The 115,343-nt window shown below is 48.0% G+C and carries 112 protein-coding genes, 1 tRNA gene and 1 pseudogene (1 of these 114 running past the window's edge); 59 read left to right on the forward strand and 55 right to left on the reverse strand.

Translation table 11 applies throughout. From position 1 onward, the window contains the following. The 6 genes from HC229_RS00765 to HC229_RS00790 all read right to left on the reverse strand — a co-directional run. Positions 1–1,623: the 5' portion of a hypothetical protein gene (locus tag HC229_RS00765; RefSeq protein ID WP_191018528.1), read on the reverse strand. 357 nt of this gene lie to the left of the window's left edge; only the first 1,623 of its 1,980 coding nucleotides appear in the window; the start codon lies at positions 1,621–1,623; the stop codon falls past the left edge of the window. A 3-nt stretch (positions 1,624–1,626) separates the two neighbouring features. Further along, positions 1,627–2,415: an endo alpha-1,4 polygalactosaminidase gene (locus tag HC229_RS00770; RefSeq protein ID WP_191018529.1), complete on the reverse strand. Its 789-nt coding sequence runs from the start codon at positions 2,413–2,415 to the stop codon at positions 1,627–1,629. Position 2,416: 1 nt separating this feature from the next. Beyond that, on the reverse strand, positions 2,417–4,030 hold the full coding sequence (locus HC229_RS00775; protein ID WP_191018530.1) for a hypothetical protein: 1,614 nt from the start codon (positions 4,028–4,030) through the stop codon (positions 2,417–2,419). 42 nt (positions 4,031–4,072) lie between these two features. Continuing rightward, positions 4,073–5,677 carry a GT4 family glycosyltransferase PelF gene (gene pelF / locus HC229_RS00780; RefSeq protein WP_223845480.1) on the reverse strand — a complete coding sequence of 535 codons (1,605 nt, stop codon included), beginning with the start codon at positions 5,675–5,677 and terminating at the stop codon, positions 4,073–4,075. A 270-nt stretch (positions 5,678–5,947) separates the two neighbouring features. Then, positions 5,948–7,477 (reverse strand): DEAD/DEAH box helicase, encoded by a 1,530-nt coding sequence (locus tag HC229_RS00785; RefSeq protein ID WP_191018531.1) that lies wholly within the window; start codon positions 7,475–7,477, stop codon positions 5,948–5,950. A gap of 136 nt (positions 7,478–7,613) precedes the next feature. Further along, positions 7,614–8,060, reverse strand: a complete 447-nt coding sequence (locus HC229_RS00790; protein ID WP_191018532.1) for a hypothetical protein — start codon at positions 8,058–8,060, stop codon at positions 7,614–7,616. A gap of 300 nt (positions 8,061–8,360) precedes the next feature. Here HC229_RS00790 and nfi point away from each other — a divergent pair, with 300 nt between their 5' ends. Further along, a complete protein-coding gene (gene nfi, locus HC229_RS00795; RefSeq protein WP_191018533.1) occupies positions 8,361–9,050 on the forward strand; it encodes a deoxyribonuclease V in 690 nt (229 codons plus the stop codon). A gap of 7 nt (positions 9,051–9,057) precedes the next feature. Here nfi and HC229_RS00800 read toward each other — a convergent pair whose 3' ends face one another. Together HC229_RS00800 and HC229_RS00805 are read right to left on the reverse strand one after the other, a co-directional pair. Next, on the reverse strand, positions 9,058–9,462 hold the full coding sequence (locus HC229_RS00800) for a hypothetical protein (protein ID WP_191018534.1): 405 nt from the start codon (positions 9,460–9,462) through the stop codon (positions 9,058–9,060). Between the two features lie 93 nt (positions 9,463–9,555). Beyond that, the gene (locus HC229_RS00805; RefSeq protein ID WP_191018535.1) at positions 9,556–10,083 is read right to left on the reverse strand and encodes a DUF6155 family protein; all 528 of its coding nucleotides are present in this window, start codon (positions 10,081–10,083) and stop codon (positions 9,556–9,558) included. An 82-nt stretch (positions 10,084–10,165) separates the two neighbouring features. Between HC229_RS00805 and HC229_RS00810 the strand changes: the two genes are divergently transcribed. From HC229_RS00810 to HC229_RS00820, 3 genes are all read left to right on the forward strand, one after another. After that, positions 10,166–10,453: a DUF3817 domain-containing protein gene (locus tag HC229_RS00810; RefSeq protein WP_191018536.1), complete on the forward strand. Its 288-nt coding sequence runs from the start codon at positions 10,166–10,168 to the stop codon at positions 10,451–10,453. A 201-nt stretch (positions 10,454–10,654) separates the two neighbouring features. Then, on the forward strand, positions 10,655–12,004 hold the full coding sequence (locus HC229_RS00815; protein WP_191018537.1) for an OmpA family protein: 1,350 nt from the start codon (positions 10,655–10,657) through the stop codon (positions 12,002–12,004). Between the two features lie 71 nt (positions 12,005–12,075). Then, complete coding sequence (locus tag HC229_RS00820; RefSeq protein WP_191018538.1) at positions 12,076–12,474, forward strand: glyoxalase; 399 nt, start codon at positions 12,076–12,078, stop codon at positions 12,472–12,474. On the opposite strand, the gene HC229_RS00825 is transcribed toward HC229_RS00820, so the two are convergent. Both HC229_RS00825 and HC229_RS00830 read right to left on the reverse strand, forming a co-directional pair. Continuing rightward, positions 12,475–14,409, reverse strand: coding sequence for an LTA synthase family protein (locus HC229_RS00825; protein WP_191018539.1), 1,935 nt, complete (start codon positions 14,407–14,409; stop codon positions 12,475–12,477). A gap of 115 nt (positions 14,410–14,524) precedes the next feature. After that, positions 14,525–14,944 (reverse strand): thioredoxin family protein, encoded by a 420-nt coding sequence (locus HC229_RS00830; protein WP_191018540.1) that lies wholly within the window; start codon positions 14,942–14,944, stop codon positions 14,525–14,527. A gap of 178 nt (positions 14,945–15,122) precedes the next feature. On the opposite strand from HC229_RS00830, the gene HC229_RS00835 reads away from it, so the two are divergent. Continuing rightward, complete coding sequence (locus HC229_RS00835) at positions 15,123–15,620, forward strand: DinB family protein (RefSeq protein ID WP_191018541.1); 498 nt, start codon at positions 15,123–15,125, stop codon at positions 15,618–15,620. Here the strand turns inward: HC229_RS00835 and HC229_RS00840 are convergent. Beyond that, on the reverse strand, positions 15,617–17,644 hold the full coding sequence (locus HC229_RS00840; RefSeq protein ID WP_191019071.1) for a hypothetical protein: 2,028 nt from the start codon (positions 17,642–17,644) through the stop codon (positions 15,617–15,619). The two genes, HC229_RS00835 and HC229_RS00840, sit on opposite strands and share 4 nt — an antisense overlap. A 180-nt stretch (positions 17,645–17,824) precedes the next feature. Further along, positions 17,825–18,571: a 3-oxoacyl-[acyl-carrier-protein] reductase gene (gene fabG, locus HC229_RS00845; protein ID WP_191018542.1), complete on the reverse strand. Its 747-nt coding sequence runs from the start codon at positions 18,569–18,571 to the stop codon at positions 17,825–17,827. Between the two features lie 153 nt (positions 18,572–18,724). Here fabG and HC229_RS00850 point away from each other — a divergent pair, with 153 nt between their 5' ends. After that, positions 18,725–19,447, forward strand: coding sequence for a hypothetical protein (locus HC229_RS00850; protein ID WP_191018543.1), 723 nt, complete (start codon positions 18,725–18,727; stop codon positions 19,445–19,447). 110 nt (positions 19,448–19,557) lie between these two features. Here HC229_RS00850 and sucD read toward each other — a convergent pair whose 3' ends face one another. From sucD to HC229_RS00890, 8 genes are all read right to left on the reverse strand, one after another. Next, a complete protein-coding gene (sucD, locus tag HC229_RS00855) occupies positions 19,558–20,430 on the reverse strand; it encodes a succinate--CoA ligase subunit alpha (RefSeq protein ID WP_191018544.1) in 873 nt (290 codons plus the stop codon). Positions 20,431–20,512: 82 nt separating this feature from the next. Beyond that, positions 20,513–20,875 (reverse strand): nuclear transport factor 2 family protein, encoded by a 363-nt coding sequence (locus HC229_RS00860; protein WP_191018545.1) that lies wholly within the window; start codon positions 20,873–20,875, stop codon positions 20,513–20,515. After that, a complete protein-coding gene (locus HC229_RS00865; protein WP_191018546.1) occupies positions 20,876–21,805 on the reverse strand; it encodes a UDP-3-O-(3-hydroxymyristoyl)glucosamine N-acyltransferase in 930 nt (309 codons plus the stop codon). 126 nt (positions 21,806–21,931) lie between these two features. Further along, positions 21,932–22,498: an elongation factor P gene (gene efp / locus HC229_RS00870; RefSeq protein WP_191018547.1), complete on the reverse strand. Its 567-nt coding sequence runs from the start codon at positions 22,496–22,498 to the stop codon at positions 21,932–21,934. Positions 22,499–22,713: 215 nt separating this feature from the next. Further along, complete coding sequence (lpxA, locus tag HC229_RS00875; protein ID WP_191018548.1) at positions 22,714–23,499, reverse strand: acyl-ACP--UDP-N-acetylglucosamine O-acyltransferase; 786 nt, start codon at positions 23,497–23,499, stop codon at positions 22,714–22,716. A gap of 10 nt (positions 23,500–23,509) precedes the next feature. After that, the gene (locus HC229_RS00880; protein WP_191018549.1) at positions 23,510–24,898 is read right to left on the reverse strand and encodes a bifunctional UDP-3-O-[3-hydroxymyristoyl] N-acetylglucosamine deacetylase/3-hydroxyacyl-ACP dehydratase; all 1,389 of its coding nucleotides are present in this window, start codon (positions 24,896–24,898) and stop codon (positions 23,510–23,512) included. Next, positions 24,898–25,929, reverse strand: coding sequence for a UDP-3-O-(3-hydroxymyristoyl)glucosamine N-acyltransferase (gene lpxD / locus HC229_RS00885; protein ID WP_191018550.1), 1,032 nt, complete (start codon positions 25,927–25,929; stop codon positions 24,898–24,900). Before lpxD ends, HC229_RS00880 begins: the two co-directional genes overlap by 1 nt. A gap of 118 nt (positions 25,930–26,047) precedes the next feature. Next, positions 26,048–27,283 (reverse strand): HD domain-containing protein, encoded by a 1,236-nt coding sequence (locus tag HC229_RS00890; protein WP_191018551.1) that lies wholly within the window; start codon positions 27,281–27,283, stop codon positions 26,048–26,050. A gap of 139 nt (positions 27,284–27,422) precedes the next feature. Here HC229_RS00890 and HC229_RS00895 point away from each other — a divergent pair, with 139 nt between their 5' ends. The 9 genes from HC229_RS00895 to HC229_RS00935 all read left to right on the forward strand — a co-directional run bounded on the left by HC229_RS00895 (position 27,423) and on the right by HC229_RS00935 (position 35,407). Next, entirely contained in the window at positions 27,423–27,743 is a 321-nt protein-coding gene (locus tag HC229_RS00895) for a hypothetical protein (RefSeq protein ID WP_191018552.1), read from the forward strand. 208 nt (positions 27,744–27,951) lie between these two features. Beyond that, positions 27,952–28,392 (forward strand): hypothetical protein, encoded by a 441-nt coding sequence (locus HC229_RS00900; protein ID WP_191018553.1) that lies wholly within the window; start codon positions 27,952–27,954, stop codon positions 28,390–28,392. Between the two features lie 236 nt (positions 28,393–28,628). Further along, positions 28,629–28,865: a response regulator transcription factor gene (locus HC229_RS00905; RefSeq protein ID WP_408610238.1), complete on the forward strand. Its 237-nt coding sequence runs from the start codon at positions 28,629–28,631 to the stop codon at positions 28,863–28,865. A gap of 88 nt (positions 28,866–28,953) precedes the next feature. Then, positions 28,954–29,481: a DUF4199 domain-containing protein gene (locus HC229_RS00910; protein WP_191018555.1), complete on the forward strand. Its 528-nt coding sequence runs from the start codon at positions 28,954–28,956 to the stop codon at positions 29,479–29,481. Between the two features lie 293 nt (positions 29,482–29,774). Next, positions 29,775–31,328 carry a T9SS response regulator signal transducer PorX gene (gene porX, locus HC229_RS00915; RefSeq protein WP_191018556.1) on the forward strand — a complete coding sequence of 518 codons (1,554 nt, stop codon included), beginning with the start codon at positions 29,775–29,777 and terminating at the stop codon, positions 31,326–31,328. Between the two features lie 3 nt (positions 31,329–31,331). Beyond that, positions 31,332–31,745: a tRNA (adenosine(37)-N6)-threonylcarbamoyltransferase complex ATPase subunit type 1 TsaE gene (gene tsaE / locus HC229_RS00920; RefSeq protein WP_191018557.1), complete on the forward strand. Its 414-nt coding sequence runs from the start codon at positions 31,332–31,334 to the stop codon at positions 31,743–31,745. Between the two features lie 119 nt (positions 31,746–31,864). Beyond that, entirely contained in the window at positions 31,865–33,058 is a 1,194-nt protein-coding gene (locus HC229_RS00925) for an alanine dehydrogenase (protein WP_191018558.1), read from the forward strand. A 115-nt stretch (positions 33,059–33,173) separates the two neighbouring features. Continuing rightward, entirely contained in the window at positions 33,174–33,548 is a 375-nt protein-coding gene (locus HC229_RS00930; RefSeq protein ID WP_191018559.1) for a DUF4258 domain-containing protein, read from the forward strand. A 77-nt stretch (positions 33,549–33,625) separates the two neighbouring features. Beyond that, positions 33,626–35,407, forward strand: a complete 1,782-nt coding sequence (locus HC229_RS00935) for an ABC transporter ATP-binding protein (protein WP_191018560.1) — start codon at positions 33,626–33,628, stop codon at positions 35,405–35,407. Positions 35,408–35,465: 58 nt separating this feature from the next. Here HC229_RS00935 and HC229_RS00940 read toward each other — a convergent pair whose 3' ends face one another. From HC229_RS00940 to HC229_RS00965, 6 genes are all read right to left on the reverse strand, one after another. Beyond that, entirely contained in the window at positions 35,466–36,107 is a 642-nt protein-coding gene (locus HC229_RS00940) for a hypothetical protein (protein ID WP_191018561.1), read from the reverse strand. After that, positions 36,107–37,495 carry a phosphoglucosamine mutase gene (gene glmM / locus HC229_RS00945; RefSeq protein WP_191018562.1) on the reverse strand — a complete coding sequence of 463 codons (1,389 nt, stop codon included), beginning with the start codon at positions 37,493–37,495 and terminating at the stop codon, positions 36,107–36,109. Before glmM ends, HC229_RS00940 begins: the two co-directional genes overlap by 1 nt. A 114-nt stretch (positions 37,496–37,609) precedes the next feature. Beyond that, entirely contained in the window at positions 37,610–38,128 is a 519-nt protein-coding gene (locus HC229_RS00950) for a DinB family protein (RefSeq protein ID WP_191018563.1), read from the reverse strand. Between the two features lies 1 nt (position 38,129). Further along, the gene (locus tag HC229_RS00955) at positions 38,130–40,703 is read right to left on the reverse strand and encodes a phosphoenolpyruvate carboxylase (RefSeq protein ID WP_191018564.1); all 2,574 of its coding nucleotides are present in this window, start codon (positions 40,701–40,703) and stop codon (positions 38,130–38,132) included. Between the two features lie 76 nt (positions 40,704–40,779). Further along, positions 40,780–41,259 (reverse strand): Lrp/AsnC family transcriptional regulator, encoded by a 480-nt coding sequence (locus tag HC229_RS00960; RefSeq protein ID WP_091140893.1) that lies wholly within the window; start codon positions 41,257–41,259, stop codon positions 40,780–40,782. Positions 41,260–41,343: 84 nt separating this feature from the next. After that, positions 41,344–42,498, reverse strand: coding sequence for a M14 family metallopeptidase (locus HC229_RS00965; RefSeq protein ID WP_191018565.1), 1,155 nt, complete (start codon positions 42,496–42,498; stop codon positions 41,344–41,346). 337 nt (positions 42,499–42,835) lie between these two features. Between HC229_RS00965 and HC229_RS00970 the strand changes: the two genes are divergently transcribed. The 5 genes and pseudogenes from HC229_RS00970 (at position 42,836) to HC229_RS00990 (ending at position 47,687) form a co-directional block, all read left to right on the forward strand. Continuing rightward, complete coding sequence (locus HC229_RS00970; protein ID WP_332871620.1) at positions 42,836–43,438, forward strand: spermidine synthase; 603 nt, start codon at positions 42,836–42,838, stop codon at positions 43,436–43,438. Between the two features lie 42 nt (positions 43,439–43,480). After that, positions 43,481–43,960 (forward strand): nuclear transport factor 2 family protein, encoded by a 480-nt coding sequence (locus HC229_RS00975; RefSeq protein ID WP_191018567.1) that lies wholly within the window; start codon positions 43,481–43,483, stop codon positions 43,958–43,960. Then, complete coding sequence (locus HC229_RS00980; RefSeq protein WP_191018568.1) at positions 43,957–46,212, forward strand: acyl-CoA dehydrogenase family protein; 2,256 nt, start codon at positions 43,957–43,959, stop codon at positions 46,210–46,212. The genes HC229_RS00975 and HC229_RS00980 overlap by 4 nt, the downstream gene beginning before the upstream one ends. A 3-nt stretch (positions 46,213–46,215) precedes the next feature. Then, positions 46,216–46,635 (forward strand): hypothetical protein, encoded by a 420-nt coding sequence (locus tag HC229_RS00985; protein ID WP_191018569.1) that lies wholly within the window; start codon positions 46,216–46,218, stop codon positions 46,633–46,635. Positions 46,636–46,700: 65 nt separating this feature from the next. Then, positions 46,701–47,687: pseudogene (locus HC229_RS00990) on the forward strand (bestrophin family protein). A 343-nt stretch (positions 47,688–48,030) separates the two neighbouring features. On the opposite strand, the gene menC reads toward HC229_RS00990, so the two are convergent. The 7 genes from menC to HC229_RS01025 all read right to left on the reverse strand — a co-directional run bounded on the left by menC (position 48,031) and on the right by HC229_RS01025 (position 55,334). Continuing rightward, positions 48,031–49,065 (reverse strand): o-succinylbenzoate synthase, encoded by a 1,035-nt coding sequence (menC, locus tag HC229_RS00995; RefSeq protein ID WP_191018570.1) that lies wholly within the window; start codon positions 49,063–49,065, stop codon positions 48,031–48,033. A gap of 1 nt (position 49,066) precedes the next feature. Next, on the reverse strand, positions 49,067–50,266 hold the full coding sequence (locus tag HC229_RS01000; protein WP_191018571.1) for a tetratricopeptide repeat protein: 1,200 nt from the start codon (positions 50,264–50,266) through the stop codon (positions 49,067–49,069). A 279-nt stretch (positions 50,267–50,545) separates the two neighbouring features. After that, positions 50,546–51,223, reverse strand: coding sequence for a metal-dependent hydrolase (locus HC229_RS01005; protein WP_191018572.1), 678 nt, complete (start codon positions 51,221–51,223; stop codon positions 50,546–50,548). 63 nt (positions 51,224–51,286) lie between these two features. Then, positions 51,287–52,231, reverse strand: a complete 945-nt coding sequence (gene menA, locus HC229_RS01010; protein ID WP_191018573.1) for a 1,4-dihydroxy-2-naphthoate octaprenyltransferase — start codon at positions 52,229–52,231, stop codon at positions 51,287–51,289. A 123-nt stretch (positions 52,232–52,354) separates the two neighbouring features. Beyond that, the gene (locus HC229_RS01015) at positions 52,355–53,851 is read right to left on the reverse strand and encodes a PH domain-containing protein (protein WP_191018574.1); all 1,497 of its coding nucleotides are present in this window, start codon (positions 53,849–53,851) and stop codon (positions 52,355–52,357) included. A 4-nt stretch (positions 53,852–53,855) separates the two neighbouring features. Continuing rightward, entirely contained in the window at positions 53,856–54,368 is a 513-nt protein-coding gene (locus HC229_RS01020) for a PH domain-containing protein (protein ID WP_191018575.1), read from the reverse strand. Between the two features lie 126 nt (positions 54,369–54,494). After that, positions 54,495–55,334 carry a 1,4-dihydroxy-2-naphthoyl-CoA synthase gene (locus HC229_RS01025; RefSeq protein ID WP_191018576.1) on the reverse strand — a complete coding sequence of 280 codons (840 nt, stop codon included), beginning with the start codon at positions 55,332–55,334 and terminating at the stop codon, positions 54,495–54,497. 58 nt (positions 55,335–55,392) lie between these two features. On the opposite strand from HC229_RS01025, the gene HC229_RS01030 reads away from it, so the two are divergent. Continuing rightward, a complete protein-coding gene (locus HC229_RS01030) occupies positions 55,393–56,502 on the forward strand; it encodes a C1 family peptidase (RefSeq protein WP_191018577.1) in 1,110 nt (369 codons plus the stop codon). 345 nt (positions 56,503–56,847) lie between these two features. Here the strand turns inward: HC229_RS01030 and HC229_RS01035 are convergent, their stop codons facing one another. The 3 genes from HC229_RS01035 to menD form a co-directional block, all read right to left on the reverse strand. After that, entirely contained in the window at positions 56,848–57,681 is an 834-nt protein-coding gene (locus HC229_RS01035) for a CvfB family protein (protein ID WP_191018578.1), read from the reverse strand. A gap of 264 nt (positions 57,682–57,945) precedes the next feature. Then, positions 57,946–58,746 carry a sulfurtransferase gene (locus tag HC229_RS01040; protein ID WP_191018579.1) on the reverse strand — a complete coding sequence of 267 codons (801 nt, stop codon included), beginning with the start codon at positions 58,744–58,746 and terminating at the stop codon, positions 57,946–57,948. Beyond that, positions 58,743–60,401 (reverse strand): 2-succinyl-5-enolpyruvyl-6-hydroxy-3-cyclohexene-1-carboxylic-acid synthase, encoded by a 1,659-nt coding sequence (menD, locus tag HC229_RS01045; protein ID WP_191018580.1) that lies wholly within the window; start codon positions 60,399–60,401, stop codon positions 58,743–58,745. Before menD ends, HC229_RS01040 begins: the two co-directional genes overlap by 4 nt. Before the next feature lie 96 nt (positions 60,402–60,497). On the opposite strand from menD, the gene HC229_RS01050 reads away from it, so the two are divergent. Both HC229_RS01050 and HC229_RS01055 read left to right on the forward strand, forming a co-directional pair. Further along, complete coding sequence (locus HC229_RS01050; RefSeq protein WP_191018581.1) at positions 60,498–61,679, forward strand: thioredoxin family protein; 1,182 nt, start codon at positions 60,498–60,500, stop codon at positions 61,677–61,679. Continuing rightward, complete coding sequence (locus tag HC229_RS01055; RefSeq protein WP_191018582.1) at positions 61,676–62,176, forward strand: GNAT family N-acetyltransferase; 501 nt, start codon at positions 61,676–61,678, stop codon at positions 62,174–62,176. Before HC229_RS01050 ends, HC229_RS01055 begins: the two co-directional genes overlap by 4 nt. On the opposite strand, the gene HC229_RS01060 is transcribed toward HC229_RS01055, so the two are convergent. Both HC229_RS01060 and HC229_RS01065 read right to left on the reverse strand, forming a co-directional pair. Continuing rightward, positions 62,154–62,645 carry a GyrI-like domain-containing protein gene (locus HC229_RS01060; RefSeq protein WP_191018583.1) on the reverse strand — a complete coding sequence of 164 codons (492 nt, stop codon included), beginning with the start codon at positions 62,643–62,645 and terminating at the stop codon, positions 62,154–62,156. The two genes, HC229_RS01055 and HC229_RS01060, sit on opposite strands and share 23 nt — an antisense overlap. Positions 62,646–62,647: 2 nt before the next feature. Further along, on the reverse strand, positions 62,648–63,163 hold the full coding sequence (locus HC229_RS01065) for a glutathione peroxidase (RefSeq protein WP_223845482.1): 516 nt from the start codon (positions 63,161–63,163) through the stop codon (positions 62,648–62,650). Positions 63,164–63,596: 433 nt separating this feature from the next. On the opposite strand from HC229_RS01065, the gene HC229_RS01070 reads away from it, so the two are divergent. Together HC229_RS01070 and HC229_RS01075 are read left to right on the forward strand one after the other, a co-directional pair. Then, the gene (locus HC229_RS01070) at positions 63,597–64,127 is read left to right on the forward strand and encodes an RNA polymerase sigma factor (RefSeq protein ID WP_191018585.1); all 531 of its coding nucleotides are present in this window, start codon (positions 63,597–63,599) and stop codon (positions 64,125–64,127) included. Positions 64,128–64,170: 43 nt separating this feature from the next. After that, positions 64,171–64,956: an anti-sigma factor gene (locus HC229_RS01075; protein ID WP_191018586.1), complete on the forward strand. Its 786-nt coding sequence runs from the start codon at positions 64,171–64,173 to the stop codon at positions 64,954–64,956. A gap of 259 nt (positions 64,957–65,215) precedes the next feature. On the opposite strand, the gene ccsA is transcribed toward HC229_RS01075, so the two are convergent. Further along, on the reverse strand, positions 65,216–68,374 hold the full coding sequence (gene ccsA, locus HC229_RS01080) for a cytochrome c biogenesis protein CcsA (protein WP_223845483.1): 3,159 nt from the start codon (positions 68,372–68,374) through the stop codon (positions 65,216–65,218). A 270-nt stretch (positions 68,375–68,644) separates the two neighbouring features. Between ccsA and HC229_RS01085 the strand changes: the two genes are divergently transcribed. From HC229_RS01085 to HC229_RS01210, 26 genes are all read left to right on the forward strand, one after another. Continuing rightward, on the forward strand, positions 68,645–69,574 hold the full coding sequence (locus HC229_RS01085) for a T9SS type A sorting domain-containing protein (RefSeq protein WP_191018588.1): 930 nt from the start codon (positions 68,645–68,647) through the stop codon (positions 69,572–69,574). Between the two features lie 100 nt (positions 69,575–69,674). Then, entirely contained in the window at positions 69,675–71,099 is a 1,425-nt protein-coding gene (locus HC229_RS01090; RefSeq protein WP_191018589.1) for a sensor histidine kinase, read from the forward strand. Beyond that, positions 71,096–71,722 carry a response regulator transcription factor gene (locus HC229_RS01095; protein ID WP_191018590.1) on the forward strand — a complete coding sequence of 209 codons (627 nt, stop codon included), beginning with the start codon at positions 71,096–71,098 and terminating at the stop codon, positions 71,720–71,722. The genes HC229_RS01090 and HC229_RS01095 overlap by 4 nt, the downstream gene beginning before the upstream one ends. 248 nt (positions 71,723–71,970) lie before the next feature. Beyond that, positions 71,971–72,900: a T9SS type A sorting domain-containing protein gene (locus HC229_RS01100; RefSeq protein ID WP_191018591.1), complete on the forward strand. Its 930-nt coding sequence runs from the start codon at positions 71,971–71,973 to the stop codon at positions 72,898–72,900. Positions 72,901–73,008: 108 nt separating this feature from the next. Beyond that, positions 73,009–74,058: a hypothetical protein gene (locus HC229_RS01105; protein ID WP_191018592.1), complete on the forward strand. Its 1,050-nt coding sequence runs from the start codon at positions 73,009–73,011 to the stop codon at positions 74,056–74,058. A gap of 3 nt (positions 74,059–74,061) precedes the next feature. Next, positions 74,062–75,495 (forward strand): MBOAT family O-acyltransferase, encoded by a 1,434-nt coding sequence (locus tag HC229_RS01110; RefSeq protein ID WP_191018593.1) that lies wholly within the window; start codon positions 74,062–74,064, stop codon positions 75,493–75,495. Between the two features lie 201 nt (positions 75,496–75,696). Further along, positions 75,697–76,734 carry a carboxypeptidase-like regulatory domain-containing protein gene (locus HC229_RS01115; RefSeq protein WP_191018594.1) on the forward strand — a complete coding sequence of 346 codons (1,038 nt, stop codon included), beginning with the start codon at positions 75,697–75,699 and terminating at the stop codon, positions 76,732–76,734. A gap of 31 nt (positions 76,735–76,765) precedes the next feature. After that, positions 76,766–77,524: a Rossmann-like and DUF2520 domain-containing protein gene (locus HC229_RS01120; protein WP_191018595.1), complete on the forward strand. Its 759-nt coding sequence runs from the start codon at positions 76,766–76,768 to the stop codon at positions 77,522–77,524. Next, a complete protein-coding gene (locus HC229_RS01125; RefSeq protein WP_223845484.1) occupies positions 77,505–78,032 on the forward strand; it encodes a KdsC family phosphatase in 528 nt (175 codons plus the stop codon). Before HC229_RS01120 ends, HC229_RS01125 begins: the two co-directional genes overlap by 20 nt. Before the next feature lie 38 nt (positions 78,033–78,070). Further along, on the forward strand, positions 78,071–78,991 hold the full coding sequence (locus tag HC229_RS01130; protein WP_191018596.1) for a geranylgeranylglycerol-phosphate geranylgeranyltransferase: 921 nt from the start codon (positions 78,071–78,073) through the stop codon (positions 78,989–78,991). Then, positions 78,984–79,565 carry a Maf family nucleotide pyrophosphatase gene (locus HC229_RS01135; protein WP_191018597.1) on the forward strand — a complete coding sequence of 194 codons (582 nt, stop codon included), beginning with the start codon at positions 78,984–78,986 and terminating at the stop codon, positions 79,563–79,565. The genes HC229_RS01130 and HC229_RS01135 overlap by 8 nt, the downstream gene beginning before the upstream one ends. A 1-nt stretch (position 79,566) precedes the next feature. After that, the gene (locus HC229_RS01140) at positions 79,567–80,106 is read left to right on the forward strand and encodes a mechanosensitive ion channel domain-containing protein (protein ID WP_191018598.1); all 540 of its coding nucleotides are present in this window, start codon (positions 79,567–79,569) and stop codon (positions 80,104–80,106) included. Between the two features lie 194 nt (positions 80,107–80,300). After that, positions 80,301–81,485, forward strand: a complete 1,185-nt coding sequence (locus HC229_RS01145; protein ID WP_191018599.1) for an AI-2E family transporter — start codon at positions 80,301–80,303, stop codon at positions 81,483–81,485. Positions 81,486–81,547: 62 nt separating this feature from the next. Beyond that, the gene (locus HC229_RS01150) at positions 81,548–82,312 is read left to right on the forward strand and encodes an MlaE family ABC transporter permease (RefSeq protein ID WP_191019073.1); all 765 of its coding nucleotides are present in this window, start codon (positions 81,548–81,550) and stop codon (positions 82,310–82,312) included. Further along, entirely contained in the window at positions 82,309–83,094 is a 786-nt protein-coding gene (locus HC229_RS01155; protein WP_191018600.1) for an ABC transporter ATP-binding protein, read from the forward strand. The genes HC229_RS01150 and HC229_RS01155 overlap by 4 nt, the downstream gene beginning before the upstream one ends. Then, entirely contained in the window at positions 83,091–83,894 is an 804-nt protein-coding gene (locus tag HC229_RS01160; protein ID WP_191018601.1) for an MlaD family protein, read from the forward strand. Before HC229_RS01155 ends, HC229_RS01160 begins: the two co-directional genes overlap by 4 nt. Positions 83,895–84,035: 141 nt before the next feature. Further along, positions 84,036–84,299 (forward strand): YtxH domain-containing protein, encoded by a 264-nt coding sequence (locus tag HC229_RS01165; protein ID WP_191018602.1) that lies wholly within the window; start codon positions 84,036–84,038, stop codon positions 84,297–84,299. Positions 84,300–84,324: 25 nt separating this feature from the next. Then, complete coding sequence (locus HC229_RS01170) at positions 84,325–84,687, forward strand: hypothetical protein (RefSeq protein ID WP_191018603.1); 363 nt, start codon at positions 84,325–84,327, stop codon at positions 84,685–84,687. Then, positions 84,674–85,063 carry a hypothetical protein gene (locus HC229_RS01175; RefSeq protein WP_191018604.1) on the forward strand — a complete coding sequence of 130 codons (390 nt, stop codon included), beginning with the start codon at positions 84,674–84,676 and terminating at the stop codon, positions 85,061–85,063. The genes HC229_RS01170 and HC229_RS01175 overlap by 14 nt, the downstream gene beginning before the upstream one ends. A gap of 119 nt (positions 85,064–85,182) precedes the next feature. Beyond that, positions 85,183–87,054: a BamA/TamA family outer membrane protein gene (locus tag HC229_RS01180; protein WP_191018605.1), complete on the forward strand. Its 1,872-nt coding sequence runs from the start codon at positions 85,183–85,185 to the stop codon at positions 87,052–87,054. A gap of 46 nt (positions 87,055–87,100) precedes the next feature. Then, positions 87,101–87,295: a hypothetical protein gene (locus HC229_RS01185; RefSeq protein WP_191018606.1), complete on the forward strand. Its 195-nt coding sequence runs from the start codon at positions 87,101–87,103 to the stop codon at positions 87,293–87,295. Between the two features lie 257 nt (positions 87,296–87,552). Beyond that, complete coding sequence (locus HC229_RS01190) at positions 87,553–87,978, forward strand: hypothetical protein (protein WP_191018607.1); 426 nt, start codon at positions 87,553–87,555, stop codon at positions 87,976–87,978. 206 nt (positions 87,979–88,184) lie between these two features. Then, positions 88,185–88,532, forward strand: a complete 348-nt coding sequence (locus HC229_RS01195) for a hypothetical protein (protein WP_191018608.1) — start codon at positions 88,185–88,187, stop codon at positions 88,530–88,532. 208 nt (positions 88,533–88,740) lie between these two features. Continuing rightward, entirely contained in the window at positions 88,741–89,211 is a 471-nt protein-coding gene (locus HC229_RS01200) for a hypothetical protein (RefSeq protein WP_191018609.1), read from the forward strand. 88 nt (positions 89,212–89,299) lie between these two features. Beyond that, positions 89,300–91,807, forward strand: a complete 2,508-nt coding sequence (locus HC229_RS01205; protein ID WP_191018610.1) for a PIG-L family deacetylase — start codon at positions 89,300–89,302, stop codon at positions 91,805–91,807. 104 nt (positions 91,808–91,911) lie between these two features. Continuing rightward, entirely contained in the window at positions 91,912–93,612 is a 1,701-nt protein-coding gene (locus HC229_RS01210; protein WP_191018611.1) for a sodium:solute symporter, read from the forward strand. 362 nt (positions 93,613–93,974) lie between these two features. Here the strand turns inward: HC229_RS01210 and HC229_RS01215 are convergent, their stop codons facing one another. Continuing rightward, complete coding sequence (locus HC229_RS01215) at positions 93,975–94,826, reverse strand: DUF2911 domain-containing protein (protein WP_191018612.1); 852 nt, start codon at positions 94,824–94,826, stop codon at positions 93,975–93,977. 132 nt (positions 94,827–94,958) lie between these two features. On the opposite strand from HC229_RS01215, the gene HC229_RS01220 reads away from it, so the two are divergent. After that, positions 94,959–95,420 (forward strand): SRPBCC family protein, encoded by a 462-nt coding sequence (locus HC229_RS01220; RefSeq protein WP_191018613.1) that lies wholly within the window; start codon positions 94,959–94,961, stop codon positions 95,418–95,420. Between the two features lie 5 nt (positions 95,421–95,425). Then, on the forward strand, positions 95,426–96,715 hold the full coding sequence (locus HC229_RS01225; protein ID WP_191018614.1) for a cryptochrome/photolyase family protein: 1,290 nt from the start codon (positions 95,426–95,428) through the stop codon (positions 96,713–96,715). 83 nt (positions 96,716–96,798) lie between these two features. Here HC229_RS01225 and HC229_RS01230 read toward each other — a convergent pair whose 3' ends face one another. The 4 genes from HC229_RS01230 to HC229_RS01245 form a co-directional block, all read right to left on the reverse strand. Beyond that, a complete protein-coding gene (locus HC229_RS01230) occupies positions 96,799–97,470 on the reverse strand; it encodes an HAD family hydrolase (protein WP_191018615.1) in 672 nt (223 codons plus the stop codon). A 74-nt stretch (positions 97,471–97,544) separates the two neighbouring features. Beyond that, positions 97,545–98,264, reverse strand: a complete 720-nt coding sequence (locus HC229_RS01235; RefSeq protein WP_191018616.1) for a tRNA threonylcarbamoyladenosine dehydratase — start codon at positions 98,262–98,264, stop codon at positions 97,545–97,547. A 106-nt stretch (positions 98,265–98,370) separates the two neighbouring features. Further along, complete coding sequence (locus tag HC229_RS01240) at positions 98,371–99,042, reverse strand: TatD family hydrolase (protein WP_191018617.1); 672 nt, start codon at positions 99,040–99,042, stop codon at positions 98,371–98,373. Further along, entirely contained in the window at positions 99,042–99,641 is a 600-nt protein-coding gene (locus HC229_RS01245) for a DUF1684 domain-containing protein (protein WP_191018618.1), read from the reverse strand. Before HC229_RS01245 ends, HC229_RS01240 begins: the two co-directional genes overlap by 1 nt. A 143-nt stretch (positions 99,642–99,784) precedes the next feature. Here HC229_RS01245 and HC229_RS01250 point away from each other — a divergent pair, with 143 nt between their 5' ends. The 3 genes from HC229_RS01250 to HC229_RS01260 all read left to right on the forward strand — a co-directional run bounded on the left by HC229_RS01250 (position 99,785) and on the right by HC229_RS01260 (position 103,346). Beyond that, positions 99,785–100,996: an MDR family MFS transporter gene (locus tag HC229_RS01250; protein WP_191018619.1), complete on the forward strand. Its 1,212-nt coding sequence runs from the start codon at positions 99,785–99,787 to the stop codon at positions 100,994–100,996. A 143-nt stretch (positions 100,997–101,139) separates the two neighbouring features. Beyond that, positions 101,140–101,502 carry a BlaI/MecI/CopY family transcriptional regulator gene (locus tag HC229_RS01255; protein ID WP_191018620.1) on the forward strand — a complete coding sequence of 121 codons (363 nt, stop codon included), beginning with the start codon at positions 101,140–101,142 and terminating at the stop codon, positions 101,500–101,502. Beyond that, positions 101,502–103,346, forward strand: a complete 1,845-nt coding sequence (locus tag HC229_RS01260; RefSeq protein ID WP_191018621.1) for a M56 family metallopeptidase — start codon at positions 101,502–101,504, stop codon at positions 103,344–103,346. The genes HC229_RS01255 and HC229_RS01260 overlap by 1 nt, the downstream gene beginning before the upstream one ends. Positions 103,347–104,655: 1,309 nt before the next feature. Here HC229_RS01260 and HC229_RS01265 read toward each other — a convergent pair. Both HC229_RS01265 and HC229_RS01270 read right to left on the reverse strand, forming a co-directional pair. Then, positions 104,656–104,729, reverse strand: a tRNA-Arg gene (locus HC229_RS01265). 96 nt (positions 104,730–104,825) lie between these two features. Continuing rightward, positions 104,826–104,966 (reverse strand): SsrA-binding protein, encoded by a 141-nt coding sequence (locus HC229_RS01270; protein WP_191018622.1) that lies wholly within the window; start codon positions 104,964–104,966, stop codon positions 104,826–104,828. Between the two features lie 66 nt (positions 104,967–105,032). Between HC229_RS01270 and HC229_RS01275 the strand changes: the two genes are divergently transcribed. Next, on the forward strand, positions 105,033–105,599 hold the full coding sequence (locus HC229_RS01275; protein WP_191018623.1) for a pentapeptide repeat-containing protein: 567 nt from the start codon (positions 105,033–105,035) through the stop codon (positions 105,597–105,599). A 4-nt stretch (positions 105,600–105,603) separates the two neighbouring features. Here HC229_RS01275 and HC229_RS01280 read toward each other — a convergent pair whose 3' ends face one another. Further along, positions 105,604–106,029, reverse strand: coding sequence for a hypothetical protein (locus HC229_RS01280; RefSeq protein ID WP_191018624.1), 426 nt, complete (start codon positions 106,027–106,029; stop codon positions 105,604–105,606). A gap of 181 nt (positions 106,030–106,210) precedes the next feature. Between HC229_RS01280 and HC229_RS01285 the strand changes: the two genes are divergently transcribed. Next, positions 106,211–106,516 carry a hypothetical protein gene (locus tag HC229_RS01285; protein ID WP_191018625.1) on the forward strand — a complete coding sequence of 102 codons (306 nt, stop codon included), beginning with the start codon at positions 106,211–106,213 and terminating at the stop codon, positions 106,514–106,516. A 16-nt stretch (positions 106,517–106,532) separates the two neighbouring features. Here HC229_RS01285 and HC229_RS01290 read toward each other — a convergent pair whose 3' ends face one another. From HC229_RS01290 to glyA, 3 genes are all read right to left on the reverse strand, one after another. Next, positions 106,533–107,024: a GNAT family N-acetyltransferase gene (locus tag HC229_RS01290; protein WP_223845485.1), complete on the reverse strand. Its 492-nt coding sequence runs from the start codon at positions 107,022–107,024 to the stop codon at positions 106,533–106,535. Positions 107,025–107,034: 10 nt separating this feature from the next. Next, a complete protein-coding gene (gene miaE / locus HC229_RS01295) occupies positions 107,035–107,628 on the reverse strand; it encodes a tRNA-(ms[2]io[6]A)-hydroxylase (protein ID WP_191018626.1) in 594 nt (197 codons plus the stop codon). Between the two features lie 116 nt (positions 107,629–107,744). Next, the gene (gene glyA / locus HC229_RS01300) at positions 107,745–109,019 is read right to left on the reverse strand and encodes a serine hydroxymethyltransferase (RefSeq protein WP_191018627.1); all 1,275 of its coding nucleotides are present in this window, start codon (positions 109,017–109,019) and stop codon (positions 107,745–107,747) included. A 123-nt stretch (positions 109,020–109,142) separates the two neighbouring features. Between glyA and fahA the strand changes: the two genes are divergently transcribed. Then, the gene (gene fahA / locus HC229_RS01305) at positions 109,143–110,426 is read left to right on the forward strand and encodes a fumarylacetoacetase (RefSeq protein WP_191018628.1); all 1,284 of its coding nucleotides are present in this window, start codon (positions 109,143–109,145) and stop codon (positions 110,424–110,426) included. A gap of 59 nt (positions 110,427–110,485) precedes the next feature. Here the strand turns inward: fahA and HC229_RS01310 are convergent, their stop codons facing one another. The 5 genes from HC229_RS01310 to HC229_RS01330 all read right to left on the reverse strand — a co-directional run bounded on the left by HC229_RS01310 (position 110,486) and on the right by HC229_RS01330 (position 115,188). Further along, complete coding sequence (locus HC229_RS01310) at positions 110,486–111,373, reverse strand: alpha/beta hydrolase (protein WP_223845486.1); 888 nt, start codon at positions 111,371–111,373, stop codon at positions 110,486–110,488. A 62-nt stretch (positions 111,374–111,435) separates the two neighbouring features. After that, positions 111,436–112,125, reverse strand: coding sequence for a LytR/AlgR family response regulator transcription factor (locus tag HC229_RS01315; RefSeq protein ID WP_191018630.1), 690 nt, complete (start codon positions 112,123–112,125; stop codon positions 111,436–111,438). Beyond that, complete coding sequence (locus HC229_RS01320) at positions 112,122–113,558, reverse strand: sensor histidine kinase (RefSeq protein WP_191018631.1); 1,437 nt, start codon at positions 113,556–113,558, stop codon at positions 112,122–112,124. The genes HC229_RS01315 and HC229_RS01320 overlap by 4 nt, the downstream gene beginning before the upstream one ends. An 86-nt stretch (positions 113,559–113,644) precedes the next feature. Next, positions 113,645–114,538: an EamA family transporter gene (locus HC229_RS01325; RefSeq protein WP_191018632.1), complete on the reverse strand. Its 894-nt coding sequence runs from the start codon at positions 114,536–114,538 to the stop codon at positions 113,645–113,647. Between the two features lie 29 nt (positions 114,539–114,567). Further along, positions 114,568–115,188, reverse strand: coding sequence for an L-threonylcarbamoyladenylate synthase (locus HC229_RS01330; protein WP_191018633.1), 621 nt, complete (start codon positions 115,186–115,188; stop codon positions 114,568–114,570). Positions 115,189–115,343 lie beyond the last annotated feature (155 nt).

Genomic DNA, 115,343 nt, shown 5'->3' on the forward strand with positions numbered 1-115,343 from the left:
TTGGTTGTTGTTGACCACGGCGTACGAATACGGAAAATAGTCGCGTGTGATCGTGTCGTAAGCCTCGAGGACTTCACGTTGTGTCGGATCCGATTCGGTAAGCTGCTCGAAATTGTCCATTTGGGTATTGATGGCAAGGCCGATGCAACCTGCGAAAACCGCTGCCAGCACGACAGGGTTCCATCGGTAAAAATTCCTGAAAACCGGTATGAACATCCTGACGATCACGGCAATCGCTATTCCGGCTACGATCGGCATAAAGACAGACAAGGCCTGGGTGAGCAAATCGTCATCGACCCAAACGCTGTTCATGCTACGGATGACGAGCAACAAATTGAAATAGATCAAGAAGGCAAACGACGCCCTCCAGTCTTCCTTGGCCCAAAAGGTGTAAACCAATAGCAAAATCCCGGCAATGGCCGACGCAATCCTGTAATAACCAAGCAAGACGTCGAGATCAAGGACCAGTTGCGGAATGTACGTATAGGAGCTGACCGCCAGAAAATTCGAGTGAAGGAACATCTTGAGATTGGTCTGGTAGTACGACCCGATGATCGCGTAGAGCCCGATGATCAGGACGACCGATACCAAATAAGCGAGCAGGCCGACCCATTTGAAGTTCCCTGATTTCTTCTTGGCAAAGCACAAGCCGGTCATCATGAACGGCGGGAAAAGGATGCAGAGCGTAAAGACGTCGATCAATCCGATAGCGAAAAATACGATCACGAAAGCCGCAAAGAATTGCCACTTCGACATTTTGAGCATGCCGGGCTTTAAGTAATAGACCATGAGCGGCAATCCGAACGTAAGGGCGAGGAAGATCGGTCGGTTTTGCAGCACAAAATAAATGTTCAGCGGAGAGAGCGTGTAGACCATGCCGAATACCAAGGCGGCGATCGTCGGGGCAATGTGTTTCGAGCCCGTGATTTTGCTGACTACCCAAAAAAGGAGGACGGCAAGCAGAACCGATTCGAGTATGCCGATCGACTGCAACGCGATTTCCGGCGTGACGTTGGCGATCTTTCCGTAGAAATTCACGTACGCCAAATCCCCAACCACTTTAGATTCCCCTCCGAACCATTGTTGGGCGTCGAATCCTACAAGGGTTTCGAGGTCGCTGATCCACAAAGGCGAGAGCGAATACGAATCGTATTTGAAGAAATAGACGCGGCTCGCAAAGGTAATGACCGAGATGGCGATGACCAATCCGAGAATGTAAATGCCTTTCGACCTGCCGGGTTTGCGCTGCCTGCGGGTAAACTTGAACCAGTTTTTTGCAGGGTATTCGTTCTCCATGCGCTTGAGCAGCAAATGGATGTTCTTGCGCACCGTTTCATCGTAGTAGCGCCGCGGATGCCTGAGGTTTTTGAACCCGATGTAGTCGATGGCGATGATCATCAGCAAAATGATCACGGAGTTCACGAGGTTGTAAATGCCGAGTTGCACCGAGACGAACATAAGCGTTCCCATGATGCTGCCGTAACGGAACCACTGCCATACCAAAAATTCCAGGAAATTGTTGTTCGGCGAGGAATTCACGAGTTTGCGGTTCAGGTAATAGATGAACAACAGCATGAAACACAGCCGGATGAAACCCCATAATATGGAACTGGTGATTGGCATTTTTTATTGGAATGTCGGAATGGTTTGTAATTCGATGCTGCCGATGAAATAGTCGAACCCTAACGGCTTGATGCGATGAAGGACCTGTTTGTATAATTTTTCGGTGTCGGCATACTCGATCAGGATGACGGGCAGGTTGTGTTTTTTGCTGATATCGGTGAGCTTGGACGCATAGGTTTTGTAATCGGATTCCGGGCGTAACTTATAGGTCTTGTCGTCAAACGTGTAGTTGGTCGCCACCGATTCCACGACGAGGGCGTCCACATAGGCAGCGGTTTGATCGATCAGTTCGACTCCGGCATTCTGTATCCAGAACTTGTCGGGATATTTTTCGGAAAGCATCTTAAGGAATTGCACGAGGTCGTCTTTTTGTTTAGGTTGCGCGCCCCAAGTGGTGTAATTGTCAACATTGTCGAGAAAGAAACCGTCGTATCCTTTCTGGAAAGTCTGGTCAATGATGCGCAACAGCGTGCTTACGGTTTTCTCCGATTTGAGGTCGAGATAATAACTGTTCCAGATTTCGTTCTTGCCGGCGGTGTGATCCTTGAGTTCCTTAAAATGAGGTGCATGTTCGTTGACTTCCCCTATGCTGATATACGCCAGGACCTTTTCGTTCTGTGATTTGATCTTCCGAATCTCGTAGATATTGTAAAACTGGGCCTCGAGGATGACGTAGTCGTAACCCTTGATGTCTTCCGGGTTCAGCCTGCCGTAACAGACCAGAACCGTGCTTTTGCCAACGGCCGCCGAAGCATTGGCCGTCAGTAAGGATGGTAATACGAAAAGAAACATCTTAATAAGCCGCATAGTAGTAATAATCTAGGTTTTTATAGAATTTGGACACGGCTCTCAACGTAAGTCCCATGAACACGATGCCTCCAGTGAGCAATCCGACGACGCTGTATTCGTATGATAAAAAGCGGCTGGCCAGAAATCCTATCGAAAAGTTGAGTACGCAACAAAGCAATATCGCTTTCAAAGGACTATCCGGCTGGCCCAGGGTAAATAAATATAGGGAGTTGAGCATTCCCCATCCCAGGAACAGATAGCCGAGACCGCCTATGAAGCAAACTCTCACACTGACGCTGCTCAAACGCTCGTGGAATTGGCCGCTATAGCCCCAGGACGCGAACATCATGAAGTAAACCAGCAAAAACACCAGTATTCCCGTGGCGACCAGCATCAGGACATGCTGCCAATACATCCGATAAAGGTCTTTCCCGAACCTGGGCACATCCGAAGCCGAAACGGTCTTTTGTCCAATGTCCATGAATTTCGAAAACGACGCAATGGCAAACTCCAGCACTCCTGCCAGCAGCAGGAAAACTAAAATCGCGAAATCCATCCCAAGCTCGTAATCCTTCTCAAAATAAATGACAAAAGGAAGCGGTCCGTTGTGATTCGTCGACCAGGCCAACAGGCGGTCGATGAAGATAAAGATGTAAATCGCAAGTCCGTAAAGGAAATATTTATAATTGTGATACAGGAAAAGCGCCGGCTTTACCTCCAGGTTGGAATGCGACTTTTTGGTTGCCAATAGCGATTTGAAAAACACGTTGAGGAATATCCAGGCGGTGAGTACGGCCGTGGCGATACCGATCCAGTGGGTGAAAAAAACCAACATAGGCGTCAAGGTCTTGAGCAGGATCGCCACGACAGTTCCCAATGTGATCGCAACGGTAATGACCCAGCGTTGGTCCAACGTATGCAGGGGCGCGAGCAACAACACCAGCAACCCGATTAGGATCGCATAGGTAAAGACGACAAACAGGAACGAATACGGATAGATGTGGAAAAACAAATTGCAGGCGAAAATGACGCCCAGGACGACGAATATGGAAATCGCGCCGATTTTGAGCAGGTAATCCACCGTTTTTTTGGTCATCAGATAATCCGCGTGGTTCCAGTAAAACGAGGCTTGTCGCCCGATTACCTGGACGAATCCGCCGGTGGAGACCAATCCGACGACGACGCCCAAAACAACGGCGGTAGACTGCACATTGTTGAATCCGACGAACGTCCAGAGCGAATATCCGAAGTAAATGATGGCCAGGATTTGCAGCAAGACCGGAAACAGATGGAAAATACCTTGTGAGTAGTAACGCGCGAAAATCTTCGCTTTGACCGCCGTGTAGTCAGATGTCGTGATCGTCTCGGGATTGTTGGCGATCGCCTCGCGTTGCTTGATATTCCTGGCGCCTTTGTGCTCTTCGGAAGTCGTGAGCTCGTAGTAAACCAGGTCGGCCAACTCATATATGGACGGCATGCCGTAATCCGAACGCGTGTCGATGTCGCGAATTCCGAGCGACTCGATTGCGGCCACGACGACGCGCGAGCTGACAGGCTTGCCAACCTTTTCCCTGATGTCGAAAATCAGGGCTTTTATATTTTCATTTTGAGCTTCCATGCGATTTGGGGAAAAATGGAATCAGAATGACCGCTAATATCATTAAGACGCTTCCTGTCTTTCCAGTTCGATAAAAATAGGTTCGACGACTTGTTTGGTTCGTTTGTTGAGCATTCTGTCATAGACTTGCTCGTATTCGTAAATGAATTTTCCGATGGTGAAATTCTCCGCTACCTTGCGGCGTGCGTTGATGCCCATCCTTTCACGCAGGTCTTTATCCTGCAGCAAAGTTATGACACTGTTTCCGATTTCTACGTGATCTTTTGGTTTGCAGATGAAACCACACGTAGGATCGAGCGCTTCGGTAACGCCGCCTACGTCCGTGGCGACCACCGGAATCCCGCAACTCATCGACTCCAATACCGTGTAGGGAAACCCTTCCGAAATTGAGGTGAGGATCGAAATGTCGCCTTCGGCAAACAATTCATGAGGTTTTTCGTGATAACCGGCAAGGATGAAATTGTCTTCCAATCCGAGTTCGGATATCAGGTTGCGGCACTGTTCCGTATATTCGGGAACGGCATTGTTGTCGCCGTACACCAGGTATTTTACATTTGGGATCACTTGTTTTACGACGCCACACGACTTGATCATCGTGATGATGTCCTTCAATTCGAAAATACGCGCCGCTGCAACAACCGTAGGCGTTCCCACCAAGTGTTGCGGCTTTTGCTTGGGCGCGAACAACTGATGGTCGATGCCGTTGTAGATCACGTCGATCTTCTTCGGGTCTGCCCCGTAAAGCTTCTCCCAGGTCATGTTGAATTTGTTTACCGAAAGGATGCGGTCGGCTTTGTGATAGACAAGGCTTGTGATAGCTTCGGAGAACTTGATCAACATTTTTTTGAGGAAGAACGAATATTCCGACGTATTGATAGCAATCAAACGTTCACGGATGAACACACCATGTTCGGTGACGATCATCGGCGTGCCGTATTTGTATTTCAGCACCAAGGCCGGGATGACCGGAAAGCCGGAAAGCGTCAGGTGGGACAAATCCGCTTTCGGCACGTCTATGCTGAGCGGGATCAGGAAACGATAGATCCAGCGCATGGCAACCGTGAGGTCGTAAAGCGTAGCCTCTTCGTCTTTGTCTGACGCGATCACGTCCTGCACGAGGTATCGGAACGCATCCCAAACCTGCTTGCTGCGCATCGTTTTCTTGTAATCGTTTTTCTGGAAGTAGCGCCACATGTCGAACATCACATCGTCCATGGCTTCAATATCCTGGATATCCGAATACATGATGCCGATAAGTCGCTCGAAAATCGGTAGGAATTGTGTCTCGATCGCATTGTCAAGCGTGTTTTCCTTGCGCTCGACGAATTTGTAGAACTTCTTTCCGTAATTGATCATCTCCTGAGGTTCAAGAGGCGACCAAAGCGGTACCTGCACGACATCTTTCACGTTGTCGCTGAGTTCGTATTTAGACTTGGTCTCAAAATCAGCATTGATGCTGTAAAGTGCAAAATTTGCATTGCCTACCTCGCTGCACAACATATGCGCCCATGTCGAAACGCCGCCACCGTTGTACGGGTAAGTTCCTTCGAGAATTAATAAGACATTGTATTTTTCACTCATAACAAAATAGGCATTAGTTTCCACTGTCACCAAGACGATTTCTTCGCCCCGGCAAATTCCAGGCATGCTAATCTTTAGGTTGGTGGCATTTCAAAAGCGCTGACCGGACTACGATGGCACGACGCTTTTTAGTTGTTTAGGTTAAGCAAATGTAGTTCAAGGGTTTTCGGCAAAAAAAAACTTCTGATGAAATCTCCATAAAGTCGATGAAATGCACAATTGGCGAAATATGCGGCCATTTCTCGGCAAATTTTACCGATAATCGGACAAAGCGCGCTGATTGCTAATGTATAACATGCGAAATCGATGTAAATTAACGCTTCATTAAGAAGCTGGCTAATCGAGGATCGACTCCCGGAATTTTTTCCCGATGAGAAGCGTGAGTTTCATTTTGTAGTCGTCCACAAGCCATTCCCGGTAGTTCTTGCTCGTGTGGGCAAGGCAGGAGGCATATCGCTTCATGCGCGAGCGGATGTCCTCGTCGAGCTCTTTGGCAAGTGCTTTGGCTTCCGATAAGGTTTCGCTGTTCTCGACGCACATCGTGGCGTGTTGTTCGAGCGATTTTTCCAATACGACTTTCGAGCGTAGATTTGCGGCCATGGCCAAACGGTGTTCCTCGTCCACATCGAAATCGACGTTGGCCGACTTGGCGAACTTCGCCCGTAACTCAGGTGACATCTGATACCGGAAATACAGCTCGATTTCGGCGTCGTCACGCAAATTTTCGAGATACCATTCGGGCGATCTAAAAATGAGCTGCCAGTCGACGGGCTCGTCCCAAAGACCGAATCTCGCTGCGTTATTGCCCAGGTCGATCACGGTAAATTCCTCTTTGCCGGGCAAACGCCTGGAGCCGCGTCCGATCATCTGGAAATACAGCGTTAGGGATTTGGTGGCCCTGTTGAGGATGATGCTTTCTACCGTCGGTTCGTCAAAACCCGTGGTCAGGATCCCCACGGAGGTAAGGATGGCGTCCGGCGTCTTGCGAAACCAGTTCAGGATGTCGCGCCTTTCTTCGGCTCCCGTGGTATTGTCGAGGTGGCGTATCGGATAACCCGCTTCCTTGAAAGTGTCGTAAACGTAAAGCGAAGTATTGATGCCGTTGTTGAAGATCAGCGTCTTTTTCCCAAGCGATTTCTCGGTATAGGCGTGCAACAATTTTTCCTGCATAAGCATCGTGGAATACAACTCTTCGGACGATTTTACGGTATAATCACCGTTGATGCCGACTTTGAGCGAGGTCAGTCCGACATCGTACGTATAGGTCGTGGCCCGCGCCAGGTAACCGTTGTCGATGAGCGACCGGATCGTGTCCCCGGTGATGAGCTCGTTGTAATTCTGGTACATCGGCAGGCGAACGTTGGAACTCAAAGGTGTCGCGGTAACACCCAAAATGAAAGAGTTCGGAAAAAAGGCGAGCAGCTTCCGAAATGAATTGTAATGCGCTTCATCGATGATGACCAAACCGACATTATCGAGGTGGAGTTTGCTGTCGTTGATGCGGTTCTTGAGTGTTTCGACCATGGCTACGAAACAGGAGTACTCGTTTTGGTCGGGTAAATCTTTGACGTTGCTGTTGATGATCTTGTTTTTGACACCGAAATTGCTCAACATGCGATGGGTTTGGCGGCAAAGCTCGATGCGGTGCGTCAGGACGACTACTTTTTTCTCGTGTGTTTCGATATAACGCCGCACCATCTCTGAGAAAATGACCGTCTTTCCGCCTCCGGTCGGCAATTGGTAAAGCAAGTGATAATTTTGGGCAGAATTGTCAAGGCGCTCAAAAATAGCGTCTATATCGCCTTTCTGATAGCCGTAAAGTTCTTTCCTAGGGCCTATTTCGGCCTCAATTTCCCCTGAATTCATGTCTGCTTGGTCCAATTTTGCAAAAGTACAGGTAAAAACAGGTTTTCCTAACAGTCGACATCAAATTTAACGTATGCGGCTATCTGTAGTTTACAATTTCTGTAAGGATCGTTGAAATCTGAGGCGCTCTCCAGTCCTATGGGTTGCGGTCTTTTTCGAATAATATCGTGCCGATGCGGTTAAGTTTCGGCCAGTCCCAAAGCAGCAAATAAAGGACGGCCATCAGCATCAGTCCCACTATGACGGGCGTTCCCGAGAAATGCATCGAACAAACGATGACCAAAATGTTTACGATTATCGGAAGATACAACAAGGCCCCGAAAGTCGCGGTCCGCGGAACCAGCAGCAAAACGCCCGCAGTCAATTGCATCAATCCCAGGAAATTCCAGTAATAACCGCTCCTGAACAAGGCTTCGAAGAAAAAACCGATGGGACTTTCGATCCCCAGAGAAGTAAATCGCAAGCCTGCCAGTTTTTTGTAACCCGAGGGGAGAAACGCCAGGAACAGCAGCAAACGTGTGCCCCAGGTAAAGATTTTGAAGAATAGCAACGGGCGACAACGGTCGTGGATAATAGCAAGCATAAAAAAATTTACAGCGTTGACGAAGCAATCCCATTTTCGTAACATTTATTGCATACTTCAATTTTTGCGAATATTTAAGGAACGTTCCAATGGTAATGCCTATTTTTGAGATATTCCATTTTGCCAGAAAAGCAAGCCCATGAACGATCACATCAGTTCCCTTTTTCCGATGCGGAATTGCCGCACTTTTAGATGCGTTCAAATACATGAGACGGCAAATGGCGCAATAAAATCCCATTTCTCGAGACGCCCCAAGCCTCCGATGGAATAAATAGACAACCCTACATTATCCCTATCCCAATGCCCTTAACCTACGAAAGCCTTAGCATAAGTGACGCTACCGCCATCCAGAAAGAACTGAAGTCAAAAATCAACCTCGAACCACTCGAAAGTCCGGTTACGCTTGTGGCTGGAGCCGACGTATCGTTCAATAAGTTCAGCACCACGGTTTATGCCGGGATTGTCGTAATGGACTTTCCGGAAATGAAACTGAGACAAGTCGCACTGGCGAAATACGAAACGACGTTCCCTTACGTGTCCGGATATCTTGCATTCCGCGAAATGCCGGCTCTCGAAAAGGCCTGGACGATGCTTTCGCTGCGTCCTGATGTGCTGATCCTCGACGGACAGGGAATCACCCATCCGCGCAGTGTCGGTATCGCGACGCATTTCGGGATCCTAGAAGACCAGCCTACGATCGGCTGCGCCAAGAGCATGCTCTCTGGGAAATTTGACGAACTCGGTCTCGAAAAATTCAGCACCTCGCCCATCGTCATCAAAGAAAAATTATCGGGTTACGCGCTGCGGACCAAAAATGCGGTAAAGCCAATCTATATTTCGCCCGGCCATCGGGTTTCGGTCGCGCAAAGTCTTGAAATAGTAACCCAATGTGTCGGAAAGTACCGCATTCCCGAACCGACACGCATCGCGCACGAACAAGTGAATTTGTTTCGGACGGGACAACTCGGGGAAGGCGTTTATGACTTTTAAAATCGAATCAGGTAGTGCAGCTGTCGTCGGCGGAAAGCGCTATTGCTGTGATATTGCGTTCGTGGCTCAACGTGTCGCTCGCAATGGAAATCTGGCCGTTCAGCCGCTGTAGTTCGATTATCGCCAGCATGATCGTCTGCTCAGGCTCCTTGCATATAATTTTTTTATTCGGAAAACTGATGCGTACAATGGCGGAATCCCGGTCTTTTAAGAGGATATCCTTCGGCAGTGAGTGCAGGTTGTCGTAGCCCAGATATAACACATCGGGATCGCCGAGTTTGAGAATTTCGACTAAGATCGAAACCAATGCATCTTTGTTCTTGAGCACATCTTTAAAGATCAAAAGGTTGTGGACGTGCGGAATCCTGAAAATGACAGTGGAAATTTTTTCGCGTTGGGCGGTTAACGGCATATATTCGTTTGGTTAAAACAGTTTGGATTCTGGGATCGCACCAAAGTTCGCATAATGCGATTATTGCCGTTTACACAATTCCCACTTTTTCTTTTAGGATTTCGAATTATCGGAAAAAGTCCGCCAAGCCGAATCGAAATCGGTCCAATTCTCCCAATGCAATTTTTTTGCATCGTTCCTGATGATTTCCAACCGGTCTCTGAAGTCGTGGAAAAGTCCTTGCGATAAAACAAAATTGCCGGCTTGTTCATACGAATTCAGCATGCTTTTGTAAAACGACGCATACCGGATCTCACGCTTTTCGGTATAACGTTGCGCTACTTCCAGATTGAAAAGCATCAAATCCGAAAGCGCAATCGGGTCGACGCCCAGCGAAAGGAAATGCTTGATGAATTTCTGTGCGGTGCTCCGTCTCAACTTGGCCCGCTTTGACCGTTGCGGGAAGTATTCGTTCCTGATTTTGGCCTTTGCCTCGCCTATGAGTTTTTCTTCCCTCGGGTTGAACACAAAGTCGTAGTAGGTCTTGACGTCCGGAAATTTTTCGTAGAGTTCAAGGATCTGTTCCGCCATTTGTTCCGAATCCAGTCCCGCAAGGTATTTCTTGAGATCGCGCTTGCCCATTTTAAAAATTTTTACTGGCATATTCCAATGACAGGGGCTACCTTTGTCGCCGTTGAAAAATCCGCATTAAATCTTTCGCAATATGATTAAATTATTCAAGATTGTCGCCCTGTTGGAAGGGATTTCGCTACTGGCATTGTTTCTTTTTGCAATGCCTATGAAGTATGTCTTTGGTGACAAGAGCTACATTTTCCCGATAGGCATGGCCCACGGCCTTTTGTTCATCGGCTACATCATCATGGCCATCATGCTAAAGTTTGAAGAAAACTGGAGTTGGAAGAAATTCGGCATCATTTGCATTGCCTCACTTTTGCCGGCCGGCACTTTTTACGTGGACTGGAAATATTTGAGGACGCAGACGGCCAACTGAGTTTTACAATTTCCGACGGGAAAAGCCAGGGCAAAACCCTATTTTACCAAACAGGTCAATTTGGGTTAAATTTTGATTAAAATCGCATAACAAGCCCTGTATTAATAGCGAAATGCTTGGGTTTTATTAAATGTAAAACTCTATATTTGCATAAGGCTTGTGCAGAAACCAAGCCTTGTCCAGCAATAACGCCAAAATAATATGAGAAAAAATTTACTGCTTCTTTCCTTCGGGCTTTTGACCTTCGCCCAAGTATCCGCCCAGAACGAGAACGCTGAGGACAAAGAGGTTTCCGTCGACGATATGTACAACAAGTGGACGATCGAGGCCGGCGTTGGCCAGGCGCGTGGAATGCGTCCTTACAGCGAAGGATATTCTTCGAGCGATCCCAATTCGGTACTAGGTTCCCTTGACCTGAACACGTACAATCTCGGCGTCCGGTATATGATCAGCCCGAAATTCGGTTTTAAGTTTGACGGTAGTTACGACAAATTTGAAAATAGCGACGACGCCTCCAGCAAGCCTTTCGAAGTGCAGCAATTGCGTTTCCAGTTGCAAGGTGTGATCAATGCGTCGCGCCTGCTTAACCTTGAGGAAGTCATCAACCGGTTCGGCCTTTTGGCACACGGTGGTGTTTCTTACGGAAGGATAACGCCAAAACTCGACACGGGGATCGACCCTGTAGCCGGGCCGTCGAACGAAGGTCGCACAGAGAATAACATTGGTTTGGTTTTCGGTATAACGCCACAATTTCGAGTGCTTAAAAAACTTGCGATCTACCTCGATGTAAGTTCGGTCTACAATTTCCGTCAGCACTTTGCATGGGACGGTCATTACTCCGAACAGAAAGACAACCTCCAGGGCCAAATGCTTACCGGGACACTCGGACTCTCCTACTCTTTCGGACGCAACGAACTTCACGGTGACTGGGGCGTGATCGAAGACAAGCAGGAAGAAGAATTGGCAGCACTCGACAAACGCATAGGCGAACTTGAAACGATGATGAACGATGCCGACAAGGACGGTGTTCCGGATTATCTCGATGTGGAGAACAACTCCATTCCAGGCGTCGCAGTCGATACCAAAGGCCGCATGGTTGACTTGAACCAGAACGGAGTGCCGGATGAGCTCGAAAAATATATCAATACATCGGTTAAGGAAGGCGCCTCCAAAGCGGTGGCCGACGCTACCCAAAACGGCGAGGTCGTCAAACAGCTCATCAACGACGGATACATTGCCGTGTTCTTCGACTTCGGAAGCGTAAAACCTACTCCGGCCTCGACACAGAACGTCGCGTTCATCCTGAACTATATGCGCAACAACCCGTCCGCAACTGCTGACATTACGGGCTATGCCGATGAGATCGGAAGTACCGAATTCAACAAGTCGCTTTCCGGTAAACGCGCCGAATACATTCGCGACGTGCTCGTAAAATCAGGAATCGACGGTTCGCGCTTGCAAATCGTTCCTGCAGGAGAAGATACTTCTGTTGATAAAGATTCCGATATGGCGCGCAGACTCGTAAGAAAAGCCGTTTTCCATATCAAGTAATCGGTTGACAACTTCATAAAGAACCACTGCCCACGCAGTGGTTTTTTTTTTAACTTTTAGAAAAAGAATACATGGAAACACGGGACGAGATCATACGCAAATTAAGAGGAGAATCCATCGGCAATGTCACGAGTCAATCGAGCGCTGACGAACAATTCCAGAACGAGGTGTTACGCCCTATACTCAAATTTCAAAACGACCTGTTCCTCGACGTTTTCAGGAATTATGTGGCCAAATACAAAAACGACTTTTATTCCTATCCTGCCGAAAAAAAGCTACAATATATCGAAAACGCTATCCAAAAGGACATCAAGTTCCGAAACTCCCTTAAAGGAATGGTGATCGCGTTGTTTACCGTTGACGAATACGACCTTTATATCAAGAATTCATCCCAGCTCAACAAGCGCATGATGAATATGGTCATTGAACGGCTTAAAAGCCAGGTACAGCTTTTCGAGTTTCAAACCTGATCATCTCCAGATTTTGCGAAGTCGGAATTTTTCGTGTTTGTATAGGTAATACGATGACATGACATGTCCGAGCGCATCTTTGCTTAGTTCGATATCTACGGCTTCGGGAATAAAGACAGTGTCGTTTTCAAGCCTGAATTGCAGCGGTTTTTTGAAAGGTTGCATGACCACTACCCTATTGCCGACGCGAAATGCGTTGATGTCGTGGAACTGCATCATCGCCCGGCCTGGAGTTTTCGGGTCGAGTCGCAGCAGGTTCCTGCCCGGCATCGGCGTTTCGAGTTGCAGTCCGAGTTTTGCAAGCGTTGTAGGCTGGATATCGATCTGGCTGCAAAGCGCGTCGTATCGCCTGCCTTTTTCCACGTTGGGGCCGATGAGCAAGGCCGGAATGTGAAATTTGTGTATGGGAACCAGGTGCTTTCCGAAAGTACGCGTGTTGTGGTCGGCAATCACCAGAAAAATGGTGTTCTTGTAATAGTCCTCTTTCTTGGCCAGGTCAAAAAATTTACCGACGGAATAATCGGCATATTTCATCGCGTTGTTGACCGTATTCTTCTTTTTGTCGTGTAATGCGATGCGACCGTCCGGGAACTCGAAAGGCTCGTGGTTGGAAGACGAAAAAATCAACGATACAAATGGTTTCCTGAGGGTTTTGTAATAATCGTTCGCTTTCTTCATGACATCTTCGTCACTGTATCCCCATGTTCCGTGAAACGCCGTTTTCGCCGGGTCGAAATCGTCTTCGTCTATGATTCGATTGAAGCCATTTCCATTAAAAAATGAGGCCATGTTGTCAAAATTCGCCATGCCTCCGTAAATAAAACTGGTGTCGTATCCCTTTTGTTCGAGCAGCGCGGCCACCGTATAAAATCCAGATTGGGAGTCTCCCAGTTTGACGACGCTTTCTGACGGGGAGGGCAAAAATCCGGTGACGACCGCCTCAATTCCCCTCACGCTCCTGGTTCCGGTTGCGTAAAGGTTCGTGAAAAGCGTTCCTTCTCTGGCCAGCTTGTCGATCTCGGGAGTCAACGGTTTCCCGCCGAGACAACCAACGTACTCCGCGCCGAGGCTTTCTTCGAGAATGATGACCAGATTGTAAGGCGTCTGCCGAATCGAGTCCGGTTGTGTGACATGCAGTAACGGGATGCTGTCCGAAGTAAAACCGCCATCGGGAACATCCATGTATTTCCTGACTCTCGAGATGGCTTCTTCCTCGCTCATCTTACCGTACATTTTTTCCACATTGTCCTCGTTTTTAAGTGCGTAGGCCGAAAATGCGAGCGTGTAAAGCGAGTTCAATCCGAGGCAGTTCGTGAGTTGGTCAACCGAAAATACAGCGTTGCTCACGTTTATCGGACGCTTTGAAGTGAGGCTTCCACGAGCGCCGAAAACCAACAGGAACACTACGATTGGGAACAGTAGCAGTTTTGTGGAATACGCTGTTTTGCGGGGCGCGAACAATCGGTTGGCGTTGCGCATGGCAATCCAAACGAAACATGCGATGAGTACCGTGGCGGCCAACAACATCATCCAATAACTCTTGAGCAAAGTTCCCAAGACTTCTTTGGGATAAATCAGGTAATCCAAAAATATTTTATTGGGGCGGGTGTCGTACTGACGGATGAAATCCGGCGTGGACAATTCCATGAGCAGAAAAAGTGTCAGGAACAAAATGAAGTAAACCTTGAAAAAACCTTTTATTTTTTGCAAAACGGCATCCGGCAAGACCGTCAACAGCAACACCGGAAGAAACGAGAGATAACTGATGATGATCAGGTCGGACCGCAATCCAAGCGGAAAAATCAACCAAAAATCAGGCGTTTCTGATACGCGGTCGTTAAACAATACGAACAGTGCCAGGCGGCTTAACGTGGTTATAGCCAAAGCAATCCCCACAAACACAAGGGCAGGTTTTAAAAATGCAAGCTTTTTCATCGGTTAGGTAAAGGCGAGGTAAATGTAAGGATATTGTTAAGTAATTTCCAATCGGAGCGAAATCGATTGCTCTACCCTATAATCCCAATGATCCGTTTTACCCTACCAAAAAAAATTAGCGGTTCGCCGATTTTAACTGAGCGAGGTATTGACGCGCCGTCTGCTCTTGGTAAAGTGGCATTTTTGCGATCACTTTCTGATGTTTGTTGATCAATACGACCCAAGGAAAAAAGCCATCCTTGTTGTATTTTTCGACAATGAGCAATTGATCGGACTTGTCACCCGTTGCCTGGTTTTTGAAGTCGAGTTTTACCAGCACCAGGTTGTCCTGTGCGTACTCGAGAAATTCCTCGGATTGGAACACGTCGTTGTCGAGGCGACGGCAAATGTCGCAGGCATCGGAAACCGAGAAAAAAAGCAATATGTTGCGGTTGGAAACGGCCGCCTCGCGAAAGGCTTCATCAAGGTCTGTTTTCCATTGCTGTGCCATCAACGGCCCTGACATCACAAGCATGACGATCAATAATCGCTTCATCGCGCAATTTTCGGGTAAAAGTATCAAATATTACGATTGCGGAATTCATCGTCTACAGCATAATTTCAACAAGTTATCAGGCCGTTATTTTCCCGATGCGATGAAGTCTATCTGTTGAAAGTGGATAAATAAACACGAAAACTTGTGGCAAAATCTTAACTTTAAGTAAAAATATCCCATGCCAACATCATTTTCCACCTCAATTCTCGAAGAACTTCGGATGGAAATTCCGTCCACGCGAAAATGCCTCGAGCGCATAGACGAATCTGTGTTCCGGTTCAAGCCGCACGAGCGATCCATGGAGATGGGCTACCTTGCAATATTGGTCGCCCAGATCCCGCTATGGATCGCTTATATGATTGACGATTCGGAAATCGACTTTAAGACGTTTCCCCAGCCAACAATCACGAACAACGAAGAATTGATGGCGTTTTTCGAAGAAAATCTCAAACGGGCCGAGCAGAGCTTGACGAACGCGACCGAAGAAAAATTGTCTGGAAATTTTACATTGAAAAACGACGGGCACGAACTTTATTCGGCGCCCAAAAAACAAGACATCGTGACGACTTTAAATCATTGGGTGCATCATCGCGGCCAGCTCACCGTCTACATGCGAATGAACGACATCCCGGTTCCTTCGATCTACGGGCCATCGGCAGACGACCGCAATTTTTAAAGCATGCCGTTGTATTTGCGGATAAACCACTCCGAGGCGAGCGTACAGGCGATCAGGATCAGCATAAGCAAGCTGTCGATCAATGGAATTTTCCTGACGATTTCCTTTTCGACCGATTTATAGTCGGCGTTTTCCAGCAACGTCTTAATTAGTTGATCGACCTGGTCCGGCATAAAACTCTTTCCGGAAGTACGGGCTGCCAATTGGTAGAGTTTCGCCAAATCAGGATTCACGAACTGCTTTTCGATATCGAAATCAAGGATTTCAAAGTAGCTATTGTACACCGTATTGCTATTGAGCTCACGCACCGAAAACGTATACTGGCCGGCCGCGAGCCCGTTGAGGTTTACTTTATAGGAATTCGTGGTTTTGAGCAGGTCGTATTTTTTGGTCTGCTTTGTCTTTTTATTCGTCACGGTGATGCTGAGCCGCGCCCTGTCGTCGAATTCGTAATTTTTGTTGAAAAATTGGGCCGTAATCGCGATCGCTTCCCCTGAATTGTAGAAACTTTCGTGATTCACCACAAGCGATTTGCGAAGATTGTCGGACGAGAGATATTGCATGATCTTGTCGGCGAACACATCGAATTTCTCGAACGATTTGTTCTCGACGTGCGCCTGCAGTCTCCATTTCCAGATTCCTTCCCCTAACAGGTAGCCCGAGCGCTTGCCCTGATTTTCAAAAAAAGCCAGCAGCGGCGTTCCGGATTCGATGTTTCGGATGCTCGAACCCAACAGGACGTTCGCATTCCCTTTTACCGTCACCGTACCGAACGCATTTTCGAGAGGCGGAAACGAGGAAAATCCGATATCGTCGACGGCAAAAAGATTGAAATCCGGATCGAAGCCGGCGATATAATCCTCTTTTTGCGAACTCATCCGGAATTCAAGCTGGGACTGAAATTGGTTCAACAAGTTGAAATCGGTGTTGTCGCCGGTGATCACGAATGTGTTGGATCCTACTTTTTTAATGTTTTCGAGCAGCGGACGGAATTCGGGCGTCGGTTGATAGAGCACGACAACGTTGAACCTGCCCAGGTCGCCCACGGCATTTGGCTTTACGATCGTGACCTTGCGTTGGGAATTCGATTCGATCGATCGTTTCAGGGCGCCGAGGTCGGGATGGCTGATCGTCGAGACGATTCCGATTTCGCTACGTTGATCGATCACTTCCACCGCGAAGTTTTTGCTGTTGTTATAAGTGTTTTTTTCGGTTTCAGCCGATGTCAGGCTTGCCTTGAAAACTTGTAACCCGACATTGTCCGCCGGAAGCAAAACATTGACTACTTCGGAGCGTTTCGAGTTTGAAAACGAAACCTGTTGGCGGTGCAATACGCTTCCGCCTTTTAAAATCGTAAAACTCGCATTGACGTTTTTCGTGCCTGAATATTGTAGGAAAACCTCTACTGGAAATTTGTTCTTGTGAAAAGCGTATTTGTTGACGTTGACCTGCATCACGCGCAAATCCAGAAACGTCGTGGTGTCGCCAAGAATGACGGGATAGACCTTATGTTCGGCCGGAAATCCGTAGATGTAATCATTCCCTTCCGTCTGGTTGCCATCGGAAAGCAAAATGGTCGGATAGTCGCGGTTTCGATTGATGCTTTTCAGATTCCGGGAAACCTGGTCGATATTGGTTTGTTTGCCCTTAAAGTCAAATGTCTCCGATGGCCCGAAGTCCGATGCGAAACCGTACGATTGTATGTCGAATTTGTCCTTGAGACGCGAATCCGACGTTAATTTTTGATAGAGGTTTTTCGCCTCCGCATCCGCTTTCAAATCGACAATCGACGCGGAATTGTCAACTACGACAGCCAAAGGTGTCTTTTGCGTTTCATAGGAATTGCGGCTGACTTTTGGATTCAGCAGCAACAACAGTACGCCGAGAATTGTGACGAAACGCAAACCGGCAAGCAGCAAATTGGTGCGGTTGCGATGGCCGTTTTTAAAAAGATACTGGTAAAATGCCAATCCGGCCGCCACAGCTATTGATAGTAAGAGCATTAGGATCGTGGATGCCGTCATCATTCGGGAGGTGTATAAAAAAACTAAATAACGATTAAAATGCGGAATTCACAAGCCTTGGCAAGCGCACCGACAAAAAAAGGAGCCAGGTATCGATGGCGTTGCAGCGCACTCGAATCCGGCTCCCGACGATATGGTGTTTTTGGATTATTCAAATCCAGGATCCAACATCTAAACTTCTTATGTCAACATCCCGCCGTCTACGTTGAGCACCTGGCCTGAGATGTAAGCGCTTAGGTCCGAAGCCAAAAACAAACACGCATTAGCGACGTCTTCGGGAGTTCCGCCTCTCTTCAACGGGATGCTGTCTCTCCAGCCCTGTACCACATCCTCATTGAGTTTGGCGGTCATTTCCGTTTCTATGAAACCAGGTGCGATAGCGTTGCAGCGAATATTACGCGAGCCGAGTTCCAAAGCGACCGATTTGGTAAAACCGATTGCTCCGGCCTTTGACGCTGCGTAGTTGGCCTGACCGGCATTTCCTTTTACGCCTACCACCGAACTCATGTTGATGATGGAGCCCGCGCGGTTCTTGAGCATGGTTTTCTGTACGGCTTTGGTCATGTTGAATACCGATTTTAAGTTGACGTCGATCACTTTGTCGAAATCTTCTTCCGGCATGCGCATCAAAAGATTGTCTTTGGTGATCCCGGCATTGTTAATCAGGATATCGACGGTTCCGAATTCGGCCAAAACCGCATCCACGAACGCGTGAGCCTGGTTGAAGTCGGCGGCATCAGATTGATACCCTTTGGCCTTCACGCCGAGCGCGTTCAATTCGTCCTCGAGCGCTTTCGCCGATTCTACCGAAGAGCTGAACGTAAAGGCGACATTGGCCCCGTGTCGTGCGAACGTTTCGGCAATTCCTTTCCCGATTCCGCGGCTCGCGCCAGTGATGATGGCCGTTTTTCCTTCTAGTAACTTCATGTTGTAATTGGTAAAGTTGATTTGCAACTTCAAATATAGGAATTATTGCAGGGTTAAAATGGCAGCGGGATTAAACTTTCAAGCGGTTTTTTAACAATGGTCGAAAGGTTGGCTAACGAATTCTGGCTTAACTTTAAGCTATAGAATAAGTGTATGAAGTGGCTTAACAAAACGATCGACCTTCACGCGGAGTTACTGAGCGCAAGGGAGCGGCAAACGACCGAAGCGCAACTTTTGGACGCCATATCGGCACTTTTCGAGGCTGATTCCCGACAACGACTCGGGATACGGAGTTACATTGCCTCATCCAACAATTCCTGCAACAATCAATTTAAATTTGATTTGTTGGCGACCGACCGGATTTTCCATATCGGGCAGATCCGCGCGATTTGTATCGATTACCGCCTCCGTTTCCTGCCGTCCGGATATTTTAAGGACGGCATTCCCGAAGAAGCCATTACCAAAATCAAGCATCTCCAGGCCGAACACGGCACGAACCTCGACGGTTTCGCGATCGTTGCCCCGACAAAAGCCTTCCGGCTGAGGAATTTCAACGACCCTTTGCTGTTCGCTCCCATCGGCAATGGCTATTTTTATTTGATACACAAATGGGGAAATGACCTAAACTCCTGGCGCAAACTTTGGGTGTGGCCCTATCGCAATCTGTCGACTTTTACGACGGTGACGGTTTTGCTGAGCCTGATCGCGACATGGCTTACGCCGGAATCGAACCTGAGCCGCAAAATTCCCATGGCCGACGTGATCGTGTTTCTTTTTGCGTTCAAATCGATTTTCGCCGTTGGGTTGTATTGCTTCTTTATGCTTGGAAAAAAGTTCAACAGCGACATTTGGGACAGCGTCTATTTCAACGACTGAAGAATCCGCCAGAAACGACAATTGCTTAGCGTTTGCGCGCAATCATTGGAATGGAAGTTAAAAAAAAGGCCCGGAAGATATCCGAGCCCAAAAATATACTTTGACGGGAATTATCCCAATACTTCTTTCACTTTCAATCCGATTTCAGCCGGTGAATCCACGACGTGTATGCCGTTTTCGCGCATGATGCGTTTTTTGGCCTGGGCCGTGTCGTCATCTCCTCCAACGATCGCTCCGGCGTGACCCATCGTACGTCCTTTTGGCGCAGATTCTCCCGCGATGAACCCGATTACCGGCTTGCGGTTTCCGTCGGCCTTGATCCACTTTGCAGCGTCTGCTTCAAGCTGTCCGCCGATTTCACCAATCATGATGATGGCTTCGGTTTCCGGATCGTTCATCAACAATTCCACCGCTTCTTTCGTCGTAGTCCCGATGATTGGATCTCCTCCGATCCCGATGGCCGTGGTAATGCCCAGTCCTTGTTTAACGACCTGGTCGGCCGCTTCATACGTCAACGTTCCCGATTTGGAAACGATCCCGACTTTTCCTTTTTTAAAGACGAACCCTGGCATGATGCCCACTTTGGCTTCTTCCGGCGTGATGACGCCCGGGCAGTTCGGCCCGATCAATCGGCACTCTTTTCCTTTGATATAGTCGTAGGCGCGAACCATGTCCGCAACCGGGATTCCTTCCGTAATGGTGATGATGACCTTGATTCCGGCGTCGGCAGCTTCCATGATGGCATCTGCAGCGAACGCAGGCGGAACAAAGATAATGGTCGTGTCGGCACCCGCTTTGTCAACCGCGTCTTTAACGGTGTTGAAAACAGGACGGTCCAAATGGGTCGTTCCTCCTTTGCCGGGAGTCACGCCGCCTACGACGTTCGTTCCGTATTCGATCATTTGGGAAGCGTGGAAAGTTCCCTCGCTACCTGTAAATCCCTGTACGATTATTTTGGAATTTTTATTGACTAAAACGCTCATTGGAGTATGTTATTAGGTTTGATTTTCGGTTGCAAAAGTACGGTTTTAAGCCCGAACTTGAGGTGATTTGTGGTTTAAATTTTCAGAACACCTGGCTGATTTGGTAGCCGCGGTAGAGTTTATCGTCTTTGAGCTCCCAGATGACCATGAAGTGCGCCAACAGCATTTCTTCTCTCGGATTTTCCATCGTCTTGATATAGTGGGAATAGCGAACCGTAACGAAATTCCCATCCTGCAACAAGTGCGAGATACGCGCTTTGGACCGGATATAGGCTCGACCCAGCTCGGTCGTCAACGCCAGTAGTTTTTCGCGATCGAGTACGATCAGGCCTTTGCTGCTTTGCCATTCGATTTCGATATCCGGGTGAATGTAAGCAGACATCACCTCCGCGTCGATCAAAGCATCGGATTTGTAGAATTGCTGGACGAATTTCTTTGGTCCCATTTATTTTAATTTTTTGATAATTTCCGGAAGGAACCGGATACCTGCGAGATTTTTCATCGCCTCTCGCGCCTCCTGTGCCGGTGTTCCGAAATATTGTTTTCCTTTTTCAAGCGACTTGCTCACGCCGCTCTGTGCCATGACGACGGCCTTGCTGGCGATTTTAACGTCGCTGCGGATGCCGACTTGTCCCCACAGGGTTACTTCGTCTTCGATGACAACGCAACCGGCAATCCCGGTTTGGGCGGCAATCAGGCATTTTTTGCCGATTACCGTATCGTGGCCCACATGAACCTGGTTATCGATCTTGGTTCCTTTGCCGATAGTGGTGTCGCCGGTGACGCCTTTGTCGATGGTGCACGATGCGCCGAGGCAAACGTCGTCTTCGATCACGACACGTCCGCCGGAGAGCAGTTTGTCGAAACCTTCCGGTCGGTTTTTGTAGTAAAACGCATCGGCTCCCAGAACCGTCCCCGAATGTATCGTGACGTTGTCGCCAATCACGGCGTTGTCGTAAATGGCAACGTTGGCGTGAATGACGCAATTTTTACCGATCGTGACATGGTGCCCGATAAAAACATTGGGTTGAATCACAGTACCTTCCCCTATCTTCGCAGTGTCCGAAACAGCCGAAGATGCCGATGTAAACGGTCGAAAGTGTTGGGTAAGCCTGTTGAAATCGCGAAACGGATCATCTGAAATCAGCAATGCCTTTCCTTCAGGACAATCGACTTTTTTGTTGATCAGCACGACCGTCGCAGCAGATTCAAGCGCTTTGTCGTAGTATTTCGGATGATCGACAAATACGATGTCGCCCGGCTCTACAACGTGAATCTCGTTCATGCCGTGAACCGGAAAATCATCAGGCCCGACATATTCGGATCCGATGATATCGGCTACTGATTTAAGCGTATGTAGTTTCGGGAATTTCATAAATAAATAGTTAATTAGCGAATTTGGCAATTAGCGAATTGGCGAATAAAAAAACGTCATCGACGAAGATTTGTTTTTTTGTGCACCATCGCCATTCGCTAATTCGCTAATTTTTTCACTCGCTAATTATTCTTTAACACGCTCCATATACTGCCCGCTCGCCGTATCGATCTTGATTTTGTCGCCCTCGTTGATGAAAAGCGGCACGTTTACCGAAGCGCCCGTTTCCACTTTCGCGGGTTTCGTGGCGTTAGTTGCCGTGTTTCCTTTTACGCCAGGCTCGGCATAGGTTACCTCAAGAACAACCGAAGCCGGCATGTCCACAGAAAGTGGCGCCTCCGTCTCGGCGTTGATGATCACTTTTACGGTTGAGCCTTCCTTTAGCAGTTGGGGCGCGTCGAGGATATCCTTGTTCAGTGTGATTTGCTCGTAAGACTCGGTATGCATGAAGTTGTATCCGTCTCCCTCGGCATACAAAAACTGGAATTCGTGGGTTTCCACGCGAACTTCCTCGATTTTGTGACCCGCCGAAAACGTGTTGTCAAGCACTTTCCCATTGGTGAGGCTCTTGAGTTTCGTACGTACGAAAGCTGGCCCTTTGCCCGGTTTCACATGAAGGAATTCGATGATTTTGTAGATGTCGTTGTTGTATTTGATACACAATCCGTTGCGGATGTCAGCTGTACTTGCCATTTTTATTGTTTATTTGTTGATTCGTTGATTTGAATCGATGAATCGTTTATTTGTTTATTTGAAAGGACGCTTGTTCATTTAGCTTCACTCAATCGTTCATTTGATCCGATTCCGACAATTATCTCATTATCTCATTATCTAACTTATCTCATTCGCTAATTCGCTAATTGTCTAATTCGCTAATTGTCTAATTCGCTAATTGTCTGATTCGCTAATTAATAACTCCCGGAGTATCCTTTCATAATGCCGCGGGACGAATTCCTGATGAACATGATGATCTCATCGCGTTCCGGAGTTGCCTCGAATTCAGCTTCGATGATGCCTAAAGCCTGGGAAGTATTGTAGTTCTTTTGATATAAAATGCGGTAAATGTCCTGCAATTCGCGAATCTTATCCGAAGAAAAACCTCTTCGTCTCAAGCCGACGGAATTGATCCCCACATAAGAAAGCGGCTCTTTAGCGGCCTTCGTGTAGGGCGGAACATCTTTGCGTACGAGCGATCCGCCTGAAATCATCGCATGGTCGCCTATGCTGATGAATTGGTGGATGGCAGCAAGCCCTCCCACAATCGCGAAATTCCCGACGGTGACGTGTCCGGCCAATGCGACGCCGTTGACGATAATGGCGTTGTCGCCGATATGGCAATCGTGGGCTATGTGAGCCGTGGCCATGATCAGGCAGTTGTTGCCAAGCCGCGTCTGGCCCGAGGCAATCGTGCCGCGGTTTATCGTGACGCATTCCCGGATCGTACAATTGTCGCCGATTATCGCAAGTGAATCTTCACCTCCGAATTTCAAATCCTGGGGAACCGCGGAAATGACGGCTCCAGGGAAAATATTGCAGTTCTTCCCGATCCTTGCGCCTTCCATGATGGTGACGTTGGAGCCGATCCAGGTTCCGTCGCCTATGATGACGTTGTTGTGTATCGTCGTAAACGGTTCGATCACGACGTTCTTTGCAATTTTAGCGCCCGGATGGACGAATGCCAATGGCTGGTTCATAAGGTGTCGTTTAACTGTTTTTGGCAATCTGCGCCATAAGCTCGGCCTCGGCTACCAATTTGTTGTTTGCGTACGCTTTGGCCTGCATGTGGCAGATGCCGCGGCGGATCGGTGAAATGAGGTCGCAATAGAAAACCAGCGTGTCGCCCGGAAGCACTTTTTGCTTGAATTTCACATTGTCGATCTTCATGAAATAGGTAAGGTAATTCTCAGGATCGGGAACCGAACTTAAAATAAGGATTCCGCCGGTCTGAGCCATGGCCTCGACGATCAATACGCCGGGCATCACGGGCGCACCGGGAAAGTGTCCGACGAAAAAACTCTCGTTCATCGTCACGTTCTTGAGCCCGACGACGTGATTGTCGGACATCTCCAAAATCTTGTCGACGAGCAAAAACGGCGGACGGTGCGGCAACATTGACATGATCTTGTTGACGTCCATCAACGGTTCTTTGTAAATATCGAACGTAGGAACCTGGTTGCGCTGCTCTATCTTGATGATCTTCTGTATTTTTTTTGCGAATTGCGTGTTGACGAAATGGCCTGGCTTATTGGCGATGATTTTCCCCTTGATACGAATTCCGATAAGGGCCAAATCACCTACGACGTCAAGCAATTTATGACGTGCGGCCTCGTTCGGGTGGTGAAGCGTAAGGTTGTCGAGGATGCCGTTCGGCTTGACCGAGATATTGTCCTTGCCAAAAGCGGTCTTGAGGTTTTCCATCGTATTTTCGGAGATTTCCTTGTCGACATACACGATGGCGTTGTTGAGATCGCCGCCTTTGATCAGCCCGTTGTCGAGCAACGCCTCGAGTTCGTGCAGAAAACTGAACGTCCGCGAATTGGCGATCTCGTCCTTGAATTCCGAAATGTTCTTCATCGTGGCATTCTGCGTTCCGAGTACTTTCGTTCCGAAGTCGACCATCGTCGTCACCTGATAATCGTCGGCAGGCATCACGATGATTTCGCTGCCCGTGGCTTCATCGGTATACGAAATCACTTCGCGCACGGTATAATAGACACGTTCGGCCTCCTGTTGTACGATTCCCGCTTTCTCGATCGCTTCCACGAAATATTTCGAAGAGCCATCCATGATAGGCGGTTCCGAAGCGTCGAGCTCGATGATTACATTGTCGACATCACAACCGACAAGAGCAGCCAAAACGTGCTCGGAGGTCTGGATCTTCACGCCTCTTTTCTCCAGGTTAGTGCCTCTTTGCGTATTGACGACATAGCTGGCGTCGGCTTCGATCACGGGATGTCCTTCGAGGTCCAGCCTTACAAAAGTATACCCGTTGTTCACGGGTGCTGGCTTAAAGGTCATTTTAACTTCCTTACCGGTATGAAGACCTACACCGGTAAGTGAAACTTCATTCTTTATGGTCGTTTGTTTAACCATTATTTGTTGTTTTGGTTTGTTGTTTTCTTGAGTTCGTCGAGGTCCGATGCGATCTTTGGCAGATTCTTGAAATGCACGTACGATTTCATGTAATCCGGGAGATGGAAGGCCGGGCTTCCCTGGAGCGTTTCGTTGTCCGGAATGTTTTTGCCGATTCCCGACTGGGCCTGGATCCTGACGTTGTTCCCGATGACGAGATGCCCGACGATGCCCACCTGACCTCCGATCTGGCAGTTCTTCCCGATCTTGGTGGAACCTGCGACACCGGTTTGTGCTGCGATTACGGTGTTCTCTCCTATCTCGACGTTGTGCGCGATCTGGATCTGGTTGTCTAGCTTCACGCCTTTGCGGATCACCGTCGAGCCCATCGTAGCGCGGTCGATCGTCGTACAGGAACCTATATCGACGAAATCCTCGATGACGACATTGCCGATTTGGGGCACTTTTTTATAAGAACCGTCCGGCGTAGGCGCCCATCCGAAACCATCCGCTCCAATGATGGCGCCGGAATGAATCGTGCAATCGCTTCCGATGATCGTTTCCGAGTAAATCTTGGCACCGGCGAAAATAGTGACGTTATTGCCGATCACGACGTTGTCGCCGATAAAGACATTGGGATAAATCTTGACGTTATCGCCAATCGCGGCGTTGATTCCGATATAGCTGAAACTTCCCAAATACAGGTTTTCCCCATACTTGGCATTGTCCGATATCACCGATGGCTGCTCTATTCCCGTCTTGTTCAGCTTTACCTGGTTGTAGAACTCGAGCAAGCGGGTAAAGGCGCCATAAGCGTCCGCAACTTTGATTAGCGTTGTAGTTATTGGAGATTCCGGCTCAAAGGTCGCGTTCACGATGGTGATCGACGCTTGTGTGGAATAAATGTAATTTTCGTATTTCGGATTGGATAGAAACGTGAGCGATCCTGGTGTCCCTTCCTCGATTTTAGCAAGTCTCGAGACTTCGGCATCGGGATTTCCGACAACCTCTCCTTCGAGTATTCCTGCTATTTGAGCTGCTGTGAATTTCATTCTATCTGATTAAATTTCCATTGGCATAGAATGGAATCCCGTGTAAAACGTTGAAAAAAACCTAGAGTCTGCCGGCTCCTTTTCATCCCGACAAAAATATAAAAATTTGACTTCCTACCTATTTTTCTGCCAGATGTTTTGGAAAGCATATGTAATATTTGGTCACCGGTTTGGACAGCGCCTTGAGGTTCAAATGATCCGATGCCTGGACCACATCTTCTACGGTTTTATCCTTTTTCAATATACGGATCGGCTCCGCATCCTTGCTGTACGCCTGATTCTTGATCTTTCCCTTGAATACGAAGAAATGCGCTTCCTCTATCGAAATTCCCTTCTCAGCAGCAAACGCCTTTGCATAATTCTGAATGTCTTCCTTTGAGAATTTCTCAGCTCCGAGCTTGACCCTGAGCAGATCGCGGTTTACGATCATGCGGCTGAGTTCCGAAAGGGTAAAATCTTCGTCGAACTGCCAGTTTTTGAGCGCACTTACGATATCGAAATCATCGAGGCGCGAAAACCGGTCGAGTATAGTTTTGTCAAAATCCTCAAGTGTGACCTTCGTCTCCATGAAATATTGCAGGTTCCCGGAACAATCGAGCTTACGGCCGCTTTGGACGAGCTCCTTGGCGCGCTTGAGTGCCTTCATCAGGATGAGTTCGGCTACGAGACTGGTTTTGTGCAGATACGCCTGCCAATACATAAGGCGTCTTGCCATAAGGAATTTCTCGACCGAGTAAATGCCTTTTTCTTCCATTACCAGGGCGTCGTCTACCACGTTCATCATCTGGATCAGGCGATCGGAATTGATGTTGCCTTCGGCCACTCCCGTGTAGAAACTGTCGCGTTTGAGATAATCCATCCGATCCATGTCAAGCTGGCTGGAAATCAGTTGCAGCATGAATTTCCGATGGTACTCCCCTTTAAAAACACGTATGGCAAGCGAAAGCCTACCGTCAAATTGATTGTTGAGTTCCTCCATGAACAATAGCGAGATCGCCTCATGGTTGACCGATTCGACGATAGAATGTTCCATCGCATGCGAAAATGGACCGTGTCCTATGTCGTGCAATAAAATCGCGACAAGCAATGCTGTTTCTTCTTCTTCGGAAATGTCCACGCCCTTAAAGCGCAGCACTTCGATGGCGCGTTGCATGATGTGCATCGCCCCGATCGCATGATGGAAACGGGTATGGTGCGCTCCCGGATAAACCAGATACGACAATCCCATTTGTGAAATGCGCCTCAGACGTTGGAAATAAGGGTGTTCGATAAGGTCGTAAATCAGTTCGCTGGGAATGGAGATGAATCCGTAAATAGGATCGTTTAGGATTTTAAGTTTGTTCGTATATGGCACAAGTTGCAATTTGAAACACAAATATAATCGTAAAAGCGTTAACATCAATTGGCAAAACGGGTTAAACCTGCGTTAATCCGTGAACTGTGCAACATGCCGGGAAATGTGCCGATTATCTTTAATTTAAAATTAGAAACCGATGAAAACAGTAATAATGACAGCCGCATTCCTTGCCTTCGCGGGAATTGCAAATGCACAACAGGACGGCCAGGCCGACCAGGACCGTATACAACAAGAGCCGCCAAGGCCGGCCCAGCAAACCGTGGAGCGATCTGCATCGCGTGATGCCAAAGCCAACGACGCGAAAAACCGAAGTGAGAAGGAACTTGAAGGCGAAATGCGCGCCAAGCAGAAAGGCCAGAGCATGAACGTAAAAACGCAGCCGAACAGCGCGGTTCCGCAACGACTTAACGACACGTTGAACCCGCCCGAGAGAAAGGCAGTAACGCCACAGCCTTGATTTTAACAAATTCGGCAGAAAAACTGTATGCAATTTCTGAATTTTTATCTGAACTTTACAGACCTAACAGATTTTTAAAATCTGTTAGGTCTTGCATTTTATAGCAATTGAATTTACTTTTTTACGATCCAGGAATTTCGATCTTTGCAGCATGTCGTACAACCGAACCAATTTTCACAAAAAGACATTTTGCATCTTTAAATCGGCGATGGTTCCAATACGATTGCCCGACCACACGAGTGCCTCGGGTAGCCAATATTGGTTCGAGCAGGACGGCGTCTTTCGCAACGCCAACCACTGGGGACGCGCCGCCAAATGCAAGTGGCGTCTAATCGGCAGTCCGGATAATTCGCAGCGTACCAAATGCGGATTCGCCCGGTGGATTGAGTTCAGCCCGGACAATGATTTCGAAAAGCTTTACTTTATCAGGATCGAAAATGGTAAGCCTGATTATTTCCACCGCAATGTCCCGGCCTTTTCGGATGATTTTTTGCGTACTTCGGGAGACACCAAAAAGCGTTTGCGGCAAATCAGACAGTTCGCAGAAAACAACGCCCACGACGAGCGCTATCAGGAGATCATTTCGCTTTTGGTTTCCACCGATCTCCCAATGTGGAAAATAACGGCTAAGTTGCATTCAAGTCCTTAACTTTGAATCATGAAATCGGCAATCATTTCAAAAAACATCCATTTTTTATATTACGCGGTCGCCATGGGACTTTTACTTGCGCTACTGCAGGGGTTGGAATTGCGATTCGTATTATTGTCACACGCTTTTGAGCTCTATGCCGGAGCGATCGCACTTATTTTTACCGGTCTCGGAATCTGGTTGGCAAATCACTAACGAAGCCTACGAAAAAGGTTATCGAAGTCGTTGCGGTAGAATTGAATAGTTCCAAAGCGAATGAAGCGGCCTGTGCCAGGGCAGGAATCAGCAAACGCGAAATGGAAGTACTGGAACGACTCGCCAAAGGATACAGCAACGCTGAGATTGCCGCTGAACTTTTTGTTTCGCTGAACACGGTCAAAACACATGTTTCCAACATCTTGTCCAAACTCGAGGTTTCGCGCAGGACGCAGGCGATAGCAAAATCAAAACGAATCGGATTGCTTTCCTCCTAAAGTAGCAAATGGCGAAAATCGTCCGAAAGGATGAGACCGAATCGCTAGCGGATTGCCAATTTAGCTGCCGAATCACAAAACATGTATCATGAAAAAAATTATCCTTACTTACGGCATCATCGCCGGGTTCATCGTCAGTTTATGGTTGCTCACGGCAGCTTTCATCGGACAGAACGAAATCCTGACCAAATACGGGATGTTCTTCGGGTTTACCTCGATGATCATCGCTTTCGCATTCATCTTCGTCGCTGTCAAACGATATCGGGACAACCAACTCGAGGGGAGCATCACGTTCGGGCAGGCGTTGAAGATTGGCGTCCTGATTTCCTTGGTCGCCTCTACGTTTTATGTGCTGACCTGGATGGTGGAATTCCATTATTTCATCCCGGATTTCATGGAGAAAATGACTTCCGCCCAGATCCAAAACTGGAAGGCGGAAGGCTTGCCCGAGGCCGAACTCCAAAAAAATATCGAAAGTATGGAAAATTGGAAGAAGCTTTACAAATCTCCGGTGATGGTGGCGCTCATAACCTACATGGAAATTCTTCCGCTTGGATTGGTCGTTTCCTTGTTCGCAGCACTCATCCTAAAAAAAAAGCCGCACTCGAAAGGTTGAAACAGCGGTTAAATAAACGTTAATGCGTTTTAAGAACCGTACATAATTTTCTAATTTAGAGGTGTAATTATAGCGATATAAATACTTTAAGAGCCTGAAGAACAATTTAGATTTCTATTTGTTATTTAGGTTATTGATGAGAGAGGTGACATTTTTATGTCACCTCTTTCTGTTTGTAGAATTGCGTTGTTCGCTGCCCTTTCCGCTTTCTGTTACGCAAAATAATTACCAAAATTTTAGCAAGGCGTCGCAGCCTAAAATGTTAAATTGCCGGCACAATTCAACAACACACTATGGATAAGATTCAAATTCTTTGGGTGGACGACGAGATCGACATGCTCAAACCTCATATCATGTTCCTCGAGAAAAAAAACTACGAAGTCACGACGCGCAATAATGGTCTTGATGCGATCGATGTATTTGAGGAAAAGAACTTCGATATCGTCTTCCTCGATGAAAACATGCCAGGAATGAGCGGTTTGGAAGTATTGTCTGAGCTCAAAGAGAAAAAAGCGTCGGTTCCCGTGGTGATGATTACCAAATCCGAAGAGGAGTACATTATGGAAGAGGCCATCGGATCCAAAATCGCCGATTACCTTATCAAGCCGGTGAACCCAAATCAGATTTTGCTCTCGTTGAAGAAAAATCTCGACAATTCGCGTTTGGTATCCGAAAAGACGACACTCGACTACCAAAAAGAATTCCGCAAGATCGCAATGGAAATGTCCATGGTGAATTCGTGGGAAGAGTGGATCGATATCTATAAAAAACTTATTTTTTGGGAACTCGAGCTTGAAAACATAGAAGATCAGAGCATGGTCGAAATATTGGAATCCCAAATGACCGAAGCCAATTCACAATTCGGGAAGTTCATCGAGCGCAATTACGAGGACTGGTTCGAGCCAAAAGCCGATAAACCTGTGACGTCCAATTCGCTTTTCAGGGAGTTGGTGGTGCCCGAACTCAAGAAAAAAGAACGCCCGATTTTGTTCGTCGTGATCGACAACCTGCGGTACGACCAATGGAAATCGTTCGAATCCGTGGTGTCCAACCACTATAAATTGGAAAAGGAACAAGCCTATTATTCGATTTTACCGACGGCAACGCAATACGCGAGAAATGCAATTTTTTCGGGATTGCTTCCATCCGAAATGGAAAAGCAATTGCCCCAATATTGGAAAAACGACATAGACGAAGGTGGAAAAAATTTGTACGAGGCGGAATTCCTCGCCGCTCAGCTAAAGCGACTTAGCCTTAATATCAAACAGGATTACTTTAAGATCACGAACCTGGCTGGCGGCCGAAAGCTTGCCGAAACCTTCAAGTCATACAAAGACAATGATCTTGTGACGGTCGTGTATAATTTCATCGACATGCTTTCCCATGCCAAAACCGAGATGGATGTCGTCAAGGAACTCGCATCTGACGACAAAGCCTACAGATCGCTCACCCTGAGCTGGTTCCGGAATTCTCCCTTGCTTGAAATCATTCAGCAAGCCCAATCGATGGGCTTCAAACTCATCATCACGACCGATCACGGTACGATCAACGTGAAGAATCCGTCCAAGGTTATAGGCGACAAAAATACGAGTCTCAACTTGAGGTATAAGACCGGCAGGAGCTTGTCCTATGAGGAAAAAGAGGTGTACGCCGTAAAAGATCCGAAAAAAATCGGGTTGCCCGCCATCAATATGAGCAGTTCGTTTATTTTTGCCAAAAATGATGATTTCCTGGCGTACGTGAACAATTACAACCACTATGTTAGCTATTATCGCAACACCTATCAGCACGGCGGAATTTCGCTCGAAGAAATGATCGTCCCATTCTTGGTTTTCAATCCGAAATAAATCATGATTTTTGAATTCGATCTCGAAGGTATCCATCTGGCAGCGCGCCAAATCCTTGATTCCGATCCAAAAAAAGTAATTCTTTTTTACGGAGAAATGGGTGCCGGTAAGACCACGCTCGTCAAAGAAATAGCAAAAAGCCTCGGCGTGGAAGGCGCCACGAGCAGCCCGACATTTTCACTTGTGAACGAATACCATATCAATCCACACGAGCGGCTGTTCCACTTTGACATGTACCGCCTCAAAAGTGAGTCCGAAGCTTATGATATGGGTATGGACGAATATATTTACTCGGGCCATTGGTGTCTCATCGAATGGCCCGAGCTGATCCCGAACCTCATTCCTGAAGCACATACGACCGTGAAGTTGTCCGTTTTGGACGATGGACGACGGCGGTTGGTGTTTGAAAATATTTAATTGTTGTTCAACCGTTCGACGGCGTGGATTCGACAATATCGCGAAGGCTGAAATCAAATCGACAAATATCAACCGACAATCGAAAATTTCACTAATTTAGGCAAGCAAATTCCCAAACCATGGCCTTAACGCCTTTCACGAAGCAACAGCTGTTGCCACAGGAAGAAACATTGGAAGTCACGCCCCAAAAAAGCGAACTCTTCATTGGAATACCAAAAGAGACTTCCTATCAGGAACGACGCATTTGCCTTACGCCGGACGCCGTCAGTTCGATGGTCTCCCACGGCCATCGTGTGATGATTGAGGCCGGAGCCGGATTGGCCGCGAGTTATTGCGACAAGGAATACAGCGACGCCGGAGCGGAAATTACGGCCGATACCAAAAAAGTACTCTCCTGCCCTATCCTTTTAAAGGTCGAACCGCTGACGATGAAAGAGATCGAAATGGTCAAACCGCAAACGATCGTCATATCGGCCATACAATTAAAGACGCGCAAAAAGGAATATTTCGAAGCCCTGGCCAAAAAGAAGGTCACGGCTTTGGCATTTGAATATATCAAGGACGAGGACGGATCGTATCCTGCCGTAAAATCGCTCAGCGAAATCGCGGGAACGGCGTCCATCCTGATCGCCGCTGAACTCATGATCAACAACGATTTCGGGAAAGGCTTGCTGTTCGGCAATATTACCGGCGTTCCTCCTACCGAAGTCGTGATACTCGGGGCGGGAACCGTAGGGGAATTTGCGGCCCGTTCCGCACTGGGCTTGGGCGCGAGCGTAAAGGTTTTCGACAATTCGATTACCAAGCTCAGGCGTTTGCAGCAAAATCTGAACGACAGGATCTTTACGTCCACGATCCAGCCCAAAAGCCTGCTCAAAGCGTTAAGGCGTTGTGACGTCGCCATCGGTGCCATGAGAGGAAAAGACCGTTGCCCCGTCGTGGTGACCGAAACCATGGTCGAGTATATGAAGCGGGGCGCAGTGGTCGTAGATGTGGCTATCGACATGGGCGGCTGCTTTGAAACCTCTGAAGTCACGACCCACGAAAAACCGACGTTCATCAAGCACAACGTCGTGCATTATTGCGTGCCGAACATCCCATCGCGCTATTCGAAATCGGCATCGCTATCCATCAGCAACATCCTTACTCCTTATTTGCTGCAGATTGCTGAGAACGGTGGCATCGAGCCCGCGATTCGCATGGACAAAGGCCTGCGCAACGGCGTTTACCTCTACCACGGAATCCTCACGAACAAAACTATAGGGGAATGGTTTGGATTGCCGGACAGCGATATCAATTTGATTGTTTTTTGATTTTAGTCCATTTGACTACCTGAACGTGTCGGAACGATCTGTGTAACGACAATTCTCAACTGAACAAATCGACAACTAAACAATAAACACTACTTTTGCAGCCAAAATCGTCAAAATGAAATTCTACGCCCGCTTTGCCTATTACCTCGTCGGTTTTACGATAGGTATTTTTTTCGTCGCCATGATGTGGAGCCAAAAAGGCGTAAGCTGCAATTATTTCCCAAATTCACGCGTACTCAACGACATCCGTAAAAAGCCTTTCCATTTTTCAGCCGAAGCGGACAGCATCTTCAAACAAGGTTGGATAACCAAAAACGACGTCAAGTTGATACTTACCGAAGGTACTGTCGATTTTGGAAAGAGCAATATGGCGGTTCCCGGCGGTAAACTCTACGTTATAGAAGGCCAGACATCGGGCAGGCAGGAAGTTTTGATCGAAGTAGTGAATGGGTCTGAAAAAGCCACGTTGACCAAGGTTAGCAAACGTTGACCGCGTCCGAGCCAAGCTTTTCCCAATCTCCGGTATTTGCGGAAGGATTTTTGTAATTTTGGCGCAAAATTTTCCGTATGCCACGCCGCGTTGAAAACGATCTCCCCAAGGCAAAAATATCCGCCTCTTCCTTAAAACAAACCTTCAAGATTTTCCAGTATGCGGGCAACCACCGCTGGAAGTTCTTTGTCGGATTGATATTTCTGGCCCTTACGAGTGCTTCTGCGCTCGCGTTTCCCAAATTACTGGGCATGCTTGTCGACTGCGCCCGGGAGAAAGACGCCGGCCAAGCTGCGAATTTAGCCCTTACGCTAGGTGGAATTTTATTCTTGCAGGCTATTTTTTCGTTTTTCAGATTGTCATTATTCGTCAATTTTACCGAAAATACACTAGCCAATTTGCGACTGTCGCTTTACGGAAATCTCATCAAACTCCCGATGACGTTCTTTTCCCAAAAGCGCGTGGGCGAACTCAATTCGCGCCTGACGGCAGACATTTCCCAGATCCAGGATACGCTCACCACGACGCTTGCTGAATTTCTTAGGCAGTTCGTGCTCATCGTCGGAGGCGTCATTTTTTTGGCGATCATAAGCCCGAAGCTCACACTGATGATGTTGTCGATCGTGCCGTTGGTGGCGGTAGCGGCGGTAATCTTTGGTAAATTCATCCGCAAATATTCGAAGAACACCCAGGACAAGATTGCCGAAAGCCAGGTCATCGTCGAGGAAACGCTCCAGGGAATCAGCAATGTAAAGGCGTTTGCAAACGAGTGGTACGAAATCAACCGATACGATCAAAAAATTCGGGAAATCGTCCAGATCGCCATCAAAGGCGGATTGTATCGCGGCTACTTTGCTTCGTTCATCATACTTTGCCTTTTTGGGTCGATCGTGAGCGTCGTCTGGTTTGGCGTGACCCTGATCATTAGCGGTGAGATGCAGAATATTGGCGACCTGATTTCCTTTGTGCTTTATTCGATTTTCGTCGGTGCGTCTTTTGGTGGCATAGCCGATTTGTATTCCCAGTTGCAGAAAGCCATAGGCGCGACCGAGCGCGTTTTCGAACTTCTCGAGGAAACACCCGAAGCCATAAAGTCCGTTCCGCAAAGCGATATCCCGAAAATAAAAGGCGATGTGATGTTCCGGGATGTTGCGTTCAGCTATCCGTCAAGAAAGGAAATCCAGGTGTTGAAGAATGTCAATTTCACCGCCGATTTTGGCCAAAAGATCGCGTTGGTCGGGCCTAGCGGAACGGGAAAATCAACCATCGCGTCGTTGCTGTTGCGCTTTTACGATATCGAAAGCGGAACGATAGCCATTGACGGAAAGGACATTTCGCAATACGACCTCGAAACCCTCAGGGGCAATATGAGCATCGTGCCCCAGGATGTGATTTTGTTCGGTGGGACGATCCGGGAAAACATCGCTTACGGAAAGCCCGAAGCGACCCAGACCGAAATCGAGACCGCAGCAAAACGCGCCAATGCGTACGACTTCATCAACAGCTTTCCCGAGAAATTTGAAACCATCGTAGGCGAACGCGGCATAAAGCTCTCGGGCGGACAGCGCCAACGCATTGCCATAGCACGTGCCCTGCTCAAAAATCCGGCGATCCTGATACTCGATGAAGCTACGTCGTCTCTCGACAGCGAAAGCGAAAAATTGGTGCAGGAAGCGCTTGAAGTCCTAATGGAAGGTCGCACGAGCCTTATCATCGCCCACAGGCTTTCGACGATCCGCAATGCCGACAAAATTTTGGTTTTGGACAAAGGCGAAGTCGTCGAACAGGGAACGCACGCTGAACTCATCAATGTCGAAAACGGGTTGTACCGCAGTTTGAGCACGCTTCAATTTTCGTGATTGTTAAAAACACAAATCCGCCTCGAAAAGCGGATTTTTTATTTGTAACCAAAGCGGCTCATTTTATGGAATCGACGCCGTACCCTATTTTCTTTTTTCGGAACATCTGGCGCAACACCTCATACTTTCCGTCGCAACCGGCAAGCAATCCCATTTGGGTAAACCAGGCGACGTCCGGTTTGATTACGTAGCGCTGGCAGTCAAAGCAGACTTCGATGTAGGCCACGACGCGATCTGCCGCATCGAGAAACAGCACGGCGTTGTTCGGTACATACGATTTCACGGATTTCATCGTCATTTCTTTAGAGCTTCCGTTGGTGCGGTAATTGAAAAACCATCGGCTCAGCGAATCCTTTTCTATTGAGTTGAGTTCCGCCATTTCGATCGCCGCGTATTTCTTGCGCTTCCCGGAATTGCCCACCGTCGACAAATCGAATTCTCTCAACACTTTCACATCCAGTTTCTGGGCAATCGAAAGGCTGTCCTCGGCAACAACGGTCTCGCCTTTGTCGTTCACGATCTCTTCGGAATAGGACGCCGTGGTAAAAAACGAGATCAGCACCACCTTTTCAGCCGAAGCGAAAGGCGGCATGGCCCGTCGTTTTTCTGCCGACAACGTGCCATACCAACCGCAGACGTTGTGTTGTCCGAAGGCAAGCCCGCATAAAAAGATCGCGGATATGACAAGGCACGACTTCATCAGATTCCGGCGATCGCCTTGATCTCGTCTATGATGCGAAGCGCCAGGTCGTCCGCCTCTCCCTGTGATTTCGCTTCCGTGTAGATGCGGATGATCGGCTCGGTGTTGGACTTGCGCAAATGTACCCAGTTTTGCGGGAAATCGATTTTCACTCCATCGATCGTCGAGATTTTTTCAGATTTGTATTTGTCGGTCATCGCAGCCAAGATAGCGTCCACATCAAGCGTTGGTGTAAGCTCGATCTTGTTTTTGCTCATAAAATATTGCGGATAGGATGCCCGCAACTCGGAGACTTTCATTTTTTTGTTGGCAAGGTGCGTCAGAAACAGGGCCACGCCGACCAAACTGTCGCGTCCGTAATGGGATTCCGGATAAATGATGCCGCCGTTCCCTTCTCCTCCGATGATCGCGTTGTTGCGTTTCATCAGTTCCACCACGTTGACCTCACCGACAGCGCTGGCTTCGTACGAACCTCCGTGTTTTGCCGTGATATCGGCCAGGGCGCGGGACGAAGACATATTCGAAACGGTATTTCCCGGCGTTTTGCCCAGCACGTAATCGGCAACGGCAACCAGCGTGTATTCCTCTCCAAACATTTCGCCATCTTCGGAAATAAACGCCAGACGGTCGACGTCCGGATCGACGACGATACCAAAATCCGCCTTTTCTTCGACTACCAATTTGCAAATGTCGCCGAGGTGTTCCTTAAGCGGTTCCGGATTGTGCGGAAAATGCCCGTTGGGCTCGCAGTACAATTTCACGGTTTCAACGCCGAGCTGCTCCAAAAGTTTCGGAATGATCACGCCTCCGGACGAGTTCACGCCATCGACGACCACTTTGAATTTCGCGGCCTTGATCGCTTCTGCGTCGACCAACGGCAGCTCGAGCACTTCATCGATATGGATGTCCATGTAGGCGTCGTTTGGTATGATTTCACCAAGCGAATCGACATCGGCAAAGTCAAACGCTTCGGCTTCAGCAATATCGAGGATTTTCGCGCCTTCCGCACCGCTGAGGAATTCTCCTTTTTCGTTGAGCAGTTTTAGGGCGTTCCATTGCTTCGGATTGTGAGAAGCCGTCAGGATGATTCCACCATCGGCTTTTTCAAGCGGAACGGCCACTTCGACCGTAGGCGTGGTAGAAAGCCCGAGGTCGATCACGTCGATTCCAAGCCCGATCAGTGTATTGACCACGAGATTGTGGATCATGGGACCCGAAATGCGTGCGTCCCGGCCTATGACGACCGTCAGCTTGTCCTTTTTACTGTAATTCTTGAGCCAGGTGCCGTAGGCCGAAGCGAACTTCACGGCGTCGACCGGAGTTAGGTTGTCGCCCGCCTTCCCGCCTATCGTTCCGCGGATTCCCGATATTGATTTGATTAAAGTCACGTTTTTATCTTTTGATTGTTAGCTATTGGTCGGCAAAGATAATCGTTTGCCGAATCCGTGTTTTACCTATTCGTTAATTTGAACGAATTTCCGATGATCTGCAGTTTGTCGGAGTCATCCGAGATAACGCTCGCGGTAGACGTTTTGGTGATGGTTTTGATGGCCGATGATCGCAAATCCAAGCGAGCGCACCGAACTTGGCATCCCGTTGGCATTTCCGACGCGCATCAGCATCTCGTCTGAGAACGACTTGAACAACGTAATGTTCGACTGGCGCACTTCAGATAATTCCGTCAACAACGAATTGAGGTGGCGTGCGTTGCCACCAGCCTCATCGGCATAATCGTTCTCCTCGAATCCCGGCAGAGGCGTCTTGTCGTTGCGCGCAAAAGCAAGGGCGCGGTAGCCAAAAACGCGTTCGGTATCGATAATATGCTGTATGATTTCCTTTATCGTCCATTTTCCGGGCGCATAACGGTAGTCGAATTTGTCCATCGGGATCTCGCGTACGAAGCGGATAAAACGATGAAGCGAAATTTCGAGTTCTTCGACAAGTTCGATTTCATCGACGGTGTCGAGATATGTTTTTTGGTAAGCCGGATACTCGTCCGGTCGCAATTGGCTTGGTTTCATATCAGGCGGAATTTCTGCTGGCGTTCGTATTTCCGTAAAGCGAGCGCGTGACCAATTTTTCGTAGACCGCGATCAGCTTTTCGTCAGGTTGCGTTTGTTTGTGGATTTCGTTCAGGCGTTGAAGCGAGTATTGCTGGATGACGAGCAACGGCAACACGATATGTTCGCGAATGTCGATCGAGGCTTTCCCGTCCGGATAATTTTCCATAAGCGTTTTATGGCCGGCGATCTTGAGCAACAGTCGTTTGGTTTCGAGATATTCATCGTATATGACGCTCCAAAATGCGCCGAATTCCGCGTCGTCTTTCATATATGCCGTCAACGGAAAAAACGATTTGGCGAGTGACATCATGCTGTTTTCGAGCAGCGTCCGGACGAACAACGAGCGATCGAACAGCTCCTGTATCTTGTCCCATTTGCCGTTCTGCTCGAAATGCCGCAGGGCCGATCCGACTCCGAAAAAGCCGGGAACATTGATCTTCAGCATGCTCCAGGAGCCCACGAACGGAATGGCGCGCAAATCGCCGAAGTTAAGCTTGCTGCCCTTGTTGCGCTTGGCTGGCCGACTTCCGATATTGACCATCGAATAATATTTGAGCGCGCTCATTTCCTCAAGGAACGGCAGGAATTTCTCGTGCTCCTTGAACGTGGTGTATTTTTCGTATCCGACTTCGGAAAGTTCGTCCATCAACGCTTTATCGTCTTCAGAAAGATCGTTTTTGCGGTTCTCAAAAACCATATTGTTGATACCGGCGCTCAGCAAATTTTCGAGGTTGTATCGGCAGGAATCTTCGGTCCCGAAATTGGAACTGATCGTTTGCCCTTGTATCGTCAGCTGGATCTCGCGGTTTTCGATTCCCGAACCCTGTGAAGCATAAAATTTATGGGTTTTGCCGCCGCCTCTTGCCGGTGGGCCGCCGCGCCCGTCGAAAAAAATCACCTTGACGCCATATTTACGAGACATCCGGGTGATCGCTTCCTTAGCTTTGAAAATGCCCCAGTTCGCCATGAGGTAGCCGCCGTCTTTGGTGCCATCAGAAAAGCCGAGCATGACGGTTTGGATGCGGCCGCGTCGCTCGAGATGGGCGTTATAATCGCTGTTGGTGTACAATTGTTCCATGATGGCGTCGGCCCTTCTCAAATCTTCGACCGCTTCGAACAGCGGCACGATGTCCACCGTAGGATTTTCCCATCCGATAAGCTTGAGCATCGCGAGCGTTTCCAGTACGTTGAGCGCACTTTCATTGTTGCTGATGATGTAGCGGTTGCAGGCAAGTTCGCCGCTTTTTTGTTGGATTTCACGCATTGCGCGCATGGAATCCAGGGTCATGTTGGCCATTTCGTCACCAATATCAGATGAAATTTCGTCCGTCCCGACCTTGGCGACTGTTTCGATGCGGACATCTTCTGGCTTTTCGGTATAATCGCCCGGAAGTTCCGAAACGCCGCTTTTGCTTATCGTCCCGATCACTTCGTCGTGGATACGGCTGTTCTGCCGAATGTCGAGGGAAGCGAAATGGAAGCCGAACACCTGGATTTTATTGAGCAGGGCATCCACGTCTTCTACATATAACGACTGGTGCTGGTCTGCAATGATTTTTCGGATCTCGAGCAGGTTTTCGCGAAACTCGTTCGCCGAGAGATAGAGCGTTCCATCCGGACTGAATGCCGACCGGTAGACTTTGGCCTCGAGTTCGGCTACCATGACGTCGACCTTCGCAAACGTTATTTTGCGTCTTAGTTTTCTCATGTCGCGATAATAGCACTTGAGTACCGAAGTCCGCAGGCGATCGGCGACTTTGTGCGTGATTTCGGTGGTGACGAACGGATTTCCGTCTCGGTCGCCTCCGGGCCAGAATCCAAGGCTTAGGATCGGGCCTTTCATTTTTTGTCCCTGGTAAATGTTGCGGCAAATGAAGTTCACGATTTCCCCGCAGGTGTCATAAAACACGTTTTCGAGATACCAGATCAGGCTGACGGCTTCGTCATAAGGTGTCGGCTTTTCTTTTTGCAGGAATGGCGTCTTTCCGAGCTGGGACAATAACTGCTTGATTTCATAGAGATTGTCGTTTCGGATGGCATCGGTAAGATCGGTTATGATCCCGAGCACCGAACCGGGATAGAATTGCGTCGGATGGGCCGTCAACACTGTCCTGACCTTGAATTCATCGAGAAAGTCCCTTAGTTTTTTGCGGATGTCGGCAGCTTCGGATGCATCCCGTACCTCGCGCATCGAACCTTTGCCTTCCAGATTGTTTACGATAGGGAAAGCGGCGTCTTCAATGGCGTCGAACAGTACGATCTGGCGCTCGACATATTGGATGAAACGGAACATAAGATCGATCTTGTCCTGCTCAGAAGGTGCGTCCATATATTTCGAGGCGAAAAAATTGACGATTTCTTCCGGGCTTTCCTCTTTCGAAAAACCTTTTTCACAAACTTCGGAAAACAGCGGTAAAAGGGCTCCTGTGTTGTAAATGTCGTCGAACGGCAAGGTCAGGAAGACGCTGTTGTAAACATTGTATTTAGAAAGGACGTTGCGCTCGAAACGCTCCATTTTGGGCAAAGTGTACATTGTCTTGATTTTTGCTTTAAGGTATAAAAAAACCCCGAACAACTGTCGGGGCTTGGGATTTTCATAAGTGTATGAATTACATATTCTTAAAGATCGTGTGCATCAGACGCTTTTTATCGTTTATGCTTTCTTCAAGCGAAATCATGGTTTCGGTGCGGTAAACGCCTTCGATATCGTCTATCATGAAGATAACGTCCTTGGCGTGTTTGGTGTCCTTGGCGCGAATCTTACAGAAAATATTAAATTTTCCGGTCGTGACGTGAGCCACGGTGACAAAAGGGATTTCGTTGATGCGTTCCAGGACGAATTTTGTCTGGGATGTATTGTTCAGGAATACCCCGACATAAGCGATGAACGAATATCCGAGCTTTTCGTAGTCAAGTGTCAACGATGAACCCATGATGATTCCGGCATCTTCCATTTTCTTGACCCTTACGTGAACCGTTCCGGCAGAAATAAGTAATTTTTTAGCGATGTCAGTGAAGGGAACTCTTGTGTTGTCGATCAACATATCAAGGATTTGATGGTCAACTTCATCCAAACGAAACTTGCTCATAATGTGTATTTGTTTTTATCGGTATGTAAAATTGTCTTAGCAGTACAAAAGAAATATTTTTTATTTAATAAAAAAACGAAAAGACTACATTTTTTTTAAGCCATTAACAATTTTAACATCGTTTCCTAGGTAAAAATTGGCTTTTTGGCCGATTTCGGGAAAATTATGGGCGTCATTCCTAAAAATTCGACCGTCCGCATTTATCTCGATATGTCCGTAGTGATTTTCTAAATTCCCTACCTGGACGATATATGCGTCGAACCCGATGGTTTTCCCTACAAGCTCTTCTTTGTATTGCGCGGCAAAATTCGTATTTTTTTCAATACCATCATAATTCACGTTGACATTTCTATACACAAAATCAAAAAATACTGTTTTATTTTGAGGAATGTTCAAATAATCATCGATTGCATTAGCAACTATATCGTTTTCGGAAAGATACTGAAACCCAGACAAAAGTGACACAAAGAAATAGAACCTGGTTTGTTCTCTTTGATAATCGGATGGATAATGTCCGGCCTCGATCAAAACCGTAGGGATGCCCCTGAACTGGAAGTTGTCTCCGACGCAATTGATGTTGAACGAATCGTCGAACCGCCCGACCTGGCCCGGAATCAATGCCTGCAAGACCGCGTTCATCCCGACGATCACCTCTACCGCCTTTTGTCTGCACGCATTCATGTCGCAATTGTGATTGAACGCCGGGGATAGGAAAGAAATCGTGGCGGGTCGGCCGGTGTCGCCAACGCCAAATATCGTGCGCTGATCGTGCAAATTGTAGCAAATTTCGGGTTCGAATTCTTCAAAGAGCTCCACAAGCGCACGGCTCTCGGGTTGGGTAAGCTCGTGAAAATCCCGGTTGAGATCAATGCCTGCAGCGTTTTCCCGAGTGTAGGCTTTCGCGCCGTCGGGATTGAGCATCGGTACAAAGCAAAACGTGAATTCCGATAGTAATTTTCGTGCTGGTTCCGACTTGCCGCAAAGAAAGTTGAAAACATCGAACAACGCCTTTGTAGCTGTCGTTTCATTTCCATGCATTTGCGACCACAGCAAAATTCTGCGCGGGCCGCTGCCCACTTTATACGACAATAGCGGCAGGCCATTGACGGAATTCCCGACCGATTTTACCATTCCGTGCGAACTGTGCTGCTTTAAAAGCGGTAAAATGTCGTCCAAGGTGACATAACGGCCGCTGATTGCGTTTTCTTTACAGGCATCGAATAATTCGCGGTATTCCATCTTTCCAGGTTTTGCCCAAAGTTACGCAACCCATTTAAAATGCGAAACCCTCGACGTGGCGCGCCAAGGGTTTCAGAACCAATAAAACAAACACAAATTAGGTTATGCTAAAACTTTTAACCTATATGCCCATTTACGTGAAACTTAGGGTTTTGGTTTTGGCTACGTAATTAATTATGAATAATCGATAATGGAAATGAATAATTAGGGAAAGGACACTGGCGTTGCGCAATAAACCGAATCAAGTCCAAAAAAACTATTTTTACAAAAAAAAACAATGCTCCGGCGTCTTTTCAGTTACCTCCTGCCTATCAATATTCACAATCGGAAATCTTCGGTGAGCAAGACAATAGAGGTCACCTGGGCCAACGGGCAGCTTGTTCTCGATTCAAAAAACACCAATTATTCCTACGGAAGCCTGCAACGCGTCCTCAAACTGGGATTGCGCAACATTGGGTTTGAAAAAGTCGCCAAAATGCGCGAAATACTGGTGCTGGGCGTCGCCGGAGGAAGCGTCATCAAAACCCTTACCCAGGATATTGGCTGCAGCGGCAACATCACTGGAGTCGAGATCGATCCTGACATCATAAAAGTCGCGAACGAATATTTCGGCCTTGACCAAGTCCCAAACTGCAAAATCGTGATCGACGACGCCTTTGAGTTTGTGCTCAAGACAAAACAACATTACGACCTAATTATCGTAGACGTTTTCCGCGATACTGAAATGCCCAATTTTCTTTTCCAGAAATTCTTTGCCGAACGCCTGGGATTCCTGCTCAACAAGAACGGCTTCATCCTGTTCAACACTATGACCCTCAATGGGAAACACGATGCCCGAAACGTGGAGTATTTAACGCATTTCCCAGTGCCAAACTTCGCGGCGCGCACCATTCCACGCGTTGAAAACCATAACGAAGTCATAATCATCGAAAAACTCTAAACCAAAATCATTACATTTAAGAACCTTGAAAACCCTTCTTGAATGAATCCACACGAACAGCTTATTGAGGAATTTTACGCCGCTTTTGCCGCACACGAGCCCGAAACCATGGCCAGTTGCTACCATCCTGAAATCGTGTTTTGCGATCCAGCGTTCGGCGCCTTACACGGCAAAGATGCATCCGATATGTGGCGCATGCTCATCTGGCGAAGCAAAGGGCAGTTGTCAATTTCGTTTTCCGATATCAAAGCCGACCAGGAATACGGTTCGGCGAATTGGATTGCAACCTATCCGTTTTCGAAAACCGGACGCCTGGTCACAAACGAAGTCACCGCCAACTTTACGTTCCGCGACGGATTGATCGCAAGTCACAGCGACGATTTCAACTTCAGCCTGTGGAGCAGACAGGCGTTCGGCTTTACCGGATGGCTTTTCGGAAACACCTCTTTTTTCCGCAAGAAAGTGCGCAATCAGGCGGTCTCGGCGCTGCGCAATTTCCAGGCGAAACACAACAACCTATGACGAAAGCATTTTACCCACTGCTCTATCTGGCTTGGTCGGACGACTTGCTGACGCAAAAAGAATTCGAATCCATTCGAGGATTTTTGGCCGCACAATCGTGGCTTCCGGAGGCAGATCGTTCGGAATTGCTATCCAAAGTCGACTTTTCGAATCCGCCTGCCCGCGAGGAGCTGGCACGTTGGAAAACCGCCGCCCATGAAGTGTTGGCCCGGGAAGAAAACGTGCGCTCGCTTTTCAGTCTTTCCTATGAACTATCCGGTAAGGATACGGCGTTCATGAAGGCGCGGAACGGTTTCGTACAGCTTGAGAACGAGCTCGGCATTTTGGGCGAAGAAATGCTCGATAGTTTCCGGTCTCCGGAGAACACGCTAACGTCGCGACACGACACGGTTTACGGTTTCGACGTCGGACGGATGCAGGCTATTTTGGATGGGGACGAAGCAGCAATTGCCGAAAAGGTAAAACAAATCCTGACGCGCGCTGATTTTGCTTATTTCACCTCGACCGACGTAACGGCCTATCGCGAAAAAGTTTACGACTGGTGTAAGACGTTAGCCGACGAAAATCTCGGCAATATGGCATTCCCTAAGGAATTTGGAGGCGGTGGCGACATGAAAGGTTATTTCGCGTTGATGGAAAATCTCAGTTATCACGACTTGAGCCTCGTCATCAAATTTGGCGTGCAGTTCGGCCTTTGGGGCATGAGCGTATTCTTTTTGGGTACCGAGAAACACCATCGCAACTACCTTGAAAAAATCGGTTCACTCGCGCTTCCCGGCTGCTTTGCGATGACGGAGACCCACCACGGCTCCAATGTAAAAGGGTTGCGGACCACGGCAACTTACGATCATGCCAGTCAAACCTTTACCATCAATACACCGACGCAAAACGACCAGAAAGAATATATCGGCAACGCGGCCAGACACGGACAAATGGCCACGGTTTTCGCCAAACTTATCCTTGACGGAAAAGATTATGGCATCAATGCCTTCATCGTCCCGATTCGCAATGCAGACGGTTCACCCATCGCCGGCGTTACCATTTCAGATTGTGGGCTTAAAATGGGGCTCAACGGCGTCGACAACGGCAAAATCCATTTCGATAACGTCGTGATTCCCAAAGAAAACATGCTCGACAAGTTCGCGTCGGTAAACGAAACCGGGGAATTTGAGAGCCCGATCCCGAGTGACAACAGGCGTTTCTTTACCATGCTCGGCACCTTGGTCGGCGGGCGGATCGGCATCCCGAGATCGGCACTCGCCGCTATGAAATCCGGGCTTGCGATCGCCATCCGATATAGCGATCGCAGGCGGCAGTTCGGCCCTGAAGGCGGATCGGAAGTCCCCATCCTGAACTACCGCATGCACCAACGACGGCTCATGCCCTATCTCGCCAAATCGTACGCGTTGCACTTCGCCTTGCGCTACCTGACCGATCGCTTTTTGAACCGAAGAGAAGAAGAAATGCAGGAAATAGAGGCGCTCGCAGCCGGAATGAAGTCGTACACGACCTGGACCGTGCGCGACGGTTTGCAGGAGTGCCGCGAAGCCATTGGCGGAAAAGGTTATTTGTCTGAAAATCGCATCGACGCACTAAAAAACGATACCGAGATCTACACGACCTTTGAAGGCGACAATACCGTGCTGATGCAATTGGTGGCCAAAAGCAGGTTGTCCGAGTTCCGGAAAGAGTTCGGAAAGCTCGACATGGCGGGAATGATCACATATGTGTATGAAAATGCGAAGACCGTCGTGGCCGAAAAAAATCCGATTGCGACGCGAAAAACAGACGAGGCCCACCTGCTCGATTACGAATTCCATCACCAGGCCTTCGCCTATCGCGAAAAAACGATACTCGCATCGGCCGCCCGCCGCCTCAAAAAGCTTATCGACAGCGGAATGGATCCGTATGACGCTTTTAACGTCGCCCAACATCAGATGATGGACGTGGCAGGTGCCTATCTGGAGCGCGTCATCCTGGAACGGTTCCAATCGGCGATAAGCGAGGTTTCAGATGACGGATCCAAATACAGGCTCGTGGCCCTGCGCAACCTCTTCGCATTGCATCAGATCGAAACGCACAAAGGCTGGTATCTCGAAGATGGTTACATGGAAAGCCCGAAAACGAAAGCGGTTCGAAAACTCGTCAACCAATTGTGCTGGGACATTCGCAAGGACGCCGTACCTTTGGTGGAAGCTTATGGCATTCCCGATTCTTGCCTCGGAGCCGAAATCCTTACAAAACCGATTTGATTTATGCGTGGAAAATTGCTGATTTTAGTGTTTTTCTTGTTTACGGATGCTGTCGTATTTTCCCAAACCGTTGCAGCGAACGAGCCGCAGTCACTGACGTTGGAGCAGTTCAACACCCTTGTTGACCGATCGATCGCCGTGCTCAAGACCAAAACCGCCATTTCGATGACCGAAAAGGAACACATTGGCATCATGATGAGCATCAACACCTTGACTTTCACGCTTGACGGCAACCGGAAACGCATTTACACAGATGGACGTTATCGTCAACTTGAAGACACCGTCAGGTCCAAGAATTACATGAAGGAAGCCATGAAGGTTTTCCCGGACTGCATTCCGAAAGGATTGGGCGTCTATTTCCCGAAACTCAATGTGGAGTTTTACGGGACACCGTCGGAAAAATACCGGTTTAAGATAATCTGACCGTAAATCCGGGTTGGACTTGTTGCGGAAACCGCTATTTTTATCGGATTCATTGCTGACTGTATATGCATACGGGAAAACGATACTCGCTTTGGGAATTCCTGGCTTGGACCAGGCGCGACATTTATCTGCTTTTTGCCATCGGTACAATTCCGACGCTGATCTATATGGTTGTCGGATGGCACTGGATCGCCATTCCCTGGGTGCCGATCGCCCTTGTGGGAACGGCTGCAGCTTTCATCATCGGATTCAAAAATACCCAGACGTATAATCGCCTATGGGAGGCGAGGCAAATTTGGGGCGCTATCGTCAACACAAGCCGAACCTGGGGCATTGTTTCACGCGATTTCGTAAACGCCGATCGCCACACCCAGGAAACATTCATGTTGCGTCATTGCGCCTGGTTGACGGCTTTGCGCTATCAGCTTCGTGAGCAACGCAATTGGGAAAACTGGGACAAGCCGCATTTTAAGGAATACAGGAAAAATTACAGTGTTCCCGAGTGGGAAACCGCGCTTGAGGAAGAACTGCGGCAATATCTGCCATAAGACGAACTGAAATACATCCTGGCCAAGAAAAACCGGGCCACGCAAATCCTGTCGCTCCAATCCAAAAACCTCAAAAATCTCAGGCAACGCAACCAAATCGCAGCGTTCGAATACGTGGAACTTTCAAGGACACTGTCTCAACTTTACGATCACCAAGGCCGTTGCGAACGCATCAAAAATTTTCCCTATCCGCGACAGTTCGCTAGTATTTCACTATTTTTTGTGTGGCTTTTCGTTTTGATGCTTCCACTTGGTATGCTTAACGAATTCTCGAAGATTCACCCTGATTGTTCCTGGTTCGCCATTCCATTCAGCACTATCGTTTCCTGGGTTTTCACTACGATGGATCGCGTTGGGGAAGCCACCGAGAATCCGTTTGAGGGCGGGCCAAACGACATCCCAATGGCCAGCATGAGCCGTACCATCGAGATCGACCTGCGTGAAATGCTGGAGCAAACCGAACTTCCTCCGGCGATTGCTCCTAATAACAACATCGTATTGTAATGGATGGACAGGAATTATTGTCGGCAGCCCATCGCTGCGATCGGCATTCACCCGCTGTAATGCCATACGGATTTTCCTTTTTTCGCGTCGGCTACAAACCTGTGACAATTCACGTCTCTCAACAAACCTAATGATGTCGCTTAAGGACTGGCAATGATGAACAATTGGAATTAACGTCGCAATCGGAAGATCCTTGCGCTTTTTTTATGAGCCAATCCCGCTGTACGCTGTAGCCCTTGCGCAGAATCTGTTTTTTGCAATCGTTTTTCGGGCTCCCGTTGGTCGCCCTCACACTTCAGCAAAAAATCGCTGTTGCGCTTCGGGGCTGCCGCTTCCATCGGGGCTAGGGCATTTGTCCCCAACCGAGTTCAGGCTTGTACCACAACGAACCGTTTTCGACTATCAAAGGTGCTTCGATGTTGTTCGTGTACAGGGCCCCGGTTCCCAGGCCTTGCGGCATCGAAGTTCCCAAAGTGTACGTCCATTGCGCAATAGCGTTCAACCCGATATTGCTTTCCAGGGCCGATGTGATCCACCAACCGATGCCGCGCTGCCGGGCCAACGCGATCCATTGCAGCGTTCCCTTGAAACCACCAATAAAACTGGGCTTCAAAATGATGAATTGCGGCTTGATTGTGTCGAGCAATGCGGCCTTTTCTTCTTCAGAAAAAACGCCTATGAGCTCTTCGTCAAGCGCTATGGGGAAAGGAGTCGATGCGCACAGATTTGCCATTTTGTCAGTCTGCCCCTTTTTAATTGGTTGCTCTATGCTATGTAGTTTAAATTCAGATAGTTTTTGTAGCTTATCTAAAGCCGAATCATATGAAAATGCGCCGTTTGCGTCGACGCGGATTTCCATTTCCGCTACGTCGAAATTGGAGCGTATAAAGCGCAACAGCTCAAGTTCTTTTTGAAAGTCAATGGCCCCGATCTTGAGTTTCACGCACGTAAAACCGGCTTTTATTTTTTCGCGGATCTGCGCGAGCATGTCTTGCTCGTCGCCCATCCAGATCAGTCCGTTTATCGCAATCGGCTTTACTCCTTGGGTGAATTCAGACGGGAACAGCACGTGAGGATTTTCGCTTTCCAACGACCGGAACGCCATCTCCACGCCAAATTGTATCGACGGGAATTCGATCAGCGATTCCCAAAGCCGGGCTTCCCCTAAATGGATGTTGGCACAAACCCATTCGAGTCGATGCTGGTAATCCGGCCGGTCGTCGACAGACAAGCCCCTGAGCAAGCCGCACTCTCCTATTCCCATTTTGCCTCGGTCTTCGAGGACCAGGAACCAGGTTTCCTTTTGCGTCAAGACACCTCGGGACGTGCCTGAAGGACGTTTGAACTGAAGATCATATCGCGTGCAGTAGGCTTTCAAATCAATCTTCGAGTAGTTTGATGGCTTTTTCAAAATCACGGGAATCGAGGCCGGCTTTTTTGAGATCGGCGAAGTCCTTTCGCACGCGATCTTTCCAGCTTGTGGTCGTGTTGACGTTTTCCCCTTTGTATTTGCGGTAGATGTCGCGCGCACGTGAAAAGTCGTCGCTGAGCAAAAAAACATGAGCCTTCCCGAGCTTGACCAAAAGATCGGATCCGTCCAGCTTTTCGGCGTCGTCGAACGCTTGCTTTGCCTTGGTAAGCTGTTTGGAAAACAAATAATTCATGCCTTGGTTGTAAAAATCCTTCGATGTGGCGTTTCCGTTCACAAAAATCGCAGAGTTGAGTAAATCGATGGCTTTGTCATACTTACCCGATGCGAAATGTTGCTGCGCCTGGTTCCGGATTGCAGCCAGCAAGCCTTTGTTTGCCGATTTGCTGTCGAGACAATTGTCGCCAAAGTCGCGAAAGGCTTTTGCCTTTTCTTCAATCAATAATTTTTGGTATTCGGCAAACGTATATTTGAACGTAAATTGGTCGAGAATGCACGTACACAGCGGTTCGGCTTCGATCATCAACTGCGCCAACCCGGAGGTTTCACAGAGTTCAAGCAACGATTTTTTGTTATCCGCATTCCAGCCTGTGCTCGCTTTTTTGTCGACCCAAGGCACGACTTCCAGCACGATTTTTTGTTTCATGATCCAGTTGTCGCTCTCAAAACCGAAGTAAATCGTAGGAGAATTCAGGCATAGCGAGCGACCGGTGACGAGCTTGACTTCTTTGCTGACAGCGTTGTTCTGATAGATGCAGGCCTTTTCAGGTTTGCCTGATGTTCGATAATCTTCGGATTTGTCTTTGTCGGTAAACAACGCATATCTGCATTTGTCGTCACCCGATATTTTGGACAGCAGGAATACTGCTCCGGCCGAACCCTGGCTGATACCCGACGGATCCGGTATGGCTTTGAGCAGGGAAACCAGGCTGTTGGCCATTTGCTGGTTTTCGTCGAGAACCGTTATGCGGTAGACGAACTCGGTGGTGCCGAGCGGGAAATTTTCGGTTTTGACTACCAGGCGTTCCCCTGCCGGGACGATGATTTCCCTTGTCGTAGCGCGTTCTTTGTCCCAGTAGCCGTTCTGGGCAAGAAGGTTTGTGGTGACAATGCCGAAAGCGAACAGTAATATGGATTTGGACAACTTCATTTGTGCGTGTATTATGCGGCCCGGATGGAAGTGGAAAGCCTTTTGGCGATGCGCTATTTTTTGTTGGAGGGCCGCAGCGACCAACGGAAGCTCGTGGCATTCCCTACAAAAAAAGCGCAATGGACCAAAGCTTGGAACGTACAGCCGGAATCGCCGCCAAAATTAGGAAACGGTTTAACCATTTAAAAATTTGATTTTTGGGCAATTAAGTCGTTAAAACGTCTCATCGATTTAAATGGTTGAACATTAAAACGCAACGGCAAACGGTCAAATCCTGCCTTAAAGATCGATCGAATCGCCTATCGGCAGCAGCATCAAATCCTTGCCCGCTTCGTAAAATTTGCGTTTGGCGTCTTCGTGGTCGATCTTGATGTAACCGAAAGTGTCGTAGTGGTAGCCGAGAATCTTGTCGCATTCGACGAAATCCGAAGCCGTGATGGCATCCTCCACTCCCATGGTATAATTGCTTCCGATTGGAAAGATGGCCAGGTCGAGCTTGGTGCGCATCGGGATCAACTGCATGTCGAAGGTAAGCGAGGTGTCGCCGGCGATGTAAATGTTCTTGTGCTGGCTTTCGATGACGAAGCCGCCGGGATTCCCGCCATAAGTTCCGTCCGGGAAAGCGCTCGAGTGATGCGCCACGACATATTTGACCTTGCCAAAGTCGAATTCCCAAATCCCGCCGTAGTTCATGCCGTGGGATTTAAAGCCTTTCTTTTCGTAATAGTCGGCTATTTCAGCATTTGAAACGATCGTCGCCCCGGTGCGCTTTGCAATGGCTTCCACGTCGAGAACGTGGTCGGCGTGGGCGTGGGTGAGTAAAATGTAATCGGCATCCAGTTCGTCGATATTGATGTCGGTTGCGAGCTCATTGGCCGTGATGTAAGGATCTACGATGATGTGGAGGCCGCCGACCGCTATCGAAAGGGACGCGTGGCCAAGATAAGTGATTTTCATTGTTTTGCTGTTGAGTTGTGAGTGGTCGATTCGTTTTGTAGCCTATCTATGATGAATTCATTATCAATGCGGATTCGTCAACGCCGTATAAATCTGCACAAAAATATCCTGGAGGAAATAAATGAACGAAAGGGCGAGCAAAACCGACATCAGGAACGTGCTGATGGCGAGTTTCTTGAGTTCCGGATCGAGTGCGCGCGGCTCTTTGTTTTTTGCCACGCGGGCAAGATGGGCGATCATAGGCAAAAATGCTATCAGGTAAATGTACTGGCCGATCGTAAAGCCTTCGAGGATCGAAAATATTACGACCATCAGCATGGCGGAAACCACGAGAAAGAAATGATAATTCTTGGCCGCGGCTCCGCCGATTTTGACGACAATGGTGTTTTTTCCGGATTTCCTGTCGGATTCCTCATCGCGCATGTTATTGAGGTTCAAAACGCCGACGCTCAAAAATCCGACGGCTGTCGCGGGCAGGATCAACAACGGCTCTACTTCTTTTTTGAACATGAAATAAATGCCCAGCGTGCTAACGTATCCAAAGAAAATCAACACGAAAAGATCGCCATAACCGCGATAACCGTAAGCCGTATTTCCCACCGTGTACCGGATTGCCGAAGCGACGGCCAGAAACCCGAGGAACAAAAACGCCAGCGAGTACAAAAGGTATTGTTCCTTGAACGAGAAATAGATCAGGGCTACGGCGGAGATGATCGTCAACACCGAAGTGAAAACCATTGCCCGTTTCATCTGGGCGGGGGAAATTACGCCACTTTGCACGGCGCGCGCGGGACCAACCCGGTCGGCATTGTCGGTGCCTTTGACGCCGTCGCCGTAATCGTTGGCGAAATTGGACAGGATCTGCAACAGCAGCGTCGTGCTCAAAGCGAAAAAGACGATATACCAATTGAAATTGCCTTGTTTCATGGCGTAAAAACAGCCGATCAGGATTCCCGAAACGGAAAGTGGAAGTGTGCGCACCCTGGCGGCTTCGATCCAGTGTTTCATTTAAGGTTTATTTGTTTATTTAATTTTGTTCATCTGTCGATATGGCCGTCGGCCGGTGTTCGCCTCGTCACCTGACTAATTGACTTATTCGCTAATTCGCTAATTGACTAATTGACTAATTATCTACATCCAATTACTATCGCTTGTCTCCAATTCGTACAACCATTTGTTGACGTACGCGCTCACCACGGTATAATTGCCGAGTTGGAACGACAATTTTCCTCCGGCGGTATAGATGGTCAGGTAGCCGATGTCCGCCGCTTTGTGCCAAAACAGTTGGGAAACCGACAACGCCTGTATTTTTTGAGGCTCGATGATCTGGTTGGCCACATCCCATGCCCCACTCTGCTTTATGATGAACCTATCGTGCACGAACAGTCTGTAATTGTGAAATCCGAAAGCCAACGACAGTCCCCTGAGGATGGCCCACAGCGGGAAAATCCACACGAAATCAAGCAGCACATCCGACGGTATCGCAAAATATGCTATTCCTAAAGGTACGACAATCGAAAGGAAAATCGAAAACACAAGTTTGCGATAATTCGGTATCAGCATCACGCCTTTCTCAGGGATGCTGCCAAAGAGCAGTTGCAAGATCGAATCGCCTTCACGCCTATCGCATCCCGGGATTTCCATGAATGATTGTTTCTGCTCCTGTTCACCTCCCGTGGCCTGCTTAATGCGCAATTCGAGAATGTCGAGCTTCTTTTGAAAGTAGTTTCGGGAAACGGTCGTGATCTGGACTTTTTCGGGTTTGATGATCGTCGATTTGGTGTTGATGAGGCCATACGACAGCAAAAGCGAGCCTTTTTGGCGGGCGATCCTGAAGTTGAAATATTTGACGACCACGCGCACGACGTTGACGATCAAAAACGCCGACAGCAAAAATCCGATAGCGATCAAGCCGGTTTGGACCGCAATAGATTCCTCAAGGATACTGTCGATTTTGGAGTCGTATTCCGACGTATCGACAAGGCGTTGCAGATTTTCGTAAATCGTAATGAAAAATGCCAGCATCAATCCCAGCGTCCGCAAATAATTCGACGTGATACCGTATTTCAGCAGGCTTAGGAAACTTATGTGGATGAATGGTTTTTGAGATTCAAGCGCGGGAACGTCATCATTTTGGCCTGCCGATTCGGTTTGGGCGACCGAGCGCGCGACATTGTCAAGCAATCGCTCCTTCAACGCAATGGCCAGTTGGTGGGAAATTGCCCGAATTTTCCCTTCTTTTTTATTCGAGCCGGCCGTGTCCACTTCCAGCGTATACACGCCAATGATGCGTTGCAACAGCGACTGGCCTATGTTTACCTGCTGGATTTTTTGAAGTTGGATGAGCGTTTTCGATTTATTGAGGATGCCTTCGGTAATGACGAATTCCTCGTTTTCTTCGTCGATCCAGAATGTAAAATTGCGATATCGGCACCATCCGACGATAAGCGCCAAAACAAAAAAGCCGATAAGCGTAGCCGTAAGGGCGATGATCTTTTTATTGTTCAGATTGACCGCCGTGACGATAAGGATCGGCAAGAGCCCGCGTCCCCATTCCTGGAGCGTTTGGGCGAACATTACGATGATCCCTGTTTTGGACTGGCGTTGCGGACTGCTGAAATCGGCCATCGGGTTAGAGTTCTTTTCTTATTTTTCCCATGAGCAATTGCTTGATGTTTTCGGCCTGCTCCTTCTCTATTCCCGGGATCTCGATATCGCTCTGGCTGCCGCCTGCCGTAAATATTTCGACCTTCGCGAGCCCGAAAATGCGGGAAATGGCGCCTTCGTGCAATGCTACGTGCTGAATGCGGTTATAAGGGATAATCATGGTGTGCGTAGCGATCACACCATCGCGATACAACACATCGTGTTCGCGGAACGCAAATCCTTTTTTGGAAAAGCTGATTCGGGAAAACCCAACGGTAAACACGATTGCGAAAAGCAACGCAGCAACCAGGTAAATCCCGTAGTCGCGGAATTCCTGCTGGAAATAGTACAGGGCGCCAATGGCAATCCCGACCACTGCAAAAACAATAGCCTCGACGATCAGGACTACTTTCCAGTAGTCTTTGTGGATTGGCGTGAACTGCACTTCCTCAAAACGCGGAAGATTGGTGGTATCTAAAGTTTCATTCGTGAAATCCATTTCAATCAGCGAATTAGCGAATTTGATTAATTAGCGAATGGTATCGGGTGCAAATTGTGAAATTTGGGAAAGCATGTGTCAGGAACGAATCATTCGCTAATTCGCTAATTTTCACATTCACTAATTTTATGGAATCCACTTCTTCTCAAAATTCGGCTTGCGCTTCTCCAAAAACGCATTGCGTCCTTCGATGGCTTCATCGGTCATGTAAGCCAAACGCGTGGCTTCCCCGGCGAAGACCTGTTGGCCGACCATTCCGTCGTCGGTAAGGTTCATCGCGAACTTGAGCATTTTTATCGAAGTAGGCGATTTGGCGAGGATTTCCTGGGCCCATTCGTAAGCTGTGGCTTCGAGTTCTTCGTGTGGGATTACGGCATTGACCATTCCCATTTCGAAAGCTTCCTGAGCCGAATAATTGCGTCCGAGGAAGAAAATTTCCCGCGCTTTCTTCTGTCCGACCATCTTGGCAAGATAAGCCGACCCATATCCGCCGTCAAAACTCGTCACATCGGCATCGGTTTGCTTGAAGATAGCGTGTTCCTTGCTGGCGAGCGTCAAATCGCAGACGACGTGCAAACTGTGCCCACCTCCGACGGCCCAGCCCGGAACGACCGCGATGACGGCCTTTGGCATAAACCGGATCAGGCGTTGGACTTCGAGAATGTTGAGCCGGTGCATGCCGTCTTCCCCGACATAACCCTGGTGGCCACGCGCTTTTTGGTCGCCTCCACTGCAAAAACTCCAGATGCCGTCTTTGGTCGACGGTCCTTCGGCAGACAGCAAAACAACGCCAATCGACGTATCTTCCTGGGCGTCGTAAAAGGCGCGGTACAATTCGCTCGTCGTTTTGGGACGGAAAGCATTTCGGACATCTGGCCTGTTGAAGGCGATGCGCGCGACTCCATTGTATTTTTTGTAGGTGATATCTTCGAATTCGATGGCGGTCTGCCAGTTAATTTCTGCCATTTTTCAGGATTATTTGCGTAAAAATACTACTTTTCGGCCTCATAAAAATTAGCAATACATGAAAAAGTATGTCGTTGCAGCGGCGTTGCTGGCCGTTGCGATTTCAGGGTATTCCCAAAAATATGAATTCCAAACGATTAAGGATATCGAATGCGAACCGGTGACTTCACAAGGTCAGACGGGAACCTGCTGGAGCTTTTCCTCTACTTCTTTTCTCGAGTCTGAAATTTTCAGGATTACCGGCAAAAAAATCGACCTTTCCGAAATGTACAACGTGCGACACACTTATCCGAAAAAGGCTTATAACTACATCATGCGACAGGGCAATGCGCAATTCGGCGAAGGTGGATTGAACCACGACGTGATCTTTAGCGCGCGCGACTTCGGGATTGTGCCGGCAAGTGCATTTTCTGGCCTGACCGAAGGACAAAAAGCGCACAATCACGCCGAAATGGTCAAGCAACTCGAGGCTTTGGTCAAGGAAAACGCCAAGAAGCCGAGCGCCGACTGGCAGAACAAAGTAGACGCCATCCTCGACAATTTCCTGGGAAAAGACCTAAAGGAATTCACATTCGAAGGCAAGCGATACACACCTAAGTCATTTCTTGAGATGACCAAAATTAAAGTTTCTGATTACGTGACGATTACCTCTTTCACTCAAGCTCCGTTTCACCAGGATTTCGTACTTGACATTCCAGATAATTTTTCCAATGGCCGAATGTACAACGTTCCGCTCGACGAGTTTATCGCCAACATCGACAACGCCCTCGAAAACGGCTATACCCTTGCGCTCGATGCTGACGTGAGCGAAAAGACGTTTTCGTCTAAATCCGGGATCGCCGTAATTCCTGAAAACGAAGCGGATATCAAGACGATCCTGACGGAAATACGTCCGGAGAAGCAGATTTCGCAGCAATTCCGCCAGTCTGAATTTGAGAATTTCAACACTACGGACGACCATTTGATGCACATCGTCGGCAAGGTAAAAGACCAAAAAGGAAATGTCTACTACAAAGTCAAGAATTCGTGGGGAAGCCAGGCCGCGCATATCGGAAACGGCGGGTTTATCTACATGAGCGTTCCTTACATGCGACTCAAGGCCATTTCGGTCATGGTGCATAAAAAGGCGTTGTTGTCCAAAACCAGGAAGGGATTGTCAATTAGATAATTAGTCGATTAGATGATTAGTCGATTAGTTAATTAGTCGATTGGTTAATTAAATAATTAGTCGATTAGATGATTGGGCGATTCGTTCGGATCGTCCATTGAATTAATGGACTTGCAGAATCGGGTAAGGAAGGGTATGCGAAATCAGCCTTGACCAAAAAATGACACAACGTTGATATGTGTCAAAAATCCCGAACAAAATTGACCCAAACCCATCAACCCAATACACATCCGATCTAAGCCATTGCACAATTCGCTAACTCGCTAATTATCTAATTATCTCAATTATCTAATTACCCAATTCGCTAATTCGCTAATTATCTCAATTATCTAATTATCTCATCATCTAATTAACCAACCGAATCCCATCTTCCCCGATCTCAATCTTGCGATCCTTGTACAATGCTCCGACCGCTTTCTTGAACGTCTTTTTGCTCATTTGCAAAACGGCCTTGATGTCGTCCGGTGAGCTATTATCGGTCAGGCGAAGGAAGCCACGTCCCGACTTCAGTTTTTCAAGTATCTTTTCGGCATTTGGTTCGATTTTCTCGTATCCGATCTTTTCGAGCGAAACATCGATCTTGTTGCCCGGACGGATTTTTTTGACGAATCCGGTCAGCCGTTGACCCGGTTTTATGGAATCCGTAAACACCTCGTTCTCGAACAGCAAACCTTTGTGGACTTCGTTGAGGATAACGTTGATACCCGCTTCGGTAATGTGGGAAACGATCAGGTCGACCTCTTCCCCTACCTCTACCGTAAGATTCTCGTTGCTAAGGAACTGATTGGTTTTGCTTGAAGCCACGAGCCTGTTGGATTTTTCGTCGAGGAACAGGTAAACGAGATAGCGCTTTCCCTGCTCCATTTTTCGAGCCTGCTCCGCAAATGGGCAGAACAAGTCTTTTTCCATTCCCCAGTCGAGAAATGCGCCAAATTCATTTATGTAATTGACGCGCAGGTAGGCAAATTCATTGAGGTAAATATAAGGTTCCAATGTCGTGGCAACCTTGCGCTCCTCGTGGTCGAGATAGACGAAAACATCGGCTTCCTGACCTATTTCGTACCGAAGCGGGACGTATTTTTCCGGCAGCAGCACCTCTTCGGTTCCGTCTCCGAGAAAAAGCCCTACCCTGGTGTGGCGCAAAATTTCCAATGTGTTGTATTTCCCGATACTGATCATTTGTAAACGTTTGTTGTCGTTTGTAAGCGTTTGTTGTCGTTTGCAAACGGATTTTGCGCAAAGGTACGAAGTAAAACCTGCAAAATTTAGACTTAACATCGTAAGTGATCTCGCGTCGGTTTTCCGAACTTCACGAAAAGGAAAATCATGAGCGCAAAGAAAAAACAAGTCAAGGACGATCCATGCTGGAAAGGTTACGAACGCGTTGGGACAAAAAAGAAAAACGGGAAAGATGTTCCCAATTGCGTCCCGAAGAAGAAATAATCACGCTATCGGAAAGTCTTCGGAATCCTTTCCCCACTCGCTCCACGAACCGTCATAAACGGCAACATTTTTAAAACCCGCTTCGGCCGCGGCCAATGCTCCTATGCAGGCAGTGACACCGGATCCGCAGCTGAAAATGAGCGAATCGTGTTCTTCGGCGCCGAATAACGATCGGATTTGAGCCATAGCACGGAGTTTTCCGTCGACAATAAAATGTTCGAAAGGCAGATTAACCGAACTAGGGATATGACCTTTCCTCAACCCTTCGCGAGTCTCTTCGACAAGGCCGGCAAACCGCTCCCGGCTACGGACATCGACAATAATGGACGAAGACATGGCAGAAAGCACGGCGAGACCATTGCAAAACATTCCTTCTACGGGAGTCGGGACGAAATCGCCTTCAAATTCCGGGTTTGAATGTTTGTCGGATACCGCAAAACCCTTCCGTTTCCATTCAGGCAAACCGCCGTCGAGGACGAAGACATTTTGATGCCCCATCGAACGAAACATCCACCAAACACGCGGGCTCGAGTAGATTCCTTTGTTGTCGTAGACCACGATGACAGAAGAGGTTGAAATGCCGAGTTTCCGCGTCCCGATCGTGAACGTGTCCTTTGCAACCATAGTGTTGGGCAAATCCGAAAGCTTATCGCTGAACGTATTTTCAAGGTCGAAGAAACGCGATTCTGGAATGCAATGCGTGCCTGATTTTTGCGGATGCGCCAGGCTCGCATCGAGTACGACCATCCGCTTATCGGCCCGATTCTCGTAAAGCCAACCTACACTTACCAGATGGCTCATACCAGATTTTTGAAATAGTTCTTTAGGACGCCGTCGTTGCTTTTCTCTGGCGTAAAAATTTCCAGGATCGCTTTCGTTTCCGAGGCGTGGAACTGTTCAAGTGCCGTTGGGAGCGACGTTTCGTCAGCCGAAGCGATATAAGTGAAACCGTACATTCTCGCCAAATGCTCCGCAGTCAATTGATGGGAAGTTTCAAAATACGTATTGAAAACCTTATTTTCCGCATGTCCTGGAAGTATCCTGAAAATGCCGCCTCCGGAATTGTTGACAACGATTATCTTAAAGTTTTTCGGGATATAATTGTTCCAAAGCGCATTGGAATCGTAAAAGAAACTGATGTCGCCAGTGATCAGGATGGTCGGGATTCCCGATGCCAAAGCCGCTCCCACGGCCGTCGAAGTGCTTCCGTCGATACCACTCGTGCCACGGTTGCAGTAAACGGCGATGGACTTATCGACGTCAAAAAGCTGGGCGTATCGAATCGAGGCACTGTTGCTGATTTGCAGCATCGAATGTCTCGGAAGCGATGGAATCAGTTTTCCGAAAACCGAAAAATCGGAATAAGGCGCTTTTTTCAGAAACTCCGCATGTCGTTTGGCGCGCAGCTGTTTTACCGCCGACGCCTTCATTGCATAATCGCTTTTGACATCCTTGGTAAAAGGCAAGATCTGAAGGAAAAAATCGTTGGGATTGGCTACGAAATGATGTGCGAGGCAACCGAAAGTATTATAAGCCCGCGACGCATCGATGTGCCAATGGTGTTCCGGCGGATAATTGCGAAGCCAGGCCTTGACGCGTTTGGAAACGATCATGCCCCCGAACGTTATGAGTATTTCGGGCCTGAATTCTTCAAAATCGCTGTCGGAAAAAGGTGTGATGATGGTGTCTATATTGTCGAGAAACGAATCGCCGTGCACATTTGACGTGACCTCGGTCATTACGACGATCGATGGATCTTTGGCCCAACCGTCGAGAATTTCCCTGTCGATCGAAGCCGGTTCATTGGAACCGATGAGTATCAGCTTTTTTTTCGCCGCGTTCCAAATGTTCGTCGATGCGATGATGTCTTCCACCGAAATGTTGCGGTATACTTTTGCTGTCGCCGAAATGGTGGCGTCGACCGTGAGTTTTTTCACCGTTTCGTATAGCGGCTCTTCAAAGGGAACATTGATATGCGCCGGACCTTTTTTCAGGTAGGCTTTGTTGATCGCTTCATTTATCAGTTCGTCGTTGTCTTCGGAGGCTTCCTCGGTTAAATTCGCATTAAAGACCGAATGGTTCTCGAATACATTGCGTTGTCGGATGGTTTGCCCGTCGCCGATATCGATTTTAGACACGGGACGGTCTGCCGAGATCACGACCAACGGAATCTGGCTGTAAAATGCTTCGGCCACCGCCGGATAATAATTGAGCAGGGCCGATCCTGAGGTACACAAAAGCGCCACAGGCTTTCCGGTCTGCTGGGCGATGCCGAGAGCGAAAAACGCAGCGCACCGCTCATCGGCAATGCTGTAACAGGTAAAATCTGGATGGTTTGCAAACCCGATGGTCAGCGGCGCATTGCGCGAACCAGGTGAAATAACCACCGTGGTAACTCCTTTCGCGAGGCAGATTTGCAGGACGCTCTGCGCCAAAGGGATTTTTGGATAAATCATGGAGTGTGTTTTCGAAAGGCATCCTGCAACGTCCGGTTCTGAAATACAAAACGACTATATTTGCGTTGCTGGAAACCACTGCTAAATTACTAAAAAATGAAACGGCAAACCTTACTGAAAACCTTGTTTTTTATACTGTTTCTACCCGTTGCGACATGGGCACAGCCGTCGTTCGCATTTGATGAGAGCGGGTTCGAAAAAGCCATGCAGGCAGGCAAAAGCAAAGGCAAGCCGGTCTTTTATATGATTTACGCCTCCTGGTGCCCGCATTGCCACAAAATGAAGGAGGAAATTTTCCCGGATACCGAAGTCGCGGCTTTGCTGAACCAGAATTTTCACGTCTCAGCCCAGGATGTCGAGCAAGCCGGAGGTCGCGAACTGGCGCGCAAATTCGGTGTTACTTCGTATCCTGCGTTTGTAGTTTTGGATGCTGATGCCAACCTGCTTTACGGATTTGGAGGTGAGTTTAAAAAGCCTGATTTCATCAAAGAAATCCAGGACGCATCGAATACCGAAAAGCAACTTCCGTACTTGAGAAAAGCTTTTGAAAACGCAACTTCCGACGGAAATCGGGCGATGGCATTGATTCTCGCCCTTCGCAAAGCCAATCTTCCGACAGGGAAAACCGCCTCCACCTATTTGGCTACCCAAAAAGAAGCGGAACTGATAAGTGCGCTCAACTGGAAGATCATCGCGAACGGCGTTACGGATATTTCGTCAAGGGAATTCCAATATGTGATGCGGCATCAGCCGGAATTCGCATCGGTGTCTTCCCAAAAGCGCGTCGACCGAAAGATCGAGAACATCATTTCCGAATCACTGAAAGCGGCTGCGGAACGGGGCGACACGATACGGTACAACGAAGGACGCCAGGCGGTGAAGGAGCTCAAAATCCGCAAAGGCGATTCCCTGGCTTATGTTTACGACAAGCAGTTGTACGAAAAAACGAAAAACTGGAAGGCTTACCACCGCGCGGCCGTTAGCGGGACAAAGGATTTTGCATGGAACGATTATGCGACACTGCGCCACATAGCCGGCATTTACCTGCAGGAAATCCACGATGTGAATGCTCTACGGCAAGCCGTCGACTGGAGCAGGCGATCGACGCAATTGCAGGAATCCAAGGACGGTTACCTGCTTACGGCCAAATTGTACGAAAAACTGCGCGATGTTCCGAATGCGATTTCTTCGGCCCGCATCCTCAAGAAATTTTGTGAACGCGTCGGCTTCGGAACCAAAGAAGCGGACGAAATCCTAACACGATTACAATCGAAATGAGCCAAATCGCAATACGCCCCGCCGAGCTTGACGATATGGAAGGCATTCTCGAGATCGTCAACCATTCGATCCTTCACACTACGGCCAATTATAATTACGATCCTCAAACGCTAGGCGACCAGCAACAATGGTTTACGCAGAAATGCGAAAAAAATTTCCCGGTTTTCGTGGCCGAATCCTCAGGTTGCATACTAGGATTCAGTACGTACGGCACTTTTCGGGAACGCACGGGATACCGCTTTACGGTGGAGCATTCGGTTTATGTGCTCGACGGCAATTCCGGCAAAGGCATTGGGCGGCAACTGCTCAGCGCGTTGATCGAATCGGCGAAGCAGCAAGGCTATCACAACATGATCGGCGGAATCGATGCTTCCAATTCGGAAAGCATTGCCTTTCATAAAAAGTTCGGTTTTGTGGAATGTGGCGTGATCCGGCAAGCGGCTTTCAAATTTGACCGATGGCTCGACCTTATGTTCATGCAGTTGATCCTGAAATAGGGCGAATCGGGATCCAGATTTCTTCTTCGGAATTCGCTGAATTGTTGTCGTATTTTTCGCCGAGGATTTCGAAATGCGGACGTTCATCGAGTTCAAATCCTGAAGACGGCAGCCATTCCCTGAAAATATAATTGAATGTATCCGCAGCCGTCGTTGGCGAGCCTGAGTGGAGGAATACGGCATATCTCCCTTGCGGAATTTCCAACGCTTCCATAGAGGACGGCACTTTCTGACCATCCGGAACAATGACGCCGGACCATTTCACGAAAGCAAGCTGAGGATCGGAAAAATCGAAGCCGCGAGGATAAACCTGAAGCGAAATCAAATCGTTTCCCCTCGCATTTTGAAGTTGGTGGCGATCAGGCATAAACGACTTCCAGAGTGCTGGCGTGCGGTCGTGAGCAAAGCTCATTTCCAGATTGCGCCCGATAAGTCGCGAATCCGGAAAAGTGTCCAGCCTCAGGAACATTTTTACTTCGCTTTTTGATTGAGCCAGGCAACGATCGTTTTGTCTGTCGGGCTGGTCCTGGGTTCGACAACGCGCACAAGTTCGCCATTTTCGTTTAGCAGGAACTTTTGGAAATTCCACTCGACTTCTGAATCCATGAGGCCATTTTTGGATTTTTGCGTAAGAAACCTGTAAATGGGTGCCATGTCGTCTCCTTTTACGGAAACTTTCGCCATCATCGGGAACGTAACGCCGTAATTGGCCTGGCAAAATGAAGCGATCTCTTTATTGGTACCCGGTTCTTGCTCAGCAAAATTATTGGCGGGAAAACCTATGATGACCAATCCGTGATCCTTGTACTTTTTGTACAGCATCTCAAGTTGCTCGTATTGGGGCGTGAGTCCGCATTTGGAAGCCGTGTTGACGATCATCACTTTTTTGCCTTTAAGGCTTTCGAGGTCAAATTGTTCGCCGGTCAGCGTCTCTACTTTGAAGTTTTGTTCGTATAGGCTCGGAAGCTTTTTTTTGGTGTTGTCCATCGAGGTCGGTTTTTGGGAGAAGGCCGATAAGCCCACAAAAAATAAAAAGGCGAAAATGCTTTTTGCACTCATTTTAAAATGAATTACGGATTGTTTCCCAAAGCTAGCGATTTGAGTCCAAAGTCGGATACTTAAAAATAAAAAAGCCCGGCTTTCGTAGCTCCGGGCTTTTCGCGTCTGTGGCCGAATCCCAAACAACTGGCCGGCATCCGCTAAAAAAAGCCGTCCCATGCAGAAATTATTGGGGAAAAACGCATAAGGACGGCATTGCTTAAAGATTGGGCGTTCTTATGTACGTAACATATTACCGGATGGTTTCCCTGACGTGCAATTTTTTATTTTTTTGCCGGTGCGAGATTTTTTTTTGAGATCGGGCGATGGTTCGCTGTTAAAAAACAGATAAAATCATATATTTGGGTAAACGACATATCCGATGACGCAAGAACAACTGCTTAAAATGATTGCCGACAAAGACGAACGCGCCTATTCGCACATGTACAATATGTACTCGAAAAGCCTGTTCGCCGTTATCTGCAATATGATTAAAGACCGTGAGGAAGCCGAAGACATCTTACAGGAAACCTTCGTCAAAATCTGGAAAAACATCTCAAGTTACAACGAAAGCAAAGGCAGGTTTTATACCTGGATCCTCAACGTTGCGCGCAACACGGCGATAGACAAGCTGCGGTCAAAGGGATTCAACAACAACAAGAAAAACCTTTCAAGCGATAATTTCGTACATCTGCTCGAAGACGGCAGCAAGATGAATTCGCGTATCGACGCCATAGGGCTTAGGGAATTTGTCAAGAAACTCAAGCCGAAGTGCATCGAGATCATCAATTTGCTGTTCTTTAAAGGATATACCCAACAGGAAGCCTCGGACGAACTTGGCATTCCATTGGGAACCGTAAAGACACAAAACCGCAACTGCATCAATGACCTGCGGAATTATTTGCAAGTTTAACTTTAACGTTTTAACGCAGCTAACCATACAGACAGACTAGAGAATGGATGTGAACGAATACATAGAATCAGGTATACTCGAATTATACGTGTACGGATTGCTGACCGATCAGGAGAATCTTGAGATTGGCAGAATGGCGCGGGAACACGAGGTGATCGACGCAGAAATCGTCTCGATCGAGAAAGCGGTATTGCAGCTTTCAAGCAGTTTCTCCCCTTTCCTTTCGGCAGAGAATTTCGAGAAAATAAAAGCAAAGCTGGAACTCAAACACGGCAAGGTGGTTCCCATGGAGCGCGAATCACGAGGTTCGGCTTTCATCGGATGGGCGGCTTCACTCATTTTCCTAATTGGGGCCGGTTATTGCTACTACAATTGGAAACAGGCCGATGAGCAGCTTATCGTCACCGGAAATGAAAAAACCAAGCTCGAGGAAACCGTCGTCGATCTCGAAATCCGAAACAAATCGACAGAGACGGCACTCGATGTGATCCGGGACGAGAACAATACCGTGGTGGCATTGGCCGGACAGGCTGTCGCTCCGCAGTCGTCCGCAAAGGTATATTGGAACAAACAGACCAACACTGTTTATGTGGACGCATCGGGTTTACCGGAACCACCTGAAGGGAAAGTCTACCAGGTCTGGTCGCTCAAGCTCACACCGCTCACGCCGACCAGCATAGGACTTCTCGACGACTTCAAAAACAGCGGTTCGCGTATTTTCGCTGTAGAAAATGCCACGGGAGCGGAGGCATTCGGGATCACGCTTGAACCTGAAGGCGGCAGCAAAAGCCCGACGCTTGAGCAACTGTATACTTTGGGTAAGGTTTAAATCGGAAATGGTCAAAACGAAAAAAGCCTCTGTGGAAACGGAGGCTTTTTTTTTGTTATGTTTGATTGTTCAAAGTTTAAAGTTTAAAGTTGGTGTCGTAACACTAAAAGGTAAATACTTCCACCAATTTAGTCAAGTATGGGCTTTGCCGTTTCTATTGCTTCTAAAAAGCCGAAGCTTAGTCTACAATAGGAGTATCAAGAAAAGCCGTCCTGAACACCAGCCAACACCTTAAACTTTAAACCTTAAACCTTAAACTTTAAACCTTCTCCATCCTCCGATGCCCAAACCAAGCCGCAACACTCAAAGCGATTACGACGCCAAGTGAAATGTAAACGAAATCCGGAGTCACGACTTTGTCCCCGCTTGCATAGGAATGCAGTCCGCTGAGGTAAAAATTCACGCCGAAGTAAGTCATCATGATCGAATAAAAAGCGAAAACGCTCGCTACGCTGAAAACCCATTTGCTGCGCATGCCCGGGACCAATCGCATATGGATTACGAATGCGTACACCATGATGCTGATCAGCGCCCAAGTTTCCTTCGGATCCCAGCCCCAATAGCGTCCCCAGCTTTCGTTGGCCCACTGACCGCCGAGAAAGTTCCCGATTGTCAGCATCACGAGTCCTATGGTAAGGGCCATTTCATTGATGTAAGTAAGTTCGCGAATGTGCAATTCCATGCGTTTCTTGTTCTCCTTGGTTACGAAGAGCATCAGCAACAGCGATACGAGTCCGAGCACCATCCCTAAAGTGAACGGGCCGTAACTGGCCACGATTACCGCGACATGTATCATCAGCCAATACGAATTCAGGACTGGTTGCAGGTTCGCGATCGACGGATCCATCCAGTTCCAATGCGCGATCATCAGGATCATTGAAGCTACGAACGTTCCGGAGGCGATCGTAAGAGGCGATTTCTTGGAGAAGACCAACGTAATGAGCATCGTGGCCCATCCGACGTAAATCATCGATTCGTAAGCGTCACTCCAAGGCGCGTGCCCCGAAATATACCAGCGCGCGACCAATCCTAGTGTATGGAGGGCAAACAGCAAGATGACCGTTGCATGCAGGAATCCGATGGTGTAACGCATGAATTTCCTGCGCACGAAAATATTGGCGATGGCAAACAGCAACATCACCACGCCGACTGTCATGTAAAGGTAGAACAGACGCTTAAAAATGTCATATTTGTTGTACAGGATCTCCGAGGCGATCTTCTCGTCGCTAGGCATGACCTTCGAGCCGTGCTTGTGCTGGAACTTGTTGATTCCGTTAAGGTAAAAATCGGCTTCCTTGTAATCTTTTGTCAACGTGGCTTTTCGCAACGCCATAAGGTAAATCGGGATGATTTGCTTGGTGAACGTCGAATCGATGCCGGAGAGTTTCGCTTGGTCTAGCTGCGGATAGGAAACCCACTTGTTGTTTTCGTCATTCGGAATCGGGAAAATACGAAGGATTGTGCCGCTAAGTGCGGAATTCAAAAGATTGACTTTCTTGTCCGCATCGATGAAATCCTTCTGGAATTGGTTCGGAACCGCCGCACGATACGCCTCGTCGAGATAAGGCGAAAGCTTGTAGTTGAAATTGGCGTCGAAAAAATCCATGAACTTGGCGTATTTCGCCTTGGAGTCGATTCCGATGATCTTGCGGATGCTGTCATTGCCGCTTTTGAGGTAAATCAGCGGAATTTCAAACCAAGCCGTCTGGAATTGGGTCATAGAAAGAAAGACCTGGTCGGAATTCATGCCTTCGTAGGAATCTTTCTTGCTCACTTTCCGAAGCAATTCGGACGAAAACGTATTGAGTGGCTTCATGCGCCCGCTTTCATCCTGTATAACGAGCTTACCGAATTGGGCCGCGTGCTCCTCGCTGACGATGTATTTCTTTACGGAATCGAGAAGCGAAACCGGGCGCTGTGTCATATCGCGCACAGGAACGGGAGCCGCAGCTTTATGCGGATGATCGTGTCCTTCGTGATCGTGATCGTGGGGCGCTTCCTGTGCAAAGCCGGAAATGCCGGTGAACAACAGCACGATGGCAACCGCTTTGGCTTTCTTTTTTTGAACGCCCTGGAGTTTTCTCCTGACCTCACCCATCCTGGCATTTTTCAGGAACAGTATCGCGAGCATGGCAATATATAAGAGCGTATAACCGATATAGGTAATCCAGGTTCCCACAAAATCGTGGCTTACCGAAAGTACGGTCCCTTTTTCGTCCGGATCGAACGAGGCCTGGAAGAAACGGTAGCCTTTGTGATCCAGGACGTGGTTCATATAGATGCGCGTATCGAATTTATCCTTGCCGTCGAGCACGGTAACGCGGCTTTCGTAGGCGGAGTAACTTTTTTCTGTCCCCGGGTATTTGTCTGCGATAAAATCGTTGAGTTTGATGCTGAACGGTACCTCATAAGTCTTGCTTCCGAAAGAAACCGTAAATTCAAGGTCGCCAACCTTTACGCTTTGCGGCTCCCCGATTTGTCCTTTTGAGCCCATCAATGTGAGTTGTTTGGACTTGCCGTCGGCCGAAATGGTTACCGTAAGCGCGTCAGTCGACTGCTTGGCTTTGTAATCCCCATTCGATTTGTAGGACATAAAGCCCTTTACCGGGGCGTCAGGAAAGACGAACTGAGCCGCTCCCACATTGTAAAGCGAGCGGAACATCATGGGCTGTAGGGAATCTTTTTTGACCTTGCCTTCCATCCTGTCCGCCATGCGCATGAACTGTCCGTCGAACGGCATCTGGACGGTAACCGCACCGCCTTTCGTGTTGATGTTGATGGCGCCCTGGGTGAACTTATTGAGTGAAAAAAGCAGGTTGTGGATATTCTGGACCTCACCTTCCTTGAGGTAGTGCTCGTGGCGTCCGCCGTCTCCGGCTTCGACCAATTTCAGGTAAGTATTGCCGTTTTCATTGGGCTGAACGGTTTCGGTGGCGCCCATGACGTATTTGTCCGAAGTGATTTTGAACGGCGTATCGGCAAATTTTTCCGACATCGTAAAATCGTTGTCGAGAACCGGCGAGAGCAAAAGCGATTCCTCGTAAATGCGACGTCTGAGCTCTCCTTTGTACTGGCCGTCGACCATGACCGTGAGGTGCGTCCGCTCAGAAAAAATGCGGTTTTCAGTCGCTCCTTCGCGAATCGGCATCACGCCTTCGTAACTGATGTAACGCGTCCAAAAAGCACCAAAAATAATCAGGATGAAGGACAGGTGGAGCAGCAACGTGGCCCATTTCTCCCTTCTTAACAAGTTGTAGCGCTTGATGTTTCCGATGAAATTCACCACGAACAACAACATGATGGCCTCAAACCACCAGGCGTTGTAAACCAAAATCCTTGCGGTGTCGGTGTTATAATCGTTTTCGATAAAAGTCCCGGCGGCCATTGCGATGGCAAAAACGATGAACAGTATGGACATCAACCGGGTTGAAAAAAGAGCGGAGAGGAATTTTTTTCCCATGTGAGGAGTGAATCGTGTAAACGTGTGCAAAAGTAAGCAAAAGTTTAGCTGAAATGGGCTATCGGAGGCGCGACTTTCACAGTTTTTAACTATTTCGATCAACCAATCGGGAATGGTTTATCCGTGAGTGTTGTAACAAAATGTCGGCACGGCAGTCAAAGAGGCAAATCAAATTTTTTATGGGATAAAAATCACTTAATCCAATCATCATCTAAATCAAAAACGAACATGAAAAAAAAATATCTGGCTGCTGTCACGGCATTAGCGTCGTTATGCGCGCTTGCCCAGCCTCAAATTCGACAGGAACACGTTGGCGCAAGCCTATCGGCCAATCTTTATTACGCCGATGTCCAAAATTTCGATCCCGGTCCTGACGGCCCGAACCAAACCTGGGACTTTTCATCGCTGAATTCGGTTAATGCAGGCCAGGCCACGATTCTCCCCGCTGCGGGCACGCCATATGCCAATTCATACCTCATGGCCGACCATTGTTTTCTCTACCAGGGACAAGGCGTCGATTTATGGTATTACAACAAGACATCGGCTCAGAAACTGGAAACGGTTTCGATGATTTTCGCGGGTGTTTTCGCTTTGAATTATACACAGAACCCGATGACGGTAGTGGAATTCCCGTACGACTTCAACGATGTTTTCACGGATTCCTATGGTCCGACGGTCGCCTCGAGTACGGAATTTACGGCCACTTATGACGGTTACGGGACATTGATCCTGCCATTCGGAACGTATCAGAACGTGATCCGCCAAAAAGTAGAGGAAGACGGAAAGATCGAATACAACTGGTTTCACAGCGACCCGTTTTTCCCGTTGCTTCAAACCTCGATCGAGGACGGGAGCGTCGGCATGGTCGAGCCTACGTCCCTGTCGGTTGAAAATCCGACGGGTAATTTCCGGCCAACGGTTTATCCGAACCCATTTCACGACGTGGTAGCGTTGCGGTTGCCGTCTGGAACATCGGGAACTATCAGGGTTGCCGTCACCGACGTGCTCGGAAAAGTTGTTTATCGTGACGAGTTTGCCGGTCCGGATGCGGATGATGTCGTCACCATCGACCTTTCGGATTGCGCCTCGGGTGTCTATTTCCTCGACTATTGGGCCAACGACCGAAAGGGCTCCGTCCAAAAAATAGTGAGACAATAAAAACAATGTGATTTTATCCCATGGCCCGACCTGATGATGTCGGGCCTTTTTTTATCAGTGTGGAAGCATTTGCGTAATTTAGCCGACCAGCATCAGCATTATGCACAACGTAGAGATAGAATTGGTCATGAGCCTCTTTATCCTGGGCGCTACCGTCCTGGCCTTCATTTACCATATCGTGCTTTATGCTTTCAACAAGGATAGGTTGCTTGTCCATTATTTGACCTATCTTTTTTTTACGAGCGTCTTCCTGTTCGTCAAGACGGGTTTGATACGGCATTTTTTCGGGTCGCTCGAAGATTTCATACTTCAGAATTTCCGCGAGGCCATCCAAATCATCTATTTGGTCTCCTACTTTAATTTTATTGTGGAAGCCGTCGGATCGTCAAAGAAAAACGACAAATTCCTGTTTCGCTATTGGAACATCACCCCTGCCTTTTTGCTGATTTATGCCCTGGCGTACACCAGTTGCAAGCTTTTCACGGATTTTGAAGACTACACGCTGCCGTTCATCGCGATCCGCCTGTTTATATTCGGCGTGACCGGCATCATGCTTTACCAAAGCTATAAGTTGCGCGAGATCAAGTTCCAGCTGATCATTCTTTACGGATGCACGATCTATCTCGTTTGCGGGTTGACCAGTTTTGTGACGAACCTTTTCAGCGACCCTGATTGGGTGATTTGGCCGCTTGAATGGCTGATGATCGGGAGTTTTCTCGACATCATCTTTTTTTCGCTCGCGATCGGTTACCGGAACAAGCTTCAGTGGGAAAGCCTCAATTCGACGTTGCTCGAGGAGGCCAACAAGTTCATTGCGCTGCAAAAACTCATACTCGACAAACAAACCGAACTGGAAAACGAGAGAAGGCGCATCGCTGCGGACATGCACGACGATCTCGGCAGCGGACTGACCAAAATCACCTATTTGAGCCAGATGGCCATGCATGGCAAAGCGTCCGACGACCACCTTGAAAAAATACAAAAGACCGCTTCGGAACTGATCGGAAACATGAGCGAATTGATTTGGGTAATGAAGGACGAAAACAATACACTCGAGGATCTCGCGACGTACATCAAATCGTATGCGGTCGACTATCTCGAATCGAACGGGATCGATATCAGCGTTTCCCTTCCCGACGATTTCCGGAACATCACGATAGACGGAAAACGGCGCCGTCACCTGTTTCTTTGTGTCAAGGAAGCACTGCACAACATCGTCAAGCATGCGAATGCCGGGAAAGTGCTCATTAAAATGGAACTGGATTCCAGTTTCTCGATCGCGATCAAAGACAATGGCACAGGATTTCCTGTCGAGGCCTGTAAAAATCCGCTTCACGGAAACGGTATTCGGAACATGCGCGAGCGGATGGAATTGATTTGCGGAAGCTTGGATATGGTTGAGGATAACGGCATTACGACAATTTTTAACATTCCGTTAGGCTTTCCGACTGAAAATGAACCTTTTGTACCATTGCCTGCGTCAAAAAACGACACTTCCTTTGCACCGCACGATTCGAAAGCATGATCAAGATTTGTCTCATAGAAGATATTGCCGACATCCGCGACGGATTGCAATCGATCATTCTCGCTGATAAACGCTTTGAATTGCAAAAAAGCTTTGTGACGGCAGAAGAAGCCATAGCGGAACTGCCGCTGTTCCAACCCGATGTCGTCCTGACCGACATCAACCTGCCGGCAAAAAGCGGAATTGACTGCGTCCGTGAGGTAAAGCCACAATTTCCTCAAATGCAGTTCATGATCTTTACGATCTACGAAGACAACGACCAGGTTTTCGAGGCTTTGAAAGCGGGTTCGAGCGGCTACATCCTCAAGAACACGGCTCCGGCGAAAATCATCGAATCGCTTGTGGAACTTTACGAAGGTGGCAGCCCCATGTCGCCGAAGATCGCAAGAAAAGTACTTACCACGTTCAACTCCGCCCCTGTTGAGAACGACGTGAACGACATATTATCAAAACGCGAACAAGAGGTGCTGGAGCTGTTGAGCAAAGGATTTTTGTACAAGGAAATCGCCGAGAAGCTCAACATCTCCATAAGCACCGTAAAACGCCATTTGAACAGCATCTACACCAAACTTCAAGTGCAGAATAAGGTGGAAGCAGTCAACAAGTTGTACAACAAGAGCTGAAATGCAAACCGCACGTACCGTCTCGCTTTTCCCTGCCATTCTTTTCCAGGCTGACATTTGAAAATCACGGGCGTCCGAAAACACAGAAAGCGTGTAACAAACCGCAACCGCGAAAGTCTGTAAACTCAAAATCAACTGCCTATGGTGTAAAAGAAAAAAACTCCGCCCCATCATCACGTCCTAATCAGGCGATTCAATCATCAGCCAAAGTTCGATCCAACTTCGGCACAATCAAAAAATCAATCACAATGAAAAAAGTTAATCGAATCGCGACTTTGTTCGCACTGTTGCCCTTGTGTGCTCTTGCACAACCTCAAGTGACGTCAACCAATGTTGATTTTAACTTCTCAGGAGAATTCTACTGGACGAATGCCGACGGATTCACGCCTGGTCCGGCCGGCGCCAATCAAACCTGGGATTTCTCCAGCCTCGACCTCACGCTACTCGGAACCGACACTTCGATTCCTGTCTCAGGTTCGCCGTTTGCCGCCACCTTTCCTACGGCCAATTACGCTTACCGCTATGACGGAATGGGTGGAACCCGTTATTATTACCACAACATAACGGCCGCCAAATATGAAATCCTCTCAATGGGCTACAACACGGACCTGGGCTGGAATTACACGCCAGACCCTATGGTTTGGGCGCAATTTCCGTACACGTTTGGAACGGTGTTTACCGACACGTTCCAATCGACAGACGATGAGATCGCGACCTCGGCGACGTATACTTACGATGCATATGGCACGCTTGTTTTGCCCACGGGAACCTATACCGATGTGATCCGCCAAAAAGTCGTCAAGAATGGACAAACGAATTACAATTGGTTCAATGTCCAACCGTTCTTTCCGCTGTTGCAGACGGTTTTAGAGGAAAATTCTCTCGGCGTCGTAAAAAATACCACGTTAGGCACAGGCGATCCGTCCCGACCTACGTTCGCCCTTTGGCCAAACCCGACTGCCGGGGCGATCAACCTTACGAGCGACACCAATTTTGACCGCGCGAAGATCGCCATTTATGATGCTTTGGGAAAAAAAGTGGTTGAAAATGAGGTTGTTTTGCAATCCGGAGATGCTTTTGCCTTACATTTGGACAACCAAACTTCCGGCTTATATTTTCTTACCCTGAGTGATGCCGATGGCAAGCAAGTGCTCGCACGCAAAATTATCAGGGAATAATTCCAAAAACGAACATTCCGCGTTGTCACGGCAACGCATTTTTCCGGCGCAACTTCGGTTGAGTGCAGGCCGCGAGCTTGCGCCTATAATCAATCACAATCTAAAATCATGACAGAAAAAACAATCGCAAAATCGGCGGTACTCATGGCCGTAATCGTATTGGCAACGGTCATCGGTTACGAAACCGCGTTGCGCGTAAAAGGAATGCCGATCAGTTATGACGACAATCCGGCGCTCTGGGCCAACAGCCGCAAAGACGCCTTGGAGGACCAGCAACATTCGGTGGTTTTCGTAGGTTCATCCCGAATCAAGTACGACCTTGACATCCCGACCTGGGAAGCGCAAACCGGCATGCGCGCCGTGCAATTGGCCCATGTCGGGAGCAACCCAATTCCCATGCTCGAAGATCTGGCCAATGATGAACATTTTAAGGGAAATGTCGTTGTTGACGTGACCGAACCGTTGTTCTTTTCCGATTTGCCGTTCATGTTCGAGAAACCCGCGGCAGGAATCACCTATTTCCACGAACGTACGTTGGCCCAGCAAGCGAGTTTTGAAATCAATCGATTGGTGGAATCCCAACTGGTTTTCCTTGACAAGGACAATTTTTCTATGAACGCCCGCATCGACCGGCTGTTCATCCCCAATCGTCCGGGTGTCTTCGGTCCGCCGATTTTTCCCGAGGAATTCGCCATGACGCAATTCGACCGCCAAACGTGCATGACCGATCGTTTCGCCCACGACACCAGCCAGGTCAACGTGGTGCGCGGCATTTGGGCAGGAATGCTGAAAGCCAAAATGGGCCCTCCGCTTACCGACGCGCAAATAGACGCCATCGTGCGAAATGTCAAAAAATCGACCGACAGGATCAAAGCCCGTGGCGGGAAAGTAGTGTTTGTAAGGACGCCGTCTTCAGGTCCGTTTCTTCAAGGTGAGACGATGGGATTTCCAAGAGCGCGCTATTGGGACAAACTGCTTCGGATGACAGGCTGCCAAGGCGTGCATTTTCAGGATCACGCCTCGATGTCGAACCTGCCCTGCCCGGAATTTTCCCATCTCGACCAATCCGATGCAAAAAAATATACAATCGGCCTGGCCTCCGTTTTGCAGCAAATGCAATGGATTCCTGGCCAAAAACGTCTGTTGACAAATCTTTAGGACATGGTATTCAATTCATACACCTTCATCGTATTCTTCGCGATAATGCTCGTGTTGCATTATCTTCCATTCACTTGGAAAACCAAGAAAATTAACCTGTTGCTGGGCAGCTACGTGTTTTATGCCGCCTGGAACCCTCCGTTCATCCTTTTGTTATGGCTATCGACCGTGATCGATTTCTTTGTCGGGCGCAAACTGTATCACGAGGAAAACAAAACGCGCAAAAAGGTGCTGCTGGTCGTGAGCCTCATCGGAAATCTGGGAATGCTCTGTTTTTTCAAGTACGGGGAATTCCTGCTCGAGAATTTCGTCGCTTTGGTCAATCTGTTCGGGATGGATTACCATCCTGCGGATCCCGGAATCATCCTTCCTGCCGGAATCTCGTTCTACACCTTTACGACGTTGTGCTACACGATAGATATGTACAAAAAGGAAAGCCAACCCGTGAAATCCTTGCTTGATTTTTCGTTGTTCGTGACCTTTTTCCCTCATCTCGTCGCCGGGCCAATCGTCAGACCGCCTCAATTGGTGCCTCAGTTCGAGCATCCTAAACTGGCCACGACCAAACAATTCCTTGACGGACTGCTGCTGCTGTCTGTAGGATTGTTCATGAAAGTGGTCGTCGCCGACAGCCTTTTGGCCAGCACGGCAGACGCCGTCTTTAACGCTCCCATGCCGTTGGCGGCCCTGGATTCCTGGACAGGCGTACTGGCTTTTTCGGGTCAGATTTTTATGGATTTCGCCGGATATTCCACTTGCGCCATCGGCGTGGCGATGTGCCTCGGATTCTCGCTTCCGCAGAATTTCAACAATCCGTATGCGGCCATTGGCTTTTCTGATTTCTGGAAAAGATGGCACATCACGCTTTCGGCCTGGTTGCGCGACTATCTGTACATTCCCTTGGGCGGTAACCGCAAGGGGAAAGTGCGCATGTATATGGCCTTGATGCTCACGATGCTGCTCGGCGGTTTATGGCATGGCGCCAGCTGGACGTTCGTCGTTTGGGGCGGGTTGCATGGATTTTACTTATGGGCCGAAAAATTCATCTCGGAAAAACGAAATGCGAACGGTCTTGCCCCGGTCAGGAAAACCGGCTTGACAGGATTTTCGCTGGCCATGCTGACTTTCCTTTTGATCTGTATTACCTGGGTATTTTTCCGGGCCGATACGTTTGGGAAAGCGGGCATGTTGTTGCTTTCCATGGCCGGGTTCTTCGGCAGTGAAGGATTTATGCTGCTAAGCACGACGGCCATCCTCAAAGTGGCTATCGTGATCCCGTGCATGCTGCTTTTGCAATGGATGATGCGCAACCGCCAGTTAACCCATGAAGCGTACCGGCTTTCGTGGTGGAAACTCGGCGTGGCCTGGTCTTTCCTCGTCCTTATGATCGTTTGGGCCCAGGAGAGCGGAAGCGCATTCATTTACTTCCAGTTTTGAATTTATTGTGGTAGTTTTTTTTAGGGCGCGCCGAATTTCCGGTTGCGCTCTTTTTTTGTTTTCGGCCTTAATTTTAGTAGTATTGTACAAATAACGCATCTTGGAACGGGTCTGCAAAAATTGCCATACGGTTGTCGATGAAAAATTATGCTCCGATGCGGGCGAAAACTATATTCCGAAAACTACAGAAGTTTCCCCAAATTGAAAAAGTTGCTCCACATTGCGATTTGCCTGTTGGCGGTTTACAACCTTTCGGGCCAAACCATTTCCGGAAAGGTCTACGACGAAAACAAGTTGCCATTGCCCGGGGCTTCGGTCTATCTCGACGGTACCTCGACGGGAACCGTTACCTCGGACGACGGCAGTTTCGAACTCCAGATTCCCAAACGCATCAATACCGTCCTGGTTTTCAGCTTTATCGGATATGGTACCGAAACCGTCACCGTACCGTCGGAAAATCGCCGGTTCGAAGTCCATCTGAAGCCAAAAACGGATATGTTGCGCGAAGTCGTCATCCAAAAAGGCGGTTTCACGAGAAAGCAAATGTTGGCGATTTTCCTCGAAGAATTCCTCGGTAGATCAAAAGCCGGCCGGTCGTGCAAAATCCTGAATCCCGACGATATTAACCTCCGATACGATTACAAACAAAACCGCATTTTGGCCACGTCCGACGCACCGCTGAAAATCGAAAATCCCTATTTGGGATACGAGATCGACTTTAACCTGATCGAATGTTACGTGGTTTTTTCGAGAAAGAGCGTCAGCCGCGGGGACGTGATGTCGAATGCGTTCTCGGGTACGACCGCATTTAAAGAATTGGCCGATACAAAAGACCGGTTCGCCCAACGAAGACGCGATGCTTATTTCGGCTCCCAAACCGAATTTTTCCGGAATCTGGTCGACGGAAAATGGGATAAAGAGAAGTTCCAACTGTTTAAAGGAAGCTATAAGACGGACGCTTCCGAATGGTTTGAGGTGGTTTACGCCAAAGAATCGTATCACGTCAAGGTCCTCGGCGAGGCGATTGAAAACAGCGGACTTACGCTGGAACCGAAGACATTTTACGCGCATTTTAATCTATTATATGACAAACAAAGGCAATCGGGCGTGATTTTCAGGACAGGAGCCTTTACCGTTGACAGTTTTGGAAACACCGATTCGCCTATGGACATCGTTTTTACGGGCGAAATATCGAAATTGCGCGCCGGCGATTTACTTCCGATCGATTATTCGCCTTGAGCAAAACCCGCGATTTTACTACCTTAGCGCCATGATTAAAATCTGCATCATCGGTTTTGGGAACGTGGGCCGCCATTTGGCAAGCGCTTTCGAGCGGAGTCCGCTTGTCGACCTCGTGCAGGTGTTTTCCCGAAGCGGGAATGCTGCTCCTTTTCCATTTTCAGATCGCGTGATTTCAAAGTTCGACGACTTAAAGGATGCCGATCTCTACATTGTTGCAGTTTCTGATGCGGCCGTGGAAAGTGTGTCCGAAACGTTGCCGTTTTCAGGGAAACTCGTCGTTCATACCTCGGGCAGCCTTCCGATGGAAATTCTCGACGGACGCAATCGCAAAGGCGTTTTTTATCCGCTACAAACCTTTTCCAAAAACAAGGATATCGATTTCAGTCCGGTTCCGATTTGCCTCGAATCGGAAATTGCCGCTGACTACGAGATCCTGGAAAAAGTCGCATCGGCATTGTCCGGGGATATTTATAAGATAAGTTTCGAACAAAGGCGGGCGCTACACGTTTCGGCCGTTTTCGCAAGCAATTTCACCAACCATATGTACAAATTGGCGAGCGATATCTGTGCGCAACACGACATGCCGTTCGCGATACTGAAGCCGTTGATTGCCGAGACCGCGAAAAAGATCGAGACCCTTTCGCCTGAAGAAGCCCAAACCGGGCCTGCGATACGTGACGACCAAAATACGATTGACGCCCATCTGGAATTGCTTTCCGATATCCACCAAAAAAATCTTTACCAAATCATTACTTCTTCAATACAAAATGAGCGAAAAAAGCTATAAAGAACTCATGAACGGCATCACGACGTTCATTTTCGACGTAGATGGCGTGCTGACCGAGGGTTCCGTACATATTACCGCGAGTGGGGAAATGCTGCGCGTGATGAACATACGCGACGGATATGCCATGAAGGCCGCTATCGACTCCGGTTACCGCGTTTGCGTGATTTCCCGGGGAACGAATGAAGGCGTCAGGATGCGTTTGCGCGATCTCGGCCTGACGGACATTCATTTGGGCGCCCACGACAAGGTGGAAACGTTCACGGATTACATCGAACTTTACGGGATCTTGGCCGACGAGGTCTTGTATATGGGAGACGACATCCCAGATTATTACGTAATGCAGCGCGTCGGCTTGCCTACCTGCCCGGTCGATGCGGCTCCTGAAATAAAATCGATATCCAAGTATGTATCCCACCGAAACGGCGGCCGTGGTGCGGTTCGCGACGTAATCGAGCAGGTCATGCGGGTCCAGGGAAAATGGATGTCGGATTTAGGACTGGGCGAATAAACTTCCGAACGTAAAACTTAGCACTTCTGCACTTAAAAATGAACTACCTCAAACTAATTCGATACAAAAACCTTTTGATGATTGCGCTGATGCAACTCATCGTCCATTTTGGTTTTCTCAAACAACAAGGCATAGGATTGGCAATGTCCGACTTCCAGGCCGTTTTACTCGCAGTCGCCACCGTATTGATAGCGGCCGGCGGTTACGTGATCAACAATGTGCTCGACATCGCGACTGATCTTGAAAACAAACCCGGAGACGTGGTCGTGGGCAACGGGATTTCGGAAGAGCGCGCGTACAATCTTTACTTCGGGCTTACCATTACCGGTGTGGCATTGGGATTTTACCTTTCGTACGAAATCGAACGCTGGAACTTTTCGATGGTGTTTATCCTGGTGGCCATGACGTTGTATTTATATGCGAACAGCCTCAAACGCATGCTTCTCGTCGGAAATGTCGTGATCGCGTTACTCACTGGAATCAGTGTTCTCGTCGTTGGGATTTTTGACCTTGTTCCTACCCTTTTTTACAATGACAAAAGCATGGTCGCTACGATAATGGGCGTCCTGCTCGATTATGCGATCTTTACCTGCCTGGTCAACCTGATACGCGAAATCGTCAAGGATCTCGAGGATGTGAATGGCGATTACAACCAGGGAATGAACACGTTGCCCATCGCCTTGGGCATCGGCAGAACGACGAAAATCGCATCGGTCCTGGGCGTCATGGCTTTCGTCACGCTCTCGTGGTACGTTTATCAGTACCTCTTCCAATTGACTTACACGACGTTGTATGCACTAGTGTTCCTGATCAGCCCGCTTGTGTTTTTTTCGATACGGATCTGGTCCGCAAAGAAGCAAAAAGAGTTCTCCTCGCTGAGCCTGTTGCTTAAAATTGTACTTTTCCTTGGCATTCTTTCCATTGCCGTGCTTACCTTCAACATGAAATACAATGCTTAAATTCCGCGACAAAAAGATAGTCCTCGCTTCAGGATCGCCTCGGCGACAGCAATTCCTGCGCGATCTCAACCTTGATTTCGAAATTCGTATAAATGAAATCGAGGAAGTCTACCCGCCCTGGCTCAAAGCCCATGAGATTACGGATTATCTCGCCGTGCTCAAATCGACGGCGTTCGAGGGCGAACTTTCCGAAAATGAAATCCTGGTCACGAGCGACACCATCGTCTGGCACGACGGCCACGCACTCGGAAAGCCGAAAGATTACGACGATGCGGTCAAAATGTTGCGCAAGATGTCCGGCAGTACGCACGAGGTGTTCACATCGGTTTGCCTGAAAACCATCGATGCGACGACAGTTTTCCACGACGTGACCAAAGTGACATTTTCTCCTATGAGCGACGAGGCCATCCATTATTATCTCGAAACCTGTAAACCTTTCGACAAGGCGGGCGCTTACGGCATACAGGATTGGCTCGGGCTGACGGTAATTTCAAAAATAGAAGGTTCGTACACGAATGTCGTCGGGTTGCCGACGGAGAAATTTTACAAACACTTAAGCAGTTTCGCCGATTGATATGGACTATTTCGGATTTATCGACCAATACGCGCGACAGATTACCAGTACGATAATCCTGTTGGTGACCGTCATGTTCGTGCGCTTTTTCAGTACAAAGGCCGTGCGCAAGTATTCGATCATCAGCGAAGTGCTCGACCATCGCGCCAATCTCGTAATCAAATACATCAGCGTGTTGTTGACGGTCATTTCCCTAATTGCGATCATTGTGATCTGGGGCGTCGAAACGGACTATATCATCACGACGCTGTCAGCAGTGATCACCGTCATTGGTGTGGCGTTGTTTGCGCAGTGGTCGATTCTGAGCAATATCACTTCGGGAATCATATTGTTGTTCAGTTTCCCGTTCAAGATTGGGGATATCATCAGGATACACGATAAGGATTTTCCGATCGAAGCCGAAATCGAAGACATCCGCACGTTTCACACTTTGCTAAAAACCAGCGAAGGCGAACTTATCACCTATCCCAATAATCTGCTGTTGCAGAAGGGAATCAGTATCGTCCGCAATTGGAGGGCGCCACAGGAATTTACTGATTGACGCCAAAAAACAATCTCTATTTCCTCGTTACCAGTTGATTGATTGGCAGCTCGTCTCAAACAAAACTTAAACTCTTGTGAAAATCCTGTAAGCTTTGTGCCGGAAATTATAACGGATACACTTGTTAAATTCTCCAATTTAGCCATGTAAAATCTGCGTATTTGTGCAAACCATTGCAAATACCCAAAAATATCATGGCAAACATTACGCAACTTCCATTTAACGCCAAACTCGCCTACACGCTGCTGAGCCTATCGCTGCTGTTGGGCATTACCTACGTCGCCCAGGACATCATCATGCCGGTGCTGCTCGCAATGCTGTTCGCGATTTTGTTGCGACCTGTATCGCGATTTCTCAATTCAAAGCTAAAATTTCCGCACGTAATCGCCTCCATTACCGCAGTCATATTGATGGCACTTTTGATCCTCGGAATTTTTATTATGTTGTCGTACCAGATCGCCGACATCGTCAACGACTGGGACAAGATCAAGCGCAATTGCACGATTCACCTTGCCAATCTCCAGAACTATTTGCACGATACGTTCAACCTTAGCAAAGGCGAACAGCAAAAAATGATAGACGACGCGACGAAGGATTCCATGGAAACCGGGAAATCCATTGTGGGAAGCACGCTGATGTCGTTCAGCGACATCGTCCTGAACCTGATCCTGATTCCGGTTTATACCTTTCTATTTCTATTGTATCGCACCCATTTCCTGAGATTTTTGGCCAAGTTGGTCCCTAACGACAAGCGCGATGTCCTCGAAGACATTCTCGTCCGGATAAAAGGTTCGGTGCAAAGTTACATCGTCGGACTGATGATCGAAATGGTACTCGTTTCGGTTCTCACGGGAGCCGGTTACATGATCATCGGGCTTGAGTACGCCATCCTTTTGGGTATCCTTACCGGCTTGCTGAACCTGATTCCGTATATCGGGATCACGATCGCCGGCGTGCTTGCCGTGGTGGCCTCAATCACTACCAACACAGATTTTTCGCTCGTGATTGGCGTCATTACCGTAAATGTCGTAGTACAACTGATAGACAACAACTTGCTCGTGCCGCTCATCGTAAGTTCCAAGGTAGAGATAAATGCGTTCATTTCCATCGTCGGAATCATCATCGGAGGCGCACTTGGCGGAATCTCAGGCATGTTCCTGGCCATCCCGCTGATCGCGATCCTCAAAGTCGTCTTCGACCGATTGAAACCATTGGAACCGTGGGGCTACCTGTTCGGGGACGATTTGCCCAAGTCGTATAGTTGGCACAGGCTGCGGCTGCCGCGATTCAGCCATGACAACAATGAAACGACATTGACGATGGAAACCGACCCGAAAAAGGCAAAACCGATTTTTACCGAAACCACCACTAATTTATGAAAGCCGTCAAAAGTTTCAGCAGCTACGCGAAAAAACGCTCGATCAAGATGCACGACAGCACGATGGAACAAGGCGCCTCCGTGCGGAAGTTTCTTGTGAACGTAGCCGACGTGTCGCTGTTCCTCGTCCGCTTTTTCCGAAACACATTTTCCCGCGGCTTTGAATTCCGGGAACTGATGAAGCAATGTTTCCAGATCGGCAACAAATCCTTTACATTGATTTCGGTCACCGGGCTTATCATCGGTTTGGTCCTTACGATACAGTCGCGCCCGGTACTCGTGGATTTTGGGGCAGAATCGATGCTGCCGGGTATGGTCGCGGTTTCGCTCATACGCGAAATGGGCCCTGTCATCACTGCGTTGATCTGTGCCGGTAAAATCGGCTCGAGCATGGGAGCAGAATTGGGTTCGATGCGCGTTACCGAACAAATCGACGCCATGGAAGTCTCTTCTACCAATCCGATCAAATACCTGATCGTTCCTCGCGTCCTTGCTGCGACCTTCATGATTCCATTGTTGGCTTTGTATGCCGATGCACTCGGGATCCTGGGCAGCTGGGCAGGAGCCAATATCAAAGGTTCGGTCAGTTTCACGCTTTTCATCAACCAGGCGTTCGCCTCGACAAGTTTTATGGACTTTATCCCGGCAGTCATCAAATCGTTCTTTTTCGGAATGGTCATAGGACTTGTCGGATGCTATAAAGGCTTCAATGCCGGGCGCGGAACAGAAAGCGTGGGAATCGCGGCGAACTCAGCGGTAGTGACCGCCTCTTTTTTAGTAATCCTTGTCGACCTTGTGGCCGTACAGGTAACCGATTTGATACGATGAGCGCGAAAGAGAAACATCAGGAAAAAGTCGTGGAGATACGCGACATGCACATCAGTTTTGGCGGAACCGAAATTTTGAAAGGCCTCGACCTCGATTTGAACAAGCAGGAAAACCTGGTCGTGCTCGGAAAGTCGGGCACGGGAAAGTCCGTAACGATAAAATGCATCGTCGGATTGCTACGACCTGACTCGGGCAGCGTGAAAGTCTTCGGAGAGGAAATCACGACAATGAAAAAAACCGAACTCGACGAGAGCCGAAAGGACATCGGATTCTTGTTCCAGAGCGGGGCGCTTTACGATTCGATGACCGTTCGCGAGAATCTTGAGTTTCCGTTGAGGCGCGTCAAAAAAGAACTGTCGGAAGACGAAATAGACGAAAAGGTCAGACAGGCGCTCGAAAACGTGAGCCTTCCTGATGCCATCGACAAAATGCCGTCCGAGCTTTCAGGCGGTATGCGCAAGCGGATCGGATTGGCGCGGACGATAATCGTCGATCCGCAGATCATTTTGTATGACGAGCCGACGACCGGCCTGGATCCCATTACATCCGACGAGATCAGCCAGCTCATACTCGAATTGCAACGCAAGTTGAAAACGTCCTCGATCATCATTACGCACGACATCGAATGCGCCAAAACCGTCGCCGACCGCATTGTGTTGCTTAAGGACGGGAAAGTGTACAAAGACGGCACACTCGAGCAATTCCAGGAAGACGAAGACGAATTCGTCGCCTCCTTTTTTTATAGCCCAAGCCAACTTCAAAAGAAAAAACTACAATCATGAACGAGAAAAGCAATAATTTCAAAGTACGGTTAGGACTCTTTATTTCAGTAGGAATACTGTTGTTCTTCCTGGCCATTTTCTTTATCGGAAAGCAAAAAAACCTGTTCGATCCCGTATTCCAGCTTACCACCCACTTCAACAACGTAAGCGGTTTGCAGGTTGGCAACACCGTGCGTTTTTCGGGTATCAATGTGGGAACCGTTGACAATATCCGGATCGTCAACGATACAACGGTTCGCGTGGACATGCTTATCAAGAAGGACGTACAGAAGTTCATCAAGAAAGATTCCCAGGCCGGGATAGGTTCAGAAGGCATAATCGGCGATCGCGTCGTGGTGCTTTCGAGCGGATCGGTATCGTCTCCGGAAATTAAGGAAGGCCAGGTAATCGCTTCTTCGGAACCGACCGAAACCGATGCCATCATCGAGAGCCTGTCGGTAACGGCAGACAATGCCGCGGTCGCAACCGGCCAGATCAGCGAAATGCTCGAGAATATCAATAAAGGACAGGGCACGCTGGGTCGACTCATACGGGATACCACGATGGCCGACAACATCGACCGCACGATCGTGAACCTCAAGACCAGTACGAAGAAACTCGATCAAAACATGGAGGCCGCCAAGCATAATTTCCTGTTGAGAGGCTATTTCAAGAAACAGGAGAAGGCGAAGAAAGAAAAGGCGGAAAAAGAAGCCAAGGCGCGTGAGGAGGCTCAGGAAAAGGCCAAAGAAGCCGAGGAAAAACGCAAGGAAGAGGCAGAGAAAAAGAAGAAAGAAGCCGAAAAAAAGGCAAAAAAATAGTCAGTTGATGCCAATCGGATTTCTCTCAGTTGACAACGTTTGTGAGAATTTTATAACAGTACCAAATATTCCTGTAACGTATTCCGACGGGTGAAAATGCAACTTTGTAGAAATGATTACAACAATTAAAATCCAAACATCATGAGTACAGGAAAAGTAATTTTAGGAGCTGCCGCAGGTTTGGCAATCGGTGCCGCACTCGGTGTCTTATTCGCTCCGGACAAAGGTGCCAACATCCGTAAGAAAATCGCGGAAAAGGGAAATGACTACGCCAGCGATCTTAAAAACAAGTACAATGGCGCCATTGATTCGATCACATCGAAACTTGACGGAATGGAACGCAAGGGTGAAAACCTTTATGAGGAAGGTCGTGCGATTGCCGACAACGTAACCACAACTGTGTAACACCGATTAACCTAAAACACCAAAAATGAAAGAAAAAGTATCGATGCTCAAAGATCTCATGGACCGGGCCGAGACGTTCGCAAAGACCAATGTCCAGCTCTACCGCCTAAAAGCCATTGACAAAGTAACCGATGTGTTCTCGTCTGTGGCGGCGGGTGTCGTGATCCTGATCATCCTTACTTTTCTTATGATCATACTTTCGATTGGCGCCTCGCTTTGGCTTGGAGAGTTACTTGGCAAAATGTATTACGGCTTCTTTGCCGTCGCCGGATTCTACGCCGTTCTGGCCATACTTTGCGTTGTTTTGCGCAAACGACTGCTCGAGGTGTTGTTCAACAATTATATCGTCAACCAGATATTTAAGGAAAAAGACCATGCAGCCAATTAGAAACGATCACGATTTACAGCAAGCCATATTGGAGCTTGAAAAACAAAAGTCAGACGACGGCCAGGCATTGCGTGACCAGTGGACGCTGACCAAACAAAATCTCAATCCCATGACGTTGATCAAAGATGGCGTCAAGGATTTGTTCGCCGCTCCGGACGTAAGAACCGGCGTCGTCAAAGGGTTGTTGGGACTCGCTTCCGGATTCGTTACCAGAAAACTTGTCGTTGGTGAAAAACCGAGTACGGTCCGCAAAGTCGTAGGAACTTTGGCGCAAACAGGTGTTACCAGCCTCGCGTTCAAACGAAGCGATGCCATCCAGGAAAAGGGAGCCTCTCTACTTTCTGGTTTACTCAAAAAAATGAAGATCGGCAACTAAAGGCGGCCTGTTCGTCAAGGATTTCCGAATTGGCAAATAATATTGGGATTGTTCCGTTGTGAAAATCCGAATCTTATTTGTTTCTTCGGATTTTTTAGTTTCAGAAACACAAATCGAAAATGCCCTCAGTGAAAAAGTTTTGTCTTTTGGTGTTCGCCTTACTGATAGGCTCGGGCGCTTTTTCGCAGACTACTGAACAGCAGGCAAAACAGGATTCGGCGGCGGTTTACCGCAAAATTGAAAAATACTCCAAGAAACGGAAATGGACTTCTTTCGTCCACGGGCTCATATTCGAGCCGCTCACGCCGAACAAATTAAAGGCACGAAAACGGGCACAGGCGCGTCGGTTCAAGGATTATCAGGGCAAGATCGTCCGAAAGATCGACATCATTACGCTCGATCCTTTCGGATATTCGGAAACCGATACGACGCGAAAACCGTCCAAATCGCTCGCACACTTTGGAAACCGCCTGCACCTGAAGACCAAACGGCTTACAATACTCAACCTGATCCTCATTAGACGCAACAAGCCGCTGGATTCGCTTTTGATCAAGGAATCGGAGCGTTTGATCAGGACGCAACGCTATGTGAGACGCGTCCAGATTACGCCGAAAGCCACGACGCACCCGGATTCCGTCGACATAGAAATACGCGAACTCGACTCTTGGTCGCTTATCCCGGACTTCTCGGCCTCGACTTCCCGAACCGATTATAAATTGACCGAACGCAATTTTCTCGGGCTTGGCCACCAGGTCGAGCAACGCTATCAAAAGGACCTGCGCGATGGGGACGATGCCTATAGTGCAAAATATACGATTCCGAACGTGATGAATACGTATGTCCGAACGGTGTTGGCCTATCAACTTGACTTACGCCAGAATTATCTCAAAGGCATCAATATCGAACGACCGTTCTTCTCCCCTTTTGCGCGATGGGCCGGTGGCGTTTATTTCGATACGCGTTTTAGGGGCGATTCGCTTCCGAATGCGAACAATGAGCTGAGTTGGCAACATCTGAAGACGAATGCCACCGATATTTGGGCCGGGCATTCCATCCGGCTTTTCGACGGAAGTTCGGAGGATGAAAAAACGACACGTCTCATCACCACGGCCCGTTACTATAAACTCAGGTTTACCGAGTCGCCCACCGCCGAATATGATTCGATCAACTTCTTTGCGACCGAGCGCAACTATTTATTGGGATTGGGCATCAGTTCGAGACAGTTCGTCCAGGATCAATACCTGTTCAACTACGGTATAATCGAAGATGTCCCTGTTGGGGAGGCATTTGGCATTACGGGTGGCATGCAGCGCAAACACAACAGGTGGCGCACGTATCTCGGGGCAAGGGTCACCTCGGGCGAATACCACGCCTGGGGCTATCTTTCGGGAAACCTCGAGTACGGCACGTATCTGCGGTCGGGTGTTTCCGAACAAAGTGTACTTTCGGCCCAAGCCAACTATTTTACGCCGCTATACGAGACGGGCAAATGGAAATTCCGACAGTTCGTCAAAGGCAGCCTCATCATCGGAAACGACCGCGAACCATCGTGGGGAGACCGGCTTACGCTAAAAGGAAGCCGAGGCATACAGGGCCTGGAGAGCCGCAGTTTGTTTGGTACCAAGAAATGGCTTGTGACTTCCCAGACACAGTCTTACGCTCCTTGGGATGTTTGGGGCTTTCGCTTCAATCCTTACCTGACTTACAGCATCGGCATGTTAGGCGATGGACCGAACGGGTTTAAGAAAAGCAAGGCTTATTCACAGGTCGGGGCGGGATTTATCATTACGAACGATTATCTCGTTTTCAGTTCGTTCCAGATCTCGTTTTCGTATTATCCGACGATGCCTGACACCGACAGCGGGGCTTTCAAGACAAATTCATTCAGTACCGAGGATTTCGGCCTGATGGATTTCGAACTTGCAAAACCAAGAACTGTACTTTATGAACAGGAGAATCCTATAAATCCTTCGAGTCAAACTGTAAGATGAGTGTCAGGCCGATTCGCGAATTTTACCTGATAAAAACCATATCGCGATGAACTTAAAGAGAATTTTTGGATGCATACTGACCATCTTGGGCATTATCGGACTTATTTACGCGGCTTACGTGTTCATGAACACAGGCGGAAAGATGGCAGACATTAAAGCACTCGCCATTTACGGCATTTTAGGGTTGATCTTTTTCGTTTCCGGAATTGGTCTTATCAAACAAACCAAAGATGCGGCCTGACCAACATCTACACTAAATCAATTAGCCCGTCAAGGGCTTTTTTTATTATCAGACGTAAACTGATAAAACAATCCAAAAAAAGCGTTTCGAGTCACCTGAACCTGCAAACCTTATCATTGCATAAACTTCAAACATTAAAATATAAACTGCATCCAAAACCCTGATAACTCTGCAAAATATGGGATGAAAAGCTGTAAAAAGAAAGACAGTAGACGGGCGTTACTTTGTAATGTAGAAACTCAGAAAAAAGAAATGCCATGAAAACGATAAAATTCCTCTCAATCGCTTTGCTGATCTTCACCGCTAACCTATCGAACGCCCAAAGCCAGTACAGCACCAACGCCGATATCGCAAAAGAATTAGAAGGTATCATTACCGCAGACGACGCATTGAACGTGCGCTACTTCTACTATCCTAACCTCCAGGCGTATTTCGACCGTCAGACCTCGACATACTTGTATTCCAGAAATGGAGAGGATTGGATTGAAAGTTCAAAGTTACCTACCGCCCTAAGAGGCTATTCGATAGCGAACAACAAGCGTGTGGCCTTATCTGATTATAGCGGAGACGAACCGTATGTGCTCGTAAAAGAACACATGAAGAAATTTCCGGCCAACTATTCGGCTAAACGACAACCCAAAAATGACGAAGACAAATCGCCTGACGCGGTTGCAATGCAATAAACCCAAAAACAAAGATTTACCATCAAGGCAGAACAACGTTCTGTCTTTTTTTGTGTTTTATTGTAAGAAAATCTCCTACGAAAACCTCAAATATTGCACTTAAACGTATTTTTTGAGCACTTTATCGATATTTTTGTTAGTTTTGAATCGTTAACCAATCAAACGGCAGGATGATGAATGCAATACAAAAAATCTTCTATTGCGCAATGATCTCAAACACAGTGTTGTCCACAGCGCAAGAAACCCATTCAAACAAAAATCTTATTTTAGACCCGTCGACGAACTGTCATATTCGTTATTATTATTATCCGAATCTGGAAGCGTACTTTGACCGGGAAACAGAGAAGTATATTTTTCGCGATAAAGGGCAATGGAAATCCGAATCTCAAATTCCCAGCGGATATCGCGGTTACGGATTGTTCAACAAGGCTAACATCGCCATCAACGATTACGACGAGGACAACATCACACAGTTTTTGGATGACCACCGCAAAAAATATCCGTACAATTCGCTGCGAAAACTTAAAACGAACAGTACCGCCTCACTCGACTGATCTTGCTCACTAAGCATCGCACAAGCGAACTTGGACAAGGCGGCACCTTATCTGATATCGCTTTAATTTGGACTTCCAATTTTAATCCTAGCTAAAACCTGCCCTAACTAATTGGCCGTCAATATCAAAAAAATTGCTGCAAAAAAGCAAAACCGTTTGGCACGGTCATTGAAACGCGCTTCATGACATTAACCTAAAACGTTACGTTATGAAAACCCTCAAATTTTTCACCCTCGCCATGTTGCTTTCCCTTACTGCAATCACTACTGCACAAGTTTCGGTAAGCGTAAACATAAATGCTCCCGCACCTGCGTGGATCGCCGCTCCGGTTCCAGCCGCCAGGTTTTATTATCTTCCCGACATACAAGTTTATTACGACCGTCCCGCGGCCCAGTTTATCTACCTTCACGGAGGTTCATGGATTCGTTCGCGATCGCTCCCGGCGGCTTACCACGGTTATGACCTCCACCACGGACGCACCGTTTGCCTGACCGATTACCGCGGTCACGCACCTTATGCTTACTACAACACCCACCGCGTGCGATATGCAGGACCGCGCTATCATCAGCCGGTGCGCACCGTATATGTAAAAGAACATCGCGGGCACGGCCATCACAAGCACCACAAGAAACACCACAAGCACAATAAGCATCGCGACCGGGACTGGGGCGACGATTAATTAACGCTGAGACGCCAACAGGCGTCTTTTTTTGTTTGCTGTTATTTAGTACTTTTGGAATCCATCCCAACAACTACACATTCCCACAATGTCCAAACGATTATCTTCTTTTGCTCTCCTTTTGTTTTTCGGATGGCAGTCTGTGATTGCCCAGCCCAAAAAACCCGATGCGGTCGAAATCCATGCTCGTATACAAAAACTGAATTTCCTGGGATCCGTACTTTACATCGCCGCCCACCCGGACGATGAAAATACCCGCCTGATTTCCTGGTTCGCCAATGAGCAGAAAGCACGCACAGCCTACCTTTCTCTCACAAGAGGAGATGGCGGCCAAAACCTGATCGGGCCGGAGTTGCGCGAATTGCTTGGCGTCATCCGCACACAAGAACTCATAGAAGCGCGCAAAATTGACGGAGGCGAGCAATTTTTCTCACGGGCGAATGATTTCGGATATTCAAAAACACCAGAAGAAACGCTCAAAATCTGGGACAAAGACGAAGTGTTGTCCGATGTGGTTTACATGATCCGGAAATTCCGTCCCGACGTTATCGTGAACCGTTTCGATCACCGCACGCCGGGAAGCACTCACGGTCACCACACGGCATCGGCCATGTTGAGCTTGGAGGCTTTTGACTTGGCTGCCAACCCGAAATCGTACCCAGCCCATCTGAAACTGTCGCAAACCTGGCAGCCGAAAAGAATTTACATGAACACATCCTGGTGGTTTTACGGCAGCAAGGAGAAATTCGACAAGGCGGACAAAACCAATCTGGTCGAGCTCGCAACGGGCGTTTATTACGAGTCCGTCGGAAAGTCCAATCAGGAAATCGCCGCGTTGAGCCGCAGCAGCCACAAATCGCAGGGTTTTGGAAATACGGGTGTTCGCGGTGAGGATGCCGAATACCTGGAGTTTCTCAAAGGCGACCGCCCGAAAGACAAAGCAAATCTTTTCGAGGGCATCGATACCTCCTGGAACCGTGTCAAAGGCGGCAAAGCAATCGGGGAAATTTTGGCGAAAGTCGAAAAGGAATTTGATTTTCGCAACCCGTCCGTCAGCATTCCCGATTTGTTGAAAGCATACGAGCTGATGCAAAAACTTACCGATGATCATTGGAAAAAATTGAAATCGGAAGAGGTAAAAGAAGTGATCGCCGCTTGCGCCGGATTGTATCTCGAGGCGGTTTCCTCCGACGTCGAAGCCACGCCGGGATCATCGGTAAAAATTAAGGCCGAAGCCATAAACCGCAGTGAAATCCCGATGACGCTCAACAGCATCACCACGTATCCGCCATCGATGACGACACTTCAGGTAACCGATCTTAAGCCAAACAATAGCAACAACTTCGACCTTTCACTGGACCTTCCGGAAACACTTCGGTTTACCGAGCCATATTGGCTTAGCGAGAAAGGAAGTTTGGGTATGTACAAGGTCAGCGATGCCCAATTGATCGGCAATCCTGATATTTCCAGACAGGTAAAAGTGACCTTCAACATCGGAATTGGAACCGTGAGCATTCCGTTCGAGCGCACCGTGGTTTACAAATACAACGACGATGTAAAAGGCGAAGTGTACGAACCTTTCGACATTGTGCCCGCGGTCACGACGTCCATTTTGGACAAAGTCGCGATTTTCAGCGACGGTAAACCTAAGAAAATAAGCGTCAAAGTGACTTCTGGTAAGAATGCCGTAAAAGGAGACGTTGCGTTGGAATTGCCGAAAGATTGGAAAGTCAGTCCCGCGTCCGCCGAGTTTGAACTTGCCAGAAAAGGGGAATCGACAATCTTGACGTTTGAAGTTTCCCCATCGAGAGAGGCATCCGAAATCAGCGTCAAAAGCGTAGCTACGGTAAACGGACAAAAACTGGACAAGGAACGCGTCGCGATTTCCTATCCGCACATTTCAAAACAACAGGTCATCAAAGCATCCGAAGCCAAGTTCATTCGGCTGGATATCAGGACAGGGAAAGAGAAAATTGCCTACGTGATGGGAGCCGGGGACGAAGTTCCTAATAGTTTGCGACAGATGGGTTACGATGTCGTATTGCTTTCTCCTTTGGAAATTAACGGAGAGCGGCTCAAGGATTTCGATGTCGTGATGACCGGAATCCGCGCTTATAACGTCGTCAAGGAACTGGAATTCAAGCAGTCGGCTTTGCTTGATTTCGTAAAGTCCGGCAAGACGATGATCGTGCAATACAACACGCTCGACGATTTGACCTCGAAGGAAATGTCTCCGTTCAAACTCAGGCTCTCGCGCGACCGCGTTACCGAAGAAGATGCCGAAGTACGCTTTCTCGATCCCAAAAATCCGATCCTTAACTATCCGAATAAAATCACAAGCACCGACTTCGACGGCTGGAAACAGGAAAGAGGACTGTATTATCCTAACGAATGGGACAAAGCATTCACACCTGTCATTTCCGCGAACGACAAAGGAGAAACACCAAAAAACGGAGCGATTTTAGTCGCGAAGTATGGGAACGGACACTACATTTACACCGGATTAAGCTTTTTCCGCGAACTTCCGGAAGGCGTACCGGGCGCATTCAGGCTGATCGCCAATATGATATCGATAGGAAATTCCGAGCAATTATGAGAGAAAAAAACGTCAACGGCTGGAAAAAAAGCTATTCCTGGGTATTGCTGGCCAACGCCGCTTACATCGTGATCTTCTATTTTCTAATGCAAATCTTCTCCTAGATGCACAAAATAGACTGGATCATTCTCTCGGTTACGCTGCTGTTCATCGTGGTTTATGGCGTTTATAAGACGAGAGGCAGTAAAAATGTTGAGGAATATATCCTTGGCGGAAATGAGACGCCCTGGTGGACGGTCGGCCTGTCGGTAATGGCGACACAGGCAAGCGCGATCACGTTTCTTTCCACGCCCGGACAGGCTTATGCCGACGGAATGGGTTTCGTACAGAATTATTTCGGTCTGCCGATCGCAATGGTCGTCATCAGCATTACCTTCATTCCAATCTTCCAAAGGCTCAGGGTTTTCACGGCTTACGAGTATCTCGAACAGCGTTTCGATGTCAAGACGCGTTCACTGGCCGCCATCATTTTCCTCATACAGCGCGGGCTAGGAACCGGCTTTACGATTTACGCACCGGCAATCATCGTTTCCTCCTTGCTCGGCTGGAACCTTACGCTACTCAACATCATCATCGGAATCCTTGTAATTATCTACACGTTTTCGGGAGGGACAAAGGCCGTGAACGTGACCCAAAAACAGCAAATGTTCATCATCATGCTGGGCATGTTCATCGCGTTTTTCCTTATCGTATATTATCTTCCGAACGACATGTCGATCGCAAACGCCATGCATATCGCCGGGGCCAATGATAAGATGAGCATCGTCAACCTGAGTTTCGATCCCGAGGAACGCTATACGCTTTGGAGCGGAATCGCCGGCGGATTCTTCCTGGCCCTCGCCTATTTCGGGACCGATCAAAGCCAGGTAGGTCGGTACCTTTCGGGAAAATCGATACGCGAAAGCCAGATGGGTCTTATCATGAACGGCTTCCTGAAAGTGCCGATGCAGTTTTTTATTTTGTTTACGGGCGTAATGGTCTTCGTTTTCTTCCAGTTCAATCCCGGTCCGCTGAACTTTAATCCGAACAGCAAAACGGTCATCGAAAAATCACAGTATAAAAAGGAATACCGAGATCTTGAAAGTAAATTGGCCACGGTCAACAACGAGAAAAAGGAGATCAACCTGATTTACATCGAGCACCTGAACCAAGGCTACGACAACCCTATTTTAAGGCGACAGCTCGTTTCGCTTTCGAGCCGGGAAACCGATTTGCGCGACCAGGCCAAGGAGCTTATCAAAAAGGCAGATCCGAAGGCGCAACCTAACGACAAAGATTATGTATTCCTTCATTTTATCCTGAATTATCTGCCTCACGGCCTTGTCGGATTATTGCTTGCGATGATTCTTTCGGCGGCTATGTCGAGTACGGCTTCCGGTCTCAGCGCGCTGGCGTCAACAACAGCGATCGACATCTATAAGCGCAACGTCAAAGGCATACGGTCTGAAAAACACTACTTGAACGCCACCAAGTTCTTTACCGTACTTTGGGGATTGATCATCATTTTGTTTGCCTGTTTCAGTGCGCTGTCCGAAAACCTGATCCAGTTGGTCAACATCGTCGGATCTATATTTTACGGAACGGTGCTGGGTATTTTCCTTGTCGGATTCTACATTAAATACGTCCGCGCCAAGGCAATATTTTACGCGGCATGCATTACCCAATTAGCGGTAATCGGCGTATTTTTTTCCCAGACCGTCGCCTATTTGTGGCTGAATTTCATCGGGGCTTTGATGGCGGTTTTGTTGTCGATTTTATTCGAGGCCACGGTCTTCCGCAAGAAAGAGTCGCGTTCGGAGATGTAAACGTCAACGTTAAAAAACAATCATTCGTTGACGCAATTCGCGAATTTAAAATGGCCGTAAAAATAAATCCGGATCGCCAAGACCCGGATTCTATTCTAACCAATTTTCTGTATTTTTCGTCCGTTCGGCTTCACCTCGGGCCGCTAATTGACTAATTATCTAATCGACTAATTATCTAATTGACTAATTATTTCATCCCTTCGGCTTCGCCTCGGGCCGCTAATCGACTAATTATCTAATTGACTAATTATTTCATCCGTTCGGCTTCGCCTCGGGCCGCTAATTGACTAATTATCTAATTGACTAATTCGCTAATTCGCTAATTGACTCATTCGCTAATTATCTAATTATCTAATTCCCAATCAACCCTTACTCCACTCCGCAATACTCTCAGTGTTCATCTTTACGTAATCCTGATTTTTTGCAGCCTGAGCAGCGGCCAATGAAGACTTTGCTGTTTCAACGGCACCTTTTTTGTCGCCCAGCTTTGCTTGGATCAACGATTTTTGGCGTGTTACCCAGAAAGGCTTTTGCGTTTCTTTGTTGAGTTCGATCGCTTTGTTGACATACTGCAACGCCTTGTTCATGTCGCCGTTGGATTGGTACAGATATGTTCCTGCCGAAAAATAATCGTTCCAGCTTGGGCCGTTGAGCGTCTTGTCGATGCTCGCCATAGCGGTTTTTGCCGTCGGAACCTCGAATTTGACGGGAACCAATGTTTTTTCCCACATGATTTCAAGCACTCCGGAATTATTATCGAGGTTGTTGATATCGATCGTGAACGATTCCACGCTGCGGTTCATCTGAAAAGGCTTGGAAGAAGTCTTAAGCGCCACTTTCGACTCGTCCCATGTTTCAGGCGTGCCCCAATTGCTTGTCTCGTTATAAAAAATAACGTCCCATTTATCGACCCTTGGCACCGTGTAAAGCGCATATTTGCCTTTTTTTAGCGTCTTTCCGTCGATTACGATATCTTCACTGAAGCTTACCGTCGTACAATTATTGGCTCCCGTCCTCCAGACTTTTCCGAAAGGAACCAAGTCGCCGTAAACGGTGCGTCCTTTTAGGCTTGGACGTGAATAATCGACCTCCACATCCGTCAGGCCGACCACCTGGGTAATCGTAGCGTGCGGGCTCGAAGCCGGAGTCTTGACCTGCGCCTCAATCGTGTAATTGGCAATGAAAACAGCCAAAGCAATAATAATCTTTTTCATGTTACTTGTTGGTTTTGATACGGTCTCAAAATTACGGAAATGACAAGGGCAATTTGTTAATATTTCTTTAATATAGAGCGCAATTCTGTCTAACGATTTGGCGTGCGAATTAAACAGTCTTATCTTTAATTGATGAAGCTATACCAACTTAAAACCATACAGCAATTTCCTGTCGATCCCGATCGAATATGGGAATTTATCGCAACACCCAAAAACCTGGCGCTGCTGACACCAAAAGCGATGGGCTTTACCACCATTTCGGGAGACGATTCCGAGATGTTTCCCGGACAAATCATCGACTATACGATAACACCTTTATTCGGTATCAAAATGGATTGGGTAACCGAGATCACCCATGTCAAAAGCGGCAGTTATTTCGTGGACGAACAGCGTTTCGGGCCTTACGCTTTCTGGCATCACAAGCATTTCCTGAAGCAGACCGATTCGGGTTGCGAGATGGTCGACGTCATACACTACAAAGTCCCGTTCGGAATTCTCGGCCGGCTTGTGCATCCTTTTTTGGTTCGTCCGAAATTGGAGCAGATATTTGAATTCCGACGCAAGAAATTGATCGAACTTTTCGGAGAAATTTGATGCCCATGAATATTTTCTGGTTCCGACGCGATCTTAGGCTCGACGACAACTGCGGTTTTTTCAACGCCCTTGAAGCTGGCCATGACGTGCTCCCTATCTTTATTTTCGATTCCAACATCCTCGGCGATTTGCCAAAAGACGACCATCGGCTGACGTTTATTCATAACCGGCTCGAAAAGATGCAATCCGAACTAGGGAAACACGATCGGAAACTGGCGACATTCCACGGCGATCCAAAAAAAGTGTTTGCCGAACTGATAGCGAAGCACGAGATTGAAACCGTCTTTACGAACCACGATTACGAACCCTATGCACGGAAACGCGATGAATCGGTTGCGGAACTGTTGCGGCACAACGACGTCAGATTCGCCACGTTCAAGGATCAGGTAATTTTTGAAAAGTCCGAAGTCGTGAAAGACAACGGCGAACCCTATGTCGTCTACACACCATTTTCCAAGCGATGGCTGGAGGAATTCAAAAAAAGCGATCTCGTACATTTCGCTTCCGAAAAAAAGCTTTCGCAAATCGCCTCCCACGATTATCCGTTTTTATCGCTCCCGGACATCGGTTTTACGGAATCCAAACTGCATATCTTCGATTTCCAACTGACGCCCAAAATCGTCAGCGAGTACGAGGACAATCGCAATTTTCCGGCTGTTGAAGGCACTTCCCGAATCAGTCCTTATCTTAGGTTCGGGGCGCTCAGCATCCGAAAAGTCGTTTCGAAAGCAGCCGCGGAAAACAATATTACGTTTCTAAAAGAGTTGATTTGGCGCGAATTCTTCATGCAAATCTTATGGCATTTCCCGCACACGACCACAAAAGCGTTCAAACCTGAGTACGACCGCATCAAATGGCGGCACTCCGAATCGGATTTCGAAAAGTGGTGCAACGGCCAAACCGGTTACCCGATGGTCGACGCCGGCATGCGCGAGCTCAACCAAACGGGTTATATGCACAACCGCGTGCGCCTGGTGGTTTCGAGTTTCCTTTGTAAGCATTTGCTGCTCGACTGGCGTTTGGGCGAAGCGTATTTTGCCGGTAAACTTTTCGATTTCGAGCAGTCGAGCAACGTCGGAAACTGGCAATGGGCCGCCGGGAGTGGCGTAGACGCGGCACCTTACTTTCGGATTTTCAACCCGTCGGAACAATTGAAAAAATTTGACAAAGACCTGAAATACGTCAGAAAATGGATCCCGGAATACGAAAGTTTCGATTATCCTGAACCCATAGTGGACCACAAAGAAGCGCGTGAACGTTGCTTAAAAGTGTACAAAGAGGGTTTGAATCGTTGAATGATCCTGATCGGGTTGCATCACCGTTCCCGAAATTGCGAAGCGTTATCTGCATTCCCCTCAAAATCAGTAAACGGAAGATGCTACGGCATCGTGTGCCCTATCCGCTTTAACATCTCGCTGTCGACCTGGTTAAAATGTTCGATTATGATGTCGGCTTGGGACAAATCCTGGGCTTTGGAATTTTCGCTCACATATCCTATGCAAAACAATCCGGCTGCTTTTGCCGCCCTCACTCCATTGGTGCTGTCCTCGATTACGATGCAGGCCGATTTTTGATGTCCGGACAGTCGCCACGCTTCCACAAAAATCGCAGGATCAGGCTTCGACTTCGGGAAATCCTCTCCGCTCACGATATGGGAAAAATACGGATACAGCCCAAAGCGTGTAAAAACCCTGTCGATGGTCACTTTCGCCGCAGACGATGCCAGAATCAACTGTATGCCGGCCGAATGCAATTCTTTGATCAGGTCTTCAACACCCTCAAGCAGATACAGATCCTTTTTCGTATCGAATGCATTGTTGAACAAACCGCGCTTTACCTGGATCAGATCAGGCGTTTGGGTGTCTATCCCAAAAATGGCCTTGAGTTTTTCGTACACATTTTTAGTCGAATTCCCGGTAAAGCTCGCATAAAGCTCAGGCGAAACGTCAATATTGAGCTGTTTGAAATGTTCGTGATAGGCGTAATGGTGAACCGGTTCGGTGTCGACAATCACGCCGTCCATATCGAAAATGACTGTTTTGATGCCCATGTTGTGTATGCTATGCTGTCGGCACCAAGCCTTGCGACCCTGCCCCGCACCTCATTATTAATTATTAATTGCCATTACCGCTTCAATAACCCGCGTATCACGGTTTCCGCGCAATACAAACCGAACAATCCCGGCATGTAGCTGCTCGTTCCGTAAAACGATTTCTTGAAATTGCTGCCGTCTGTTACACGCAAACTTTCGGGATCCTGGATTTCGGAAGAGAACACGACCTTAATGCCGCGATCGATTTTCGCTTCCCGTTTGAGCCTTTTTTTGATCGCTTTGGCGAAATAGCAATTTTCGGTTTGGGAAATGTCCGCAACCTTGACTTTGTCTGCCCTGAGCTTTCCGCCGGCTCCCATCGCACTGATGATTTTGACCTTCTGGCGCTTTGCCGAAACCATCAGGTTCAGTTTGGGCGTGACGCTGTCGATACAATCCACGACGTAATCGAATTCTTTGGAAACGAGTTCGTAAGCGCGCTCGGGTGACAGAAATTCATTAAGTCTGATAAGTTCGAGTTCAGGGTTGATATCCATGAGGCGATCGCCCATCAAATCGACTTTGGATCGGGCTACCGTAGAATGTAGCGCCGGTAACTGCCTGTTGATGTTGGTAATGTCTACTATGTCGCCGTCGACAATCGTCATTTTGCCGACGCCGGCACGCGCTATGAATTCCGCCGCGAACGAGCCCACGCCACCCAGGCCGACTACAAGTACATTGGCACTTTTAAGTTTTTGCAATCCATCGGATTTGAAGAGCAACTCAGCTCTTTCCTGCCATTTCGCCATTTGTTAGTTTAGTTGATAAGTGGTAGTTGGTAGTTGATAGTTGGTAGTTGATTGTTGATAGTTGATAGTTGATAGTTGATAGTTGTTGGTGTTCCACTAAGGGTTATTAACCTGCGGATTGTTTCGGGAAGGCCATGTTGAACACTTGTTCGAAATTGCGAGAAAGATTTTCCTTGAGTGTCGCCAATTCCACGTTTTTGTAGTTCGCGGCCAACTCATACACTTGCGCAATGCTCTCCTCGGCTGTGTCGGTTTCTAGAAAAAATCGATCGTCAGGGACTGAGACGAGCGCTGTTTTAAGTTCGGGATTGCGAAGCAGCCATTTTCCGAACGAAAGAAAAAATCCGTTGTCGACAAGCGATTTGGCAACCTGTTCGTTTTTTGAAAAGCCATGGATGATCATCGGTACGGAAATTCCCATGCGTTTCCTGGTCTCGATCACTTCCTGATAGGCCGCCACACAATGGACGGTAACGGGCTTCCTGAATTTCTCGGCGAGCAGCAATTGGACTTCGAACACTTCAAGCTGCAGCTCAAGGGGAACCTCGATGCGTTTGTCCAATCCGCACTCTCCTATCGCAAGACATTTGCCGTCCGACAATTTAGACTCGAGAAACGCAAGGTCAGATTGAAGGCGGTTTTCATTTATACGCCACGGATGCACGCCTATCGAAAAATACGCTATAGATTCGTCGAACGCGTCAGGATACTGGTTCACGAGCTCGAGAACATCGGGATTGCCGGTTTGCACATGGGTGTGAAGGTTCAGGTATCGCATCAGTCATGAAATTTTTTGACACCTGCCTCAATAGCCGCTTTCAGGTCATTCTCGAGCGGAACGATTGGACACGAATACTTGTAATTGTAAGCACAATACGGATTGTACGCCCGGTTGAAATCAATGACGATTTTGTCCGAAAGCGGAACCCTCATATCGATATAGCGTCCGCCAACGTAGGTTTCCTTGCCGCTCGTCTCATCGGAAAACGGCAAAAACAAATGATCTTCGTAACCTTCTTTTTTGACGAGTTCGATGTTGCGGTACACATTGAGTTGGTGGCTTTTGCCGTCGAGATCGAAGTGCAATTCGCCATACTTGACATACATCGGACGGCGGTCTCCCGTGGTCTTCATCCCAAACGGCTTCTGTTTTTGGGACTTTACGAATTTTGCCTCTACGATAAATTTTTCGTTTACAGGGTAAAAGTCGAGGCCACTGAAGGTTTTCAAGTCTTGTTCGGGCAAAGGCGATTTCGTTGGATCGGCGTATTCCTTGTTGAGCTGTTTCTGATAGTCGGACGCCGCTGCAATGTCGAATTTTGGTTGGGCCAATCCGCTAAAGGCGATCAACAGCAGGCAAAACGGGACGAATTTCATAATCGCTTTTTTGCAAAAGTAAAAAATTGACGAAGTTCCAACGCTATTTTCCTCGCGAATGACGCAAAATGATGCGGGCGCAGCGACAATTTCGTCCATATTCCATCCCGATCTTGCTTAACTTTACCGCGCAAGCCAACACTATGATTCAAGCCGCACTGCTTCGATATATCAACAACTTTCGCGGATTCTCCCGAGAGATCTGGATATTGGCGATTGTCACGTTTGTGAACCGGGCGGGGACGATGGTGTTGCCGTTCCTTAGCAAATACATGTACGAAGACCTGAAATTCAGTTATGAACAGGTAGGATGGGTCATGGTTTGGTTCGGATTGGGTTCTGCCATCGGATCGTGGCTTGGCGGCAAACTAGCCGATAAAATTGGCTTCTACAAAGTAATGGTAGGCAGCCTGCTTACGAGCGGATGCCTGTTCTTTGCGATCCAATATGCCCAGAGCTTTCACTCGCTGTGCATTGCGATGTTCGGCATCATGGTCATAGCCGATATGTTCCGGCCGGCAATGTTCGTTTCTATAGGAACCTACGCCAAACCGGAAAACCGCGTAAGAGCGTTCACGTTAGTGCGACTTGCGGTAAATCTCGGCTTTGCCGCCGGACCCGCCATGGGAGGCCTAATCATAACCAAAATCGGGTACCAAGGGCTTTTTTGGGCCGATGGGACGACCTGTATCATTTCCATCCTGGCTTTTACGATCCTGGTCAAGGAACGCAAAAAAATTCTTTCCGAATCGAATCACGCGATCGCACCGGCTTCGTTTCCGATATGGAAAGACAAACCGTTCCTGATTTTCCTGTTCGTGAGCTTTCTGGTCTCAATGGTATTTTTCCAGCTTCTGACCACAATCCCGCTTTACCATCGCGAACGATACGGACTCAACGAGCTGCAAACGGGACTGTTGCTCACCCTCAACGGCTTGCTTGTATTTTTTCTTGAGATGCCTGTCGTGGGCTATTGCGAACGCAAGAACATCGACAAACTACGGCCGATATTTGTCGGATCTGTCTGTATGGCGTTGTCGTTCGCGGCCCTTATGTTCGAGAGCTGGTCTGGCGTGTTGGTGATCAACATTGTGTTTCTGTCATTGGGAGAGATTTTCGCGTTCCCGTTTTCGAACGGATTCGCCCAGAACCGGGCACCGAAACACAAGATGGGCGTCTACATGGGATTATTCACGATGATGTTCAGCCTGGCTCATATGTTCAGTTCCAAAATCGGGATGGCATTCATCTCCGGCTTCGGTTACTTCGTCAACTGGTGCGTCATGGGCGGCTTCAGTCTTCTATCGTGTTTGCTGACGCTTTACGTGATCAAGCTCGTCCGGGACGAAAACTGATCGCAACCGATCAATCGTCTCAAGTTCAACATCCTTAAATTATCGTTAAATAACTAAAAAAATAGTTTGCAAACTAAAATTATAGTTGTAGGTTTGGATTGAGGTTGGAAACACTTCTACCTTCACTAATCGACAATATCGTAATGCAAAAACTGACCAACAAAGAAGAAGAGATCATGCACGTGCTTTGGAAACTCGAAAAAGCGTTCGTAAAAGACGTCATGGCAGAGATGAAAGACGAGAATCCGCACTATAACACGCTTTCGACTATAATCCGGAATTTGGAGGAAAAGGGATATGTTTCCCACACCGCTTATGGGAACACCCACCAATATTTCCCGAAAATCAAGAAGGAAGAATATCGCAAAGGCTTCATGAAAAATGCAATAGACAATTATTTCAACAGTTCGTATAAAAACATGGTGTCGATGTTTGCCAAGGAAGAAAAAATCTCTGCGGACGAATTGCGCGAAATCCTGGAAACGATCGAAAAACGCGGAAAGTGATGGAAACCCTGGCTTTGTATCTGGTAAAATCGGCGGCCTTGATGGCCATGTTCCTTGGCGCTTACCACGTTTTTCTTAAACGCGAGACGTTTTTTAGAAGCAACAGGTGGTACCTTTTGGCCGGCTTGGCAACTTCGATTGTTTTGCCTTTGGTAACTTTTAAGAAAGTTGTTTTTGTGGAAGCGCCTCCTGTGGTTTTTGATGAACCGGCCGCACCGATGCAAACCCTGGCACTTTCTGAGGTGGATGCTCCCGTAGTGGCTTACACCGCATTGCCTGAACCTGCGTCAGAGGTCAATTGGACATACGTGTTATTGGTAGTTTATGCGTCCGTTGCGCTGATTTTGGCGATACAGTTCATACGCGATTTCATATCGTTGAGGAAGTTGCTCAAAGGGAAAGCGATCCAATTGCGCTCCGGCTACAAGTTTGTCGACGTGCCGGAAAACGTCGCTCCTTTTTCGTACTTCAATTACATCGTATACAATTCTACAATGTTCAGCCACGACGAACTCATCAACATACTCGAGCACGAAAAAGTACACAGCCTGCAAAAACATACGCTCGACGTTCTTTTTTCGCGGATCATCTGCATTCTTTTCTGGTGGAATCCTGTGGTTTGGTTCTATAAAAAGGCCATCGTCCAAAACCTCGAATTCATCGCCGACAGCGAGGCCGCCAAGCGAATCCCGGATATCAAGGCCTATCAATTCACGCTCCTAAAAATAACCACGCATACGAATTGCGTGTCGATTACCAATCATTTCTTTCAATCATTAATCAAAAAACGAATCGTTATGCTTAACAAAAATCAATCGAGCAAGTGGAATTCCTACAAATATTTGCTCATCGTTCCCGCATTGGCGGCGTTCATGGTGTATTTCCAGGTCAAGGTAATTGCCCAGGAGAAACACTCGGACGCATTGTTCTTCAAGGGGGCGCAAGAAGGCGTGGAAGTCGTCGTAGACAAGAACACGACCGACGCACAACTCAAGCAACATGCCGAAGCACTTAAGAAAACCCATGGCATCAAGCTAAAATTCTCTAAAGTAAAGCGGAATTCGGCCGGAGAAATCGTGTCGATCAAAGCAGAATTCAAAGACGAGAACGGCAAAAAAGGCAGCACTATGGTCAGCGGCGACAAAGCGATCGAACCCATCCGGTTTTTCAAGACCGCCAACAACATCGGATTTGGGAATGCCGGAAACGGGAGCTGGGCACGCAATATGCGTTTCAACCGCAACGGAGATGAAAAACATTTCTCGATTTCCACAGCTAACGGAGACCACGTCGTAGCCGTTGGGGAACCATTTGAATTCGACGGAGACAGCTCGGAAAATCGCGTTTTGGTCAGGACGATCAAAAACGGAAAACAACAAGTGGTCGTAAACGGAAACGTGGTTTCGGATATTCAAATAGGCGATGGTGACGACATCGAAACCGGCACTGTCGAAATCAGCACGACAAAAGACGAAGACGGTGGCGGATCGATATTCATCAATGGCCAAAAGGTTTTTTCGTCAGATGACGTTTCCAACTGGGCCGAATTCGGTCTAGGTGAAGCTGAAAAAGCCCTTTCGGAGGTCGACATGCGCGAGGCACGAGAAGAAATTCGCCAGGCAATGGCCGAAGCCAGACGCCACCGTAGCGAATCACGCCTCCATCGCTCTGAGGCTCGCCTGGCAGCTAAAAAATATTCCCGTGAAGACCAACTTTCACAAATGGAGCAAATGAAAGCCGAACTCGAGCAAACCAAAGCTGAAATTGAAAAGGCTAGAGTCGAGATCGCCAAGATGCAATCGGATCTCAAAAAGGAAAGAGCCGCCACTAAGAAAAAGAAATAATATCCAGAGTTAGTTTAAAATCCCGTCGTTTTCGCGGGATTTTTTTTGGCGTGTCGGTTGCCACGTCATGCTGCGTCGTTGGCGACCGCGGTATCGCAACCGCCGGGCTCTTCGCTGTATCTTTTGGGGCTCCGCTGCGCTGCGCCCCAAAAGGATGCCGCTGCGATCCCTCACGCATTGGGCAATCCGAAAAAAATGTCCGCATTCCCGCACCCACCCAAGCCAAATTTATCGCTTTTTTTAAAACGTCACTTACAGTAAAACTGCCTAAATCGTTAAAAAACCCGATCCCGACTGCCGCCCAGTCTCCACTTCTTTTCAGGAAAAAGACCAATCGCTTCTACCAATGTTTCATCCGGATAAACCAGCCGCCGAACGCTCAAAGATGTTTGGATTTTCGTTATCCAATCAAAATCCACTTTCAGCTTGGCTTGATTTGTCCGCAACCTCGACCAAACTGTTTCATAATCTAAAGTAAGCTCTGTTTTGGGAAAGAAAATGCATTAGCTGTATCTCTTCTACTCGTCATTCGGTGGTTCGTTGCTCCTAAGATTAAGAAAAATGACGTTTTCTCCCTTGAGTCAAGTTACCGGATTACTTCGTGATCTAAAATGAACTCCGTTCTGAAAGAGGAAAAACGAATTGTGTTCTCTTTATTGATCAGTTGATGGGAACGTTGCTCCTAAGATTTGGAAAAAATATCGTTATCTCCTTTGACTCAAGTTACTGGATTACTTCGTGATCTAAAATGAGCCCCGTTCTGAGAGAGGAAACGAATTGAATTTCTCTTTATTAGTCGGTTGATGGAAACGTCGCTTCTAAGATTTGGAAAAAATAGTGTTATCTCCTTTGAGTTAAGTTCCTGGATTACTTCGTGATCTAAAATGAGCCCCGTTCTGAAAGAGGAAACGAATTGTATTTCTCTTTATTAGTCGGTTGATGAAAACGTTGCTTCTAAGATTTGCAAAAAATAATGTTATCTCCTTTGAGTCAAGTTACTGGATTATTTCGTGATCCAGAATGAGCTCCGTTCTGAAAGAGGAAAAACGAATTGCGTTCTCTTTTAATCGTCATTCGGTGGATTACATTGCTCCTAAGATTTGGAAAAAATATCGTTATCTCCTTTGACTCAAGTTACTGGATTACGTCGTGATCCAGAATGAGCTCCGTTCTGAGAAAAGAAAAACCAATCGCCCTTGGCGATGTGTTTTTGTTTGTTGAAAAAAACGCTTCAAAAGCTGAAGGGCTTTCGACGTTTTTTTCAACAAACAAAAAACCCGCTCTATGAGCGGGTTTTTCTTTTCATCCGTGACCTCGACTGGATTCAAACCAGTAACCTTCTGAGCCGTAATCAGATGCGCTATTCAGTTGCGCCACGAGGCCTTTTGTTTTGCGATAGTGCGTTACTGCCTTATTGCGGGTGCAAATATAGTACTGAAATCTTTATTTGCAACACTTTTTTGAAGAAAAATCGCAACTTTATTTCAATGCTCTGGTTGTCACATAATAACGCCATCCCAAAAGTGCCTTCTGGAATTTGCTCGCTTTTGCAAGGTCGATATGTCGTCGCGAAAGGCTCGGCAGCAGCCATTTGTTGAGTTGCGCTAACAGTTTGAACATAATGCAGATAATTAAAATTTGTCTAAAATTTACGAAAAATGCGGACATTTGCCAACATTCTGTTTTATGATCCGATACCACTCCAACCAAAAGTTCATCCAAATCTTCAGCAAGGACGAAATCATGTACTCCGATTTCGAAAACTGTACATTTGACGCCTGTGATTTCACTTCGTGCGATTTTACCGGAGTTGCCTTTATCGATTGCCGGTTCAACGATTGCAACTTTGAGGCGGCCAGAATCAACTATGTTGCCCTTAGGGGCGCACATTTCTACGGCTGTGATTTTACCGATGTCAATTTCGCAATGGTCGACCGCTTGTTGTTTGACGTCAGCTTTACCGATTGCACGCTCGACCGCACCAAATTCTATACACTGAAACTCCAAAAGACGCAGTTCACGAATTGTAGCATCATCGCATCCGACTTTATGGCTGCGGATATCTCCGACTCCGTGTTTCATCTTTGCAATCTCCACAAAAGCCTGTTTTCGGATACTATCGCAATCCGCACCGACTTCCTGACGAGTTTTAACTACACAATGGATCCTCAAAAGAACAAACTGAAAAAAGCCATCTTTTCAAAAGACGGTGTGTCCGGTTTGCTTGCGCATCACGAAATAATAGTGAAGTAACAGATCAATCCTGTTTGAGGTAAAGCGTCCAGTCGCTGTTCATTTCGATTTCCACATCATGGGTTTGCGCATCCTCCCTAGCGAGCTCCACCTCAAGATGTCGGTGCGTCTTGCTCTCAAAAGTCTCGACAAATTCCTTCACCAAATGATCGGTATTGCTCCGGGACTCCACGAGCACATAAGGATTGTGATGGATCACAAGGCTCGCAAAAACACTGTCCTCGTATTCCGTAGCCGGTGAATCGAGGTGGTGGATCCCGATAGGATCCGCTTTATACCCGATATATTCGACGCTGACATCGTGTTTTTTCACTACCGAAAGCAACGTCAGGATGGCGCTCTGCCGAAATTGTTCCCTACTTGCAGACGGCGGAGTTTCTATCGTCGCGTTAAATGTAATGTTTAAGCTGAAAGTCGAGGGCGTAGCCATGATAAGGAGTTTTGGGGGTGCTTCTTATTGCAAAGTGACGACTTTTTGTAATCCACAGACTTACATTTTTAATCGTAAGAGTTGTAGTTTCCCCATTACGCTCACTGAAAATCAAATATTTAAGTTAAAATCGCTGTTTTGCCTGATCGCACCGACAGGATTCCGTACCTTAAGAATAAAAATGAAATTACTGCTGTCACTGTTTTTCGTCTTCACCTCCGTCGCGCTTTCGGCTCAGGAAACCCGTAAGTCCCAGAATCGGAAAGCCACTACCGAGACGAATGTTAAGTCTGATAATTCAAAGAAAGCATCATCCAAAACGAAGAAAAAAGAGACTCGGGCGAGAGCCGGCAAGACCGATCCAAACGAAAAAGGATCGGGACTAACGATTCCTGCGGTTGACCAGCCAAATCTCGATGCACGTCCGAATCCCGCTGCGACGGTTCCGTCTACTGTGAATCCTGCTGACATGCGTCCGACGCCTTGATCCGGAAGGCGTATCGCTACAACCTTTTACCCATCACGTAGTCTTCCATAAGGTAGCCGTTGCCAATTGCAATGTCAACGGTTTCCAAAATTTCAAAGCCGAGGCGCTCATAGAAATGTAACGCCTTATTGTTGCGGTTCACATTGAGCGTGATTTGTTCAGATCCGGAATCGATTGCCGCACGCTGCATGGATTCCATCAAAAGCCGTCCGATATTCCTTCCCTGAGCCTCGGGCAACACGTAAATTTTATGGATATGGGTGCGGTTCTCGTTTTTGTAGCGATGTTCTAATCCGCCAAAGCCGAAATACTCCCCGTTTTCTTCGGCAACGATAAAATGCACGCCGTCATCCAAATTTTGGTTGAGCGCCTCGACGGAATACATCATGTCCAACATATACGCCAGCTGTTCCTTTGACAATATCCCGCTGTAAGTCACGGGCCAGGTGCGATGCGCAATGGATCGGATAACGTTCAATTCGTTCGCAAAAGCCTTTTTTATAACCATCAGATAAAAACTATCCGTGAATATTTTCTTTCTTGCCGTAACGGGCGATGATCGTCGCTTCGTGTTCAAGCCATTCCCTCCAACGCTTTTCCACATCTACGTTTCCGCCGTATCGTCGCGCATAGGTAATGAAAGTAGTGTAATGGCCGGCTTCGCTTTCCATGAGTTCGCGGTAAAATAACGCCAACTCGGCATCCCGTACATTTTCTGAAAGCACTTTGAAACGTTCGCAACTGCGCGCTTCTATCATGGCCGAAAACAACATCCGCTCGACGAATCCTTTTTCCCGACTGCCATCCGCATTGGCTTTCATGTATTTGGCAAGTTCGCCTACATAATCGTCTTTGCGTTCACGCCCGAGTTTGTACCCACGTTTTTTGATGATGTCGTGCACCATTTGGAAATGACTGATTTCCTCCTGTGCAAGCTGGAGCATATCCGTTACCAAATCCTCGTGTTCCGAGTTCAGCGCAATGATCGTGATGGCGTTCGTCGCTGCTTTTTGCTCGCACCAGGCGTGATCGGTGAGGATTTCCTCGATGTTGGATTCGGCGAGTTCGACCCAACGCGGATCGGTGGGCAATTGAAGGCGGAAAGTAGACATAAAAACGGGATTTGATGATGTATTCATGTGTTGATCCGACGCTTATCCAAGCAAACGAATCAATATCCGATGAGCAGCCAAATAAGATGGATCGCCGCGGAATGAATGGACAAAAATTAGAAAACAAATATCGCCCTCTCGCTCATCATCCCGTTAACTTCCTCGCCAACCTGAGCGATTACGGCTTCATCGTTGATGTTCGAAAGTACGCGGTCGATAAGTTCTACGACTTTTTCCATGTCAGATTCCACGAGACCGCGCGTTGTGATGGCCGGCGTCCCAACCCGGATTCCCGATGTCGTGAACGGCGATTTGTCATCGAACGGCACCATGTTCTTGTTGACGGTGATTTCGGCTTTTACCAAAGCGTTTTCGGCTTCTTTTCCGGTAATGCCTTTGTTGCGCAGGTCGATAAGCATCATATGGTTGTCGGTACCGCCGGAAATGATGTCGTAGCCCCGGCTCACGAATGCTTCGGCCATCGCTTTTGCGTTCTTCTGCAATTGCATGGCGTATTGGAAGAATTCATCGGTCAACGCTTCCCCGAACGCCACCGCTTTCGCTGCGATGATATGCATCAACGGCCCGCCTTGCGTTCCCGGAAAAACAGAAAGATCGAGCAAAGAGGACATCATCCTTGTCTCCCCTTTCGGGCCTTTTATTCCCCATGGATTTTCAAAGTCTTTGCCCATCAGGATCATGCCTCCCCTAGGTCCGCGCAGGGTTTTGTGCGTCGTGGTGGTTACGATATGGCAATGCGGGATCGGATCGTTCATCAAACCTTTGGCGATAAGCCCGGCCGGGTGCGAAATGTCGGCGAGAAGCAATGCCCCGACGCTGTCCGCAATGACGCGGAAACGCTCGAAATCCATGTCGCGCGAATAAGCCGAAGCTCCGGCGATAATCATTTTAGGTTGCTCTTTGGTGGCGATTTCCTGGATTTTGTCGTAGTCGAAACGCCCTGTTTCCTTCTCTACTCCGTAGAACGAGGTGTCGTATAATTTCCCGGAGAAATTGACCGGTGAACCGTGAGTCAGGTGGCCTCCGTGCGATAAGTCAAAACCGAGTATTTTGTCGCCAGGTTTCAGGCAGGCCGCGAAAACCGCCGTATTGGCCTGAGATCCCGAATGTGGCTGGACATTGGCATATTCGGCTCCGAAAAGCGCTTTGGCACGGTCGATGGCGATTTGCTCGACGATATCCACCACTTCGCAACCTCCGTAATATCGTTTGCCGGGATAACCCTCGGCATATTTATTCGTCAAACACGAACCTGCGGCTTCCATGACCTGGTCGCTCACAAAATTCTCTGATGCGATGAGTTCCAATCCGTGAATTTGCCTGTCCTGTTCGTCTAGAATCAAATCAAAAATTTCCTGGTCGTTGCGCATGTTGTAAATTTTAGTTAAAGTGAGCCCAAAAGTACAAATAACGTTTGGTAAAATGAATGTTAATTCTAAATTTGATTGCCCAATTTTAACAAACCCAAGCAAGCAAAAACCATACGAAAAACTATGCTTATAACAGCTAATGACCCGAATAGGAATTCCTGGCTCGATGTTGCCGAACACAGCGATTTTCCCTTACAGAACATACCTTTCGGCGTATTCCTGACCAGGGAACACGTCGTGACGATAGGGACCCGCATAGGCGATTATGCGATCGACCTCGGGGCACTTCAGCAGCTCGATTATTTCGCCGGGATCGAGCTTACCGATGACATGTTCATGCAGGATACGCTCAACGATTTCATATCGGACGGACACAAAACCTGGAGGCTCGTGCGCAATCGCATAGCCGATATTTTCGACGCCGAAAATCCAAACCTGCGCGACAACGAATCCCATCGCGACACGGTAATTTTCAACATTGCGGATGTGGAGATGCAACTTCCGGTACTCATTGGCGATTATACTGATTTTTATTCAAGCCGCGAGCATGCCACGAATGTAGGTAAGATGTTCCGCGATCCTGAAAACGCCTTGTTGCCAAACTGGCTTCACATTCCCGTCGGATACCACGGACGCAGCTCGACGATCGTACCGTCCGGCATTCCGGTTCACCGGCCAATGGGCCAAACGCTTCCAAACGGAGAAACCACGCCGGTTTTTGGACCTTCGCGTCTTGTCGATTTTGAATTGGAGACCGGCTTCATCACTACCGACGCCAACATCATGGGAGAAAATATTCCCGTTCACGAAGCCGAAGAGCACATTTTCGGGATGGTCCTGCTCAACGACTGGAGCGCGCGCGATATCCAAAAATGGGAATACGTACCGCTTGGGCCGTTCCTCGCCAAAAATTTCGCCACTTCGATCTCGCCCTGGATCGTGACAATGGACGCCCTCGAACCGTTCCGCACGAAAGGTCCGAAACAAAACCCGATGCCGCTTCCCTACCTTCAGCAAAAAGGAAAACACGCTTTCGATATCTGCCTAGAAGTTTCGATCCAACCCGAAAATGCACAGGAAACGATCGTTTCCAGGTCTAATTTCAAGCATATGTATTGGAGCATGAGCCAACAACTCGCGCATCATACTTCAAACGGTTGCCGCGTCAATTCCGGTGATTTGATGGGATCGGGAACGATTTCCGGGCCTACCGAGGATAGTTTCGGCTCCATGCTCGAACTCACCTGGGGCGGCAAGAATCCGATAAAGCTTGACGATGGTTCGGAACGCAAATTCATAAACGACAACGATACGGTGATCATGCGCGGCTATTGCAAGAATGCCGATGTCCGCATCGGTTTTGGCGAGGTGAGCAGCAAATTGCTTCCGCCTTTCGCAAGAAGTTGACAAGACAGCACTTTCCGTGTACATTAAACCGCAATTACAGCTACGGCCGTCGTTGCGGTTTACTTTTTCAAGCAGGCGTTGTAGCGCTCCGAAATAAGTTTCGCGACCCGCTCAGGATCCTGGTAGTAAATGCCGTGGGAATACTTCGGCAGTAACAACATCTTGCTCCCGTCGCTGTCTTTGATCAAATCGGCATAATGAAGAATGCGCAAATCATCGTATTCCTTCCACCAAGGTTTGAAATTAATCCCTAGTTTGAGTTTTTCATTCATCTCCTCATCCGGTCGCTCGATGTGTTTATTATAGGAGATGATGACTGTCGCCCCAATATTTCGGTCGAGACGCGGCAAATCCCGATATTCGCTGAAATATCCTTTCGACAACGCCGACAACGCCCGTGCCGCGTCAGCCCTTGTGCCATCTGCAAATTCTGTATTGTTTGACATTGTCTTCATGATGATACTGGAAAGCTGTCGATAACCGGTACCGCTTCCCGAATTCCGTTTCGCGTTTTCGTCCTCTTCGTCAGACAGCATAAAGTCGGTCGGATCAGAAAAGACGAGCCCGCAAACTTCTTCCGGATATTTCGAGGCGAACAACCTGATGTAAGGCCCGCCAATCGAATGGCCAACCAATAGATATGGCGGTTTAATAGCCAACGCAGACAACAGGCTGTGGAGGCGTTCGACCAGGCGGGAATCCGAAATAATCGTGGAATCAGGTTCAGATTGCCCGATTCCGTTCCGTTCGTATTGAAAACTCGCGATGTCGGGCGGCAGAAACGGAAGCACAGGATCGAACGTTCCGCCTCCCAAACCGGACTCGAACACCAAAATGGGCGCTCCGTTTTTCCTGTTTTCGATATTGACCGTCTTGAATCCCATCATTTTGCCGTTTACCGATACCGTGCCGCTGTGGCTTTTTTGCGCCTGTACGGATATCGCCATGGCAACTAAGTACCAAATTTGGAACGTTCTTTTGTTTATCATAATGAGATTGTGTCAGCGTGTCACACCAAAAACCACAAAGCGAAATTTTTTTGCCGTTGGCGGCTTATCGGAAGCGTGATGCCCGATTGGAGCACGACAGCTGCCTTCGAAACCATGTTGATGCAGCCGCGGTTTACGATGTGCCGACGGCTGATCCTGAAGAAACCATCTCCCAAATCGCGTTCGAGCTGCTCAAGCGATTTCCCGATGACGTATTCCCGGTCCTTGGTGTGCAGCAAGGTGAGATTGTCGCCGCTCGAAAAGTAGCAGATGTCCGGAAATGGGATTTTGCGCAGCGTTTTTCCGGCCGATACTATGATCGATTTGACCGACGATTCCGGAAGTTCAGGCTTGAGTACTTCTCCCATTCGCTCGATTTTCACTATCGCCAGATCGAGCTTGGATTCGTCTATCGGTTTCAGCAAATAGTCCATTCCACCGTGGCGGAAGGCCTCGAGCGCACGGTCGTCATAGGCCGTGGTAAAAATGATTCGCGAAGGAACCGTTTGTTTGAGCGCGCTAAAGACATGGCCATCCCTTAATTCGATGTCGAGAAAAAGCCAATCCGGAGCCGAATTTCCCATTAAATAATCCTTCAATTGTGCAGCCGTCGTAAAAACGCCAAGCACGACGAAGTCCCTCGCCTCCAAAAGTCGTTTCAGCCGTTGGCCGGAAAGGAGTTCGTCCTCTGCAATAATCACTGTTTTCATTCGATGGCCAAAATTGGGAGGTAAACCGTAAAATCGCTCGTCGTCCCTATTAACGACATTCGTTTTTCACAAAGCAGTTCATAGCGTCGGCCGATATTGGACAGGCCTGTCTTGGCGGACTCAGCGTGCTGCCTGGCGCGAACAGTATTCGTGATCACAAGCGATTTGCCTCTGGTCGAAATACCGATTGTTATCGGATGTTCGTTATCCAAAATATTGTGCTTGAAAATGTTGTCGATGATTTCCTGTAGCGAATGTGCAAGGATGTAATCGCCATCGGAAGCCTTCACGTCAATTGAAAGCGAAAACGAATTGCCGAATTTGGCGCGGTAAATTTCCAGGTATTCCGAAACGAACGCCATTTCCTCTGAGAGCGATACAAAGTCCTGATCGTCGGGCTTCAGGAATTTGCGGTAGACGTTGGCCAGTGTGCGTCCAAAGACCAACGCTTTCTCCGGATCGGATTCCACAAGACCGAGCAACATATTGAGATTGTTGAAAAAGAAGTGAGGATTTGTTTGTTGGCGAAGTTCAAGGTACTCGGAATTTCGTCTCGACAGCGAACTGTCCAGCTTCCTGAATTTCTGCTCCTGTTCTCGGGCCGAGCTGCGCTGCATCAGCAAAAAAACCATCGCACTTGCTGTAAAGAATGCAGGAAAAAGCCCGATGACCAGAATTTGCATCTTACGCATGTGACGAAGTACTCCAATGCCATAGAACGTTCCGACAATCACACACGCCACAAATGTTAAGAACACGAGTAAGAGGGTTTGCGAACGTAGGAATTTGATGCCTGTCAACGCAAAGAGAACAAACAGCGCAGTCATTGCAGACAACAATCCATAAAAAACCGATCCAAACATATACATGGAAATCAAGCCGGACGACTTGTCCCACAATTCAACCAAGAATATACCTCCGATAAAAAGTCCCTGAATTAATGCTATGAAGACAGCGAATTTCGCGTACTTCCAAAAATTCAACCGGAATTCGAAATTAACATCCCGTCTCGGCTGCATGGATAATTTGATCAGAAAGATACCGACCGCAACGACTGCCACACCCAAAATTGCACGCTTGGCGGAAGTCCTGATATCTGCGTGACCAAATATTGCGTTGCTGTAAAGCGCGTCATAGATAAAAACCAGCAGCCATGTCCCAAAAGTTGAGATACACAGGCTCTGCAATCGGCGCTGTTTCCATTTTTTCAAAAGTGAAACAAAAATCAAACTTCCGGTTGCCGTACACATGAAATAGCCCATCAGAAAGAAATTGAAGTCCCAGTTTTCCAGCACTTCAATATCGTGGATTGAATAGGATACGATACCAAGCACAAGCAGTGGCACGATCCACAAAAGGCTGAAAATGACAAGTGCTTTTTTGACTCCAGGATTAAAGATTCCGATTCGTTGCCGGTCGAGTAAAGATTCCATAAAATTGATTTTGCCACAAATCTAAAGGCGTTGAAGCAACTGGTGAAACACTTTTTTGCCAATGGTTAAAACTGGCTAGTGAACCGTCATTTCGATGCGGATTTCCCTAAGATCGCCGGCAAATTGAACAGCAATACCGACACAAAAACCACGGAATATGCTAGGTATTGCCACGCATCCGCATCTTCCTTAAAGTAGAATACGGATAACGAAAACGCTATGATAGGATTGATGTTCATCAACATTCCCACAGCCGAACCCTTGATTCCTTTAAGCGAAAACAAACTTAAAAACATCGGGAAAATCGTAAATACCACAGCGATGATCGCCAGGAAGCCGTAGAATTTGCCCTCCGTCGGCAAACCGATACCAAAAAAAGGCACGACCGGCAACAGACACAATACTGCGATAAAAACGTGAAATGTCAGTACGACAAAACTGTCAAGCCCGGAATTTTTCTTTTGCAGGATCAGGTAAAGTGCGTACGAAAGCGCGATCAGGATGCTCAGCAACAAGTCGAAAAAATGCCCTGCCGTAAGCATTCCGCAGCCTATGGCGCCCACTGCGAGCGCCGCCCATTGCAATTTTTTGATTTCTTCCTTGAGCAGAATTCCCGCCAGGACGGCCGTCAGGATCGGGCAAACGAGATACGCCAGCGATGTCGCTTTGACGCTAACGAAGTTCATCACATAGATAAACAGGAACCAGTTCGTGGTGAGTAACACGCCGGCGAGAAGGTTCCAGGACAACAACCGGCGACGCTCTGCCGCAGAAAGGTTCTTCATGAACGTCATCGTCTGCACGACCGTTGCCCGTCTCACGACAAAAATCACGAACATCAAAAGCACCAAACAGGCGATTACGCGGTAGAACAGGATTTCCAGCGGAGGAAACTCCTTGATGGGGCGCAGTGCCAAACTAAAAAGTCCCCAAATCGCGAATGCGGAAATGGCCGACAGGTAATAACGTGATTTGTCCATTTGGGACAAAGTTAGGGCGAAAAGCTCGATTAAAAAATATCGGCTTCACCTTTGCCTTCGCGCACCACGACGGGTTCAAACCCGGAAAGATCGATGATCGTCGAAGCCTCGTTACCGCCATAACCGCCGTCGATGACCAAATCTACGAGATTTTGCCACTTTTCGAAGATCAGCTCGGGATCGGTGGAATATTCCAGGACTTCATCGTCGTCGTGAATCGAGGTCGACACGATAGGATTTCCCAGCTGTCGCACGATTTCGAGCGCGATGTTATTGTCCGGAACGCGAATACCCACGGTATTTTTCTTCTTGAACTCCTTGGGCAAATTATTATTTCCGGGCAAAATAAACGTGTACGGGCCCGGAAGCGTGCGTTTGAGGATTTTGAACGTGGCGGTATCGATTTGCTTGACATAATCGGAAATATTGCTCAGGTCCGAACAAACGAACGAAAAATTCGCCTTTTCGAGCTTGATTCCCTTGATGCGCGCAATGCGTTCGAGCGCCTTTGAATTGGTGATGTCGCAACCCAAACCGTAGACGGTGTCCGTCGGATAGATGACCAATCCGCCCTCGCGCAATATCTTGACGACGCGCTGCACGGCGGCGTCGTTGGGTTTGTCTTCGTATATTTTGATGAATTGGGCCATGTTTCGAATGAGGTGATTAGCGAATGAAATTTAGATGATGCCGTCAGACTCAAGTTACGTTAAAAATCGCGAAATGCCTCGCATCTTTCCCAATTTAAAATCCGGAATTAGGAGTTATTAATTTGAGGTTTGAAATTTTATGGCGGCATTTCCGG

This window comes from Flavobacterium selenitireducens (assembly GCF_014748335.1).
Lineage (GTDB): Bacteria > Bacteroidota > Bacteroidia > Flavobacteriales > Flavobacteriaceae > Flavobacterium > Flavobacterium selenitireducens.

Coding starts and splice junctions, on each gene's coding strand:
- HC229_RS00770 (WP_191018529.1), bottom strand. CDS start 2,415: ATGTTTCTTTTCGTATTACCATCCTTACTGACGGCCAATGCTTCGGCG.
- HC229_RS00775 (WP_191018530.1), bottom strand. CDS start 4,030: ATGGAAGCTCAAAATGAAAATATAAAAGCCCTGATTTTCGACATCAGG.
- pelF (WP_223845480.1), bottom strand. CDS start 5,677: ATGCCTGGAATTTGCCGGGGCGAAGAAATCGTCTTGGTGACAGTGGAA.
- HC229_RS00785 (WP_191018531.1), bottom strand. CDS start 7,477: ATGAATTCAGGGGAAATTGAGGCCGAAATAGGCCCTAGGAAAGAACTT.
- HC229_RS00790 (WP_191018532.1), bottom strand. CDS start 8,060: ATGCTTGCTATTATCCACGACCGTTGTCGCCCGTTGCTATTCTTCAAA.
- nfi (WP_191018533.1), top strand. CDS start 8,361: ATGCCCTTAACCTACGAAAGCCTTAGCATAAGTGACGCTACCGCCATC.
- HC229_RS00800 (WP_191018534.1), bottom strand. CDS start 9,462: ATGCCGTTAACCGCCCAACGCGAAAAAATTTCCACTGTCATTTTCAGG.
- HC229_RS00805 (WP_191018535.1), bottom strand. CDS start 10,083: ATGGGCAAGCGCGATCTCAAGAAATACCTTGCGGGACTGGATTCGGAA.
- HC229_RS00810 (WP_191018536.1), top strand. CDS start 10,166: ATGATTAAATTATTCAAGATTGTCGCCCTGTTGGAAGGGATTTCGCTA.
- HC229_RS00815 (WP_191018537.1), top strand. CDS start 10,655: ATGAGAAAAAATTTACTGCTTCTTTCCTTCGGGCTTTTGACCTTCGCC.
- HC229_RS00820 (WP_191018538.1), top strand. CDS start 12,076: ATGGAAACACGGGACGAGATCATACGCAAATTAAGAGGAGAATCCATC.
- HC229_RS00825 (WP_191018539.1), bottom strand. CDS start 14,409: ATGAAAAAGCTTGCATTTTTAAAACCTGCCCTTGTGTTTGTGGGGATT.
- HC229_RS00830 (WP_191018540.1), bottom strand. CDS start 14,944: ATGAAGCGATTATTGATCGTCATGCTTGTGATGTCAGGGCCGTTGATG.
- HC229_RS00835 (WP_191018541.1), top strand. CDS start 15,123: ATGCCAACATCATTTTCCACCTCAATTCTCGAAGAACTTCGGATGGAA.
- HC229_RS00840 (WP_191019071.1), bottom strand. CDS start 17,644: ATGACGGCATCCACGATCCTAATGCTCTTACTATCAATAGCTGTGGCG.
- fabG (WP_191018542.1), bottom strand. CDS start 18,571: ATGAAGTTACTAGAAGGAAAAACGGCCATCATCACTGGCGCGAGCCGC.
- HC229_RS00850 (WP_191018543.1), top strand. CDS start 18,725: ATGAAGTGGCTTAACAAAACGATCGACCTTCACGCGGAGTTACTGAGC.
- sucD (WP_191018544.1), bottom strand. CDS start 20,430: ATGAGCGTTTTAGTCAATAAAAATTCCAAAATAATCGTACAGGGATTT.
- HC229_RS00860 (WP_191018545.1), bottom strand. CDS start 20,875: ATGGGACCAAAGAAATTCGTCCAGCAATTCTACAAATCCGATGCTTTG.
- HC229_RS00865 (WP_191018546.1), bottom strand. CDS start 21,805: ATGAAATTCCCGAAACTACATACGCTTAAATCAGTAGCCGATATCATC.
- efp (WP_191018547.1), bottom strand. CDS start 22,498: ATGGCAAGTACAGCTGACATCCGCAACGGATTGTGTATCAAATACAAC.
- lpxA (WP_191018548.1), bottom strand. CDS start 23,499: ATGAACCAGCCATTGGCATTCGTCCATCCGGGCGCTAAAATTGCAAAG.
- HC229_RS00880 (WP_191018549.1), bottom strand. CDS start 24,898: ATGGTTAAACAAACGACCATAAAGAATGAAGTTTCACTTACCGGTGTA.
- lpxD (WP_191018550.1), bottom strand. CDS start 25,929: ATGAAATTCACAGCAGCTCAAATAGCAGGAATACTCGAAGGAGAGGTT.
- HC229_RS00895 (WP_191018552.1), top strand. CDS start 27,423: ATGAAAACAGTAATAATGACAGCCGCATTCCTTGCCTTCGCGGGAATT.
- HC229_RS00900 (WP_191018553.1), top strand. CDS start 27,952: ATGGTTCCAATACGATTGCCCGACCACACGAGTGCCTCGGGTAGCCAA.
- HC229_RS00910 (WP_191018555.1), top strand. CDS start 28,954: ATGAAAAAAATTATCCTTACTTACGGCATCATCGCCGGGTTCATCGTC.
- porX (WP_191018556.1), top strand. CDS start 29,775: ATGGATAAGATTCAAATTCTTTGGGTGGACGACGAGATCGACATGCTC.
- tsaE (WP_191018557.1), top strand. CDS start 31,332: ATGATTTTTGAATTCGATCTCGAAGGTATCCATCTGGCAGCGCGCCAA.
- HC229_RS00925 (WP_191018558.1), top strand. CDS start 31,865: ATGGCCTTAACGCCTTTCACGAAGCAACAGCTGTTGCCACAGGAAGAA.
- HC229_RS00930 (WP_191018559.1), top strand. CDS start 33,174: ATGAAATTCTACGCCCGCTTTGCCTATTACCTCGTCGGTTTTACGATA.
- HC229_RS00935 (WP_191018560.1), top strand. CDS start 33,626: ATGCCACGCCGCGTTGAAAACGATCTCCCCAAGGCAAAAATATCCGCC.
- HC229_RS00940 (WP_191018561.1), bottom strand. CDS start 36,107: ATGAAGTCGTGCCTTGTCATATCCGCGATCTTTTTATGCGGGCTTGCC.
- HC229_RS00950 (WP_191018563.1), bottom strand. CDS start 38,128: ATGAAACCAAGCCAATTGCGACCGGACGAGTATCCGGCTTACCAAAAA.
- HC229_RS00955 (WP_191018564.1), bottom strand. CDS start 40,703: ATGTACACTTTGCCCAAAATGGAGCGTTTCGAGCGCAACGTCCTTTCT.
- HC229_RS00960 (WP_091140893.1), bottom strand. CDS start 41,259: ATGAGCAAGTTTCGTTTGGATGAAGTTGACCATCAAATCCTTGATATG.
- HC229_RS00965 (WP_191018565.1), bottom strand. CDS start 42,498: ATGGAATACCGCGAATTATTCGATGCCTGTAAAGAAAACGCAATCAGC.
- HC229_RS00975 (WP_191018567.1), top strand. CDS start 43,481: ATGAATCCACACGAACAGCTTATTGAGGAATTTTACGCCGCTTTTGCC.
- HC229_RS00980 (WP_191018568.1), top strand. CDS start 43,957: ATGACGAAAGCATTTTACCCACTGCTCTATCTGGCTTGGTCGGACGAC.
- HC229_RS00985 (WP_191018569.1), top strand. CDS start 46,216: ATGCGTGGAAAATTGCTGATTTTAGTGTTTTTCTTGTTTACGGATGCT.
- HC229_RS01000 (WP_191018571.1), bottom strand. CDS start 50,266: ATGAAGTTGTCCAAATCCATATTACTGTTCGCTTTCGGCATTGTCACC.
- HC229_RS01005 (WP_191018572.1), bottom strand. CDS start 51,223: ATGAAAATCACTTATCTTGGCCACGCGTCCCTTTCGATAGCGGTCGGC.
- menA (WP_191018573.1), bottom strand. CDS start 52,231: ATGAAACACTGGATCGAAGCCGCCAGGGTGCGCACACTTCCACTTTCC.
- HC229_RS01015 (WP_191018574.1), bottom strand. CDS start 53,851: ATGGCCGATTTCAGCAGTCCGCAACGCCAGTCCAAAACAGGGATCATC.
- HC229_RS01020 (WP_191018575.1), bottom strand. CDS start 54,368: ATGGATTTCACGAATGAAACTTTAGATACCACCAATCTTCCGCGTTTT.
- HC229_RS01025 (WP_191018576.1), bottom strand. CDS start 55,334: ATGGCAGAAATTAACTGGCAGACCGCCATCGAATTCGAAGATATCACC.
- HC229_RS01030 (WP_191018577.1), top strand. CDS start 55,393: ATGAAAAAGTATGTCGTTGCAGCGGCGTTGCTGGCCGTTGCGATTTCA.
- HC229_RS01035 (WP_191018578.1), bottom strand. CDS start 57,681: ATGATCAGTATCGGGAAATACAACACATTGGAAATTTTGCGCCACACC.
- HC229_RS01040 (WP_191018579.1), bottom strand. CDS start 58,746: ATGAGCCATCTGGTAAGTGTAGGTTGGCTTTACGAGAATCGGGCCGAT.
- menD (WP_191018580.1), bottom strand. CDS start 60,401: ATGATTTATCCAAAAATCCCTTTGGCGCAGAGCGTCCTGCAAATCTGC.
- HC229_RS01050 (WP_191018581.1), top strand. CDS start 60,498: ATGAAACGGCAAACCTTACTGAAAACCTTGTTTTTTATACTGTTTCTA.
- HC229_RS01055 (WP_191018582.1), top strand. CDS start 61,676: ATGAGCCAAATCGCAATACGCCCCGCCGAGCTTGACGATATGGAAGGC.
- HC229_RS01060 (WP_191018583.1), bottom strand. CDS start 62,645: ATGTTCCTGAGGCTGGACACTTTTCCGGATTCGCGACTTATCGGGCGC.
- HC229_RS01065 (WP_223845482.1), bottom strand. CDS start 63,163: ATGGACAACACCAAAAAAAAGCTTCCGAGCCTATACGAACAAAACTTC.
- HC229_RS01070 (WP_191018585.1), top strand. CDS start 63,597: ATGACGCAAGAACAACTGCTTAAAATGATTGCCGACAAAGACGAACGC.
- HC229_RS01075 (WP_191018586.1), top strand. CDS start 64,171: ATGGATGTGAACGAATACATAGAATCAGGTATACTCGAATTATACGTG.
- ccsA (WP_223845483.1), bottom strand. CDS start 68,374: ATGTCCATACTGTTCATCGTTTTTGCCATCGCAATGGCCGCCGGGACT.
- HC229_RS01085 (WP_191018588.1), top strand. CDS start 68,645: ATGAAAAAAAAATATCTGGCTGCTGTCACGGCATTAGCGTCGTTATGC.
- HC229_RS01090 (WP_191018589.1), top strand. CDS start 69,675: ATGCACAACGTAGAGATAGAATTGGTCATGAGCCTCTTTATCCTGGGC.
- HC229_RS01095 (WP_191018590.1), top strand. CDS start 71,096: ATGATCAAGATTTGTCTCATAGAAGATATTGCCGACATCCGCGACGGA.
- HC229_RS01100 (WP_191018591.1), top strand. CDS start 71,971: ATGAAAAAAGTTAATCGAATCGCGACTTTGTTCGCACTGTTGCCCTTG.
- HC229_RS01105 (WP_191018592.1), top strand. CDS start 73,009: ATGACAGAAAAAACAATCGCAAAATCGGCGGTACTCATGGCCGTAATC.
- HC229_RS01110 (WP_191018593.1), top strand. CDS start 74,062: ATGGTATTCAATTCATACACCTTCATCGTATTCTTCGCGATAATGCTC.
- HC229_RS01120 (WP_191018595.1), top strand. CDS start 76,766: ATGATTAAAATCTGCATCATCGGTTTTGGGAACGTGGGCCGCCATTTG.
- HC229_RS01125 (WP_223845484.1), top strand. CDS start 77,505: ATGAGCGAAAAAAGCTATAAAGAACTCATGAACGGCATCACGACGTTC.
- HC229_RS01130 (WP_191018596.1), top strand. CDS start 78,071: ATGAACTACCTCAAACTAATTCGATACAAAAACCTTTTGATGATTGCG.
- HC229_RS01135 (WP_191018597.1), top strand. CDS start 78,984: ATGCTTAAATTCCGCGACAAAAAGATAGTCCTCGCTTCAGGATCGCCT.
- HC229_RS01140 (WP_191018598.1), top strand. CDS start 79,567: ATGGACTATTTCGGATTTATCGACCAATACGCGCGACAGATTACCAGT.
- HC229_RS01145 (WP_191018599.1), top strand. CDS start 80,301: ATGGCAAACATTACGCAACTTCCATTTAACGCCAAACTCGCCTACACG.
- HC229_RS01150 (WP_191019073.1), top strand. CDS start 81,548: ATGGAACAAGGCGCCTCCGTGCGGAAGTTTCTTGTGAACGTAGCCGAC.
- HC229_RS01155 (WP_191018600.1), top strand. CDS start 82,309: ATGAGCGCGAAAGAGAAACATCAGGAAAAAGTCGTGGAGATACGCGAC.
- HC229_RS01160 (WP_191018601.1), top strand. CDS start 83,091: ATGAACGAGAAAAGCAATAATTTCAAAGTACGGTTAGGACTCTTTATT.
- HC229_RS01165 (WP_191018602.1), top strand. CDS start 84,036: ATGAGTACAGGAAAAGTAATTTTAGGAGCTGCCGCAGGTTTGGCAATC.
- HC229_RS01170 (WP_191018603.1), top strand. CDS start 84,325: ATGAAAGAAAAAGTATCGATGCTCAAAGATCTCATGGACCGGGCCGAG.
- HC229_RS01175 (WP_191018604.1), top strand. CDS start 84,674: ATGCAGCCAATTAGAAACGATCACGATTTACAGCAAGCCATATTGGAG.
- HC229_RS01180 (WP_191018605.1), top strand. CDS start 85,183: ATGCCCTCAGTGAAAAAGTTTTGTCTTTTGGTGTTCGCCTTACTGATA.
- HC229_RS01185 (WP_191018606.1), top strand. CDS start 87,101: ATGAACTTAAAGAGAATTTTTGGATGCATACTGACCATCTTGGGCATT.
- HC229_RS01190 (WP_191018607.1), top strand. CDS start 87,553: ATGAAAACGATAAAATTCCTCTCAATCGCTTTGCTGATCTTCACCGCT.
- HC229_RS01195 (WP_191018608.1), top strand. CDS start 88,185: ATGATCTCAAACACAGTGTTGTCCACAGCGCAAGAAACCCATTCAAAC.
- HC229_RS01200 (WP_191018609.1), top strand. CDS start 88,741: ATGAAAACCCTCAAATTTTTCACCCTCGCCATGTTGCTTTCCCTTACT.
- HC229_RS01205 (WP_191018610.1), top strand. CDS start 89,300: ATGTCCAAACGATTATCTTCTTTTGCTCTCCTTTTGTTTTTCGGATGG.
- HC229_RS01210 (WP_191018611.1), top strand. CDS start 91,912: ATGCACAAAATAGACTGGATCATTCTCTCGGTTACGCTGCTGTTCATC.
- HC229_RS01215 (WP_191018612.1), bottom strand. CDS start 94,826: ATGAAAAAGATTATTATTGCTTTGGCTGTTTTCATTGCCAATTACACG.
- HC229_RS01220 (WP_191018613.1), top strand. CDS start 94,959: ATGAAGCTATACCAACTTAAAACCATACAGCAATTTCCTGTCGATCCC.
- HC229_RS01225 (WP_191018614.1), top strand. CDS start 95,426: ATGAATATTTTCTGGTTCCGACGCGATCTTAGGCTCGACGACAACTGC.
- HC229_RS01230 (WP_191018615.1), bottom strand. CDS start 97,470: ATGGGCATCAAAACAGTCATTTTCGATATGGACGGCGTGATTGTCGAC.
- HC229_RS01235 (WP_191018616.1), bottom strand. CDS start 98,264: ATGGCGAAATGGCAGGAAAGAGCTGAGTTGCTCTTCAAATCCGATGGA.
- HC229_RS01240 (WP_191018617.1), bottom strand. CDS start 99,042: ATGCGATACCTGAACCTTCACACCCATGTGCAAACCGGCAATCCCGAT.
- HC229_RS01245 (WP_191018618.1), bottom strand. CDS start 99,641: ATGAAATTCGTCCCGTTTTGCCTGCTGTTGATCGCCTTTAGCGGATTG.
- HC229_RS01250 (WP_191018619.1), top strand. CDS start 99,785: ATGATTCAAGCCGCACTGCTTCGATATATCAACAACTTTCGCGGATTC.
- HC229_RS01255 (WP_191018620.1), top strand. CDS start 101,140: ATGCAAAAACTGACCAACAAAGAAGAAGAGATCATGCACGTGCTTTGG.
- HC229_RS01260 (WP_191018621.1), top strand. CDS start 101,502: ATGGAAACCCTGGCTTTGTATCTGGTAAAATCGGCGGCCTTGATGGCC.
- HC229_RS01270 (WP_191018622.1), bottom strand. CDS start 104,966: ATGTTCAAACTGTTAGCGCAACTCAACAAATGGCTGCTGCCGAGCCTT.
- HC229_RS01275 (WP_191018623.1), top strand. CDS start 105,033: ATGATCCGATACCACTCCAACCAAAAGTTCATCCAAATCTTCAGCAAG.
- HC229_RS01280 (WP_191018624.1), bottom strand. CDS start 106,029: ATGGCTACGCCCTCGACTTTCAGCTTAAACATTACATTTAACGCGACG.
- HC229_RS01285 (WP_191018625.1), top strand. CDS start 106,211: ATGAAATTACTGCTGTCACTGTTTTTCGTCTTCACCTCCGTCGCGCTT.
- HC229_RS01290 (WP_223845485.1), bottom strand. CDS start 107,024: ATGGTTATAAAAAAGGCTTTTGCGAACGAATTGAACGTTATCCGATCC.
- miaE (WP_191018626.1), bottom strand. CDS start 107,628: ATGTCTACTTTCCGCCTTCAATTGCCCACCGATCCGCGTTGGGTCGAA.
- glyA (WP_191018627.1), bottom strand. CDS start 109,019: ATGCGCAACGACCAGGAAATTTTTGATTTGATTCTAGACGAACAGGAC.
- fahA (WP_191018628.1), top strand. CDS start 109,143: ATGCTTATAACAGCTAATGACCCGAATAGGAATTCCTGGCTCGATGTT.
- HC229_RS01310 (WP_223845486.1), bottom strand. CDS start 111,373: ATGGCGATATCCGTACAGGCGCAAAAAAGCCACAGCGGCACGGTATCG.
- HC229_RS01315 (WP_191018630.1), bottom strand. CDS start 112,125: ATGAAAACAGTGATTATTGCAGAGGACGAACTCCTTTCCGGCCAACGG.
- HC229_RS01320 (WP_191018631.1), bottom strand. CDS start 113,558: ATGGAATCTTTACTCGACCGGCAACGAATCGGAATCTTTAATCCTGGA.
- HC229_RS01325 (WP_191018632.1), bottom strand. CDS start 114,538: ATGGACAAATCACGTTATTACCTGTCGGCCATTTCCGCATTCGCGATT.
- HC229_RS01330 (WP_191018633.1), bottom strand. CDS start 115,188: ATGGCCCAATTCATCAAAATATACGAAGACAAACCCAACGACGCCGCC.